The 87,080-nt window shown below is 68.6% G+C and carries 64 protein-coding genes; 24 read left to right on the plus strand and 40 right to left on the minus strand.

Annotated elements, in window-relative coordinates; translation table 11 throughout:
- Positions 1-155 precede the first annotated feature (155 nt).
- The 3 genes from AC3WL7_RS13920 to AC3WL7_RS13930 are packed head-to-tail and all read right to left on the minus strand — an operon-like array spanning position 156 to position 2,280.
- A complete protein-coding gene (locus AC3WL7_RS13920; RefSeq protein ID WP_492750927.1) occupies positions 156-527 on the minus strand; it encodes a VOC family protein in 372 nt (123 codons plus the stop codon).
- 17 nt (positions 528-544) lie between these two features.
- Positions 545-1,183: a response regulator transcription factor gene (locus tag AC3WL7_RS13925; RefSeq protein ID WP_079223725.1), complete on the minus strand. Its 639-nt coding sequence runs from the start codon at positions 1,181-1,183 to the stop codon at positions 545-547.
- Positions 1,180-2,280 (minus strand): sensor histidine kinase, encoded by a 1,101-nt coding sequence (locus AC3WL7_RS13930; protein WP_108747487.1) that lies wholly within the window; start codon positions 2,278-2,280, stop codon positions 1,180-1,182. Before AC3WL7_RS13930 ends, AC3WL7_RS13925 begins: the two co-directional genes overlap by 4 nt.
- 149 nt (positions 2,281-2,429) lie before the next feature.
- Here AC3WL7_RS13930 and AC3WL7_RS13935 point away from each other — a divergent pair, with 149 nt between their 5' ends.
- The 3 genes from AC3WL7_RS13935 to AC3WL7_RS13945 all read left to right on the plus strand — a co-directional run bounded on the left by AC3WL7_RS13935 (position 2,430) and on the right by AC3WL7_RS13945 (position 5,189).
- Positions 2,430-2,852 (plus strand): DUF2141 domain-containing protein, encoded by a 423-nt coding sequence (locus AC3WL7_RS13935; RefSeq protein WP_108747488.1) that lies wholly within the window; start codon positions 2,430-2,432, stop codon positions 2,850-2,852.
- 25 nt (positions 2,853-2,877) lie between these two features.
- On the plus strand, positions 2,878-4,401 hold the full coding sequence (locus tag AC3WL7_RS13940; protein ID WP_492750931.1) for a carotenoid oxygenase family protein: 1,524 nt from the start codon (positions 2,878-2,880) through the stop codon (positions 4,399-4,401).
- Positions 4,402-4,472: 71 nt separating this feature from the next.
- Positions 4,473-5,189 (plus strand): transporter substrate-binding domain-containing protein, encoded by a 717-nt coding sequence (locus tag AC3WL7_RS13945; protein ID WP_492750933.1) that lies wholly within the window; start codon positions 4,473-4,475, stop codon positions 5,187-5,189.
- A gap of 107 nt (positions 5,190-5,296) precedes the next feature.
- Here AC3WL7_RS13945 and AC3WL7_RS13950 read toward each other — a convergent pair whose 3' ends face one another.
- Positions 5,297-6,235 carry an AEC family transporter gene (locus AC3WL7_RS13950; protein WP_108758995.1) on the minus strand — a complete coding sequence of 313 codons (939 nt, stop codon included), beginning with the start codon at positions 6,233-6,235 and terminating at the stop codon, positions 5,297-5,299.
- A 93-nt stretch (positions 6,236-6,328) separates the two neighbouring features.
- On the opposite strand from AC3WL7_RS13950, the gene AC3WL7_RS13955 reads away from it, so the two are divergent.
- Positions 6,329-7,204, plus strand: a complete 876-nt coding sequence (locus AC3WL7_RS13955) for a LysR substrate-binding domain-containing protein (protein WP_492750936.1) — start codon at positions 6,329-6,331, stop codon at positions 7,202-7,204.
- Positions 7,205-7,317: 113 nt separating this feature from the next.
- Here the strand turns inward: AC3WL7_RS13955 and AC3WL7_RS13960 are convergent, their stop codons facing one another.
- A complete protein-coding gene (locus AC3WL7_RS13960) occupies positions 7,318-8,877 on the minus strand; it encodes an alkaline phosphatase (RefSeq protein WP_492750938.1) in 1,560 nt (519 codons plus the stop codon).
- A gap of 114 nt (positions 8,878-8,991) precedes the next feature.
- Between AC3WL7_RS13960 and AC3WL7_RS13965 the strand changes: the two genes are divergently transcribed.
- Positions 8,992-9,792, plus strand: coding sequence for a D-alanyl-D-alanine carboxypeptidase family protein (locus AC3WL7_RS13965; RefSeq protein ID WP_492750939.1), 801 nt, complete (start codon positions 8,992-8,994; stop codon positions 9,790-9,792).
- Here the strand turns inward: AC3WL7_RS13965 and AC3WL7_RS13970 are convergent.
- Together AC3WL7_RS13970 and AC3WL7_RS13975 are read right to left on the minus strand one after the other, a co-directional pair.
- Entirely contained in the window at positions 9,776-10,372 is a 597-nt protein-coding gene (locus AC3WL7_RS13970; protein WP_492750942.1) for a TetR/AcrR family transcriptional regulator, read from the minus strand. The genes AC3WL7_RS13965 and AC3WL7_RS13970 overlap by 17 nt on opposite strands.
- A 14-nt stretch (positions 10,373-10,386) precedes the next feature.
- Complete coding sequence (locus AC3WL7_RS13975) at positions 10,387-10,983, minus strand: NAD(P)H-dependent oxidoreductase (RefSeq protein ID WP_492750944.1); 597 nt, start codon at positions 10,981-10,983, stop codon at positions 10,387-10,389.
- 242 nt (positions 10,984-11,225) lie between these two features.
- Here AC3WL7_RS13975 and AC3WL7_RS13980 point away from each other — a divergent pair, with 242 nt between their 5' ends.
- Positions 11,226-13,277, plus strand: a complete 2,052-nt coding sequence (locus tag AC3WL7_RS13980; RefSeq protein WP_492750946.1) for a TonB-dependent receptor domain-containing protein — start codon at positions 11,226-11,228, stop codon at positions 13,275-13,277.
- A gap of 77 nt (positions 13,278-13,354) precedes the next feature.
- Here AC3WL7_RS13980 and AC3WL7_RS13985 read toward each other — a convergent pair whose 3' ends face one another.
- Complete coding sequence (locus AC3WL7_RS13985; RefSeq protein ID WP_492750948.1) at positions 13,355-13,627, minus strand: hypothetical protein; 273 nt, start codon at positions 13,625-13,627, stop codon at positions 13,355-13,357.
- 4 nt (positions 13,628-13,631) lie between these two features.
- A complete protein-coding gene (locus tag AC3WL7_RS13990) occupies positions 13,632-14,459 on the minus strand; it encodes an isocitrate lyase/PEP mutase family protein (RefSeq protein ID WP_492750950.1) in 828 nt (275 codons plus the stop codon).
- A gap of 156 nt (positions 14,460-14,615) precedes the next feature.
- On the opposite strand from AC3WL7_RS13990, the gene AC3WL7_RS13995 reads away from it, so the two are divergent.
- The 4 genes from AC3WL7_RS13995 to accC all read left to right on the plus strand — a co-directional run bounded on the left by AC3WL7_RS13995 (position 14,616) and on the right by accC (position 17,919).
- Entirely contained in the window at positions 14,616-15,326 is a 711-nt protein-coding gene (locus AC3WL7_RS13995; RefSeq protein WP_492750952.1) for a DOPA 4,5-dioxygenase family protein, read from the plus strand.
- Positions 15,327-15,556: 230 nt separating this feature from the next.
- Positions 15,557-16,000, plus strand: a complete 444-nt coding sequence (gene aroQ / locus AC3WL7_RS14000) for a type II 3-dehydroquinate dehydratase (protein WP_079223757.1) — start codon at positions 15,557-15,559, stop codon at positions 15,998-16,000.
- Between the two features lie 61 nt (positions 16,001-16,061).
- Positions 16,062-16,541 (plus strand): acetyl-CoA carboxylase biotin carboxyl carrier protein, encoded by a 480-nt coding sequence (gene accB, locus AC3WL7_RS14005; protein WP_079223759.1) that lies wholly within the window; start codon positions 16,062-16,064, stop codon positions 16,539-16,541.
- A 10-nt stretch (positions 16,542-16,551) separates the two neighbouring features.
- Entirely contained in the window at positions 16,552-17,919 is a 1,368-nt protein-coding gene (accC, locus tag AC3WL7_RS14010; RefSeq protein ID WP_079223761.1) for an acetyl-CoA carboxylase biotin carboxylase subunit, read from the plus strand.
- Positions 17,920-18,030: 111 nt separating this feature from the next.
- On the opposite strand, the gene AC3WL7_RS14015 is transcribed toward accC, so the two are convergent.
- Complete coding sequence (locus tag AC3WL7_RS14015) at positions 18,031-18,405, minus strand: hypothetical protein (RefSeq protein WP_079223772.1); 375 nt, start codon at positions 18,403-18,405, stop codon at positions 18,031-18,033.
- Positions 18,402-19,367 (minus strand): hypothetical protein, encoded by a 966-nt coding sequence (locus AC3WL7_RS14020; protein ID WP_079223773.1) that lies wholly within the window; start codon positions 19,365-19,367, stop codon positions 18,402-18,404. Before AC3WL7_RS14020 ends, AC3WL7_RS14015 begins: the two co-directional genes overlap by 4 nt.
- A gap of 163 nt (positions 19,368-19,530) precedes the next feature.
- On the opposite strand from AC3WL7_RS14020, the gene prmA reads away from it, so the two are divergent.
- The 3 genes from prmA to fis all read left to right on the plus strand — a co-directional run bounded on the left by prmA (position 19,531) and on the right by fis (position 21,657).
- On the plus strand, positions 19,531-20,451 hold the full coding sequence (prmA, locus tag AC3WL7_RS14025) for a 50S ribosomal protein L11 methyltransferase (RefSeq protein WP_108747495.1): 921 nt from the start codon (positions 19,531-19,533) through the stop codon (positions 20,449-20,451).
- Between the two features lie 42 nt (positions 20,452-20,493).
- Positions 20,494-21,267 (plus strand): DUF3426 domain-containing protein, encoded by a 774-nt coding sequence (locus tag AC3WL7_RS14030; RefSeq protein ID WP_492750957.1) that lies wholly within the window; start codon positions 20,494-20,496, stop codon positions 21,265-21,267.
- A 114-nt stretch (positions 21,268-21,381) separates the two neighbouring features.
- Positions 21,382-21,657 carry a DNA-binding transcriptional regulator Fis gene (gene fis / locus AC3WL7_RS14035; RefSeq protein WP_006397198.1) on the plus strand — a complete coding sequence of 92 codons (276 nt, stop codon included), beginning with the start codon at positions 21,382-21,384 and terminating at the stop codon, positions 21,655-21,657.
- Between the two features lie 488 nt (positions 21,658-22,145).
- On the opposite strand, the gene AC3WL7_RS14040 is transcribed toward fis, so the two are convergent.
- From AC3WL7_RS14040 to AC3WL7_RS14065, 6 genes are read right to left on the minus strand one after another with little or no spacing between them, the layout of a single operon-like run.
- Positions 22,146-23,141: a phosphatidate cytidylyltransferase gene (locus tag AC3WL7_RS14040; protein WP_108747497.1), complete on the minus strand. Its 996-nt coding sequence runs from the start codon at positions 23,139-23,141 to the stop codon at positions 22,146-22,148.
- Positions 23,138-23,767, minus strand: coding sequence for a lysophospholipid acyltransferase family protein (locus AC3WL7_RS14045; protein ID WP_079223777.1), 630 nt, complete (start codon positions 23,765-23,767; stop codon positions 23,138-23,140). The genes AC3WL7_RS14040 and AC3WL7_RS14045 overlap by 4 nt, the downstream gene beginning before the upstream one ends.
- A 12-nt stretch (positions 23,768-23,779) precedes the next feature.
- Positions 23,780-24,217, minus strand: coding sequence for a hypothetical protein (locus tag AC3WL7_RS14050; protein WP_492750961.1), 438 nt, complete (start codon positions 24,215-24,217; stop codon positions 23,780-23,782).
- Positions 24,214-25,548 (minus strand): phosphatase PAP2/dual specificity phosphatase family protein, encoded by a 1,335-nt coding sequence (locus AC3WL7_RS14055; RefSeq protein ID WP_492750963.1) that lies wholly within the window; start codon positions 25,546-25,548, stop codon positions 24,214-24,216. Before AC3WL7_RS14055 ends, AC3WL7_RS14050 begins: the two co-directional genes overlap by 4 nt.
- Positions 25,548-27,299: a bifunctional alpha/beta hydrolase/class I SAM-dependent methyltransferase gene (locus tag AC3WL7_RS14060; RefSeq protein ID WP_079223780.1), complete on the minus strand. Its 1,752-nt coding sequence runs from the start codon at positions 27,297-27,299 to the stop codon at positions 25,548-25,550. Before AC3WL7_RS14060 ends, AC3WL7_RS14055 begins: the two co-directional genes overlap by 1 nt.
- A 34-nt stretch (positions 27,300-27,333) precedes the next feature.
- Entirely contained in the window at positions 27,334-27,951 is a 618-nt protein-coding gene (locus tag AC3WL7_RS14065; protein WP_492750966.1) for a CDP-alcohol phosphatidyltransferase family protein, read from the minus strand.
- Positions 27,952-28,163: 212 nt separating this feature from the next.
- Between AC3WL7_RS14065 and purH the strand changes: the two genes are divergently transcribed.
- From purH to purD, 4 genes are read left to right on the plus strand one after another with little or no spacing between them, the layout of a single operon-like run.
- Positions 28,164-29,747 carry a bifunctional phosphoribosylaminoimidazolecarboxamide formyltransferase/IMP cyclohydrolase gene (gene purH, locus AC3WL7_RS14070; protein WP_295521501.1) on the plus strand — a complete coding sequence of 528 codons (1,584 nt, stop codon included), beginning with the start codon at positions 28,164-28,166 and terminating at the stop codon, positions 29,745-29,747.
- A 16-nt stretch (positions 29,748-29,763) separates the two neighbouring features.
- The gene (locus AC3WL7_RS14075; protein ID WP_492750969.1) at positions 29,764-30,630 is read left to right on the plus strand and encodes a hypothetical protein; all 867 of its coding nucleotides are present in this window, start codon (positions 29,764-29,766) and stop codon (positions 30,628-30,630) included.
- A 16-nt stretch (positions 30,631-30,646) separates the two neighbouring features.
- On the plus strand, positions 30,647-31,678 hold the full coding sequence (rhuM, locus tag AC3WL7_RS14080) for a RhuM family protein (protein ID WP_492750971.1): 1,032 nt from the start codon (positions 30,647-30,649) through the stop codon (positions 31,676-31,678).
- Between the two features lie 54 nt (positions 31,679-31,732).
- Positions 31,733-33,019, plus strand: a complete 1,287-nt coding sequence (gene purD / locus AC3WL7_RS14085; RefSeq protein WP_492750973.1) for a phosphoribosylamine--glycine ligase — start codon at positions 31,733-31,735, stop codon at positions 33,017-33,019.
- A 101-nt stretch (positions 33,020-33,120) separates the two neighbouring features.
- Here purD and rpoH read toward each other — a convergent pair whose 3' ends face one another.
- The 4 genes from rpoH to AC3WL7_RS14105 all read right to left on the minus strand — a co-directional run bounded on the left by rpoH (position 33,121) and on the right by AC3WL7_RS14105 (position 55,311).
- A complete protein-coding gene (rpoH, locus tag AC3WL7_RS14090) occupies positions 33,121-33,996 on the minus strand; it encodes an RNA polymerase sigma factor RpoH (RefSeq protein ID WP_492750975.1) in 876 nt (291 codons plus the stop codon).
- 298 nt (positions 33,997-34,294) lie between these two features.
- Positions 34,295-37,960 (minus strand): TonB-dependent receptor, encoded by a 3,666-nt coding sequence (locus tag AC3WL7_RS14095; RefSeq protein ID WP_492750977.1) that lies wholly within the window; start codon positions 37,958-37,960, stop codon positions 34,295-34,297.
- Between the two features lie 34 nt (positions 37,961-37,994).
- On the minus strand, positions 37,995-53,045 hold the full coding sequence (locus tag AC3WL7_RS14100; protein WP_492750979.1) for an Ig-like domain-containing protein: 15,051 nt from the start codon (positions 53,043-53,045) through the stop codon (positions 37,995-37,997).
- A gap of 109 nt (positions 53,046-53,154) precedes the next feature.
- A complete protein-coding gene (locus tag AC3WL7_RS14105; protein WP_152027131.1) occupies positions 53,155-55,311 on the minus strand; it encodes a DUF11 domain-containing protein in 2,157 nt (718 codons plus the stop codon).
- A gap of 314 nt (positions 55,312-55,625) precedes the next feature.
- Here AC3WL7_RS14105 and AC3WL7_RS14110 point away from each other — a divergent pair, with 314 nt between their 5' ends.
- Positions 55,626-55,988 carry a helix-turn-helix domain-containing protein gene (locus AC3WL7_RS14110; RefSeq protein WP_492750982.1) on the plus strand — a complete coding sequence of 121 codons (363 nt, stop codon included), beginning with the start codon at positions 55,626-55,628 and terminating at the stop codon, positions 55,986-55,988.
- 18 nt (positions 55,989-56,006) lie between these two features.
- Here the strand turns inward: AC3WL7_RS14110 and ung are convergent, their stop codons facing one another.
- The 5 genes from ung to rhlB form a co-directional block, all read right to left on the minus strand.
- On the minus strand, positions 56,007-56,720 hold the full coding sequence (gene ung / locus AC3WL7_RS14115; RefSeq protein ID WP_079223795.1) for a uracil-DNA glycosylase: 714 nt from the start codon (positions 56,718-56,720) through the stop codon (positions 56,007-56,009).
- A gap of 10 nt (positions 56,721-56,730) precedes the next feature.
- A complete protein-coding gene (locus tag AC3WL7_RS14120; protein WP_108747506.1) occupies positions 56,731-57,573 on the minus strand; it encodes a response regulator in 843 nt (280 codons plus the stop codon).
- A 7-nt stretch (positions 57,574-57,580) separates the two neighbouring features.
- Positions 57,581-58,528 (minus strand): permease-like cell division protein FtsX, encoded by a 948-nt coding sequence (gene ftsX / locus AC3WL7_RS14125; protein ID WP_313142361.1) that lies wholly within the window; start codon positions 58,526-58,528, stop codon positions 57,581-57,583.
- 3 nt (positions 58,529-58,531) lie between these two features.
- Positions 58,532-59,218, minus strand: coding sequence for a cell division ATP-binding protein FtsE (gene ftsE, locus AC3WL7_RS14130; RefSeq protein WP_079223801.1), 687 nt, complete (start codon positions 59,216-59,218; stop codon positions 58,532-58,534).
- Positions 59,219-59,392: 174 nt separating this feature from the next.
- Positions 59,393-61,126 carry an ATP-dependent RNA helicase RhlB gene (gene rhlB, locus AC3WL7_RS14135; RefSeq protein ID WP_492750988.1) on the minus strand — a complete coding sequence of 578 codons (1,734 nt, stop codon included), beginning with the start codon at positions 61,124-61,126 and terminating at the stop codon, positions 59,393-59,395.
- 523 nt (positions 61,127-61,649) lie between these two features.
- On the opposite strand from rhlB, the gene trxA reads away from it, so the two are divergent.
- On the plus strand, positions 61,650-61,979 hold the full coding sequence (gene trxA / locus AC3WL7_RS14140) for a thioredoxin (protein ID WP_025878607.1): 330 nt from the start codon (positions 61,650-61,652) through the stop codon (positions 61,977-61,979).
- Positions 61,980-62,206: 227 nt separating this feature from the next.
- Positions 62,207-63,967, plus strand: coding sequence for a transcription termination factor Rho (gene rho / locus AC3WL7_RS14145; RefSeq protein WP_492750990.1), 1,761 nt, complete (start codon positions 62,207-62,209; stop codon positions 63,965-63,967).
- 107 nt (positions 63,968-64,074) lie between these two features.
- Here rho and AC3WL7_RS14150 read toward each other — a convergent pair whose 3' ends face one another.
- On the minus strand, positions 64,075-65,142 hold the full coding sequence (locus tag AC3WL7_RS14150) for a hypothetical protein (RefSeq protein ID WP_492750992.1): 1,068 nt from the start codon (positions 65,140-65,142) through the stop codon (positions 64,075-64,077).
- A gap of 138 nt (positions 65,143-65,280) precedes the next feature.
- Positions 65,281-67,812: a glycoside hydrolase family 3 protein gene (locus AC3WL7_RS14155; RefSeq protein WP_492750994.1), complete on the minus strand. Its 2,532-nt coding sequence runs from the start codon at positions 67,810-67,812 to the stop codon at positions 65,281-65,283.
- A gap of 341 nt (positions 67,813-68,153) precedes the next feature.
- Between AC3WL7_RS14155 and AC3WL7_RS14160 the strand changes: the two genes are divergently transcribed.
- Entirely contained in the window at positions 68,154-69,161 is a 1,008-nt protein-coding gene (locus AC3WL7_RS14160) for a LacI family DNA-binding transcriptional regulator (protein ID WP_079223810.1), read from the plus strand.
- Between the two features lie 101 nt (positions 69,162-69,262).
- Here AC3WL7_RS14160 and AC3WL7_RS14165 read toward each other — a convergent pair whose 3' ends face one another.
- Entirely contained in the window at positions 69,263-69,487 is a 225-nt protein-coding gene (locus tag AC3WL7_RS14165; protein ID WP_492750996.1) for a hypothetical protein, read from the minus strand.
- 163 nt (positions 69,488-69,650) lie between these two features.
- On the opposite strand from AC3WL7_RS14165, the gene AC3WL7_RS14170 reads away from it, so the two are divergent.
- The 3 genes from AC3WL7_RS14170 to AC3WL7_RS14180 all read left to right on the plus strand — a co-directional run bounded on the left by AC3WL7_RS14170 (position 69,651) and on the right by AC3WL7_RS14180 (position 75,498).
- Positions 69,651-72,638: a TonB-dependent receptor gene (locus AC3WL7_RS14170; protein ID WP_492750998.1), complete on the plus strand. Its 2,988-nt coding sequence runs from the start codon at positions 69,651-69,653 to the stop codon at positions 72,636-72,638.
- Between the two features lie 160 nt (positions 72,639-72,798).
- Complete coding sequence (locus tag AC3WL7_RS14175) at positions 72,799-73,815, plus strand: cupin-like domain-containing protein (RefSeq protein WP_492751000.1); 1,017 nt, start codon at positions 72,799-72,801, stop codon at positions 73,813-73,815.
- Positions 73,816-73,923: 108 nt separating this feature from the next.
- The gene (locus AC3WL7_RS14180) at positions 73,924-75,498 is read left to right on the plus strand and encodes a sensor domain-containing diguanylate cyclase (RefSeq protein ID WP_492751002.1); all 1,575 of its coding nucleotides are present in this window, start codon (positions 73,924-73,926) and stop codon (positions 75,496-75,498) included.
- A gap of 51 nt (positions 75,499-75,549) precedes the next feature.
- Here AC3WL7_RS14180 and AC3WL7_RS14185 read toward each other — a convergent pair whose 3' ends face one another.
- The 11 genes from AC3WL7_RS14185 to queF form a co-directional block, all read right to left on the minus strand.
- Positions 75,550-76,422, minus strand: coding sequence for an energy transducer TonB (locus tag AC3WL7_RS14185; RefSeq protein WP_492751004.1), 873 nt, complete (start codon positions 76,420-76,422; stop codon positions 75,550-75,552).
- Positions 76,423-76,513: 91 nt separating this feature from the next.
- Positions 76,514-77,398 carry an energy transducer TonB gene (locus AC3WL7_RS14190; protein ID WP_200732595.1) on the minus strand — a complete coding sequence of 295 codons (885 nt, stop codon included), beginning with the start codon at positions 77,396-77,398 and terminating at the stop codon, positions 76,514-76,516.
- 72 nt (positions 77,399-77,470) lie between these two features.
- Positions 77,471-79,201 (minus strand): bifunctional isocitrate dehydrogenase kinase/phosphatase, encoded by a 1,731-nt coding sequence (gene aceK / locus AC3WL7_RS14195; RefSeq protein WP_200732596.1) that lies wholly within the window; start codon positions 79,199-79,201, stop codon positions 77,471-77,473.
- Positions 79,202-79,333: 132 nt separating this feature from the next.
- Positions 79,334-79,693: a hypothetical protein gene (locus tag AC3WL7_RS14200; protein ID WP_079223818.1), complete on the minus strand. Its 360-nt coding sequence runs from the start codon at positions 79,691-79,693 to the stop codon at positions 79,334-79,336.
- Between the two features lie 54 nt (positions 79,694-79,747).
- Entirely contained in the window at positions 79,748-80,164 is a 417-nt protein-coding gene (locus AC3WL7_RS14205; RefSeq protein ID WP_108759030.1) for a roadblock/LC7 domain-containing protein, read from the minus strand.
- Positions 80,157-80,705, minus strand: coding sequence for a GTP-binding protein (locus AC3WL7_RS14210; protein ID WP_492751009.1), 549 nt, complete (start codon positions 80,703-80,705; stop codon positions 80,157-80,159). Before AC3WL7_RS14210 ends, AC3WL7_RS14205 begins: the two co-directional genes overlap by 8 nt.
- Positions 80,698-81,642 (minus strand): hypothetical protein, encoded by a 945-nt coding sequence (locus AC3WL7_RS14215; RefSeq protein WP_492751011.1) that lies wholly within the window; start codon positions 81,640-81,642, stop codon positions 80,698-80,700. The genes AC3WL7_RS14210 and AC3WL7_RS14215 overlap by 8 nt, the downstream gene beginning before the upstream one ends.
- A gap of 251 nt (positions 81,643-81,893) precedes the next feature.
- The gene (locus AC3WL7_RS14220) at positions 81,894-84,116 is read right to left on the minus strand and encodes an NADP-dependent isocitrate dehydrogenase (RefSeq protein ID WP_492751013.1); all 2,223 of its coding nucleotides are present in this window, start codon (positions 84,114-84,116) and stop codon (positions 81,894-81,896) included.
- 375 nt (positions 84,117-84,491) lie between these two features.
- Positions 84,492-85,001, minus strand: coding sequence for a hypothetical protein (locus AC3WL7_RS14225; protein WP_108759033.1), 510 nt, complete (start codon positions 84,999-85,001; stop codon positions 84,492-84,494).
- A 59-nt stretch (positions 85,002-85,060) separates the two neighbouring features.
- Complete coding sequence (locus AC3WL7_RS14230) at positions 85,061-85,354, minus strand: LysM peptidoglycan-binding domain-containing protein (RefSeq protein WP_079223824.1); 294 nt, start codon at positions 85,352-85,354, stop codon at positions 85,061-85,063.
- A 514-nt stretch (positions 85,355-85,868) separates the two neighbouring features.
- A complete protein-coding gene (gene queF / locus AC3WL7_RS14235; protein ID WP_492751016.1) occupies positions 85,869-86,687 on the minus strand; it encodes an NADPH-dependent 7-cyano-7-deazaguanine reductase QueF in 819 nt (272 codons plus the stop codon).
- Positions 86,688-87,080: the final 393 nt, after the last annotated feature.

An 87,080-nucleotide genomic window follows, 5' to 3' on the forward strand; every position in this document is an offset into this window, starting at 1 on the left:
CTTGCTTGACGGTCCCTCCACCCTGGCTCCTACATACCTCGTGGGAGCCGGGAGGAACATACAAGCTTGCTCGACTGGGTGCGCGGAGCAGTCGAGCAAGCTCGACTCTACGGGCCAACGGCAGCCGAGCATGGGCTCGGCTCTACAGAGGGGTGTCAGGTCGCTATCGGGGCCTGCATGGCGATGCGGTTGCCTTCGCTGTCGGCGATCTCCGCCACGCGCCAGCCGCCGGCCTCGGCGGGGCCGAAACGCAGCGCGGCACCGGCCTGCTGCGCGCGGGCCAGGCTCGCGTCCAGATCATCGACACCGATGTAGATGCGCGCGCCCTGCTCGGACGGGCGATAGTCCGCGCCGTGCACCAGGGCCATGCTGGCGCCGCCGGCGTCATCCTCGAACGGCAGGTAGGCCATCGTGCAGTCGTGCACATGCACCGGGGCGTCGATCACCACCTGCAGCCACTGCTGGTAGAACGCGATGGCGCGGGCCAGGTCGGCCACCGCAATCTCGACATGCATGACAGGGTTCATCGCTGCACCACTCCGCTTCAGATAATGCGCAGGGTAATCGCCTTCAGCACTGCGCGGGTACGGTCGCGGGTGCCGAGCTTGTCGAGGATGGTGGACACGTAGTTCTTCACCGTGCCTTCGGCCAGGAACAGGCTGCGCGCGATTTCCTTGTTGCTGTAGCCGCCGGCCAGCAGGCGCAGGATGGCCACTTCGCGTTCGCCGAAGGTATCGCTGGGCGGTGCTTCGTCGTGGAAACGGTAGCGCGAGCGCACCGGTTCGGTGCTGACCGGCAGCAGCAGGGTTTCGCCGGCGGCCACCCGCTCGATCGCCTCGCGCAGGTCGGCCGGCGCTGCATCTTTCAACAGGAACCCCTGTGCACCGGCTTCGCTGGCGCGCAGCAGCAGGTCGCTTTCATCGAAGGTGGTCAGCAGCAGGCAGGGCGTGGCATCGCCGCGGGCGCGCAGCTGGCGCAGCGCCCCGATGCCATCCAGGCCGGGCATGCGGATATCGCTGAGCACCACGTCCACCGGCTGGGTGGCCAGTGCATCCAGCAGCGCCTGGCCATCCTCGGCTTCCAGCACCACCTGTACGCCCAGCCCCTGCAGCAGCGCACGCAGGCCGGCACGGACCAGGGCCTGGTCATCGGCCAGGGCGACGCGGATCGGTGCGCCGCTCATGCCGGCAACCGCGCGATCAGGTGCATGCCGCCCTGCTCGGTACGGGCCAGCTCGAGCTGGCCGTGCACGTCGGCCAGCCGCTCGCGCATGCCGGAAATGCCATTGCCTTCGCGGATGCGCTCGGCGCGCTGGCCGTCATCGCGGATATCGATACGCAACCTGGACTCCTCTTCCGTCATTGTCAGCCACACGTTATCGGCTTCGCCATGCCGTGCGGCATTGGTCAGGGCTTCCTGCACCAGGCGCAGCACGGTCTCGGCCGTGCGCGGGTCGGTCACCCGCACGCCATCGGCAATCTGCAGCTGCAGGCGCGGGCGCGGAAACGGCGCGGCCAGTGCATGCAGGGCGGTATCCAGGTCCAGGCCACGGTCATCGCGCATGGACTGCACGACCTGGCGGATGTCGGACAGCAGTTCGCCGGACAGCTGTTCGGCGGTCTGCAGCCCCTCGCGCCCGGCCAGTACCGGATCGGCGGCCAGCGCGCGCAGGTTGAGGCGCATGGCCGTGAGCTTGTGCCCCGCCACGTCGTGCAGCTCGCGCGCCAGGCGCAGCCGCTCGGCATCGCGGGCGCTGTCGGCCAGCAGGGCACGGGTGGCCAGCAGATCGGCGTTGACCCGCGCCAGCTCGTCGCGGGCCAGCGCCGTGCTGCGCGCGTAGTGCGCGGTCAGCGCGGCGAAAGCCTGGAAGCCACCGTACAGCAGCACCACCAGCAGCGGCTGGGTGAAACCGCTGTGGCGCAGCACGGCGTACTCGGCCAGGTTGGCCAGCAGCGCAACCACCAGCACGAAGCGCGGCGGCCAATGCTCGGCCAGCTGTGCGACCAGCACCACCAGCAGCACCGGTGCAGTACCGGTGCGTGGCTGCAGGGCGATGAGGGCGACGGCCAGCAGCGCCTGCAGCACGGCGGCCACCGCGCGCACACGGGTGGGCAACCGCGCCCAGCCGTGCGCCACGAACAGCAGCAGGAACACACCGAGCAGCAGCAGGCTCGCCCCGGCATCGCTGCGTTGCACGCCGAACGACAGGCCGACCACCAGCACGGTGACCGCGCCGGCGAGGCTGAGGGGACGCAGCAGATGGCGGAGCAGGCTGGGCATGGCCGCATGCTGACCGGCGCGGGCACCCGACGGCAATGGGTCCGGCGCAGAAAGTGACTTCTGGCACGTCGGATCGATGACCACTGGCCCTGAACCCCGGCCAGGCCCCGGCGCAGACTGGCCCCACACCTCCAGACGGAACCGCCGCCATGATCCGCACCGCCCTGACCTGCTCCCTGCTTGCTGGCCTGCTGCTGGCCGGCACCGCCCACGCCGCCGAGCTGACCGTGAACGTGCACGATGTCCGCGCCCAGACCGGTACCCTGCGTGCCGCCCTGGTGTCCTCCGACGAGGCCTGGAACGGCAAGGCCGCACCGGTGCAGGCACAGCAGGCACACCCGCAGGGCGACAGCCTGCACTTCACCTTCAAGGATCTGCCGGCCGGCAGCTACGCCGTGCTGCTGACCCACGACGAGAATGACAACGGCAAGCTCGACACCAACCTGGTGGGCATGCCGATCGAAGGCTACGGCTTCAGCAACAATCCGCAGGTGATGCGCAAGCCGACCTTCGAGGAAGCCCGCTTCACGCTGCCCGCCGCCGGCACCGCCATCGACATCACCCTGCGCTGATTCCCCACCTGCACCGAGGCCCGCCATGGATCGCCGCCGCTTCCTCCGCACCCTGATCAGCAGCACCGCTGGCCTGGCCCTGGGCGCCACCGCCCTGCGCAGCGCCCCGGCCTTCGCCAACGACCCGGCGCAGTTTGCCCAGGGCCTGCAGGAGCATCCATGGCTGCTGGGCTGGCGCGGGGTGAGCAGCGAGACGCTGGGCCCGGCCACGGTGCAGCTGCAGGGGCGGCTGCCCGCCGGCCTGGCCGGCACCCTGTACCGCAACGGCCCGGCCTGGAGCGAGCGCGGCACCCTGCGCTACGACCACTGGTTCGACGGCGACGGCATGGTCCACGGCTGGCATTTCAATGGCGACGGCAGCCTGACCCACCGCGCGCGCATGGTGGCCACGCCCAAGTTCACCCGTGAACAGAAGGCCGGGCGCTTCCTCTACCCCGCCGCCGGCACCAGCGTCCCCAACGCGCAGGCGGTGCGCAACAACGACGATGCCAACGTGGCCAACACCTCGGTGATGGCGCTCAATGGCCGTGTGTTCGCCCTGTGCGAATCCGGTTCGGCGTTCGAGGTCCACCCCGATTCGCTGGAAACCATCGGCCCGGTGACCTGGCGCCCCGACCTGGCGGCCCTGCCGTTCTCGGCGCACCCGCTGGTGGACCGCGACGGCAGCGTCTGGAACTTCGGTTCGATCAGCCTGATGGGTGGCGCCGGCCTGCTGGTCTGGCACATCGGCAAGGACGGCCAGCTGCGCAGCGCCGATGTGATCGCCACGCCGGGCCGCGGCTACCTGCATGCCTTCACCATGACCGACACGCACCTGGTGTTCGTGCTGGCGCCCTTCGACTTCAAGGAGAGCGGCGGCAGCTTCTTCGAACGCATGCAGTTCGCACCGCAGCGCGCGGCCAACATCGCGGTGGTCGCCAAGGACGCCCCGGACAAGGCGCAATGGTTTGAAGCACCGTTCGCGGCGATCTACCACTTCGGTGACGCGCACCGGAGCAGGGACGGCATCGTGGTGCGCGCCGTGCGCCGCGACAACATGGACGAAGCGCGTTCGCCGATGAAGGAAGCGATGGCCGGCGACGGCGCGCATGCCACCAACGGCCACAGCACCCTGGTGGAACTGCACCTGGACCTGCGCCGCGGCCAGGCACGCTGGCAGGACACGGACATCAGCACGGTGGAGTTCCCGCTGTTCGACCCGCGCACGCCCGACAGCCGCGCCGCCCGCCTGTATGCACCGACGGTCGATGGCGCCAGCAACACGCCGTACTTCAATGCAGTCGCGGCGTTCGACGTGGAGCGCGGGCGCCGCCAGGTGTGGCGCTACGGCAGCGACATCATGGCCGAGGAGCATGTGTTCGTGCCCCGCCCCGGCAGCCGCAATCCCGATGATGGCTGGCTGGTTGGCACGTTGCTGGACCCGGTGAACAAGCGCAGCGGCCTTGCCGTGCTCGATGCGCGCCACGTGCAGGACGGTCCGCTGGCGCAGGCGTGGCTGCCCTATGCGGTGCCGCTGGGCTTCCACGGCACGTTTGCCGCACAGGCGTAAGCGCACGCGCACGCGGTCCGCACGCCGCCGTTGGCATGCTGAAGCTCCCCCGCGTCCTGCTGGAGCACCGCATGCCCTTGTCCGACCACCGCCACGCGCTGGCGCCGCACGGCCACCTGTGGGTAGCGATCAACCTGGGCAATCCGGTGCTGGCCCAGGGCGATGCCCGGTCGCCGCGCGGGCCATCGCTGGAACTGGCCACGGCGCTGGCGCAGCGGCTGGGCGTGCAGGCCCGCTTCACCTGCCACGAGGCAGCGGCCTCGGTCGTGGCCGCAGCCGCAGACGACGCCTGGGACCTGGCCTTCCTGGCGGTGGACCCGGCGCGTGCCGACCACATTGCCTTCAGTGCGCCGTACGTGGAAATCGAAGGCACCTACCTGCTGCGCGAGGCCAGCCCTGCGCGCACGGTGGCCGACCTCGACCGCGAAGGCGTGCGTATCGCGGTGGGCCGCGGTGCGGCCTATGACCTGTACCTGAGCCGCGAACTGCAGCACGCGCAGATCGAACGCGCCGCCACCTCGGCCGCGGCGATCGAGCTGTTCGACCAGCAGCAGCTGGATGCGGCGGCGGGGGTCCGCCAACCATTGCAGGCCTGGGCGCAGGCGCATCCCGGGCATCGGGTGCTGGCTGATCGTTTCACCGCGATCCAGCAGGCGGTTGCGGCCCCGGCATCGCGGCCGGCAGATGCGCTGCAGGCGTTGTTCGCCGAAGTGGAGGCGATCAAGCAGGGGCCGCTGCTGGGCGAAGCGTTCGCGCGTGCCGGGCAGGCGGTGACACTGGTGCGGTGAGGGCGCTTGCGTTCTGTAGAGTCGAGCTTGCTCGACTGAAGCGGCAGAAGCAGTCGAGCAACCTCGACTCTACAAAGAGCGAGAAGCAGCCGAGCATGGGCTCGGCTCTACCGTTGCAGCAGCGCCAGGTATCCGGTCACCGTCAGCAGGGACAACAGGGTTGTTCCCAGCACCGTGGCCGCCGTGGTCGATGCTTCGCGGCGGTGGAATTCGGCCAGCATGAAGGGCCCCGTACCGGTGGGCAGCACGGCCATCAGCACGGCGGCGTGCGCCAGCGCGGCCGGCAGTGCGAATACCTGCGTGGCCAGCAGCCACACCAGCAGGGGGTGCACCAGCAGCTTCAACCCGCCCAGCACCACGGCACTGCGCCCAGCACCCGGCACGGGCGAGCGCCGCTCTCCGAGGAACAGGCCCAGCGCGATCAGCGCGCACGGCGCCGCCGCACCGCCCAGCAGCTTCAGGAACGTTTCCGCCGGTGCGGGCATCGACAGGCCCAGCGCCATCGGCAGCACGCCGGCCAGCGGCGCCAGCAGCAGCGGATTGCGCAGCAGCGAGCGCGCCACCTTGCCCAGCAGATGATGCAGGCGCTGCTCGCGCTGCAGGCCGATCTCGATCAGCACGATGGCGGCGGCAAACAACACGCACACCGTCAGCAGGGTCGCGACCAGGGTCGGCGCCAGCGCCGACTGCCCGAGCGCGGCCACCGCCAGCGGAAAGCCGACGAAACCGGTGTTGGCATAAGCGGCGTTGAGCCCGTCGATGCTGGCATCGGCCAGCGCGTGGCCGCGGCGTCGGCGCCACCACACCGTGGCGGCAAACAGCAGCGCCGTGCCACCGCCGAAGCTGGCGATGAAGCCCGGGTGCCACAATTGTTGCCAGTGCGCGTTGGCGACCACGTCGAACAGCAGCGCCGGCAGCGCCAGCTGCACCACGAACCGGTTCAGTTCGCTGGTCGAGTGCGGGCCCAGCGCGCCACTGCGGCGGGCCAGCCAGCCAGCAAAGATCAGCGCGAACACGGGAAGGACGATGGCCAGGACGGACAGCATGGGCAGCGCGGAGGGAGGGAATGCCGCGCAGGCTACGCGCCATCATCAATACCTTCCAATGCTTTTAACGGGCGCCAGCGATACCATTCGCGCATGATCGACATCCGCCCGCTGCGTTACTTCCTGGCCGTCGCTGAAACCCTGCACTTCGGTCGCGCCGCCGAACGCCTCAATGTCACCCAGCCGCCGCTGAGCCGGCAGATCGCCGCGCTGGAGGAATCCCTGGGCGTGGCGCTGCTGGAGCGCGACTCGCGCCACGTGCGCCTGACAGCCGCCGGCCAGCGTTTCCAGGAAGATGCACGCGGAGTGATGAATGCCCTGCAGCAGGCCTGCCACGCTGCCCGTCAGGTGGGTGCGGGCGAGCTGGGCGAGCTGCAGGTGGGCTTCATGATGCATGCGGCGCACAGCTCGGTACCGCCGCTGGCCCGTCGCTTCATTGCCGCGCATCCACAGGTGCAGCTGCGGTTGCGTGAGGCGCTGCCGATGGCCCTGCTGGACGGCGTCCGCTCGGGTGCGCTGGATGCGGGTATCGGCTTTGCGCCGGCGTCGCTGCGCGGGCTGGAACTGCTGCCGCTGCAGGAAGAGCCGCTGTGCGTGGTGGTGCCGGCCGACCATCGCCTGGCCCGCCGTCGCAGCGTCGATATCACCGCCCTGGCAGGCGAAGCACTGATCACCGCGCCGGCCGACGTGGTGCCAACCCTGCGCGAAGCCATCGAAGCCAGCTTCCATGCCGCCGGCCTGCAGGCCGATGTGCGGCTGGAAGCGCAGCTTCAGCAGAGCATCGTCAGCCTGGTGGGCGAAGGGCTGGGCATCGCGCTGGTGCCGGCCTCGCTGCAGCGCATGGGCATGCCCGGCGTGTCCTTCGTTCGCCTGAAGGACGCGCCGCGCGTGCAGCAGGTGGTGTTCTGGAAGCAGGACAACCGCAACCCGGTGCTGGCGCGGTTTTTGACCTGCGTGGTTGATGGGTAGGAAAGCAGCCGAGCGTGGGCTCGGCTCTACAGAGAGCCAAAGCAGCCGAGCATGGCTCGGCTCTACAAAGGGCGATGATCAGTCGAGCATGGCTCGGCTCTACAAAGGGCGGATCAGCGCTGCAGGGCGTCCTGCACGGCCTTGGCCACGCCGGTGTTGTCGATGTAGCTGCCGTCGTTCCAGCGCACGTGCTGGCGGTAGCCGGCATCGACGCCGCGCACGCGCTGGCCCAGCAGCTCGGCGCCGTTGCCCTTGGCCCACAGCGGCACCAGGCCGTTGGAGTGGTTGCCGGTGGGGCGGAAACTCATGCCCGGCATCTGCCCGCGGCCGTTGTTGCGCACCGGCTCGAAGGCCACCTTCTGCGCATCCGGTCCCATCGGCATGCTGTTGTCGTGGTCGGTGGTGACGATCAGCAGGTTGCGTTCCCAGCCGCCGTTCTGTTCGATCCACGCGACCACCGCCGACACCGCGTCGTTGAACTCGGCGGTTTCCTCGATCAGGCGGCCGTACTGCGGCTGGTCGGTGCAGGCACCGTAATGCCACTCGGTACCGCAGGCGCTGGTGTGCGCGGCCCAATCGGTGGCACCGCCTTCAACCATCAGGAACAGGCCCTTGGGCGAACGCTGCTGCAGGAAGCGCAGCGCACCCCGGGTCATGGTGGCCAGGTCCGGCACGCTGTCGATCTTCTTCACCCCTGACGGCGTGGCGGCATCGCGACCGACCACCGGCAGCTGGCGCGCCTGCTGCAGGGTGTTGGCCACGCGCGGCACGCCGATCAGCGGGCGGTCAGCCGGCAGGCGGCCGTCGGCCAGCGCGGCGAAGTCGTCCTTGCTGCGGATCAGGCGCCAGGCTCCGGCCGGGTTGCCGGCAATCGGCGTGCCCGCTTCCAGCTGCTGCCAATCCTGCTGCGACACCCATTCCCACGGGTTCTGGCAGCCTTGGGCGGCAACCTTGTCCATGCCGTCCACGCAGGGCCTGCCATCGACGCTGTAACCCGGGCCACCGGTGCCCATCACCAGGTCCATGTGGCCCTGGGCCAGCATCTGGTGGGCGATCTGGTGGTAGCTGTTGCGCGATTCGGCCTGCGCAGCGAACGCCGCCGGCGTGGCATGCGGGAACGGCACCGAGGTGACCACGCCGGTGGCCATGCCCAGCGCCTTGGCACGCAGGGTGTTGAACTCCACCGGCTGGCCATCGTTGTTGTAGTTGATGGCGTTGTTGTAGGTCTTTACGCCGGACGACAACGCGGTGCCGGCGGCGGCGCTGTCGGTGGCCACAGCCGCCAGGTACTGGTAGGCGACGAAGGGCAGATCCGGTGCCGGAACTTCGGTGGTGTCCCACGCCTGGGCGGGGTCATAGCCGATGCGCTGCGAATCGTCGCGGGTGGGCTGGCCACTGGCGTTGAGCGGGAACGTGGTGACTGCCAGGCGCTGCGGGAAGTCCGCATACGGCGCGCCTTCGCGGCTGCCGTACTGCCAGTATGCGGCCGCGTCCCAGGTACCCCAGCCCGCGCCGTCGTTGATCATCACGATGACGTTGTGCGGACGCGCTTCGGCGGTCGTGGCGGTGGCCACGGGCGCATCGGGGCGCGTCGTCGGCTGACAGGCAGTGAGCGCGGCAAGCGCAGCCAGGATCGACGGGCACAGCCAGCGTCGCGCGAGGGGTCGGGTCATGGGGATTCCTGCGGTACGAACGGCGGCGACACCGCCAACAGCGGCTCGTTATATCATTGCAATGTTGCAGATTCGTGCGGCATTGCTGCCTGCACGCTGCGTACGATTGCGTTGATGATGTCACTGACCGATTCGCCGGTACCGGCACTTTCTTCGATCACCGTGGATGCGGCCACGCTGCGCATCCTGCAGCAGCACGATGCCAGGCAGCCACGCGCGCCGGCCTCGCTGACCAAGCTGATGACCGCGCACGTGGCCTATGAAGCCATCGCGCACGATGGCCACGCGTGGTCGGATACAACGACGGTCGATGCGCGCGACGTGCACGCGGTCGCTGCCGACGAAACGCGGATGGCCCTGGTACCGGGCGAGACCATCACCCTGGGCCGCCTGATGGAGGGCCTGATGATCGTGTCCGGCAACGATGCCGCGCTGGCGCTGGCCCGCCACCTGGCAGGTTCGGAGGCTGCGTACGTGCAGCGGATGAACGACACCGCCGCGCGGATGGGCCTGCGTGATACGCACTTCGTCTCGGTCTCGGGCATCACCACGCCCGGCCATGTGTCGACCGCGCATGACATGGCGATGCTCGCTGCGCGGCTGCTGGCCGATCATCCGCAGGTGCTGGCCATCACCGCGCAGCGCCACTTCAGCCACGGCACGTTCTGCAAGGACAACCAGAACACGCTGCTGGGCAGCGACGGCATCGATGGCCTGAAGACCGGCTACACCCGCGCGGCAGGCTTCTGCCTGGCGGCGACCGCGTGCCGCGACAGCGAGGAGGCAACGCACCGGCTGATCAACATCACCCTCGGCGCGCCCACGCGGGAAACGCGGAACGCGTGGGTCCAGCAGTGCCTGCATGCAGGTTTCGCGCAGCTGCAGCGCGACGCGGCGATCAGCGCGCGCGGTTGACGGTATCGACGATCAGCCGCTGCAGCTCCGCTTCCGCATCCGGCTGCTGCAGCGCGCCCGCGGCCACCGCTTCGGACAGCGACTCGGCGGCTCCCAGGATCGCCCAGCGCCCGGCCACGGGCACATTGCCGTCGTTCGCGAACGCGCCCAGCCACTGCGCGCATTGGTCGACGAAATCCTGCTGGTAGCGGTGGCGCACGTCGCGCAGCTCAGGTGAGCCGGCCAATGCGGCAAGGATCGCCTGGATGTCGCTGCCCTGCGACAGCACGCAATCGATGTAGCCCGATGCGATGGCCTGCGCGCGTGCATCCAGGCGCGCCGGCGCCGCGCCGATGCGCGCATCGAACACGGCGGTCTGGCGCTGGTCGTAGTCGGCGTACAGCGCGGCCAGCAGCCCGTTGCGCGTGGTGAAGTGATCGTAGGCCACGGGCTTGGTCACGCCTGCGGCCTCGGCCAGGCGGCCCAGGCTGAGTGCATCGGTGCCCTCGCCGCCCACCAGGGTCCAGGCCACGTCCAGCAACTGGCGGCCGCGCTGTTCGCGCGACATCCGGCGGCGGGTGGGCGTGGCGGTGGTGGACATGCAGCGGCTCCATGTCAGCGGGCGGGTGTGCCTATGGTAAGGCCGATGTCCGCAGCGGTCTGCAGATGCGCCTGCGCCTGGCCACTGTCAGCATCGAGCAGCAGCGTGGACGAACGCACGGTGGCACCGCAGTAATCGAAGATGCCCATGTCGATCTGCGTCTTCATCGCCGCACCATAGCCGCGCCGTTCGATCATCTCCGCGCCCGCGCCACCGATGCCGACCAGGTGCACCTGCAGCCGCTGCAGCTTCTTTTCCACCTTGCCGTCGGCACCGTCGGCGTAAGCCCAGCCCTGGGTGAACACACGGTCGATCCAGCCCTTCAGCAACGCCGGGAACGACCACCAGTACAGCGGATAGACCAGCACCAGCGTGTCGGCGGAATCCACGCGCGCGTGCTCGGCGGCCACGTCGGCCGGCACCGCTGCGCCCTGCTTGAACAGGCCGATGTCAGCGGTGTTGAAGCGGGGATCGAAGCCTTCGGCGGCGAGATCGGCCACGGTGACGGTGTTGCGCGCGTCGGCGCCGGTGATGGCCCGGCCGATGCGGGCGGCGACGGCATGGGTGAGGGAGGCGGGATCGGGATGGGCGACGACGATGAGGCTGTGCATGGGCGATGCTCGTTGAGTAATTAGTTACCAATGGTAACTAACGGCCATGTTTCCACCAGCACCTCACGCAGGACGCTGATTTCAGCTGGATCGGCGCGGCCTCGGGCCGCCCATGCAAGCGTTCATGTGTCACCAAATGTCAAATGCGAATGATTCGTGATACGATTGTTAAAGAATTCTGAAACCCCCACACACGGACGTCCCAGCCATCGCCAGTGGACCCTCAACAGGAGTACTGCGCGATGTCGCACGCCGTTCTGAAACCCCGTCGTTCCGTTGCCGCCCTGGCTGCCGCCATCGGCCTTGCACTGGCCAGCACCGCCCACGCCGATGCCTCCGCTGATGCCGCTTCGGCCAAGCAGATGGATACCGTGGTGGTCACCGCCACCGGCGCCCAGCAGTGGATCAAGGATGCGCCGGCCAGCATCAGCGTCATCAGCCGCGAAGAGATCGAGCGCAAGCCGGTCACCAGCATCGGCCAGCTGCTGAGCACCGTGCCGGGCGTGACCGGCGGTTATGCGCTGTCCGGCGCGCAGTCGAAGATCCGCCTGCGCGGCCTGCCCGAGCAGTACACGCTGATCCTCATCGACGGCCGCCGCCAGGGCAATTCCTCCGGCGTGAACTACCGCGACGACCTTGGCCCGCAGGATCTGAACTGGCTGTCGCCGGACATGATCGAGCGCATCGAAGTGGTGCGCGGCCCGATGTCCTCGCTGTACGGTTCGGACGCAATGGGCGGCGTGATCAACATCATCACCCGCAAGATCGCCGACCACTGGGGCGGCTCGGTCACCTTCAACCACAGCATGCCCGACGCGTCCACGCGCGGTGACACCACGCAGATGGGCGCGCTGTTCAGCGGCCCGCTCACCGACAACCTCGGCGTGCGCATCGGTGCCAACGTCACCGACCGCAAATCCGACCGCCTGGAAGACCAGACCCCCGGCAGCAAGGCGGAAAATGCCAACCTGCAGTTCCACTGGCGCCTCAACGACGACCACGCGCTGACCATCGAAGGCTCGCGCGGCGTGCAGCGCAACACCGGTGCCGGCGATGTGTACGCCTGGGGCCTGTCCAAGCTGGTACAGACCGGCTACGTGCTCGGCCACGATGGCCGTTACGGCGACACCACCACTTCCAAGACCACCCTTGTGCAGAACGACTACGAGGACAAGGGCAGCGCGGTGGGCAACCACTCCAAGGAAACGGTGTTCGATACCGCCTTCACCACCGGCTTCCACTGGGGCTTCGAACACAGCCTCAACGTGGGCGGCCAGTGGAAGCGCGAGCAGCTGGAAAACAGCGACACCATCGGCACCGTGCCGGTGACCTGGACCGGCAGCAGCCGCATCAGCCCGACCAGCGAAGCCGATTCGTGGGCACTGTTCGCTGAAGACCACATCACCCTGCACGAGCGCTTCGTACTGACCCTGGGCGTGCGCTGGGACAACACCGACAACTACGACGACAACGTCAGCCCGCGCATCTACGGCGTGTGGCACCCGGGGGATGCGTGGACCGTGCGCGGCGGCGTGTCCAAGGGCTTCCGCGCGCCCAACCTGAAGCAGGGCACCGCCGGTGCCGCCACCCAGTCCGGTGGCCGTGGCTGCGGCAGCCTGACCCCGGAAGGCTGGAACAGCCGCCTGGTCAGCGCTGACGGCACCACTGGCTGCTACATGGCCGGCAACCCGAACCTGGAACCGGAAACCAGCACCAACTACGAGCTGGGCGTGGGCTTCGACCAGAACGGCTGGTCGGCGTCGGCCACCTACTTCCTGACCAACTTCGACGACAAGATCGAACAGGTGCCGCTGCGCGACATCCCCGGCCAGACCACCAGCTTCGTCAACGGCTTCTGGTGGACGGTGGCGCAGAACATCCAGAAGGCCCGCACGCGCGGCGTGGAAGCCAGCGTGACCGTGCCGCTGCACGAACGCCTGAGCTGGACCACCAATGCCACGCGCATGCTGGAATCGAAGAACCGCACCACCGGTGCCAGCCTGCTGGTGGTGCCGAAGATCACCGCCAACACCTCGTTGAACTGGGACGTGACCGATGCGTGGTCGTTGAACCTCAGCGCGCAGCACATCGGCAAGCAGCTGGTGGCCTCGTCCAGTTCGACCTTCGCCAAGGCGTACACCACGGTGGACCTGGTGACCGGCTATGACGTGAACGAGAACCTGACCCTGCGTGCGGGTGTGCTGAACCTGGACGACGTGTCGACGCTGGAAGACGGCAACGATTACGACGGTGGCGCGCGGACGTTCTTCGTCGGCCTGACCGCGCGGTTCTGAGCAGGCACCGGGGTCGGATCCCTTCGGAGAAGGGCTCTGACCCCACTGGCGTGGCCCCATCCACGCATGGCGTGGATCTACTCCAGGTCCTTCAGCGGCAGCACCAGGGTTTCCTGCAGGTGTTCGTGACTCCAGGTGCTGCCGCCACGCGCGTGGCCCTCCAGGCGCAGCGCTGTGCGCCCGGCATCGTGCCAGCGCACGTGGATCTCCAGCTCCAGTGGACCGTCGTCGCGCTCCAGCACACACACGTGGGCCGGTCCGTCGACCCGGGCCAGCAACGCCTGCGCCGGCGCCTGGCGCAGCGCGTCCATCTCCCTCACCAGCGCTGCATAGGCGGTTACGTTGTCCATGGCGTCAGCGGAACAGGTCGTTCAGGGCTGCGCCCGCAGCGGCCTGCTGCAGGCCGTCGAAACGGCCCTCGCGCAGGATCGGATCGGTGGCCTGCATCAGCCCGCCCCATGCCGCGCGCGCCAGGGCCCCGCCCAGGCTGACCCGGCGCACGCCCAGCGCGGCGATGTCCTGCAGCGTCAGCGGGCTCGGCCCGCCGACCAGCAGGTTGACCGGCTTCGGCCCGGCTGCCGCAACCACCGCCGTGATCTGCTCGCGCGTGGTGATGCCCGGCGCGTACAGCACGTCGGCACCGGCTGCGTCATAGGCACGCAGCCGCTGCAGGGTGTCTTCAAGATCGGGCACGCCCACGAAGAAGTTTTCCGCGCGCCCCACCAGCAGGACATCGGCACCTGCCCGATCGATGGCGGCACGGGCGGCGGCCAGGCGCTGCACCGCTTCCTCCAGCGGCCGCAGCGGCGCTCCGGCCACCCCGCTGGCATCTTCAATCGACAGCGCGGCAACGCCGGTGCCCAGTGCAGCGGTGACCGCTTCGCCGACCGCGTCCGGCGTCGCACCGAAGCCATCGCCGAAATCCGCGTTCAGTGGCAGCGGCGTCGCGTTGGCCATCAAGCGAAGGTGTTCCAGCGTGGCCTGCAACGAAACGGCGCCATCCGGACGGCCATCGCTCCACGCGCAACCGGCGCTGGTGGTGGCCAGTGCCTGGAAACCCTGCCGCTGCAGATAGCGCGCACTGCCCACGTCCCACGGGTTGGGCAGCACGAAGCAGCCCTGCGCATGCAGCTGCCGGAAGGCGGCGCGTCGGCGGGCGGTATCGGCGTCGGGAGCAGTCATGGCGGACATCCAGGGCGGCGGTCCGGCCACCCTAGCCCGGCGGCCACCACGACTCAACGTGGCGGCCGCTGCCCGGCATCACCTGATACCTGCTGCTTATTGGACGCTGCCAGCCACATCGCCGAGCGTGGCGCCTCTGCCATCAGGACGCTGGCCATGCCACCGCACACCCCTGCCCCATCTTTCGACGTGGCCGAAGATGCCCATTGGGCCGACCTGCTCTCGCCCGTGCGCCGGCGCCTGATCGCCTCGGCCGGCGTGGCCGTGGGCGGGCTGGCCACGGCCAGCGCTGCGAGCGCCGCCGCCAACACCACCGAGCCGGGCCAGCCAGGCTTCCGCCCGATCGTGCCGCCGCCCGCGCAGGGCCACAGCCCCTGGGGCCAGGACACCGCCGCCGAAGCGACGCCCCGCCCATCCAGCGTGCGCCCGGGCGAATCGCCACTGCCCAGTCGGCCGCGTGCCTATACCGCTATCAAGAGCTACCACGCACATGTCTATTTCGACGAAGACAGCTACCAGAAGGCCGCCCTGCTGCGGCGCTGGGCGGCCGAGCGCTTCCCGGTGGAACTGGGCAACTGGAACCTGGAGCCGCGCGGCCCGCATGTCACGCCCTCGTTCTATTTCGGCTTCACCAACGACCTGCTGCCGGTGCTGGTGCCGTGGCTGCAGCTCAACAGCCTGGGCCTGACCATCCTCATCCACCCCAACACCGGCGATGGCCGCGCCGACCACCTGTATTACGCGCTGTGGGTGAACCGCGCGCAGCCGGTGAACGCCTACAACTTGCCGGTGCCGGAACCCGGGCAGACCGAGGCACTGGAGGAGGTGTTCCCGAACGTGGTGCCGACGGTGCCGTTGGAGACGTGAGCGCAGAGGGCGGCCGTCCACGCATGGCGTGGATCTACGTCATCGTCGGCCTACGTGCGGGCATCCCCGCCGCGATGGCGTTCAGCGGGCCTTGATCCGGCGCCACCCATAGGGCCGCAAGCGCTTCCATGATTTTTCAAACGATTGCTTTAAACACCTGCAATTTCGCCGAACTGGACAGCATCCGCAGGTTCCGCCAGACTGCCGCCCTTTCCCGTTGATCGGATTCCATGGCAAAGCTGCTGGTCCTGCATGGCCCCAACCTCAACCTGCTCGGTACCCGCGAGCCGGAGGTCTATGGGCACACCACGCTGGCCGACATCGACCAGGCGCTGGCCGCCCAGGCCGCTGCGGCCGGGCATGCCCTGGAAAGCCTGCAGTCCAACGCCGAACACGTGCTGGTGGACCGCGTGCAGGCCGCACGCACCGACGGTACCACGTTCATCCTGATCAACCCGGCCGCCTTCACCCACACCTCGGTCGCCCTGCGCGATGCGCTGGCGGCGGTGGCCGTGCCGTTCATCGAGATCCACCTGTCCAACCCGCACACCCGCGAACCGTTCCGCCAGCACAGCTATTTCAGCGACAAGGCGGTGGGCGTGGTGTGTGGCTTCGGCGCCGACAGCTACCGCTACGCGATGGACGCGGCGCTGCTGCGGGTGTCCGCCACCTGATTGTCGACCCGGGCGCCAGCCGGCGCTCTACCTCACCTAGATAGAAACCAAAGAGGCCCTCATGGATCTGCGCAAAATCAAGAAGCTGATCGACCTGCTGGAAGAGTCGAACCTGGCTGAAATCGAAATCAAGGAAGGCGAAGAGTCCGTGCGCCTGTCGCGCGCCCCGGTGGCCGGCTACGCCGCGCCGATGCCCGCCCCGGTGTACGCCGCGCCGGCCGCCCCGGCTGCGCAGGCCATGCCGATGCAGTCGCCGACCGAAGCCTCCACCGGCGGCACCGCCAAGCCGGGCCCGGCCCTGCCGGAAGGCCACGTGCTGCGCTCGCCGATGGTCGGCACCTTCTATGCGTCGGCCGCTCCGGACAAGCCGGCGTTCGTCACCGTTGGCCAGCAGGTCAAGGAAGGCGAGACCCTGGCCATCATCGAAGCGATGAAGATGTTCAACCCGATCGAAGCCGACAAGTCCGGCACCATCGTCGCCATCCTGGGCGAGAACGGCCAGCCGGTGGAATTCGACCAGCCGCTGTTCGTGATCGGCTGAGGGGCACGCCATGCTCGACAAAGTCGTCATTGCCAACCGAGGGGAGATCGCGCTGCGCATCCTGCGCGCGTGCCACACCCTGGGCATCCGCACGGTGGCCGTGCACTCCACGGTCGACCGCAACCTCAAGCACGTGGCCATGGCCGACGAGTCGGTCTGCATCGGCCCGGCACCGTCGCCGCAGAGCTACCTCAACATCCCGGCGCTGATCGCTGCGGCCGAAGTGACCGACGCCCAGGCCATCCACCCGGGCTACGGCTTCCTGTCGGAGAACGCCGACTTCGCCGAGCGCGTGGAGGAGTCCGGCTTCATCTTCATCGGCCCCAAGGCCGACACCATCCGCATGATGGGTGACAAGGTCGAAGCCATCCGCGCGATGAAGTCCGCCGGCGTGCCGTGCGTGCCCGGTTCGGGCGGCCCGCTGGGCGAGGACATCGTCGCCAACACCAAGATCGCCCGTGAGATCGGCTACCCGGTCATCATCAAGGCGGCCGGTGGCGGCGGTGGCCGCGGCATGCGCGTGGTGCACGCCGAAGCCTCGCTGAAGACCTCGATCGAAACCACCAAGAGCGAGGCCAAGGCCGCGTTCGGCAATGGCGAGGTCTACATGGAGAAGTTCCTGGAGAACCCGCGCCACGTGGAGATCCAGGTGCTGGCCGACGGCCAGGGCAACGCCATCCACCTGGGTGAGCGCGACTGCTCGATGCAGCGCCGCCACCAGAAGGTGGTGGAAGAAGCACCGGCACCGGGCATCAGCGCCGAACAGCGCGAACAGATCGGCAAGGTCTGCACCGAAGCCTGCGTGCGCATCGGCTACCGCGGCGCCGGCACCTTCGAGTTCCTGTACGAAGACGGCCGCTTCTACTTCATCGAAATGAACACCCGCATCCAGGTGGAGCATCCGGTTACCGAAATGGTCACCGGCATCGACCTGGTGGCCGAGCAGCTGAAGATCGCCGCCGGCCAGAAGCTGTCGATCAAGCAGAGCGACGTGGTGCTCAGCGGCCATGCCATCGAGTGCCGCATCAACGCCGAAGATGCTGAAACCTTCGTGCCGAGCCCGGGCACCATCACCGGCTTCCATCCGCCGGGCGGCCCCGGCGTGCGCGTGGACACCCACATCTACAGTGGCTACCGCGTGCCGTCGAACTACGACTCGATGATCGGCAAGCTGATCGTGCACGGCCCGGACCGCGAAACCGCCATCGCCCGCATGCGGGTGGCGCTGAGCGAAATGGTGGTGGACGGCATCAAGACCAACGTGGCCCTGCAGCAGCGCATCATGCGCGACAAGGGCTTCCAGGCGGGTGGGCAGAACATCCACTACCTGGAAAAGCGTCTGGCCGAGCGCAAGAACAAGCCGATCGCGCTGACCTGATCGGCGGCAGATGCTGGACACGAAAAGGGCGGGGATTTCCCCGCCCTTTTTGCGTCTTCCGGCGCCGCCGGGCATCACCGCCGGGCGTGGCCCGGCGCTACCCCGCGCGGATCAGCGCTTGTCGGCGACTTCGGCAGGAATCTGCGTATCGGCCAGCGGACGCACGCCATTGGGCGAGGTCGGGTCGATGATCACCATCGTCTCGGTTGAACCATCGGGCCAGACCACCTGGAAGGTACTGCCCGCCGGCAACGCAGCGAAGGGCGCGCCGCTCTGCGCGCGGTACACCGCGGCCACCTGGCTGGCACCGGCGCGGCGCACGTCTTCCTGCGCCTTCACCGAGGTCAGTTCAACCTTGGAAAGGTGCCGGTAGCGATCCTCGTAGGTGTCGATCATCAGCAGGCCAACGGCGCCGGCCGAATACGCGACAAACAACGCCACCCAGAACCAGAACTTGGCCCCGTGCAGGAATCGACGGTAATTCATTGCCCGTTCCTCTTTCCAATCAATTGCTTGATCCATTCGTTCATCTTCCCCGCACCTTGCCGCGATACCGCAGCGTCATACACGAAATCCTGGAAATCCTGTGTCCCATCCTGCGAACAGATCCCTCCGTTCGCGCAGTAACTGTTCATCAGCACGCTGTCGGCCCCACAAGGTAGACCGAGTTGGCAGGCCGCAACCCGCCATGCCATCTCACTGAGCTGTTCACCGGCCACCATGTCCACCAGCGCCTTGTCGCCGGCAGCGCGCGTGCCCATGCCCGGCGCCAGGGCCATGTAGGCCTCCGGATCGCGCGAAGTACGCACGCGTTCGACCAGGTCACGGCGGTACTGCTCGTTGCTGTGCAGCGGCTCGCCCTCGGCGAACAGCGCCGCTTCGGCGGCAAGGTTGCCCTGCAGGGCTGCACGGCGGCGTTCGTTGAACACCAGCGACGGCCCCAGCTTGTCACCCGGTACGAAACCGCCGCAGCGCTGGGCCACGCGTTCGCGCGCCTGCACCATCGCCGGTGCCGCGCTCAGGCCCAGGCCGGCCAGCACGTTGTTGTCCAGGCGGTAGCCACCCGGGTCGACCGCATACTGCGCGCAGTAGTCGTAGACCCGGCTGAGCATCCAGCGCGCTTCGTGGTTGCCCTGCTCGGCCTGCACCTTCAGCCGCTGCGCGTAGGCGAACAGATCGGTCTCGCCCTCGATGTCGGCGCGGATATCCAGCGGCAGGCCCGAAGGCAACGCGGCGCTGCGCTCGAAGCCGGCCAGGCGGCGCGCGAGGGCCTCGGGCATCACCGGCTCCAGAGCTTCCTGCACCGTGGCCGTCGATACGGCCAACGGTTCGCCGACATCCACCTGCGCGGAATGGCCATGGCCGCTGGCCCGATAACCGGCCACGCCCAGCACGGCCACGGCCGGCAGCACGAGCAACCAGGTTTTCAGGGTCGGGGCGAGGGCCATCGGCGGTCGGTTACGGCACGTCGGGCAGGAAAGCACCAAGTCTAGCAAGGCCCGGGAGGCATGTCTGAACCGGTCTCGTTCAGCCTGGGTCGGCATCTCAGAGCATACGGAGACGGCCGGATGGTCTAGCATGGCCCCCTTTCCCGCGATTGCCCCCACCGCCATGCCGTTCCTGGAACTGACCCTGCGCTGCACCGAAGCCACCCAGCCCCGCTATGAAAACGCGCTGGAGGACGTGGGCGCGCTGGCGGTTACCCTGCTCGATGCCGAGGCCGACACCAGCAACGAGCAGGCCATCCTCGAGCCGGGCGTGGGCGAGACGCCGCTGTGGGACACCCTGGTGCTGAGCGCGCTGTTCCCGGCCGACAGCAACGCGCTGCTGCTGCTGGCTGCGCTGGAGGCGTTCGACCCGGAACTGGACTGGACCGGCGGCAGCTTCCGCGCGGTCGAGGACGAAGACTGGGAACGCGCCTGGCTGGACCAGTTCCAGCCGATGGATTTCGGCAGCCGCACCTGGATCGTGCCGTGGAACCATGAGCTGCCGGAGGCCGCGCAGGCCGCCGACGCCGCCGTGGTGCGCCTGGACCCGGGCCTGGCCTTCGGTTCGGGTACCCACCCGACCACCGCGCTGTGCCTGCGCTGGCTGGACCAGCTGGCCGTGGATGGCGTGCTGCAGGGCCAGCGCGTGCTCGACTTCGGCTGTGGCTCGGGCATCCTCGCCCTGGCCGCGCTGAAGCTGGGCGCCGCCGAGGCCATCGGCGTGGACAACGACCCGCAGGCGCTGATCGCCACCGCCGACAACGCCGAGCGCAACGGCGAACTGGCCCGCATGCACGTCTACCTGCCGCAGGACGAACCGGTGGCCACCTACCCGATCGTGGTCGCCAACATCCTCGCCTCGGCGCTGGATGCGCTGGCCGAACTGCTGGCCGCACGCGTTGCTGCCGGTGGCCGCATCGCACTGTCGGGCATCCTGCATGGCCAGGAAGGCGAACTGCTGCAGCGCTATGCCGCGTGGTTCGACGACCTGCAGGCCACCCAGGATGGCGATTGGATGCGCATCACCGGCGTACGCCGCGCCTGATCGTGGTTGAATGACGGCTGGATCCGAGCCCGCGCCCTGAGCATGTCCGAGCCGAACCCGCCGCGTCGTCCGCTTGCCACCTTCCTGCGTTCCGCGCCGGGAACCGATGCGCCGCCCGGGACCGGGCAGGCGCAGGAACCCGCTGACGACACCGCCGATGCCGATGCCGGACAGGCGGCGGTGTCCGGGCCGGTCGTGGACACCCCCTTGCTGGAACAGGCACCGGCACCGGCACACACGCGACAGTCCGATGACACTGTCATCGAAACGTCCACCGGCAGTGACGACAGCGCATCGGCCGCTCCGGCCAGCGATGCGCCCAGCTTCCTCGGCGTGCGCCCGCGTGCCCTGCCGACGCCACGCTGGCACTGGGCACTGGTGGCCGGGCTGGCCCTGCTGCTGGTGCTGCAGAGCGTACTGGCCGACCGCGCGCGGCTGGCCGCCGATGCCGGGCATCGCCCGTGGGTCAGCGCGCTGTGCGGCGTCCTGCGCTGCAGCCTGCCCGCATGGCGCGAACCCACCGCATTGACCATGACCAGCCGTGAGATCCGCCCGTTGCCCGGGCAGGCCGGCGTACTGCAGGTGCAGGCCAGCATCCGCAATGATGCGCGCTGGGCGCAGGCATGGCCCGACCTGCGCCTGTCATTGGCCGATGCCGATGGCCGGGTGATCGGCACCGGTGTGTTCCCGCCCGCGCAGTACCTGGGCGAAAACCCGGGCGCGGCACTGCTGGAACCGGGGCAGAGCGCCCGCATCGCCTTCCGCGTGCAGGAACCGGCGGCATCGACGGTCGCATTCACCTTCGAGTTCCTTTGATCGGGACGAAGGCGTCCAGCCGTGGCAGGTCGGGCACGCTCGCGCTAGACTGGCCGCCTCCACCTCGTCCGGCCGCGCGCTCCGCGCGCACGGGCCACCGAATCGGGAACCCCCTTGAACGCTGTCCTTTCTCGTCCTGACAACAGTCGTGGCGCTGCCCGGCCACCGCTGCGTGAACACGTCGCCCAGTCCGTGCGCCGCTACCTGCGTGACCTCGATGGCTGCGACGCGGACGATGTCTACGAGATCGTGCTGCGCGAGATGGAGATTCCGCTGTTCGTGGAAGTACTCAACCACTGCGAAGGCAACCAGAGCCGCGCCGCCGCGATGCTGGGCATCCACCGCGCGACCCTGCGCAAGAAGCTGAAGGAATACGGCATCAGCGCATAAGCGCGCGCCGCCGGGCATGGCCCGGCGCTACCGATGCCCGCCCGGTAGATCCACGCCATGCGTTGATGAATGCCCGGCACGTTCAGCCCACCCCACCGGCCCGTAGATCCACGCCATGCGTGGATGAACGCCCGGCACGTTCAGCCAATCCCACCGGCCGGTAGATCCACGCCATGCGTGGATGAACGCCCGGCACGATCAGCCCACCCCACCGGCCCGTAGATCCACGCCATGCGTGGATGAACGCCCGGCACGATCAGCCAACCCCACCGGCCGGTAGATCCACGCCATGCGTGGATGAACGCCCGGCACGATCAGCCCACCCCACCGGCCCGTAGATCCACGCCATGCGTGGATGAACGCCCGGCACGATCAGCCAACCCCACCGGCCGGTAGATCCACGCCATGCGTGGATGAACGCCCGGCACGATCAGCCCACCCCACCGGCCGGTAGATCCACGCCATGCGTGGATGAACGCCCGTCACGATCAGCCAACCCCACCGGCCTTCCAGTAGTACCGCACCACGTGGAAGAACACCGGCGCGGCGAAGCACACCGAATCCAGCCGGTCGAGCATGCCGCCATGGCCCTCGATCATGTGGCCCCAGTCCTTGATGCCGCGGTCGCGCTTGATCGCCGACATCACCAGGCCACCCCAGAACCCCATCAGGTTGATCAGCAGCGACAGCCCGAACGCCTGCAGCGGCGTGAACGGGGTGATCCACCACAGCGCCGCCCCCAGCGCGCTGGCACTCAGCACGCCGCCCACGAATCCTTCCACCGTCTTCGACGGCGACAGCTTCGGCGCGATCAGGCGCTTGCCCAGCAGCTTGCCCCAGATGTACTGCAGCACGTCGGAGGACTGCACCACGATCACCAGGAAGGCGAACAGCAGCACGTTGCGCGAAGGATCGTGGCCGGGCACGTGCAGGTTCAGCAGCAGCGGCACGTGCGAGATGCAGAACACGCAGATCATCAGCCCCCACTGCACCTTGGCCGTACGCTCCAGGTAGTGGGTGGTGTCACCGCCGATGGTCGACAGGATCGGCAGGAACAGGAACGCGTAGACCGGAATCAGCAGCGTGTACATGCCGTACCAGTCGATCCACACCAGGTAGTACTGCCACGGCAGCACGATGTAGAACGCCGCCAGCAGCGCGTAGTAGTCACCCGAGCGGGTCGGCGCCAGGGTGATGAATTCGCGCAGCGCGAACAGCGAGATGATGGCGAACAGCACGATCACCCCGGCGCGGCCGAACAGCAGCGCACCGCCGACCACGATCGCCATCACCCACCACGCGCGGATGCGCGAAACGAGATTGGCGATGACCGCACTGGGATTGCCGCGCTGGCGCCAGCGCAGGGTTTCGGATACCAGCGTGGCCAGCACCAGCACCGCGCCGACACCGGCAAACAGCAGGCCGGTCTGCTGGCCCACGCTCTGCGTGGCCAGATCGCCGGAAACATCCAGCAGGAAACTCATGCGCGGCCTCCGTTCGGTGCCAGGTCCAGCAGCGCCTGCCGGCTGCGCGCCAGGAACGCCGCCTTGTCCTCATCGGCCTGCAGCCGCAGCGGCGTGCCGAACGTGGCCGTGCACAGCAGCGGCAGCGGCAGGAAACGCCCCTTGGGCATCACCCGCTTGAGGTTGTCGATCCACACCGGTACGAACTCCAGTTCCGGGCGCTGCCGCGCCAGGTGATAGATGCCACTCTTGAACGGCAGCAGCGGTTCATCACCGATGTTGCGCGTGCCTTCGGGGAACAGGATCAACGAGCATCCCTCGTCCACCGCATCGCGCAGCCCCTGCAACGGATCCTGCTGGCGGCGCGCCGCATCGCGCTCGACCAGCACGCCGTTGAACACCGCATCGATCAGGTAGCGGCGCAGTGCATCGCCCTGCCAGTACTCGGCAGCAGCCACCGGCCGCACCTGGCGCCGCAGTGCCGGCGGCATCGACGACCAGATCAGCACGAAATCGCCATGGCTGGCGTGGTTGCCGTAGTACACGCGGTGCTCGCTGGACGGCGCACAGCCGATCCACAGCGCGCGCGCCCCGGTCACTACATGGATCGCGCCACTGCAGGCACGGGCGATCAATTCAGCAAACATCGACACCTCCGCTCAGGTCTGCGGCCACAGCACGGCCAGCAGCAGCACCGAAAACTGCAGCAGCGTGGCCACGTACTGGCGCACCAGCAGGCGGCGCATGCCGATCCAGCGTGCCTCCCAGCCGCGCACGGGCGCCTGCGCATCGCGGCGGCGCAGGCCGGCGGTGTGCAGGACCGCGTCCACCCGCTCGGCGGCGGCATCGCCCTGCAGGTGTTCGCGCAGCAGCAGCTGCAGCAGGCTGGCGTCCAGCTGCACCCGAACCGCGTAATACGCCTGCACCACGCCCACTGCCACGCTCAGCAGCAGCAGGCCGGCGGCGAACATCGCCAGCCCGGGTTCCACGCCCAGCAGCAACAGCGCCACCAGCAGCAGGCCCAGTGACAGCGCAGCGGGCAGCCGGCCCTGGCGCAGCAGCAGGTGCATCATCGGCAGATCGGCAGCGGTGCTCATGCGGTGCTCTCCGGTGCGGCGGCGGCCGCGATGGCCTGTAGATGAACGTCATGCAGGACGATGGACGGCCGCGCGGCACGCACCCGGGCCACGGCCTCGGCGGCGCTGCAGACCCGCCCGGTCCGCAGCAGCCAGGTGGCTACGCTGGCCGCGCTGCGCGAGTAGCCCAGCGCGCAGCACACCAGCAGCGGCCCGTGCGCGCGCAGGCGCTCGATCGCCTCGGCAGCTTCGGCCAGCTGCGCGGGAGACGGCACCACCAGGTCCAGCATCGGCACGCTGGCATAACCCGCGCCCGGCGCGTGGCAGGACAGTTCGGCGCAGGTATCGACCACACCGCGCAACGGGGCAGGCAGTGCCGCGCAGGGAATGCGTCCCAGCCACACCCCGCCGGCCACCTCCACCGGCTGCGGCGCACCGCGCGTCCACAGCCGCGAATTGATCCAGGCCGCGGCCAGGTACGGTGCCAGCAGCCAGCGTGCGGCCATGGTCAGCCGCCCATCGACGCGCTTCTGGAACACCGCCGCGCCCAGCCCGGCATAGGCCAGCGCCACCAGCAGCAGCGACACCACCGGCCACAGCAGCCACAGCGCCGCGCCCCCCAGCAGCAGCACCGGCACCAGCAGCGCCGCCGCGCCCAGCAGATACAACGAGGCCAGGCGCCAGCGCTTTGGATCGCGCGCCGTGCGCCACGCCCGCAGCGGCGGGTTGCCCTGCTCCGGCCACAGCCACACGCACAGCCAGCCGGCCAGCAGGCCGGTGGGCACATCGATGAAGTGGTGCTGGAAGGTGGTCAGCACCGAAACGCCGATCAGCAGCGCCCACGCGTGCAGCAGCCAGCGCCATGCGCCCTGCAGGTACTGCGCGTACTTCACCCACAGCACGATCAGCAGCACGATGTGCAGCGACGGCGCCTGGTTGAACGGCTTGTCGAAGCCCAGCAGCACATCGAACAGCCAGCCGAACACGCCGCCGATCTCCGGCCGTTCAAAGCTGAAGCGCAGCGGCCACAGCAGGAAGCAGGCCACCGCGATGACCTGCGCACTCAACAGCCGCAGCGCGTGCCGGTCCAGCTCGAGGCGCTGCCGGCACAGGAAGAACGAGATCGCGTAGAACAGGTCGATCGACCAGTACGGCACGATCGTCCACGGCACGAACGGGATGTGCGCTTCCCAGGCGAACGCCATCACCGGCAGCGCGGCGTGGCGCCCGGCCATCCAGTTGGCGAAGCCATAGCTGGCGAAGAAGAACGGACCCAGCAGCACCAGCCACAGCAGGGCGCGCCGCCAGGGGCGCCCCTCCGCAGCCAGCGGGGTTGCGGCCAGCGTCGCCATCACGCGGTCCGGCGCGCCAGCGACACGGTGAAGATGCCGAATTCGTCGATGCGCTGGGCCACCTTCTCGAACCCGGCCAGGCGCACCAGCTCGTCCATTTCCTGCTGGGTACGGCGGCGCATCACCCAGGCTGCACCGCCCCGGTGGCTGGTCAACGCACGGGCGATGAACTCCAGCTGCGGGTGCCAGGGCTGGCCGGTGTAGGCCAGATAGCCGCCCACCGGCACGGTCGCGGCGATGCCCTGCAGCGAACGCAGCACCGCATCGTTGTCGGGGAACAGTTCGTACAGGCCGGAGACCACCGCCAGCGTCGGCGCCGGGTCGACCTGCGCCAGCTGTGCCGGGTCGAACGCATCGCCCTGCTCGAAGCGGGCGATGTCGGCCGCGCCGAGGCGCTCGATCAAGGCCTGGCCCTGGGTCACGTTCAACGCGCTGAAATCACGCAGCACGATGCGTTCGGCGCGCTGCTCGCCCTGGCCCAGCGCTTCCAGCACGTAGCGGCCATGGCCGGCCGCCACGTCCAGCACGCGCACCGGCGTGCCCTGCCCGCGCAGGCGCTGGGCGGCATCGCGCAGCAGTTCCTGCAGGTGCTGGCCGCGGATGCGGATACCGCGCCAGCCGATCGCATCCAGATAGTTGCGGTCGACCATGCGCCCCAGCGGGCCCTTGCCGCGCGCTTCGTCGCGGTAGATGTAATCCAGCGTGCTGCCCGAATCGAAGCCGGTCTGCAGGCCCAGGGCGATGCCCTCGGAGAGCGTGCCGCCGACCCGCAGGCCGCCACGCACCACGCGCCAGCGCAGGTCGGCCAGGCTGTTGCGCTCCGGCGGCCAGGCCAGGATTTCCGATTCTTCGAAGGTCGGCCCGTGGCGGTGCGCATCGCGGCGCGACAGTTCGCGCAGCGGCTCGGCGAAGCGCGCCTGGATGAAGCTGCGGATGCGCGCCAGCGCCGGCGCGCGGTCACGTTCGCCCAGCGTGTCGTGGAAGAAGCCCGGCAGGTGCACGCGCTCCTTGATCGGGCTGGACAGGCGCTCGTAGAAGCGGTCCTGCGGGCCACGGTGCACGACGAAATCCGAGCCGGAAACCAGCAGCTGCACCGGCACACTGATCGCCTGCGCATCGGCGACGATGCGGTCAGCGGCCTCGTACAGGCCCAGCAGCACGCGCACCGAGATCGGCCGGGTGATCAGCGGGTCGGTGCGGTAGCTTTCCACCCGCGCCGGATCGTGGGTCAGCCACTGCGGCTTGACGTAGCTGTTGACGAAGAAGTTGCCGCGCAGCTTCTGCATCAGGCCCAGCCCCGCCCGGGCGAACGGCACGTACAGCTTCACCTTGAAGGCCGGCGAAGCCATAACCAGTGCGCGCAGGCGCGGCGCGTAGTCGTGCACCCAGGTGGCGGCAACCACGGCGCCCACGCTCTGCGCGATCACCACGATGTCCTCCACCGCGATGCCATGCTCGGCACCGATGTGGGCGATGAAGCTGTCCAGGTCACGCACCAGCGCCGGGAAACCCGGGGCATCACCGCGCGCGCCCGGCGAACGGCCGTTGCCGCGTGCATCCCAGGCGAAGAAGGCGGTGTCGGGCAGATCCAGCTCATCGACCAGGTGGGTGACCCGCCCGGAATGTTCGTGGCCGCGATGCAGCAGCACGATGGCCCTGGCCGGCGTGGTGGTCGTGGTGCTCGCCCAGTACCGGTAGAACAGCGGTACCTGGTCGAAGCTGTGGAATTCCCGTTCCTGCGCCTGACGCATGCAATCTCCAGATTGTCTTGTTGTTTGTCGTTGATTACTGCGGCGGAAGCGCCGCTTCCTGCAGCCCGCGGCGGACGCGGTTGATCATCGTCAGCACGCACAGTGCGGCCATGGCCGCAGCCACGCCAGTGACCGTCATCGCGCCGACCCACCCGAACGCCAGCAGCAGGCCCAGCGCCCCGATCACGAAGGCGCGGTCGCTCTTGCCCATCGGGCCGTCATAGCGGCGGCTGGCACCGACCATCAACCCCAGTACGCCGGCGTATTCGCTCAGCGCCGCGGTCCAGGCCAGCAGCCACAGCGCCTCGGGGCGCACGCCCGGCACGCTGAGCAGGCTCAGGTACAGCGCCGCATCGGCGATCACATCGCACAACTCGTTCAGGTAGGCGCCCAGCTTCGACTGCTGGCCGAACTCGCGGGCGAGCATGCCGTCCACGGCGTTGAGCGCCATGCGCAGCAGCATCCACAGCGGCAGCAGCAGGTACAGCAGCGGCTGCGCGGGCGCACAGCACCACACGGCGGCAGCCACCAGCAGCGAGACCACGGCGGCCGCCACGGTCACCATGTTGGCGGTGATGCCGAGGCGGTAGAGCCCGCGCACGGCCGGACGCAAGAGGTCCTGGAAACGTCCTTTCAATGCATAGATCGACACGATCTGAACCCGCAACTCCTTGGCAGTTCCGGCACAGCCTACCTGATCAGGGCAGCGCCCCCCATCGAATTGCTTGCGGATGGCCACCGGCCGGGCTGTGCCGAAGGCGGCCGCTGGCCGTCACGGCCGACGGATGTTCCCTGTCGGCGCCCGCCACCGGCCCCCACGAACTACAATATCGGCCCCGCTCCGCTGCCGATTGCCCTGTCCCCATGACTGCTGATCTGTTGCCCGTCCGTCGGGCCCTCCTCTCCGTTTCCGACAAGACCGGCCTGGCCGAGCTGGCCACCGCGCTGGCTGCACGCGGCGTGGAGCTGCTGTCCACCGGCGGCACCGCCAAGGCCATTCGCGACATGGGCCTGGCCGTGAAGGACGTGGCCGACGTCACCGGTTTCCCGGAAATGATGGATGGCCGGGTCAAGACCCTGCATCCGATGGTGCACGGCGGCCTGCTGGGCCGTTCGGGCCTGGATGACGCGGTGATGGCCGAGCACGGCATCGGCGCCATCGACCTGCTGGTGCTGAACCTGTATCCGTTCGAATCGGTCACCGCCAAGGCCGACTGCACCCTGGCCGACGCGGTGGAGAACATCGACATCGGCGGCCCGGCCATGCTGCGCTCGGCGGCCAAGAACTTCGCCCGCGTGGCGGTGGCCACCGACCCGTCGCAGTACGCCGAACTGCTGGCCTCGCTGGAGGCCAACAACGGCCAGCTGTCGGCCAGCACCCGCTTCGCGTTCTCGGTGGCGGCGTTCAACCGCGTCGCCCAGTACGACGCGGCGATCAGCAACTACCTGTCGGCGGTCACCGCCACCGACGCCGCCGTGCCGGCCCGTGCCGAGTACCCGGCGCAGATGAACTCCACCTTCGTGAAGGTGATGGACCTGCGCTACGGCGAGAACCCGCACCAGAGCGGCGCGTTCTACCGCGACCTGTACCCGGTGCCGGGCACCCTGGCCACGTTCCAGCAGCTGCAGGGCAAGGAACTGAGCTACAACAACCTGGCCGATGCCGATGCGGCGTGGGAATGCGTGCGCCAGTTCGAGGCGCCGGCCTGCGTCATCGTCAAGCATGCCAACCCGTGCGGCGTGGCCGTCGGTGCCGGCAATGGCGATGCCTACGAGCTGGCCTACGCCACCGACCCGACCAGCGCCTTCGGCGGCATCATCGCCTTCAACAAGCCGCTGGACGCCGCTACCGCGAAAGTCATCCTCGACCGCCAGTTCGTCGAAGTGCTGATCGCCCCGGACTACGAGCCGGCCGCGCTGGAATACGCGCAGAAGAAGGCCAACGTGCGCGTGCTGCGCATCCCGCACGGTGATGGCCTGAACAACTTCGACAGCAAGCGCGTGGGCTCGGGCCTGCTGCTGCAGTCTTCCGACAACCGCGGCATGACCCGCGATGAGCTGAAGGTGGTGAGCAGGCTGGCACCGACCGACAAGCAGTTCACCGACCTGCTGTTCGCGTGGAAGGTGGCCAAGTTCGTGAAGTCCAACGCGATCGTCTACGCCAAGGACAACCGCACGATCGGCGTCGGCGCCGGGCAGATGAGCCGCGTCTATTCCGCGCGCATCGCCGGCATCAAGGCGGCCGATGCAAACCTGGTGGTGGAAGGTTCGGTGATGGCGTCCGATGCGTTCTTCCCGTTCCGCGACGGCATCGATGCCGCGGCGGCCGCCGGCATCAAGGCGGTCATCCAGCCGGGCGGTTCGATGCGCGACGCCGAAGTGATCGCCGCCGCCGACGAACATGGCCTGGCCATGGTGTTCACCGGCGTTCGCCACTTCCGCCACTGATCCTGGAGCGACACGGATGTCCGCAGTTTCGATCAAACCCCTGCTCCTGCCCGCGCTGCTGGGCGCGGTCCTGCTGGCCGGCTGCAAGCCGGCCGCCCAGCCGGCACCCGCCACTGCCCCGCACGCAGAGACGCCCGCCGCGGGCAGCACCGCAGCGGCCGGGCATGCCAGCCGCACCGCGCGCCTGCAGGCCTTCCTGACGGCGCGCTACGGCAAGGACGCACAACTGTCCGGCGACTGGCGCGGCAGCTGGGCGCAGGACGGTGACAGCCGCCCGGTGGACTGGGCGGTGTGCGCCGAGCAGCCGGTGGTGAACGGTGACAGCTGGCAGCAGCTGCTGGCGGTGTGCGGCGAAGTGGCCGACGCCGGCCATGCCGACGCGGGCACCATCGACTTCTACGTGCTGCGCCCATCTGGCGATGGCTTCGAGGTGGCGGCCGAGCTGACCGGCGGCACCTATGGCAGCAGCGGCCGCCCGGGCAGCGTCGAGATCCTGCGCTTCGGCAGCGATTTCTACGGCTTCCGCAACGTCAGCGGCTGGTACGGCCAGGGCTACTCGCTGCAGACGCAGAGCTTCATCCTGCCCGGCCCGAACGGTCTGGTGGATGCCGGCAGCGTGCGCAGCCACATCGACAACAGCGCGGCCTACGACTGCGATGACGCCGAGCAGGCCGAAGACTGCCGCACCCGCATGTTCGACATCGAGTTCGAACTGCGCATGGACGACAGCAACCGCAGCGCGCGCATCTGGCCGCTGCTGATCGAGGAAACCGGCAGCAGCTGTGGCGGCACCAACGTGCGCCGCACGCACCGCTTCACGCTGGACCCGAAGACCTGGACCTATTCCTTCCCCGACGCGCTGCAACGCGAGGGCTGCGAGTGAGGCACATCGACCGGCCATGAACAGCTCCCTCGGCGAACTGATCCTCTACCGTACCGACGATGGCCGGACGGAGGTCCACCTGCGCGCTGCGGAGGGGACGGTGTGGATGACCCAGGGCGAGATGGCCGAGCTGTTTGATACGACCAAGCAGAACATCAGTCTTCACGTCCGGAGGATCCTGGAGGAAGGGGAGCTTCCGGCCGATTCAGTTGTCAAGTTTGACTTGACGACTGCTGCCGATGGCAAGCGATACAGGACGCAGCTTTATCGACTTGAGCTGATCCTGGCGGTCGGATTCCGGGTGCGCTCCCCACGCGGCCGCCAGTTCCGGCGCTGGGCTGGCTCGTCGCTGGCCGAGTATCTGGCCAAGGGCTTCCTGCTCAACGATGCTCGACTGAAGGACGCCGAACGAGCCGACTACTTCAAGGAACTGCTGCGCCGCATCCGCGATATCCGCAGTTCGGAGAAGCGGTTCTATCAAACCCTGCGCGATCTGTTCAAAGCCAGCAGCAGCGACTACGACGGCACTGCGCAGACGGCCAAGAGCTTCTTCGCCACCATCCAGAACAAGCTCGTCTACGCCGTCACTGGCCGTACTGCTGCCCAGTTGATCGTTGAGCGCGCGGACCTTGATTCGGCGACGCTCGGTCTGACCCATTGGCAAGGCGAGCGCATCAGGAAATCCGATGCCGTGGTTTCCAAAAATTACCTCGCTCAGCAAGAGCTGGAGCAGCTCAATCGCCTGGTGACCATGTTCCTGGATTTCGCGGAGGACCGCGCCGAACGCCGCATCGAGATGCGCATGGCCGACTGGCTGACCCAGACTGATCGATTCCTCGATTTCAATGAGCGCGCGATCCTGGAAGGTGCGGGCCACGTCTCGCACCAGCAGATGGAAGCGATCATTGCCGAGCGCTACGGGGTGTTCGATCAGCATCGCCGCAGCAAAGAACTGGGCGAGGCCGAGCAGGAGGCGATCGATGACCTGCGCCAACTCGAAGCTGAAGCAAAAACACTGACCAACCCTGCGCTGAAGCGCGAGGATTGAGCAGTTCCCCTCCATCGTTCTCCCTCCTGATTTCTCCGTTCGGATACTTCCCACATGAAGAAGATTCTTGTCATCGGCTCTGGCGGCCGCGAACACGCCCTGGCATGGAAGCTGGCCCAGTCCTCCCGTGTCACCGAAGTGATCGTGGCGCCCGGCAATGCCGGCACCGCCACCGAAGACAAGTGCCGCAACGTGGCGGTGAAGGTGACCGACATCGACGGCCTGCTGGCGCTGGCCCAGGCCGAAGGCGTGGCGCTGACCGTGGTCGGCCCGGAAGTGCCGCTGGTGGCCGGCGTGGTCGATCGTTTCCGCGCTGCCGGCCTGCGCATCTTCGGGCCGACCGCCGCCGCCGCGCAGCTGGAAGGCAGCAAGGCGTACGCCAAGGATTTCCTGGCCCGCCACAACATCCCCACCGCGTTCTATGCCGTGCACACCGAGGTGGACGCTGCGCTGGCCTACATCCGCGAGAAGGGCGCACCGATCGTGGTCAAGGCCGATGGCCTGGCCGCTGGCAAAGGCGTGATCGTGGCGATGACCCAGGCCGAGGCCGAGGACGCGGTGCGTGACATGCTCTCGGGCAACGCCTTCGGCGATGCCGGTGCGCGCGTGGTCATCGAAGAATTCCTCGATGGCGAGGAAGCCAGCTTCATTTCGATGGTCGATGGCGTGCACGCGCTGCCGATGGCCACCTCGCAGGACCACAAGCGCGTGGGCGACGGCGATACCGGCCCGAACACCGGCGGCATGGGCGCCTACTCGCCTGCGCCGGTGGTGACCCCGGAGGTGCATGCCCGGGTGATGCGCGAAGTCGTGAACCCGACCGTGCAGGGCATGATCGCCGATGGCATCCCGTTCACCGGCTTCCTCTATGCCGGTCTGATGATCGATGCCAGCGGCGCGCCGAAGGTGATCGAGTTCAACGTGCGCTTCGGCGACCCGGAAACCCAGCCGGTGATGCTGCGCCTGCTGTCGGACCTGGTGGACCTGGTGGAAGCGGCCATCGATGGCCGCCTGGACGCGGTGGACGCGCAGTGGGATCCGCGCCCGTCGCTGGGCGTGGTGCTGGCCGCCAGGCCTTACCCGGAAGCGCCGATCACCGGTGACGTGATTTCCGGCCTGGACGCCGTGCCCGCCAACGCCAAGGTGTTCCATGCCGGTACCACGCTGGATGCGCAGGGCCAGGTGCTCAGCGCGGGTGGCCGCGTGCTGTGCGTGGCCGCGCTGGGCGACAGCGTGCGCGACGCGCAGGCCAATGCCTACGCCGGCGTGGCCAACGTGACCTGGGCCAACGAGTTCCACCGCACCGACATCGGCTGGCGCGCCATCGCACGCGAGGGGTGAGGCCCGCGCGGCGTCAGTAGATCCACGCCATGCGTGGATGAGCCCCACAAACAGAAAGGCCCGGCATAGCCGGGCCTTTCTTCATTCCAACGCCACCCCGCTTACGCGGTGAACAGCGCCTTCATCTTCTTCAGCGCGTTCGCTTCGACCTGGCGGATGCGCTCGGCGGACACGCCGTACTCATCGGCCAGTTCCTGCAGCGTCACCTTGCTGTCGGCATCCAGCCAGCGGCGGTGGATGATGTCGCGCGAGCGCGCATCCAGCTCGGCCAGGCCTTCGCGCAGCAGCTGCATCTGGTTGTCTTCGCTGTCTTCACGCTCGTAGGCCATCGACGGATCTTCGTCGTTGGACACCAGGAACGCAGCCGGCGACGGCGGGGCGTGGTCGTTGTCCTCGTCGGTCGGCGCATCGAAACCGATATCGCGGCCGGACAGGCGCGACTCCATTTCCATGACCTCGCGCTCGGACACGTTCAGATCCTTGGCCACGGCGCTGACTTCGGCCGCGTTCATCCAGCCCAGGCGCGTCTTCGACTTGCGCAGGTTGAAGAACAGCTTGCGCTGCGCCTTGGTCGTGGCGACCTTGACGATGCGCCAGTTCTTGAGGATGAACTCGTGCATCTCTGCACGGATCCAGTGCACGGCGAAGGACACCAGGCGCACGCCCATGTCCGGGTCGAAGCGCTTGACCGCCTTCATCAGGCCGATGTTGCCTTCCTGGATCAGGTCGCCCAGCGCAAGGCCATAGCCGTTGTAACCGCGGGCCACGTGCACCACGAAGCGCAGGTGCGAGTGCACCAGCTCACGTGCGGCGTCCAGATCGTCACCGTCGCGGAAACGACGGGCCAGGTCCTGTTCGTCATCGACCGACAGCACCGGAATCTGGTGCACGGCACCGATGTAGGCATCCAGCGAACCGAGCGCACTGGGAATCGGGAGATTGTTTGCCACAAGGGCAGTAGAGGTGTTCTGGCTCATAGGGGCTCATCTTAGCAGTCCGGCTTTTGGACTGCTAAAGCGGGAGGAAGTTCCAGTGTTCCGTCAACGGAACAATGGGCGATTCAACATCCCTACCCTATCGCGTATTGATGACAATGGCGAGCAGGCTCGACCATGGTCGAATACCAGCAAAATCAATCACTTGCCCAGAATAAAGTGCATGAATGGTCGTTTTGGGCCGCAAAATCCCATCGGCCCACCCCATTCAGCCCGGCAATGTTGCCGGTCGTTCAGCCCAGCCAGGCCGCGAGTCCCACGCCATGCGTGGCAGGCGACGCTAATAGTACCCGGCCATGTTCAGGAAGAAGCCCTTCTGGTCGTACATCAGCTCGGTCATGTCATCGCTGAACTCGGTGAAGTTGTAGCCTACGCCGACCTTGAAGTTCTCGCCCACGCGGCGGTCCACGCCCAGCAGCCAGCCCTTGCGCACGCCGCCATCGCGCACCTTCAGCCAGCGGTGCTCGGCCAGCCCCTCCCACTGCGCGAACAGGCGGTAGCGCAGCTGCAGGGCCGCGAAGTCGGCGCGGCTGTCCAGCCAGGCGCCCTCGCCACGGCCGGTCCGGTAGTCGCCCCAGCGCGAGGCCAGCTTGGCGGCCATCTCCCAGCGCTCGCCGATCTGGCGGATGCCTTCCAGCGACAGCACCTGCGAGCGCTGGTCGTACAGGTTGCCACCTTCCTGGCCCAGCGAGGCCACGTCATAGAGGTAGGTGAACTTGCCGAAGCCGGCCCAGCGCGTGTTGTCGTGCGGGCGCCAGGCGAAGCCGACGTTGGTCTCCACCAGCTTGGCATCGGCCACCGGGTTGATCCGGTCCTGGGTATCGGCGTAGTTGGCGCGCAGGGCGAAGCGCCAGTCCTCGTTGAGCTTGTACAGCAGGCGGTTGGTGGTCACCCACTGCTCGCGCTGCTCGGCACCGCTGTCGCGGCGGTACTCCAGCTTGCTGTTCCACTGCGCCACCGCATCGGTGCGGCCACCGCTGACGCTGTACGCGCGGCGGTTGATGCGGCCCACGGTGGATTCCAGCTCGCCATCCATCAGGGTGAAGCCCAGGTTCCAGCCCTGCGCCGGATAGAAATCCATGCCGAAGGTGTGCACCAGGCCCGCGCTGTCCTGCCGGCGGTCCTTCAGGTACTGGCTTTCGTTGTAGACGTTCACCTGGTTGCTCAGGCGCCAGCGCTGGCCGACTGTCCAGCCGCTCTGCAGGCCACTGTCGAACAACGGATCGGTGCCGGTGCGGTCGGTGCTGTAGCTGTAGCTGCCGTAGAGGCTGTGGTCGGGCGCCATGCGGTACTCGGCATCGACCTTGCCGCCATGGCCGCGGCTGCCGCCACTGAGTTCGGCACCCACGCTGCTGCGGTCGCCAAACAGGTAGCGCGCGCCCAAGGTCAGCAGGTCGTTCTTCTCATAGGCGCCGCCGTCATCGTCCAGGGTCACCTGGCCGGTGCCGTACAGCTCCCACGAGGAACCGAAGCGCTGGCGGTAGCCGATCGCCGCCAGCAGCGCCGAGACATCCTGCAGTTCCTGTTCCTCGCGCACCCGGCGCAGTTCGCCGGTCAGCTGGCCATCGTTGCCCAGCCGCCATTCGGCGGTCAGCTGGCTCTGCTCCAGCGCCAGTTCGCCCTGTTCGGTGCGGGTGTGGCGGCCGTACAGGCTGAAATCATCGGTGAGGTAGCCGAGGAATTCCGCGCCGTATTCCTGGACCGGAAGGCCGGTGTCCTGGCGTGCCACCGAGAAACCGGCGTCGACGTCGCGCCACCATGCGCCCAGGCTCCAGTCCTGGCTGGTCCAGCCCAGCTCGCGCAGGTTGGCGCGGGCTTCCACCGCCGAGGCCTTGCCCGAACGGCGGCCTTCATAGGGGTTGCGGCGGATGAAGCTGAGGCCGCCGTTGTCCGAATAGAACACCGGCGCTGCGGTGGCATCGGTGCGGGTCTGTTCCATCTTCAGGTAGGTGCCGCGGCCCGCCTGCAGGGTCAGGTCGGCACCCTTCAGGCTGTAGTTCTCGCCGCTGCGGTTCTCTTCCACCCAGGTGCCGCCCACCGCGACGTGATCGCCGATCCACTGGCGGCCGCGCGCGCCATAGGTCACATCGTCGCTGCTGAAGCCCAGCGGCACGTATTCGTAGTCCACCAGCAGCAGCTGGTCGTAGCCATCCAGCGGCATGTCGCGGGTGATGCTGCGCACGTTCTCGCGGGTCAGCTGTGCCAGCGGGCGGGTCAGGATCAGCCGGCCCTGCAGGTCGTCAATCTCGTAGTCCACGCCTTCCTGCAGGGTGGCGCGGGTTTCGGTGCGGCCGGTGGTGCGGTCGCGCACTTCCAGCACCACCTGTTCCGAGCCCGGCAGCAGATCGGTGTGGCGCAGGTAGTACAGGCTGCCGCCCGTGCCGAGGAATTCGCTGTGGCCCGGCGCCGACTGCGCTTCCGAACCGAACACCTTCAACTGCGAACGCGCTTCGCCCAGCGGCGTGGCCGACAGCGAACGCCAGTTCAACGCGCCGCCGTACAGCGAACGCACGTACTGGCCGTATTCGGTGCCGGTGATGCCGGTGGCGAAGTTGCCCCACAGGGCCTGGCTCTGGTCCCAGTCCACGCGCAGGTACAGGCGGCCCTGGGTATCGACATCGCGGTAGGTGGTGGAGTCATCACCGTACACCGGGTAGTACAGGTCCGGATCGAGGCGGCGGAACACATCCTGCGCATCGGCGCGGCTGAAATCGCGGAACAGGTACTTCAGTTCGCGGTCCTGGGTGTCGGCCTGCGCCGTCACCAGGTATTTGCCGCGCATCTTGCCCTTCAGGTAGAACGCCAGCCGGCCTTCGCTGAGGAAGCCATCGGTGTCGCGGTCATCGGCGGCCAGCGGCTGCACGTTGCCGCTGGCACTGTTCTTCGACAGGGTGACATCGGCAATGGCCACCAGGAACAGGTAGCGGCCGGTCACGTCCACGTCCAGCTGGCGCTGCGCGGACGGTGCATCGCGCGATTCCACCCGCACGTCATAGCGGTGCTGGCCGACCGGCTCCAGGAACTCGGCAGCGAACTTCTGCTCCAGGTCCACCGGGAAATCCTGGCCGTTGATGCGCACCCGGCTGTTGGGTTCCAGGTTGCGGCCGTACAGGCGCACGCGCGAGCCGTGGATGGGAATGTTCTGCAGGCGCAGCATGCTCTGCCCGTAGATGCTGTTGCTGACCTGCAGGTCCTGTGCGCTCGCCCCGTCCAGCGCCTGGCCCAGGGTCTTCTGCACGTTGTCACGGGTCACCTGCAGGCCACGGTCGAAGTCGGCCGGGGTGACCAGCTGGATGCGCTGGATCTGCGTTTCATCAAACGAGCCGCCGGCGCCGTACGCGCGCGCCACGTAGATCAGTTCATCGCCGGTGCGCAGCTTGAACTGTTCCGGCACGGTGCCATCCCATTCGGCATCGCCCACGTAGTCGGACGGCAGCTCGATGCGCGCCAGCGGCGTCACCAGATCGGTATCGGTGCCGCGGTACAGGGTGACTTCCAGCTTCTCGATGAAGGAGGCGTAGTTGTTGTAGCTGTGGAAGCGCAGCGGGCGGATCACCCGGCCGTTTTCGAACGGTACGGTGGCGGCAGCCTGCACGCTCAGGCTGGGCGGCACCATGCTCGGGTCTTCGGTGGCCCACACCACGCCGCCGTTGGGCAGCTCGGCCATGAACTGGCCACCGCGCGCGGACACGTCCGGGGTGACCGCCGGTGCCAGCGGCACGCTGCCGGCGGCGGACGGATCGGCTTGGCCCGGCAGTGGCAGCAGCGGCGTGTCGGCGTCATCACCGATCCGCAGCAGTTCGCCGTCGTCGCTGCGGCAGGTGTCACCCTCGCAGCGCACGTCACTGGATGCCATCGGCGCGGCCTGCTGGGCCAGTACCGGGGGGGCGGCCAGCAGCAGGGCGAACACGCTGCAGGACATCGCATGGGGAAGCAGGGCTCGCACGATCAGGGCAGGGCTCCGGTGGTGGGTCTTCATCTCAGCGCCCCTCCCCGCTGTTGGGGCCGGCCGGCGGTGGCCCGCTGGGCGGTTCGATCATCAGTTGCTGCAGGACGCGGCCATCGCCGCCACGCACCTCGATGCGGGTGGCGGCGGCGACGTCGGCCGGCAGGCGGCTGGCCAGTGCGCCACGCACCGCCTGCGCACGCTGCTGGGCCAGGGCTTCCTCGCCCGCCGTGGCGACCAGCAGCACGCGGCCACCGCCGCGCGCCAGCAGTGCCTGGGCGGCCTTGTCCAGCACGCTGGCGCGGTCGGCGGCCAGCGTGGCGCTGCCCGGTGCGAACAGCGCCTGGCCCAGTTCCACCCGCGCCGGGCGTGGCACCACGGCGGCAGGCGTACCTTCGCGGCTCAGTCCGCCGTCGGGCATGTGCACGCCGAAGTCGAAGCGCGCCGGCAGGCCGGGGGTGATGCGCCGTACCAGCGGGTTGGGCGTGGTGAAGCGCGCACCGGCCGGCAGCGTCGACGGATCGACCTTGAGGATGAAGTTGCGGCCGCGTGCTTCGCCGCCCGGGATGCCGACCAGGTGGTAGCGCCCGAAGGCATCGGTTTCCATCAGCAGGCCTTCCACCGCCGCCACGCGCACGCCCGGGATGCCGCGTTCGCCGTCGTCCTGGATGCCGTTGCCGTTGCGGTCGTCGAACACACTGCCGATGATCAGGCTTTCATCCAGCAGCGGATCCACGCTGACATCGACGTCGGCCGTGGCCACGTTGCCGATGCTGCGGTTCTGCCCGTCGATGGCGGTGATGCGGTTGGTGTGCACGCCGGTGCCGGTGCCTGCGCCGACGCGCAGGTAGTACACCACCGTGGCGCGCTCGCCCACCGGCACGTCGATGCCGTCGATGCGCAGCGGCTGCACGCCACTGGTGCGCGCATCGTTGTCGGCATCGCGCACCGCGAAGCCACCGCTGACGAAGGTGAAGCCCGGCGGCAGCGTATCCAGCAGCGTGGCACCGTTGGCATCGACCTCGCCCACGTTGTCGATGGTGACGGTGTAGCGCACCAGGTCGCCGATCTGCGCACTGCGCTTGGCGGCCACCTTGGTCAGGCGCAGCACGGCCTGCTGGCCGGCCACGGTAACCGCCACGTTGGCTTCGGCGCACAACGGGGTCGGCACGCTCAGGTCGCAGACGCGGTAGCGGAAGCTGTCGGTACCGCTGAAGTCCGCGGCCGGCGTGTACGTGCACACCCCGTTGGCGCACTGCACGGTGCCATGCGCGGGCGCGGCCGCCACCTGCAGCGAGGCCGGGTCCAGCGGCGCGCTGCGGGTGGTGTCGTTGGCCAGCACGTTGATCAGCAGCGGGCCGCTGGTTTCGGCAGTCACCGCGTCATCGACCAGGGTCAGCACGTTCGGCTCGACGACGATGGCCACCGATGCGCTGGCACACATCGACGGATCGGCGACATCGCAGACCTGGTAATCCAGGCTCTGGATACCGGCGAAGTTGGCCAGCACCGCGAAGCGGATGTGCTTGTTCGGCAGCACCGTGGCATCGCCATACGGCGGCGGCGCGGTGATGGTGACAGTGACCGTGGCCGGATCCACCGGCGTGCCATCCACGCGGTCGTTGCCGAGCACGTCGATGTCCACCACGCCGTTCTGCGGCATGTCGATGCGGTCATCCTCGGCCACCACGCCCGGCTCGGCGGCAATGACGGTCACGGTGACGGTGCCGACGTCGCAGACGGTGGGCTGGTTGACCAGGCACAGCGTGTAGGTGGTGCTGTAGCTGCCCGGTGCCAGGCCCGCAGCGACGTCCACCCAGCCATCGGCGCTGAAGGCCAGGGCGTTGGTGGCCACCGGCACGAAGTTGACCTGGGCCGGGTCGAGCGCGGCACTGTTGAAGGTGTCGTTGGCGAACACGTTGAGCAGGCGGGTGCGCCCCTCCGGCCCGACCGGGCCACCCGTGTCATCCACCGCCAGCAGTGCGCCCACCGGGCCCTGCACCAGCACGGTGGCGATGGCGGTGGTGCAGTTGGTCGGCACGCCGTTCTCGCACAGCTGGTAGGCCAGCTGCACCTGCCCGGCCTGTACGCCCGGGGCCACCATGATCTGGCCCTGGTTGTTCATGGTGTAGCCCGGCGTGCTGCCGGTCAGGCTGGCCACCACGCTGCCCACCGGCGGCGGCGAGACGTTGTTGAAGCTGTCGTTGTCCAGCACCGAGCGGGCGATGGTGCCGCCCACCGAGGGATCGACCGGCGTGCTGCTGAAGTCATCGTTCACCGCCAGCACCACGTTGGCCGCGCCGCCCACGTTGAAGGTGACGGTGGCCGTGCTGCACAGGGCCGCGTTCGGCGCGGGCAGGCAGACCTGGTAGGTGAAGCTGACCGGCCCGCTGGTGCCCGCCGGCGGCGTGTAGGTGAAGCTGCCATCGGCGTTGAACAGCAGGCCCGCCGGGGCCGTGCCCTGCACGCTCCACACCGAACCGGCCGGCATGTTGTCGTTGCCGGCCACGCTGTTGGCCAGGGTCTGCCCGGCCTGCACGTTGAAGGCGTCCGGCTGCGGCGCGGGGCTGACCACCACGGTCACGCTGGCGGTGGCGCAGTTGCCGGGCGCGGCCACTTCGCAGACCTGGTAGGTGACCGTGGTCGGCCCGGACGTGACGCCGGTGCCGATGCTGATCGTGCCGTCCGGGTTGATGCCGAAGCCGGCCGGTGCGCCCACCAGGGTCAGGGTGACGGTGCCGGCCGCCGGCGGCGAGGTGCCGTTGAGCGAGTCGTTGCCCAGCACGCTGGGCGTGGTGCCGCCCGGGGCGATGCCGCTGAAGCTGTCATCACCCGCCACCAGGGTGCCGGTGTTGACGTTGAGGGTGACCGACGCGGTACCGCACTGCGCGGCATTCGGTGCGGGCAGGCACACCTGGTAGGTGAAGGTGACCGCGCCGAGGGTGCCGGCCGGCGGCGTGTAGGTGAAGCTGCCATCGGCATTGAACACCAGGCCCGGCGGCGTTGCGCCCTGCACGCTCCAGGTCGAACCGGCCGGCATGTTGTCGTTGCCCGCCACCGTGTTCGACAGCACCTGGCCCGCGCGCACGCTGTAGGCATCCGGCTGCGGCGCCGGGCTGACCACCACGCTCACCGTTGCGTTGGCGCAGTTGCTGGGCGCGGCCACCTCGCACACCTGGTAGGTGATGCTGGTCGGGCCGGAGGGCACGCCGCTGCCGATGCTGATCGTGCCATCGGGGTTGATGCTGATGCCGGCCGGCGCGCCGACCAGGCCCAGGGTCACCGTGTTCGCCGGCGGCGGGGTGACGCCATTGAGCGAGTCGTTGCCGAGCACGCTGGGCGTGGTGCCGCCCGGAGCGATGCCGGGGAAGCTGTCATCGCCGGCCACCAGGGTGCCGGTGTTGACGTTGAGGGTGACCGTGGCGGTGCCGCACAGCGCCGCATCCGGTGCCGGCAGGCAGGCCTGGTAGGTAAAGGTGACCGCACCGGTGGTGCCCACCGGCGGCTGGTAGGTGAAGCTGCCATCAGCGTTGAACACCAGGCCTGCAGGCGCGGTGCCCTGCAGGCTCCAGGTCGAGCCGGCCGGCAGGTTGTCGTTGCCGGCCACCGAGTTCGACACCGTCTGCCCGGCCTGCACGCTGAACGCATCCGCCTGCGGTACGGGGCTGACCACCACGTTCACCGTGGCGGTGGCGCAGTTGCTGGGCGCTGCCGCTTCACACACGCGGTAGGTCAGCGTGGTGGCCCCGGAGGTGACGCCACCGCCGATGCTGATCGTGCCATCGCCATTGATGGCGAAGCCGGCCGGCGCACCCACCAGGCCCAGGGTCACCGTCCCGGCGGCCGGCGGCGACACGCCATTGAGCGAGTCATTGGCCAGCACGCTGGACGTGGTACCGCCCGGGGCGATGCCGCTGAAGCTGTCATTGGCCGCCAGCAGCGTGCCGGTGCCGATGTTGAAGCTGACCGTGGCGGTGTTGCACAGGGCCGCGTTCGGTGCGGGCAGGCAGGCCTGGTAGGTGAAGTCGACCACGCCGGTGGTGCCGGCAGGCGGCGCATAGGTGAAGCTGCCGTCGGTGTTGAACACCAGCCCGGCCGGCGTCGCGCCCTGCACGCTGAAGCTGGAGCCGGCCGGCATGCTGTCGTTGCCCGCCACCGTGTTGGAGAGCACCTGCCCGGCCTGCACGCTGAAGGCATCGGGCTGCGGCGTCGGGCTGACCACCACGGTCACCGTGGCGGTGGCGCAGTTGCTCGAGGCCGCCGCTTCGCAGACCTGGTAGGTCAATGTGGTGGTGCCTGCAGTGACGCCGGTACCGACGCTGATCGTGCCGTCGGCGGCGATGGTGAAGCCGGCCGGTGCACCGACCAGGCTGACGGTGACGCTGCCAGCGGCCGGCGGCGACACGCCATTGAGGGAATCGTTGGCCAGCACGCTGGGCGTGGCGGTGCCCGGGGCGATACCGGTGAAGCTGTCGCTGCCCGCCACCAGGGTGCCGCTGTTGACATTGAGGGTGACCGTCGCGGTGCCGCACAGCGCCGCATCCGGGGCTGGCAGGCAGGCCTGGTAGGTGAAGCTGACCGGGCCGGTCGTGCCCGACGGCGGCGCGTAGCTGAAGCTGCCGTCGCTGTTGAACACAAGGCCCGCCGGCGCCGTGCCCTGCACGCTCCAGGTCGAGCCGGCCGGCATGTTGTCATTGCCGGCCACGTTGTTGTTCACCGACTGCCCTGCCTGCACGCTGAAGGCATCGGCCTGCGGTGCCGGGCTCACCACCACGTTGACGCTGGCGGTGGCGCAGTTGCTGGACGCGGCCACTTCGCAGATCTGGTAGGTCAGCGTGGTGCTGCCCGACACCACGCCGCTGCCGACGCTGATCGTGCCATTGGGATTGATGCCGAAGCCGGTGGGCGCACCCACCAGGCTCAGCGACATCGAGGCAGCCGGCGGCGGCGTCACGCCATTGAGCGAGTCGTTGCCGAGCACGCTGGGCGTAGCCGTGCCCGGGGCGATGTTGCTGAAGCTGTCATCGCCGGCCAGCAGCGTGCCGGTGTTGACGTTGAGGGTGACCGTCGCGGTGCCGCAGACGCTGCCGTTCGGCGCCGGCAGGCAGGCCTGGTAGCTGAAGCTCACGGCACCGAGGGTGCCGGCCGGCGGCGTGTAGCTGAAGCTGCCATCGGCGTTGAAGACCAGGCCGGCCGGCGCCGTGCCCTGCAGGCTCCAGGTCGAACCGGCCGGCATGTTGTCGTTGCCGGCCACGGTGTTGACCAGCTGCTGGCCGGCCTGCACCGAGAACGCATCGGCCTGCGGCGTCGGGCTGACCACCACGGTGACACTGGCGGTATCGCAGTTGTTGGCCGCCGCCGCTTCGCACAGCTGGTAGCGCAGCGTGGTGGAACCGGCCAGCACGCCGCTGCCGACACTGATCGTGCCATCCGGGTTGAGGGTGAAGCCGGCCGGTGCGCCCACCAGCGACAGCCGCACATCGGCTGCCGGGGCCGGGCTGGCGCCATTGAGGCGGTCATTGGCCAGCACGCTGGCGGCCGACGTGCCACCGGCAACCACGCCGGTGATGACGTCATCGCCAGCCACCAGGTCACCGTTGTTGATGTTGAGGGTGAACGTGGTGGTGCCGCACAGTGCCGCGTTGGGTGCCGGCAGGCAGGCCTGGTAGGTCACCGTGATCGGCCCGGCGGTGCCGGCCGGCGGTGCATAGGTGAAGCTGCCATTGGCGTCGAAGGTCAGCCCGGCCGGTGCGGTGCCCTGCACGCTCCAGGTGGAACCCACCGGCATGTTGTCGTTGCCGGCCACGCTGTTGGCCAGCGTCTGCCCGGCCTGCACGGCGAAGGCATCCGGCTGGGGCGCCGGGCTGACCACCACCAGCACGCTGGCGGTGTCGCAGTTGGCCGGCGAGGCGGCCTCGCAGATCCGGTAGGTCAGCGTGGTCGGGCCGGACTGCACGCCGGTGCCCACGGTGACCAGGCCATCGGCACTGATCGAGAAGCCGGCCGGTGCCCCGACCAGGGCCAGCGTCACCGTACCGGCAGCCGGCGGCGACACGCCGTTGAGCGAATCGTTGGCCAGCACGCTGGTGCCCACGGTGCTGCCCGGCGCGATGTTGCTGAAGCTGTCGTCGCCGGCCACGAGGGTGCCGTTGTTGATCGTGAGGGTGGCGGTCGTGACGCCACAGACTGCCGCGTTCGGCGCAGGCAGGCAGACCTGGTAATCGAAGGTGACCACGCCCAGGCGACCCGCCGGCGGCGTGTAGGTGAAGGCACCGGTGGCGGTCATCACCAGGCCATCCGGCGCGGTGCCCTGCACGCTGTACTGCGCACCCGGCGGCACGTTGTCGTTGCCCGCCACGCTGTCCGACAGCGTCTGCCCGACCTGCACGGCGAAGGCATCCGGCTGCGGCGACGGACGGACCACCACGGTGACGCTGGCGGTGTCGCAGTTGTTGGCCGCAGCGGCTTCGCAGATCTGGTAGGTCAGGGTGACCGGGCCGGAGACCGCGCTGGACGGCACGCTGATCGTGCCCTGCGGAGTGATCGCATAGCCGGCCGGCGCACCGACCAGGCTCAGCACCACCGTGGCATCGGCCGGCGGCGACACACCATTGAGCGAATCATTGGCCAGCACGCTGGTGCTGGAGGTGCTGCCGGCGACCACCCCGGACAGGGTGTCATCGGCGGCAACCAGCGCGCCGTTGTTGATGTTGAGGGTGAGCGTGGCGGTGCCGCACAGGTTGGCGTTGGGTGCCGGCAGGCAGGCCTGGTAGGCCACCACCACCGGACCGCTGGTCCCGGCCGGCGGCGCATAGGTGTAGCTGCCATCGGCGTTGAAGCTGAAACCGGCCGGCGGCGTGCCCGGCAGGCTCCAGCTGGAACCGGCCGGCATGTTGTCGTTGCTGGCCACGCTGGCGCTGAGGCTCTGCCCCACCTGCACGGCGGCGGCATCATCCTGCGGTGCCGGGTTGACCACCACGGTGACGCTGGCATTGGCGCAGTTGCCCGGCGCCACGGCTTCGCAGATCTGGTAGGTCAGCGTGGTCGGGCCGGACATCGCACCGCTGCCCGCGGTGATGGTGCCGTTCGGATTGAGGGTGAACGCGGCCGGTGCACCGACCAGGCTCAGCACCACGTCGCCCGGCGCAGGCGGGCTGACGCCGTTGAGCGAATCGTTGGCCAGCACACTGGCGGCGGACGTGCCGCCCGGGGCAATGCCGGCCAGCGTGTCGTCACCGGCCAGCAGGGTGCCGTTGCTGACGTTCAGCGTGGCCTGCGCGGTGGCGCAGTTCGCGGCATTCGGTGCGGCCAGGCAGGCCTGGTAGAGGAAGGTGACCGCGCCGGTGACGCCGCTCGGCGGCGTGTAGCTGAAGCTGCCATCGGTGTTGAACACCAGGCCGGCCGGCGTGGCGCCCTGCACCGTCCAGCTGGAACCGGCCGGCATGTTGTCGTTGCCGGCCACGCTGGCCGACAGCACCTGCCCGGCCTGCACGCCGAACACATCGGCCTGCGGTTCCGGCAGGATCACCAGCGCGATGCTGGCAGTGTCGCAGTTGCCGGCCGACGCCGCTTCGCAGGCCTGGTAGGTCAGGGTCAGCGGGCCGGACACGATGCCGGCAGGCACGGTCAGCACGCCATCGGCTGCGAGCACGAAACCGGCCGGCGCGCCGACCAGGCTCACCAGCACCGTACCGGCGGCCGGCGGCGAGACGTTGTTGAGCGCATCGTTGGCCAGCACGCTGGTATCGGTGCTGCCGCCCGGCGCGACGGTGAAGCTGTCATCGGTCGCCGCCAGCGTGCCGTCGTTGATGTTGAGCGTCACCGTGGCCGTGCCGCACAACGCCACATCCGGCGCAGGCAGGCAGGCCTGGTAGGTGAAGGTCACCGGGCTGGGCGTATTGGCCGGCGCCGTGTAGGTGAAGCTGCCATCGTTGTTGAAGGACAGGCCGGGCGGCACGGTGCCCTGCACCGAGAACTGCGAGCCGGTGGGCAGGTTGTCGTTGGCGGCCACGTTGCCGTTGCTGATCGTGCCCGCCGCCAGCACCGAATAGGCATCGGCCTGCGGCGAGGGGGTGATCACCAGCGCCACCGTAGCGGTGTCGCAGTTGCTCGGTGCGGCAGCTTCGCAGATCTGGTAGGTCAGCGTGGTGGCGCCGGACAGCACGCCACCCGGCACGGCGATGGTGCCGTCGGGATTGATGGCGAAGCCGGCCGGCGCGCCGACCAGGCTGAGCTGCACGCTGGCGGCCACCGGCGACGTGCCGTTGAGGCTGTCGTTGGCCAGCACGCTGGCCGTGGTGCCGCCCGCCGCGATGCCGCTGAAGCTGTCGTTGGCGGCGGCCAGGGTGCCGGTGTTGACGTTGATGGTGGCCGTAGCGGTGCTGCACACCGCCGTGTTGGGCGCCGGCAGGCAGGCCTGGTAGGTGAAGGTGACCGCCCCGAGGGTGCCCACCGGCGGCGTGTAGTTGAAGCTGCCATCGGCAGTGAACGCCAGCCCGGCCGGCGGGGTGCCCTGCACGGCCCAGCTGGAGCCCGCCGGCAGGTTGTCGTTGGTGGCCACGCTGGCACCGGTCAGGCTGGCACCGGCCTGCACCGCGAACGCATCGGCCTGTGGCGCCGGGGTCACCACGAAGGTGATGGCCGCGGTGGCGCAGTTGGTCGGCGATGCGGTCTCGCACAGCTGGTAGGTCAGCGTGGTGGCGCCGGCCGGCGCGCTGGCCGGAATCTGCACGCTGCCATCGTTGTTGATGATGAAGCCGGCCGGCGGCGCCACCAGCAGCAGCTGCACGGCCGCCGACGGCGGCGGGGTAACGCCGTTGAGGACGTCGTTGGCCAGCACGCTGGGCGTCACCGAGCCGGCCGTCAGCGGCGCGGCGAACGCATCGTCGGTGGCGACGATCGCACTGACGGCAATGGTGAGGGTTGCCGTGGCGGTGCCGCACACCGCGGCATCCGGCGCGGGCAGGCAGGCCTGGTAGCTGAAGGTGACCGGGCCCAGGGTGCCCGCCGGCGGGGTGTAGGTGAAGCTGCCATTGGCATTGAACACCAGGCCCTGCGGCGGCGACGGCACGTTCCAGGTGGAACCGGCGGGCATCGCGTCATTGCCGGCGACGTTGCCGGTATTGGCCTGGCCGGCCTGCACGCTGAGGGTGTCGTTCTGCGGCGTCGGCCGCACCACCAGTGCGATGCTGGCGGTGGCGCAGTTGTTGGCCGCCGCCGTTTCGCACACCTGGTAGGTCAACGTGGTGGCGCCACTGGCCGCATCGGCCGGCACCGACACCGTGCCGGTGGGGCTGATGCTGAAACCGGCCGGTGCGCCCACCAGCGTAAGCGCCACGTTGGTCGGTGCCGGCGGGCTGACGCCATTGAGGGTGTCGTTGGCCAGCACGCTGGCCGTGGTGCCACCCGGCGCGATTGCACCGAAGCTGTCGTTGTTGGCCAGCAGGGCACCGTTGTTGATGTTCAGTGTCGCCGTGGCGGTCGCGCATACCGCGCTGTTCGGCGCAGGCAGGCAGGCCTGGTAGACGAAGCTGGTCGGGCTGGTGGTACCCGCCGGCGGCGCATAGGTGAAGCTGCCATCGGCGTTGAAGGTCACGCCGGCCGGCGGCGTGCCCTGCACGGCGAAGGTCGAGCCCACCGGCATGCCGTCATTGCTGGCCACGTTGGCGGTGACCGACAGGCCCGCCTGCACGGCGAAGGCATCGTTGGCCGGCGCCGGTGCGACCACCAAGGCCACGTTGGCAGTGGCGCAGTTGGTCGTGGCCGCCGCTTCGCAGACCTGGTAGGTCAGCGAGATGGCGCCCGATGCGGTACCGGTGGCCACGGCGATCGTGCCATCGGCGGCAATCGAGGAACCGGACGGCGCACCGACCAGGCTGAGCACCACCTCGTCCGCCGCCGGCGTCGCGCCGTTGAGCGTGTCGTTGCCCAGCACGCTGGACGTGGCACTGCCAGCAGCAACCGGTGCGGTGATGGTGTCATCCACCGCGACCAGGGTGCCGCTGTTGACGTTGAGGGTGGCGGTGGCAGTGGCGCAGGCGCCGCTGTCGGGCGCGGCCAGGCACACCTGGTAGCTGAAGGTGACCGCACCGCTGAAGCCCGTCGCCGGGGCGAAGATGAAGCTGCCATCGGTGTTGAACTGCAGCCCGGGCGGCGGGGTGCCGACCACGCTGAACTGCGCGCCGCTGCCGACGTTGTCGTTGCCCGCCACCGAACTGGCCAGGTCCACGCCGGCCGGCGTGGACAGCGCATCGTCGACGGCCGACGGTGCCACCACCAGGCGCAGCGTGGCAGTGGCGCAGTTGCCCGGCGCTGCGGCTTCGCACAGCTGGTAGGTCAGCGTGCGGCCACCGGCCGGCACGCCTGCGGCAACGCTCACGGTGCCATCCGGGTTGAGGCTGATGCCGGCCGGTGCACCGGCCAGGCTCAGCAGCACCTCGGCGGCGGCCGGCGGCGTGCTGCCATTCAGTGCATCGTTGAGCAGCACCGACGGCGTGCTGCCACCAGTCACCGGATTGATCGGCGCGCTGCTGAAATCATCGTTGTTGGCTGCCAGGCTGCCGACCGTGATGGTGATACTGGCCGTGGCGGTGGCGCACAGCGCGGTGTTCGGTGCCGGCAGGCAGGCCTGGTAGGTGAAGGTGATCGGGCTGGTCGCGTTGACCGGCGGCAGGTAGGTGAAGCTGCCACCGCCGCCGAAGCTCAGGCCGGCCGGGGTGGCGCCGACGATCGTGAACACCGCACCGGCCGGCACGTTGTCGTTGTCACCGACACTGCCGTTCAACGGCTGGCCGGCGGCAGTGGAATAGCTGTCGTTCTGCGCCGACGGCGTCACCACCAGGCGGATACTGGCACTGGCGCAGTTGCTGGGCGCAGCGGTTTCGCAGATCTGGTAGCTCAGCACCGTGGCGCCGGCGGCGGCGCTGGCGGGCACCTGCAGCAGGCCGGCCGTGGTCAGCGCATAGCCCGACGGCGCGCCCACCAGGGCCAGGGTGACGCTGCCGGCCGGCGGCGGCACGCTGCCATTGAGGCTGTCATTGACCAGCACGCTGGTACTGCTGGTCGCGCCCGGCGCCAGCGGCGTCGCGCTGAAGTCGTCGTCCATCGCCATCAGGGTGCCGGCGTTGACGTTGATGGTCGCCCCGGCCGTGCTGCACAGCGCGCCGTCCGGTGCCGGCAGGCAGGCCTGGTAACTGAAGCTCACCGGCCCGGTGAAACCGGCCGGCGGCGTGTACTGGAAGGTGCCGTCGCGGCCCAGCTGCAGGCCGTCCGGCGTGGTGCCCGACACCGTGAACACTGCACCCACCGGCGCATTGTCATTGCTGGCCACGCTGCCCGACAGCAGCTGCCCGGCCGGCGTGGAGAACACGTCGGCCACGGCGGTGGGCGACACCACCAGGCGGATCTGCGCCGAATCGCAGTTGCTCGGCAGCGCGGTTTCGCACAGCTGGTAGGTCAGCGTCAGCGCGCCCGACGGCACGCCCGCATCGACGTTCAACACCCCGCTGGCATCCAGCGTAAAGCCCGACGGCGCACCGACCAGGCTCAGCAGCACATCGGCCGACGCCGGCGGCTGGGTACCGTTGAGGCTGTCATTGAGCAGCACCGACAGCGTGCTGCCACCACCGGCACCGATCGGCGTGGCACGGAAGTCATCATCACCGGCGACCAGGGTGCCGGCGTTGACGTTGAGGGTAACCGTCGCGCCCGCGCACACCGTGCCGTTCGGCGCCGGCAGGCAGGCCTGGTAGGCGAAGGTGACGATGCCCTGGGTGCCGGCCGGCGGCGTGTAGGTGAACGCACCGCCAGCATCCAGCACCAGGCCTGCCGGCGCGGTGCCGGTAACGCTGAAGGTGGCACCGGCGGGGACATTGTCGTTGCTGCCGACATTGCCGCTGACCGGCACGCCCACTGCGGTGCTGACGTTGTCATTCACCGCCACCGGTGCCAGCAGCAGCTGCACCGCACCGTCATCGCAGTTGGTCGGCAACTCGGCCTCGCACAGGCGGTAGCCGAAGTTCACCGCACCCGCAGCGGCGCCACCGGGCACCGAGATGGTGCCGTTGGGGTTGAGCACGTAGCCGCTGGGCGCACCCAGCAGGCTCAGGATGACTTCGGCCGGGGCCGGCGGAATCGCACCGTTGATGGTGTCGTTGGCCAGCACGCTGATGGTGGTGCCACCGGTGGCCGGATTCAGCAGGCTGCCGCGGAAGTCATCGTCATTGGCGACCAGCGTGCCGGCGTTGACGTTGAGGGTGGCCGTGGCGGTGCTGCAGACGGTGTTGAACGGCGCGGCCAGGCAGGCCTGGTAGCTGAAGGTGGTGGTGCCGGTGAACTGCGCCGGCGGCGTGTAGGTGAAGCTGCCATCGGCGTTGAACACCAGCCCCTGCGGCGCGGTGCCGGTGACGGCATAGGTGCTGCCGGCAGCGACGCGGTCGTTCACCGACACATTGCCGCTGACCGCGCGACCCACCTGGGTGCTGAAGCTGTCGGCCACGGCCTGCGGCGCGATGACCACGGCGATGGTGGCGGTGGCGCAGTTGCTGGTGCCGGCCTGGCACAGCTGGTAGGTCAGGCTCAGCGGTCCGGCCGGAGCACCCGCCGGTACCTGCAGTTCGCCGGTGGGTGCCAGCGTGAAGCCGGCCGGCGGCGCGTTGATCAGCGACAGGGTGGCCTGCGCTGCGTCGATCGCCACACCGTTGAGCGTGTCGTTGGCCAGCACGCTGGCGGTGGTGCCGCCGGTGCCGGGCACCGGCGCGGCGGTGAAGTCGTCATTGCCCGCCACCACGGCGGCGACCGCCACGTTCAACGTCACCGTGGCTGCATCGCAGATGCCGCCATTGGGCGCCGGCAGGCAGACCTGGTAGCGGAAGCTGTCCGCGCCCGAATACGTGCCCTGCGCGGTGTAGCTGAAGCCGCCATCGGCAGCGACGCTGACCGTGCCGTGCGCGGCGCCAGCCAGCAGGCTGAACTGCGAACCCGCAGGCACGTTGTCATTGCCGGCTACGGAGCCGCCCAGAGCTACGCCCGCGGTCGCGGCAAAGCTGTCGTCCACCGCATCGGGGGCGATGACCAGCTGCACGTTGGCGGTGGCGCAGTTGGTGCCGCCCGGCAGTTCGCAGATCTGGTAGGTGAAGGCATAGGCGCCCGCTGCGGCACCGGTGGCCACCTGCAGCTGGCCGGCAGCGTTGGCGGTGATGCTGGCCGGTGCACCGTTCAGTGCCAGGCTGACGCCCGCCGGGGCCACCGCCGTGCCGTTGAGGGTGTCGTTGCCGAGCAGGCTGATGGTGGTGGTGGTGCCCGGCTGCAGCGGCGTGGCGAACAGGTCGTCGGCGGCGGCCAGCTGGTTGGCAGCCACGCTCACGGTCACCGTGGCGGTATCGCAGACGGTGGCGTTCGGTGCCGGCAGGCAGAGCTGGTAGGTGAAGGTATCCGGCCCGGTGTTGGCGTTGGCCGGCGTGTAGGTGAAGGTGCCATCGGCGTTGACCACGGCCGTGCCGCGGGTGGCCTGGGTGCCCAGAGTGAAGACCGAGCCGCTGGCGAAGTTGTCATTGCCGGACAGGGTGCCGGTCACCGGGCGACCCCCGCCCGGGGTGCTGACCGCATCGTCCACCGCATCCGGGCTGACCACCAGGTTGGCAGTGGCCGTCGCGCAGTTGGTGGCCGCGTTGGCATCGCACATCTGGTACGTCAACGCCCACGGACCGGCGGCAGCGCTGGCCGGCACGACGATGGTGCCGTTGGGGTTGATCGAGAAGCCGCTGGGCGCACCGACCAGGCTCAGCGTCACCTGCGCCGGCGTGACCGGGGCGGTGTCGAAGGTGTCGTTGCCCAGCACGCTGGGCGTGGTGCCACCCGCGCCCGGCAGCAGCGGCGCGGCGAAGGTATCGTCGTTGGCCACCAGCACGTTGGCATCGACCACCACCGATGCGATCGCCGTCGAACAGACGCTGCCATTCGGCGCAGGCAGGCACACCTGGTAGTTGATCTGCACGGGCTGGACGATGTTGCCGGCCGGTGCGTAGGTCAGCGTGCCGGTGCTGCTGATGGTTGCACCGGCCACCGGCGTACCGGTCTGGCTGTAGGTGGCGCCGGCCGGCGCGTTGTCGTTGGCGGCGAGGTTGCCGGTGAGCGATGGCGTGCCCGCGTTCACGTTGTAGCTGTCAGCCACGGCCGTCGGCGCGATGACCAGGCTCGCGGTGGCGGTGGCGCAGTTGGTCGGCGAGGCGTTCTCGCAGATCTGGTAGCCGATCGACGTTGCGCCTGCCGCGGCACCGGCCGGCACCGCGATGACGCCCGCGCTGTTGATGGTGAAGCCCGCCGGCGCGTTCTGCAGCGAAATGATCAGGTTGCCGCCGACCACCGGCTGGCCGTTCAAGGTGTCGTTGCCCAGCACCGTCGGCGTGCTGCCACCGGTGGTGGAGGAAACGGGCGTGGTGAAGCTGTCGTTGGCCGCGACCAGCGCGTTGGCCTGCACCGGCACGGCCGGTGTGGTGGCGGTGTTGTCGCCCGGGGTCGGGTCGGTGGTACCCGACGGCAGCACCAGCGACACGCTGTTGGCCGGCACCGTGGCCGGGGTTGCGGCCGGCGCCGTGCCGTTCACCAGCAGCACCACGCTGTCACCCACGCCCACGCTGACCAGCACGTTCACCGCGTTGCCGCTGCCGCTGGGCTGCGCACAGGACGACGCCGCCGTGGTCGGCTGGCAGGTCCAGGCCACGTTGGTCAGCAGCGAGGACACCGTATCGACCACGCCCACGCCGCTGGCCGCCGATGGCCCCGCGTTGTTCACCTGGATGCGGTACTGCACCGGCCCGCCTGCGGCCACCGGGCTGGCGCTGACCAGGGTCTTGCTCACGCTCAGCTGCGCCTGCAGGGCCAGGGCGTTGGTATCGGTGGCGCTGTTGTTGCCCGGCGTGGGGTCGGCCACGTCGGTCGGTGCGGTCACCGTGGCGGTGTTGTTCAACGGGTTCGGGTAGCTCTGCGCCAGCAGCGGCGGAGGCAGCAGCAATGCCAGCACGGCCATGGCATGCGCGATGCCGGCCGAAGCCCTGCCTGCCCTGCCCTGCCTGCCCACTGCTGCCATGCGTCCGTCCTCGAATGCACGCCGTCGCCTGTTCCAGGCATCCGGCATCGGTGGTCCTGTCCTTCCCCCGCGCAGGGCATTCCCCGCGCGCACTGCACTGCACCGCGCGCTAGTAGGCGCCCGGGTTGTTGCTGAAGCTGACCGGCACGCTGATCGTTGCCTGGCCACCGTTGACCAGGTTCACGCCCACGTTCACCGCATTGCCGCCTGCCGCGCCGCCGCTGGCCGCCGCGCAGGTACTGCCGCTGGTCGCGCTGCACGTCCACGCGCCGCGCAGGGTGGTGCCGTTGGGCAGGGTGTCGGTGACCGTCGCATTGGTCACCGCATCGGGCCCGTTGTTGACCACCTGCAGCGTGTAGGTCGCCGTGCCGCCGGGCGTATAGGTGCCACTGCCATCGCTCTTGGTGATCGACAGATCGGCCTGGCGCGTGCGGTTGGTGATGCGGCACACCAGGGTGGTGGCGGTGGCGGTCATCGCCGGCGCCTGCAGGGTGAAGCTGCCGCCGCTGCCGGACGACACCACGGTGTTGTTCTGGTCGGTGCACTGCCAGGTGCTGGCATAGCGGGTCAGCGTGGTACCGGCCGCCGCCGCCTCGGCCAGCGCATAGCTGCCACCAGGCACGGTGATGATCGCCGCTGTGGCGCCGTTGTTGCCGACGTTGCTGGCCGAGCCCACCGTGCTGCCGTTGTAGGTGATGGACAGGTTGAAGCGGCCGGTGTCGCTGGTCGGCTGCAGGTCCTTCACCAGCTGCAGGGTGGCGGCGCAGGCCTGGGTCACGCCTTCCACGGTGAACACCGCCTGACCCACGCGGATGCCGAGCAGGGCCAGCAGGTTGTCGACCACGCCGCCGAGCACCGCGGTCAGCACCGGCGTCACCACCGCATTGACCAGCGTGCGCACCGGCGTCAGCAGCGTGTTGACGATACCGTTGACCAGGTCCGCCACCGGCAGTGGCAGCGACAACGAGCCCAGCAGGGTTACCTGTGGATTGCCACTGATGAGCTGGATGTTGAGTGAGTTGACCAGCGTGGAGACCAGCGTGGCCGCGCTGACCGTGCCGGCGGTGAGCGTGCGTGTCTGTGGGTACGGCCCGGTGAAACTTGCGCTCTGCAGGCCCGGTGTCGCCGTGGCAAAGCCACGGATGCCCACCGCGATCGGGATGGTGATGTCGGCCACCGGCACCGTGGCGCCCAGCAGGGTCACGCCCACCCGCACCTTCACGCTGAGGTTGGTCAGGGTAGCGGTGGTCAGCGCCGTTTCGGTCAGCACCGTGCTGCGGTTGAAGAAGGTGGCATCGCTGATCTGGCCGACATACAGGTTGACCAGGCCCGGGCGCGCCTGCAGGGTCACCGCGTTGCCGACCAGGTTCACCGCCGAGATCGACCCTTCGGCGCGTGCGACATCGGCGTAGACCTGCAGGTGCAGCACGTCTGCGCTGATGCTGGTGTTGGACAGCGAGACGCCGAGCAGGTTGAGGCCATTCAACGCAGCGGTCAGGGTGCCGGTGTTCAGGCCCTGCACCAGGTCCAGGTCGAGCTTGATGCGGATGGCCGCGCTGTGGAATGCCGCGCCCACCGTGCCGCAGTTGTAGCTCGGCGGTTCGATCACCTGCGCCCACAGGCGCACGTTGGCCACGCCGTTCAGACCGAGTGCCGCAGTGTTCACCGTGATCGGCGTCGGCGTGGTCAGCACGTTGCGGAAGTTGTAGAGCTGCACGCCGCCGGTCAGCAGGTCGAGCACGTTCAGGCGCACCGTGGCCAGCGAACCGGTCGGCAATGCGACCTGCAGGATGTCGGCCAGGCGGATGCTGCCGGAGGTGCCGGCCACGCCCAGCGGCAGCACGTTCAGTACGTTTGCCGCAGCGGTCTGGCCGTCGGCCTGCAGCACCTGCACCATCGCCGCACGCAGCTGGCCCAGGGTGATGTTGGTGTTGAGCACCTGGCTGGGGTCGCTGACGGTGACGCCGCCATTGAGCTGGGTCAGCAGTGCATTGAGGTTGACGTTGGCGCCCGCCAGGCTGTTCCAGTCGGCGACGCTGAGCGTGAGACTGGTGCCCGGCAGCAGTGCGCTGAACAGCAGGTTGAGGATGGGGCTCTGGGTGGAATCGACCGACACCAGGCGCGGTCCAGCGCTGACGCAGGCCCCGGCGGTGCAGGCGGACTGGGCCTGTGCGCGGCCCAGGCAGGAGAGCACTGCCAGCACCACAAGCATCACCAGCGCCTGCCAGCGCAATGACGATGCTTTCACGCCCTTCACATTAACCATGCATCGTTCTCCGCCGATTTTTGGCAGAGGCACGCCGTGGCGACGTGATCAGCGCGTCGTCCTGGAGTAATCGCTCCGCCGGTGTCGCTCCCTGCGTGGGACTGCGTTCATTTCCGGTTCGGTTCGATTAATCCGGGGCAACGAAAGGCCGTCAAACAAGACGGCGTGAAATCGGGGGGAAGAGGCGCTTGCTGGCGCGCAGGAACGACGCGCAAGCCTCTTGAAGTGCAGAAAGGGACAGCAATTCTGTACACGCAGAAAAAGTATTGCTGTCAGGGAAGCAGCGCTTACCGAACATGGAGAGGGGGTGAAATATGCAGGCGATGTGCGACAGAATCCGCCGGGCCCGACTAACGGCTGGCCTTTCTCAAACGCAGTTGGCGTTGCATTGCGGGGTTCGCCGCAGCGCCGTGGCTCAGTGGGAACGTGACGGCGGTACCGTTCCCAGTGTGCAGCATCTCTCGAAAATCGCGATTGTGACGCAGGTCCATTTTGAGTGGCTCGCCACCGGTCGCGGCCCCGGACGTCCCGAGGACGGCGAGCTGGTCGCTCCGGAATCTGTCGCAATCGACCCGGCACGCAGCCCGCAGGAAAGCGCGATCCTGTCCCTGCTGCGGCGACTGCCGCCACGCAAGCGACAGGTCGCCCACGCCATCATTGAAATGCTGACCGAGTAGGGTCGGGCCCGCGCGCCGTCAGAGACTGGCGCGTGGTGGCAGTGACCAATCGATCGGTGCCTGGCCCTGGCGCTGCAGGTACTCGTTGGCCATCGAGAAGTGGTGGCAACCGAGGAAGCCGCGGTGCGCCGACAGCGGCGAGGGATGCGGCGACTTCAGCACGCGGTGGCGACGGGTGTCGATCACCTTGCCCTTCTTCTGCGCGTACGCGCCCCAGAGCATGAACACCAGGCCGTCGCGCTCGCGGTTGAGCACGTCCACCACGTGGTCGGTGAAGCCTTCCCAGCCACGCCCCTGGTGGGCACCGGCCTGGCCCTCCTCCACCGTCAGCACGGCGTTGAGCAGCAGCACGCCGCGCTGCGCCCAGGGCACCAGGCAGCCGTGGTCGGGCCGGGCGATACCGAGGTCGCCCTCGATTTCCTTGTAGATGTTCAGCAGCGACGGCGGCACCGGCACGCCCGGCGCCACCGAGAAGCTCAGGCCGTGGGCCTGGCCGCGGCCGTGGTACGGATCCTGGCCCAGGATCACCACCTTCACCTGCTCGAAGGGCGTGGCGTCGAAGGCGGCGAAGATCTGCGGGCCCGGCGGAAATACCGCTGCACCGGCAGCCTTGCGCTGGCGCAGGAAGGCGGACAGCTCGCGCATCTGCGGCTGCAACAGATAATCACCGACATGCTGCTTCCAGCTCGGTTCCAGCTGGATCGCCGGGGTATCCACTACGTCATCCATCATCACGCCACTTCTATCGCAACAGGGGTCCATCGTTCAAACGCGCCAGCCGCAGCTGGAACAGCACCTTGGTCACCAGCAGGCGCTCCTCGATCGGCTTGAGCACCAGATCGTTGGCGCCGGCCTGCAGCAGCCCGGTCTGGTTGTGCGGGTTGCCGTCACCGGTCATCACCAGCACCGGCAGGCGGCGCTTGCCGTAGCCGAAATCCACGCGCACGCGCTGCACCACGTCGCGGCCGCTCAGCTCACCCTTCAGGGTGACGTCGGTCAGCACCAGGTCGATGCGGTGGCGGCTGCGGCCCAGCGATTCGGCGGTGAGCAGGGTGAAGGCTTCCTCGGCGCTGACCACGTGCATCACGTTCAGCTGCTGCCGCTCGAGCATGCGCTTGGTCGCTTCGGCCACCACGCGGCTGTCCTCGACATACAGGATGGTCGCGCCGGGAATGGTCTGCGGCTGCACGTAGCCGCGGATGAAGGTCGCCAGCGCCTCGTGGCCGAGCGCCTTGTCGAAATAGTCGGTGACGTACTCGGTGAAGCGGCGCTGTTCCAGGTGCTGCTGCGCGTCGCCGGAGACCACGATGACCGGCACGTAGGCCTGGCCGGCGGCTTCGCGCACGCGCTTGGCCAGCGCCAGGCCGTCGCCATCGCGCAGGGTCAGCGAGGTGGTCACCAGGTCCACCGGACCCTGCTCCAGCACCTTCTGCGCTTCCTCGATGCTGTCGCAGCCGATCACCTCCACGCCCGGCAGGTCACGCTGCAGGACGTCGGCGATCAGCCTGCGCACCAGCTTGGAACCATCGACCACCATCACCCGCGTCGCGGGCCCTTCAAGGTGCTTCAACGCTTGCGGTTGCATGCCGGTCTCAGGTGTCGGTGGGGCGGGTCTGGCGGAGGAAGTGGCCGGTCACCAGCCAGGCACCCAGCCAGCCCAGCAGCAGGGTGCCGAGCAGCACCAGGCTGCCATGCAGCAGGTCCAGGCCGTGCAGGACGAAGGGGCTGCCGTAGCTGCGCGACAGTTCGGCCAGCGGCGCGCGCAGGGCGGCACCGGCGACGCCGATCAGGGCCAGCGCGACCGCACCGGCGCCCAGGCCATACCAGGCGCCCAGGTACAGGAACGGGCGGCGGATGAAGCCATCGCTGGCGCCGAGCAGCTGCAGCACGCCGATTTCCTCGCGGCGGGCCTGGATGTCCAGGCGCACGGTATTGCCCACCACCAGCGCGGCACCTGCACCGAGCAGCGCCGACAGCACCTGCACCAGGCGCGCACCGAAGGCCAGCCAGGCATCCAGGCGCTGCCGCCACAGGGCATCGTGCTGCACCAGGTCGGCACCGGGCAGGCTTTCCAGCGCGCGCGCCAGGCGGGCGTCATCCTGGCCCTGGCCCGGGGTCACCACCAGCAGCGACGGCAGCGGGTTGTCGTTGAGTGCGTCGATGGCCTCGCCGAGGCCGGCGTCGCGCAGTTCCTGCAGGCCCTGCTCGGGCGTACGCACCGTCACGTTGGCCACGTCCTGGCGGTCGCGCAGCTCGCCCGCCAGGCGCAGCGCGCCGGGGCCATCGACATCGGCCTTGAGGAACACGTTGATGTCGCGCGACTGCTGCACGCTGCCCGCGAACTGCTTGAGGTTGTCCAGGGCGATGGAAAGCCCCAGCGGCAATGCCAGCGCCAGCGCCATGACCATCACCGTCAGCAGGGTGGCCCACGGCTTGCGGCAGGCGCGGCCCAGGCTGAACACCACGCTGTGGGCGTGGTGGTGGAACCACACGCCCAGGCGCGACGGTGCGGCGGCTTCGCTGTTTTCGTTCTTGCCCATGCGTTACTCCGCCAGGTCCTGCGGCGAGATGTCGTCCGCCAGCCGGCCATGGTCGAGGATCAGCACGCGCTTGCGCATGCGGCGCAGCAGCGGCAGGTCGTGGCTGACCACCAGCACGCTGGTGCCGCGCGAGGGCAGCTCGGCGAACAGGGCCATGATCTCCGCCGCCAGGGTCGGGTCGAGGTTGCCGGTCGGCTCGTCGGCCACCAGCAGCTTGGGTTCGCCGACGATCGCGCGGGCGATGCCCACGCGCTGCTGCTCACCGGCCGACAACTGCGAGGGCAGTGCCTTTTCGCGGTGGCCCAGGCCCATGCGTTCCAGCACCGAGCGCACGCGCTTGGCGATATCGCCGCGGCGGGTGCCGCGCAGGATCAGCGGCAACGCCACGTTCTCGGCGATGGAGCGGTCCATCAGCAGGCGGTGGTCCTGGTAGACCGCGCCCACCGCGCGCCGATGGCGCGGGATGTCACCGCCGCGCACCTTCAGCAGGTTGCGCTCGTCGAACACCACCGCGCCGCGGCTGGGCCGCTCGTCCAGGTGGATCAACTTGAGCAGGGTGCTTTTGCCCGCCCCGGAATGGCCGGTGACGAACAGCATTTCGCCGGGGGCTACTTCGAAGCTGACATCGGTCAGGGCTTCGTGGCCACCGGCGTACTGTTTGCTGACATTGTCGAAGCGCAGGACACTCATGCCCCGATTATGCAGGACCGGCGCGACGGATCGGTAGCGCCGGGCCATGCCCGGCGAAAACCTTCCGGTCCGGTGGGTGCCGACCGTTGGTCGGCACACCCCTGAAGCCGCCCGACCAACGGTCGGGCGCTACCGGTCGGTTTGGTGGGTGCCGACCGTTGGTCGGCACACCGATCAGCTGCCCGACAGCATCCGGCGGATCTTGCGGCCGATACGGGTCAGGAACGAATCACCGGTGTCGGCGGCGGTACGCACCGGCTTGGCCACCACCTGCACCGGGGTGACCGGGCTGGCGCCATTGCCGGCGGTGTTCTGCGCGCCCTCGGCACCTTCGACCGGACGGCCGTGGCGACGACGACGACGCTTGCGCGTCTTGTGCTCGCCATCGGCGGCACCTTCCGGTGCGCCTTCGGCACGCGGCGGGCGCGGCGGACGCGGCGGACGCGGAGCCTGGGCAGCGGCGCCTTCGGCACCGGCGACCGGCGCAGCAGCCTGCTCGCCTTCCACGCGCGGCTTGCGCGGGCCACGCGGGCGGCGTTCGCCACTGCGCTCACCGTCGCGACCACCACGGCCACCACCGCCGCTGCCGGAACGGCCACCACTGCGGCCACCGCCACGACGCTCTTCCTCGGCGGCGCGGGCTTCGCGCGCTTCGCGGAAGATCTGGCCGACGCTTTCGTTGTCGTCGCCTTCCTCGCCTTCGGCCGGGGCCGGGCGTTCCGGGCGCGGCAGCGAGGTCATCAGTTCCTTGGTGACCGGCTCGGACGGGATCTTCTGCTCGATGTACGCCTCGATGTCCGGCAGGCCCATCGCGTAGCGCTCGCAGGCGAAGCTGATCGCATCACCCTCTTCGCCCAGGCGCGCGGTACGGCCGATGCGGTGCACGTAGTCTTCGGCGTCGAACGGCAGGTCGTAGTTGTAGACGTACTTGATGCCATCGATGTGCAGGCCGCGGGCCGCCACATCGGTGGCCACCAGGATTTCCAGCTGGCCCTTCTGGAAGCGGTTGAGCAGGCTCTCGCGCTTCTTCTGCGGCACGTCGCCGGACAGCACGCCGACGCGGTAGCCGGCCTTTTCCAGTGAACGCGCCACGCGCTCGACGAACACCTTGGTGTTGACGAAGACCATGGTGCGCGCGCCTTCGCTGCGCGACAGCAGGCCCAGCAGCAGCGGGATCTTCTCGTCATCGGCCGGGAAGTAGATGCGCTGGCGCACGCGCGCGGCGGTGATGGTCTCGGCTTCGACCACCAGCTTCTGCGGCTCGTTCATGTGCTCGTAGGCCAGCTCCAGCACGCGGTGGCTGAGGGTGGCGCTGAACAGCAGGGTCTGGCGGGTGGTGCGCTCGGGCATGCGGCGCAGCAGGAAGCGGATGTCCTTGATGAAGCCCAGGTCGAACATGCGGTCGGCTTCGTCCAGCACGCAGATCTCGCAGGCGTGCAGCGAAACCACCTTGTGCTGCTTCACGTAGTCGATCAGGCGGCCCGGGGTGGCGATGATCACATCCACGCCCTGCTGCAGCAGTTCGCGCTGCTTGTCGTAATCGACGCCGCCGTAGACCAGGGCGAAACGCAGGCCCAGGTCGGAACCGAACTTCACCGCATCCTTGTGGATCTGGATGGCCAGTTCGCGGGTCGGGGCGAGGATCAGGGCGCGCGGGTCTTCCGGCTTGCGGTCGGCCAGTGCCGGACGCGTCAGCAGGCGGTTCACGACAGCGACCAGGAAGGCCAGCGTCTTGCCGGTGCCGGTCTGCGCCTGGCCGGCAACATCACCGCCGGGCAGCGCGACCGGCAGGGTCAGCGCCTGGATCGGGGTGCAGCGGGTGAATCCGGCTCCTTCAAGGCCGGCCTGCAGGGCCGGATGCAGCTCGAAGGAGGAGAAGGTCAAATCGGTCAGCGGTTTGTCGCTCATGAGTCCGTCTTGGTATGGCCGCCGGCCCACGGGGCGGCTGGCACTTCATCGTCTAGGGGCACCGTCGCAAACTGCGGCCCCTGCGGCGGGTTGGCAGGCGGGGACCACCCGGTCCGCACGCCGCACAATGCCCCAGTTTAACGCACTCGGGCCGGCAAACCGGAACCGCCCGTCTCATGGGACCGGGAGACGGCGCGCCCGCACGGGGCCTTCACCCAGCCACACGCCACTTGAACGGCCCTGCGCCGGCCACTGGCCCTGCCCCGGTGCCACCCCCATCTCCTCGAGGACAGTGAAATCCGACACATACCGGGCTGGGACACGATCACGATACGCTGGGTTCCAGCCAGCAACTGTCCCCGCCGCGCGATAGGGGTACACTGCCGGCCGTGAGCGTCCAGGCATCCCGCCGAACGCACCGCGGCAGACCGCCGCGAGGCAACGACGAGGGTCGCGCCACCGGGCATGGCCCAGTTCACCCACCTCCGGCCTGGCCGGGTGCAATCCAAGACGAGAAACCAAGATGAGCGACAAGGTTGTACACGTCGGCGATGCCGACTTTGATAGCGCCGTGCTGAATTCCAAGGAACCGGTGCTGGTCGATTTCTGGGCAGAGTGGTGCGGCCCCTGCAAGATGATCGCCCCCGCGCTGGACGAACTGGCCGACGCCTACCAGGGCCGCGCCAAGATCGCCAAGGTCAACGTCGACAACAACCGCGCGCTGGCCGCCAAGTACCACGTGCGTTCGATCCCGTACCTGGTCGTCTTCAAGGACGGCGAAAAGGTCGGCGAGCAGATCGGTGCGGTGGGCAAGGCCCAGCTGGCCGGCCTGCTGGACAAGGCCCTGGCCTGATCCTGCTGTTCCACGGCAGCCGCTGACCGCGGCTGCCGCTGGGCGCCCGGCGCCCGCATGAATGCAATACCCGGTGACCCTTGCACGGCGCCGCTGGCCGATGATAGTGTCGGCATATCCGGCCGCGTTCGCGTGCCGCACCCTCTGGACGCAGTTTCTTCCAGACCCATTCCCAACGTTCGCCGCCCCAGCCGGGCGCTCGCACCTTCAAGCGAGGAATAACGCTCTTGTCCGATAACACTCCCGAAACCGGCAGCGCCGATGCGCCCGCCGAAAAGCGCGTGCGCAAGCCCCGCGTGAGCAAGGCAGCCGCTCCGGCCGCCGCCGAAACCAGCGCTGCGCCCGCGCAGCCGACCCTGCCGCTGGCACCCGCGGCCGAAGCGCCGGCTCCGGCCGCAGCCGCCCCCGCGCCGAGCGCGCCCGCTGCTGAAGCCCCCGCCTCCGGCGGCGGTGATGGCGGCGAAGGCCGCGAATCCGGCCAGCCCCGCCAGCAGAACCACCAGGGTGGTCAGGGTGGCGGCCAGAACCAGGGCCAGAACAACAATCCCTACAACCACGGTGGCCAGAACGGCCAGCAGGGCCAGGGCAACCGCCGCGACCGCTTCCGCAACCGTCGCGACCGCGACCGTGGTGGCCGTGGCCGCGATGACGGCATGCCGCAGGACGGTGGCGAGCAGCAGCCCTTCGTGCCGCGCCCGCACGCCAACGTGCCGGAAGGCTTCCCGGTCTACTCGCTGAGCGACCTCAAGCGCATGCCGGCGCAGAAGCTGCTGGAAATCGCCGAGCAGCTGCAGATCTCCGAAGGCGTCGCCCGCGCCCGCAAGCAGGACGTCATCTTCGCCCTGCTGAAGGTGCTGACCCGCCACGGTGACGGCGTCGCCGCCGACGGCGTGCTGGAAATCCTGCCCGATGGCTTCGGCTTCCTGCGCGCGGCCGAGGCCAGCTACCTGGCCGGCCCGGACGACACCTACATCTCGCCCAGCCAGATCCGCCGCTTCAACCTGCGCACCGGCGACCACATCTCCGGCCGCATCCGCTTCCCGAAGGACGGCGAGCGCTACTTCGCGCTGAACATCGTCGACACCATCAACGGTGAGCCGATCGAAGCGTCGAAGAACAAGGTGCTGTTCGAGAACCTGACCCCGCTGTTCCCGCGTCGCCGCTTCACCCTGGAGCGCGGCAACGGTTCGTCGGAAGACATCACCGGCCGCATCCTCGACCTGATGGCGCCGCAGGGCAAGGGCCAGCGCTCGCTCATCGTCTCCCAGCCGAAGGCCGGCAAGACGATGATGATGCAGCAGGTGGCCACGGCCATCACCACCAACCACCCGGACGTGCACCTGATCGTGCTGCTGATCGACGAGCGCCCGGAAGAAGTGACCGAAATGCAGCGCACCGTGCGCGGCGAGGTCATCAGCTCGACCTTCGACGAGCCGGCCGCGCGCCACGTGCAGGTGGCCGAAATGGTCATCGAGCGCGCCAAGCGCCTGGTCGAGCACAAGAAGGACGTGGTGATCCTGCTGGACTCCATCACCCGCCTGGCCCGCGCCTACAACAACGTGGTGCCGAGCTCGGGCAAGGTGCTGACCGGCGGCGTGGACGCCAACGCCCTGCACCGCCCGAAGCGCTTCTTCGGTGCCGCGCGCAACGTGGAAGAAGGCGGCAGCCTGACCATCATCGCCACCGCGCTGGTCGACACCGGCTCGAAGATGGACGAGGTGATCTACGAAGAGTTCAAGGGCACCGGCAACAGCGAAGTGCACCTGAGCCGTCGCATCGCTGAAAAGCGCGTGTTCCCGGCCATCGACATCAACCGTTCGGGCACCCGCCGCGAAGACCTGCTGATCGAACCGGAACTGCTGCAGAAGATCTGGATCCTGCGCAAGCTGCTGCATCCGATGGATGAAATGGCCGCGATGGAATTCCTGCTGGACAAGATGAAGAACACCAAGTCCAACGACGAGTTCTTCGGTTCCATGAAGCGATAAGAAAAAAGCCCCGCACTGCGGGGCTTTTTTTTGGCTTTCGCGGCGGCAGGCATCCACGCATGGCGTGGATCTACCGGTAGCGCCGGGCCATGCCCGGCGAGATGCCTCTATGCGCAGACCTCGCGCGGGTCCAGGCCGAGGTCGCGGCAGATGCGGTCGTGGGCCAGGCCCGCACAGCGCAGCGTGCCGCCCAGCATTTCGCTGAGCAGGCTGCTGCCGCGATAGGCCAGGTAGCACCACGGTTCGACCGGCACCTTGCCGCCCTGCGCCGTCATCACCACGCGCGCCTCGTCCCAGGCACCAACGAGGTAGAGGGCCAGGGCGAACTCGGCGCGATGGCGGCGCTCACGCGATGAGGTGCAGGCCGCGAGCGCGCGTTCCAGGCCGGCGGGTTGCACGTCCAGCCAGTCCAGCAGCGCCTTGCGCACCAGGTCGGCCAGGCCGGGCACGTTGGCGGTGCGCACCACCCCGACGATCTCCAGCGGCGCATCGCACTCGTCCATCCACGGGTAGGTCCATTCCACCACGTGCGCCGCGATCGCCGCATGGGCATCACGGCCGCGCGGGGCGTTGTCACTGATCCAGCGCAGGTACGCCCACATCTCCTCGTCACTGCCGTCCCACTTTTCCATGCTGGCCTTGGCCAGCATGTAGACCGAGGGTGCGTGGTACGGCGCCAGCGCCATCACCTGCGCGAAGCGCTCGCTGCGCGCCTCACGTTCGATGTCGCACACCACGTCACAGTGCAGCAGGCCATAGAACGCCAGCGGCGGTGCGTCCGCACGCTCGGCCAGTGCCTTGAACCGCCGCTGCGCGGCCTGGAACTTCATCGGGAAGGCGCGCCGGCGCGCTTCGGGGATTTCATGAAAGTAGGTCTCGCCGCGCAGGCGCCAGCCTTCGCCCAGCTCCGCAAAGGCCAGCAGCAATGCGGCATCGATGGATTCGGGCGCGTGTGCGTGCCATTGCGCGGCGAGCGCAGGCGCCTGCACCTGCTTGCCGAGGTAGGCGTAGAAATCCACCTGGCTGCCTTCGTGGAGCTCGGCCATCACCGCCGAGGCCTGCGCGTACGCGCCCTGCCGCACCAGCTCAAGCAGCGCGCGTGCGTCGGTGACGCACGTGACATCGATGGTGGAACCATGGGGCTGCAGCCTCACGCTCTGGAGTAAACGGCGCATGGTCGTCCTTGTCTGTGGATCCGCACGACACGCGGATCGCTTCCTGGTGCGCCAGTTTAGCGGCGCACCAGGACACGTGGAGGAACGACATCAAGCTTTGCCCCGCTCGCCGGCCATCACCCGGCGCAACCGCGTGGCTTACGGGCAGGCCACCGCACCTTCGGCATTGGCCGTATTGGCGGTCAGCTTGACCTGGGTGAACGCTGCAGCGAACGGCTTGTCGGCAGTCACCACGAACGGGGCTTCCACCGCGCCCAGTGCCACGCCCTGCTTGGCAAAGCACGCCAGCGGCACGGTCACCGTCTGCTTCTGGCCGGGCGAGAGCTTGCCCAGCAGCGGCGCGATATCCACCCCGCCCTCGCAGCCACTGCCGCACTGCATGGTCACCTTCACCGGCGAGGCCGGGCGCTTCACCAGCTGCACATCGAACTGCAGCGCGCCGTTGCTGCGCGCCAGTGCGCCCAGGTTGCGGCGCGAGGTGCTGCGTGCGATCAGCTGCGCGGGGGCCAGCCAGGTCACTTCCTTGGCGTCCTGCTGGGTGTTCACCTGCACGGTACGCACCTGCACCACCGGCTTGGCGGTGGGCCAGCGCAGCGTGGCGTTCAGATCGCTGCCCAGCGGCTGGGTCGCACCCGCGGCGGCCACGTGCAGAGCGAACGGCGGCGTGTCGGCACGGTTGAAGATCGGCAGCACGGTCACTTCACCGCAGCTGTCCGGGTTGGCTTCGTCCAGGCGCGCGACCTTGCCGCCCTTGGCGTAGCTCAGGCCATAGCCCAGCGCGAACAGCGACGGCTTCTTCGCATCGGGCTGGTCGATCGGTGCCGGGCACGGCACGCCCGGCCACGGGAAGCTGAGGCGGCCACGGAAGTCATGCGCGGGCTTGCCGCCCTTGCCCGTCACCAGCACGTCGGTCACGCCCTTGCCTTCGGTGCCCGGCAGCCAGGCCGCGACGAAGGCGCTGGACAGGTTGAGCAGGTCGTTGGTGTACATCGGGCGGCCGGACATATAGACCGTCACCACCGGTTTGCCGGTCGCAGCCGCTGCCTTCAGCACGGCCAGGTCCTGCGGATAGGCGCGGCTGTGGCTCACCGTGTCCGAGGCGAGGATGTCACCGTTGGTTTCCGCATAGGGCGTTTCGCCAATCACCGCCAGCACCACGTCGAATGCCTTCGGATCAATGCCCTGGCCGTCGGCGCTGAAGCTGACCTTGTCCGTACCCAGTTCGGCGCGCAGCGCGCCCAGCACCGAGTCGGCGTTGGGGAAGTCGGCATTCCTGTTCTCGGTGCCCTGCCAGGTCAGCGACCAGCCACCGGACTGGTCACCGATGTTGTCGGCGCCCTTGCCGACCACCAGCACGCGCGCATCGCGGCGCAGCGGCAGCACCTTGCCTTCGTTCTTCAGCAGCACCAGCGATTCGCGCACCGCACGCCGCGCCAGCTCGCGGTGCTGCACGGCGCTGGCATCACCGGCATAGCGGCTGTCGGACGGCTTGTGTTCGAACAGTCCGGCACGCAGCTTCACCCGCAGGATGCGCGTCACTGCGTCATCAATGCGCGCCATCGGGATCTCGCCCTTCTGCACCTGCGCGGTGGTGTTGTCGATGAAGGCCTTCCAGTCATCGGGCACCATCACCATGTCGATGCCGGCGTTGATGGCCTGCGCGCAGCTGTCGTTGCGGCAGCCCGGCACCTGGGCGATGCCGTTCCAATCGGAGACGACGAAGCCGTCGAAGCCCATCTTGTCCTTCAGCGCATCGGTCAGCAGCGCCTTGCTGCCGTGCATCTTGCCGTAGTCGATGCCGGCGGCACGGTCGTTCCAGCTGTTGAAGGAGGCCATCACGGTCTGCGCGCCCTCGGCCAGCGCGCCGTAGTAGCCCTGCGCATGCACGTTGATCATCGTCGCCTTGTCGACCAGCGCCTCGCCCTGGTCGCGGCCGCTGTCGGTGGCGCCGTCGCCCAGGTAGTGCTTGGCGGTGGTGACCACGTTGCCGTCATCCTTGAAGGCACCCTGCGCGCCCTTCACGTAAGCGTGGGCGAAGCTGCGGATCACCGCCGGGTCGGACGAATAGCTTTCGTAGGTGCGGCCCCAGCGCGGGTCGTGGGCCACGGCCAGGGTGGGCGCGAACACCCAGCCGATGCCGGTGGCGCGCACCGACCGCGCGGTCGCCTCGCCGATGCGCTCGATCAGTTCGGGATCACCGGCGGCGCCCAGGCCGATGTTGTGCGGGAACAGGGTCGCGCCCAGCACGTTGTTGTGGCCGTGCACCGCATCGGTGCCCCAGATCACCGGCACCGGCGTCTTCGCATCGGTGGCCAGCGAGGCGGCATGGTAGGCATCGGCCAGCGCCAGCCACGCCTGCACGCTGGCGTGCTTGTCCATGCCCGGCCACGAGCCGCCGCCATTGAGCACCGAGCCGATGTAGTAGCGGCGCACCTGCTCCGGCGTGATCGTCTTGATCTCGGCCTGGGTCATCTGCCCGATCTTCTGCGCCAGCGTCATCTGCGAAAGGATCTGCTGCACGCGGCTTTCGATCTGCGCGTCGGGGCTGATCGCGCTGTGCACGCGCGGCCAGTCCTGCAGACGTTCGCCGCTGGCCGGTGCGGCACCGACCGGCGCGGCAAGGGCGGCCAACAGGCAGCTGGCAAGAAGGGTCTGGGTGGGGCGATTCACTGGGCTCTACCTCCGTGGATGAAATTCCTGGCGCGCGTGTCTGCGACCGCACGCCGGCATGGGCGCTTGCGCACCGCTCCTGACAGCGCTGTCATATAAGGCGACCCCGCTGCTGTCAATCGTTGTTGGCGGGCAACGTGCCGGGCGTCCCGCAACCACGGGGCCTGGCGCATCATCGACGCGCCATCGCAGTGCGCGGGTGCTGCATCGCGACACGGAATCGGGACGTGCCAGCGCCCCTCCTGTCGTGGCACCATCCGCCTGCTTCGGCAACATCGACCGGGCCAGCACGCACTACCATCGCCGCGTGCCCGCCGCCTTCCAGGAGGAACCATCGCACCATGCGCAGTCGAATCGAGGATGTCGCCGCCGTTGCCGGGGTTTCGATCAAGACCGTGTCGCGCGTGCTCAACCACGAGCCGAACGTGCGCGAGCAGACGCGCGAGCGCGTGCTGGCGGCCGTGGCACGGCTGGGCTACAAGCCGAACCTGTCCGCGCGCAGCCTGGCGGGCCAGCGCTCGTACGCACTGGCGCTGGTCTACAACAATCCCTCGCGCAACTACCTGATGGAAATCCAGAGCGGCATGCTGGAAGCCTGTCATGCGCAGCACTACAACCTGATCCTGGGCCCGGTCGGCACCGGCCGCCGCACCCTGCCCGACCTGGCCGCGCTGTTCGAGAATTCGCGCCCCGACGGCGTGGTGCTGATCCCGCCGCTGACCGATGACGAGGTGGTGCTGTCCTGGCTGGAAGAACAGGACATTCCCTTCGCCTGCATCGCGCCACGCCATCCGGAAGGCCGCATCGGCGTGCGCATGGATGAAACCACCGCGGTGGTCGAGCTGATCGGCCACCTGGTTGCGCAGGGCCATCGCCGCATCGGCCACATCAAGGGGCCACGCGCGCATGGTGCCTGCCAGTGGCGCCACGCCGGCTACCGCCAGGCGCTGCGCGAGGCCGGCATTGCCTACGATCCGCAGCTGGTGGCCAACGGCCAGTTCTCGTTCGAGTCCGGCGTGGACGCGGCCAACGTCCTGCTCGACCTGGACGATCCGCCGACGGCGATCTTCGCGGCCAACGATGACATGGCCGCTGCCGTCTACCGCGTGGCCGGCGAGCGCGGGCTGCGCGTGCCGCGCGATCTGTCGGTGTGCGGCTTCGACGACACGCCGATTGCCGGGCACATCTATCCGGCACTGACCACCGTGCGCCAGCCGACCGCGCACATGGGCCGGCTGGCCACCGAGCAGCTGATCGAGCACATCCGCGCCGAAGCTGCCGGACGCATGATCACCGTCGAGCACGCGGTGCTGGAACGCGAGTCCACCGCCGCGCCGCGCCGCCGCTGAGCCCTGCCGCAGCGGGCCGACGCGCCCGTTGTGGCGTCGCCGCACGCGCTGTCCGCTGACAGTCGCCATCATGTCCAGAACCTGTCCTCCCGGTCAGTGATTCAAGCCATCCAGTGGACATGCACGACATCCACCGGCCATTGCCGTTGTCCAGCGCTGTCAGTCCCCTCCTCCCTCCATGCTGAAGCGCCCTCGCGCGGCATCCGCGCAGTTTCGTTCTGCACCGCACAACGTTTTTCCGCCGATCGATTGGCAGCGCTGTCATGCCTGAAAAAGCGCTGCAGATGCCGCAGCCAAAGGCAATTCATCGGCGTGAGCAGGTGCATGGCAACGGTTACATCGCGACCCGCGCAGGCGTTGGCCAGGCGCACTTGATGGCAGTTTGTTGACAACGCTGTCAACCGTCGCTCCAATCCGGCCACGTGCAGTAACCCGCGATCGAGACAACGCCGCAACGACACAACCGAATTCCCTGGGGAGGGAGCTTCCATGAAGACGTACAAGGCAGTACCTCGCAAGACGATGCTCACTTCCGCGCTGCTCGCAGCGCTCGCCGCACCGGCATGGGCGCAGGACGCACCTGCCGGCGACACGCCCGACCCGGCCACGCTCGATACCGTGCAGGTCACCGGTATCCGCGGCAGCCTGCAGTCGTCGATGAACCTCAAACGCGACAGCCAGGGCGTGGTCGATGGCATCGTCGCCGAGGACATCGGCAAGTTCCCGGATACCAACCTGGCCGAATCGCTGCAGCGCATCAGCGGCGTCTCGATCGACCGCACCTCCAGCGGCGAAGGTTCCAAGGTGACCGTGCGCGGCATCGGCCCCGACTACAACCTGGTGCTGTTGAACGGCCGCCAGATGCCCGCGTCCAACCTCGGCAACGGCGGTGCCGGCCTGAACGGTTCGCGCTCGTTCGACTTCGCCAACCTCGCTTCCGAATCGATCTCGGCGGTGGAGGTGTACAAGACCAGCCGCGCCGACAACCCGGCCGGTGGCATCGGCGCCACCATCAACATCAAGACCCTGCGGCCGCTGGAATCGGAGCCGGTGATCAGCCTCGGCCTGAAGGCGGTCAACGATTCCTCCAACGACAACCTGCCGCGCACGCTGCAGGGGTCGAACGTCACCGGCGAACTGTCGGGCATCTTCAGCCAGCGCTATGCCGACGACCGCTTCGGCGTGGCCTTCAGTGCCAGCCACCAGGAGCGCGATTCCGGCTTCAACCAGGCCACCGTGGCCGAGGGCTGGGCGACGTTCTACGGCAACAACACCACCGATGGGCGCACCCTGCCGCAGCCGGGCCAGGGCTACTCGGACCGCATCACCAACCGGCCGGGCCCGAACGATGTCTATGGGCGGCCGCAGAACACCGCCTACAACGTCAACGGCGTGCAGCGCCAGCGCACCAACGCGCAGGCCACGTTCCAGTGGAAGCCGACCGACAATGTCACCACCACGCTGGACTACACCTATGTCGAGAACAAGGTGCAGCAGCAGCGCAGCGAGCTGTCGGTGTGGTTCAACTACGGCCCGGGCGACAGCACCTGGACCAATGGCCCGGTGGCTGCACCGATCATCTACAGCGAAGACATGACCAATTCGGACGTGTCGATGGGCGGCGCGCGGCTGGCCACCAAGACCGGCATGCACTCGCTGGGCTTCAACGTGGACTGGGAAGTGAACGACGCCCTGGACCTGTCGTTCGATGCGCACAACTCCACCGCCGAATCGCAGCCGGACAGCCCTTATGGCTCGGCCGGCGTGCTTGGCGTGGCCGCCTTCGTGCGCGGCAAGACCACCGTCGACTACAGCGGTGACCTGCCGATCATCAACATCGCCCTGCCCCCGGGCGGCGTGCAGGCCTCCGATGCGCTGGTCACCGGCTCGGTGTTCCAGAACAGCTACAACAAGTCCGAGGTGCAGCAGTACCAGGGCCGCGGCACGTTCCGCTTCGCCGACTATTCGGCGCTGGATTTCGGCATCGGCCACACCCAGGTGGAGAACCGCTCGGCCTCGGCCATCATGCAGCGCAATACCTGGGGCGGGCTCGGTTCACCGGCCGACTATGCCGATGACATCTGGTACGCCGACAACATGGCCAAGTACTTCAAGGCCTTCTCCGGGCACAGCGATCCGCGCCTGACCGGCCAGTTCCTGGTGTTCGATTTCGACCGCCTGATCGACCGCGCCGCCCAGGTCGGTACCGCTGCCGACCCGGCCTGCCCGACCTGCTACTACGCACCGAGCGAGTACTCCGAAGACATCCGCACCACCGAGAAGACGCGCAGCGCCTTCCTGCAGTACCGCACCACCTTTGACTGGTCGATGCCGCTGCACGTGGCCGCCGGCGTGCGTTACGAGCAGACCGAAGTGGAATCCAACGCCATGGTGCGCGTGCCGACCGGCATCAGCTGGGGCTCGGCCAACGAACTGAACATCGTCTACGCGCCGGAAAGCAGCTTCATCGGCGGCCGTGGCAAGTACGACTACGTGCTGCCCAATGTCGACCTGAAGCTGGACCTGAGCGAATCGCTGGCACTGCGCGGCAGCTACAGCCGCACGCTGGGCCGCCCGAGCTGGACGCAGATCCAGAGCGGCCAGTCGCTGGCCGACATCGTGCGCACCCAGGGTGGCAGCGGCAGCCGCGGCAACCCCAGCCTGGAGCCGCTGATCTCTGACAACTTCGACCTCTCGCTGGAGTGGTACTACGGCGAGGCCAGCTACGCCTCGGCCGGCTTCTTCCGCAAGAACATCAAGAACTTCATCAGCGACACCGTGGTGCGCGAGAACAGCGGCAACCTGCACACGCCCGTCGGCGGCGCCTACTGGAACGAGGCACTGGCGTCGTGCGGCGGCACCGACATGCCGTGCATCCGCGATTACATCTTCACCAACCATGCCGGCGACCCGGGCGTGAACTTCACCGGCGTCAACTCGGCCGGCCAGCTGACCGGCACCATCGAAGGCCTGCCGACCGATCCGATCGCCGGCTTCGACATCACCGTGCCGGCCAACCAGCACTCGGACCACCTGGATGGCTGGGAAGTGGCGGTGCAGCACCTGTTCGGCCAATCCGGCTTCGGCCTGGCGGCCAACTACACCAAGGTGAAGTCCGGGCTGACCTTCAACAACCTCAGCCTGGGCGACCAGTACCCGATGATCGGCCTGAGCGACTCGGCCAACCTGGTCGCGTTCTACGACAAGAATGCCTGGCAGGTACGTGCGGCCTACAACTGGCGCGACAAGTTCCTCAACGGCATCGGCGGCCAGGGCCCGAACCCGAACTACACCGCGGCTTACGGCCAGCTCGATCTGAACATCAGCTACGCGGTGAGCGAGCAGCTGACCCTGAGCCTGGAAGCGATCAACCTGACCGACGAAACCATGCGCACCTACTCGCGCCACACCAACATGCTGCGCTACGCCACCCAGACCGGCCCGCGCTACATGTTCGGCGTGCGTTACAAGTTCTGACCTGCTGCAGTACTGTGGAGCCGAGCATGGGCTCGGCTCTACAGGATCGGCTTGTGCACTGCTGTGGAGCCGAGCATGGGCTCGGCTCTACAGGATCGGCTTGTGCACTGCTGTAGAGCCGAGCCCATGCTCGGCTCCACTCCGCTCCGGATACCCGCGCATGCTGCCCCAGCCCCGCCCCATCGAAGAGATCCTCGGCCTGGACCCGGCGCAGCTGCACGCGCAGCTGCCCACCTGGACGACGCCGAAGGTGATCCGTGGGCTGGTGGCGCACTGGCCGCTGGTGAGGGCCGCGCGCCGGTCCGCCGCCGAGGCGGTGGCCCACCTGGCCGGCTTCGACCACGGGCAGATGCCGGTGACGGCGACCACCGCCGCACCCGACACGCACGGGCGGCTGTTCTACAACGAGGACATGAGCGGCTTCAATTTCCGCCGCGAACAGATCCCGCTGAAGGTGGTGCTGGCCACCCTTCTGAAGTACGCCAGCGATCCCGCGCCGCCGTCGATCTACGTCGCCTCGACCACGCTGGACAGCTTCCTGCCCGGCTTCAGCCAGGCCAACCCGCTGCACCTGGGCGTCGCCGATCCGCTGGCCAGCATCTGGATCGGCAACCGCTCGCGCATCGCCGCCCACCAGGACGTGCCGGACAACCTGGCGTGCGTGGCGGCCGGCCGCCGTCGCGTCACCCTGTTCGCGCCGGCGCAGGTCGAGAACCTGTATGTCGGGCCGCTGGATTTCACCCCCGCCGGACAGGCCATCAGCCTGGTCGATTTCCATGCACCGGACCTGCAGCGCTTCCCGCGCTTCGCCCAGGCCTGGGAGCAGGCCCTGGTGGCCGAGCTGGAACCGGGCGATGCGGTGTTCATTCCCTCGCTGTGGTGGCACCACATGGAAGGCCTGGAACCGTTCAACGTACTGGTCAACAGCTGGTGGCGGCCGGTGCCGGCGTGGATGGATTCGCCGATGAACGCGCTGATGCTGGCCATCCTCGCCCTGCGCGACCTGCCGCCGGAACAGCGCGCGCACTGGCGAACGATGCTCGACCACTATGTGTTCGATGCGGGCGAACATACGGCCGCGCATGTGCCGCAGGATGCGCGTGGCGTGCTGGCGCCACTGGACGCGGCGGGCGCCGAGCGCGTGCGCGATACGCTGCGGCGGCGCCTGCAACGCTGACACCGGGACACCGGGCCTGTCCCTGCGGCGCGCGAATGTGCCCATAATGGCGGCTCCCCCACCGTTCGTGCCCGGCTGCGCTGCCGCAGCAGTGGGCGCAGTCGCTGCATGCCACCCATCTCCAACCGCCTCAACCTGGGCAAGCTGATTCTTGCGCTGGCCCTGCTGAGTACGCTCATCGCCCTCGGCAACACGCTGCTGGCCAGCTACCGCGTGCAGCGCGACCAACTGGTGAGCAACACCCTGGAAGCCAACCGCGTCTACACCAGCAAGCTGGCCGAAACGACGCAGACCTTCCTGCTGTCCGCGCAGCAGCAGCTGGCCTACGCTGCCACCCGGCTCGGTGAGAGCGGGCTGGATGCCGGCCACGCGCAGGACGAAGCCAGCCGCCTGCAGCTGCAGTCCAGCAGCTTCAACTCCTCGCTGGTGGTCAATGCCAGCGGCCTGGTCATCGCCACCTCACCGCAGACCCTGCAGCTGCAGGGCGAAGTGCTCAAGAGCTTCGGCAGCAACCAGGCACTGGCGCGCCGCCAGCCGCTGATCAGCGATCCCTACCAGTCGGCCACCGGCAAGCTGCTGATCTCGCTGTCGCACCCGGTGTTCGACCGCCAGGGCACCTACCTCGGCTACGTCAGCGGCACGCTGTACCTGCGCCAGCGCAGCGCGCTGCACACGCTGCTGGGCAAGCACTACTACCGCGACGGGTCCTACCTGTACGTGGTCGACCACAACGGCCGCATCATCTACCACAACAACCCGAAGGAAGTGGGCACCTACGCGCTGGACAACGCGGCGGTGAAGGCGGTGATGGGCGGTCGTTCCGGCAGCCAGCAGCTGGTCAACAACCATGGCGTGGCCCAGCTGTCCGGCTATGCCCCGGTGCCGGTCACCGGCTGGGGCATCATCGCCCAGCGCCCGGCCGAGGCGACCCTGCAGCCGCTGTCGCGCCTGATGTCCTCGGTCATCTGGAACGCGATCCCGCTGGGCGTGCTGTCGCTGCTGATCACCTGGTGGTTCGCGCGGCGCATCTCGATGCCACTGTGGCAGCTGGCGCGCAACGTGCAGGAAGGCGAAGACACCGGCAATGCGATCAACCACGTCACCGGCATCCGCGCGTGGTACTTCGAAGTGGCGCAGCTGAAACAGGCGGTGCTGTACAGCTTCAACGCACTGCAGGACCGCATCGGTACCCTCAACCGCGCCAGCCGTACCGATCCGATGACCGGGCTGCTGAACCGCCGCGGGCTGCAGAACGCGCTGGAGATGCTGCAGGCACAGGGCCAGCCGTTCGCGATCGTGGCGCTGGACATCGACCGCTTCAAGTCGATCAACGACGGCCACGGCCATGACGTCGGCGATGCCGCCATCGTCCATATCGCCGAGCAGATGCGCCGCCATTCGCGCGAAACCGACGTGCTGTGCCGCGCCGGTGGCGAGGAATTCCTGGTGCTGCTGCCGGGCGTCGGCGTAACGGCGGCGCAGCAGACCGCCGAGCGCCTGCGCCAGGCGATTGCCGGGCAGCCGTTCGCGCCGGTCGGCAGCATCACCGTGTCGCTGGGCGTGGCCCACTTCCCCACGTTCCATGCCGATGTGGAACAGGCGCTGCGGCTGGCCGACAAGGCGCTGTACCTGGCCAAGGAACAAGGCCGCAACCGCGTGGTGGTGTACCCGCACGCGGAGTGACCCGCACGCGGAAGCGCCGGGCGATACCCGGCGCTGTCGTCACCGCGCCGCTCAGCCCAGCGGGGTCAGCAGGCGCGGGCCGTCGTTGCGGCCGACCATGTAGACGCCGCCTTCGGGCAGCAGGTCGCTACCGGTGGCCTTTTCGTCTTCGCCGGTCTTCCACGGTGCCTGCTGGCGCGGGCCCGGGATGTAGGCCGACCAGCGGCCGTAACGCTCCGACCGGGGGTCGAAGGCGTAGTTGACCGGCACGCGCACGGTCCAGAATTCTTCGTCCTTGTACTCGCCGGTGGTCGGAATGCTGAACGTCCAGCTGCGGGCAGTACTCACGCTGGCCTTGGCCAGCACGTCGCGCAGCATCTGCATCTGGCGCTCCGGCGCCACCACGGTCAGGTTGGTACGCTCGGCAACCACGTCGGCCACCTTGCCATCGCGCCCGACCTTGACCAGCAGCGTTACCTCACCCTGGCCGCGGATGGCCGCCGCCCGTTCCGGGTAGACCGGCGGGCGCATCTTCAGCGCCCTGACGTTGTCGCTGGACAGCGTGTTCTCTTCATCGACCGGGCCGAAGTTCGCATCGGCCACGCGGACCTGCATGGTGGTGCCGGTCAGGCTGTCCGCCAGCAGCCGCAGGCGGACATCGGTACGCGCGCGCACCGCCTTGCCATCGACCAGCACCGGTTCGAAGCGCCAGCTGTTGACCGTGCCCTCGACCAGGCGCGCCACGTCGGCGGCCACCTTGTCACGGTGGTCCAGCTGGAAGCCTTCGACCTGGCCTTCGCGGCCGATGTTGATGACGCCGCTGAGCGTCATGCTGGCCTCCATCTGCTTGCGCACCTCGCGCACGCTCTGCGCGTCTGCGCTGCCGATGCAGGCGGCGCCGCCGCCGAGGGCCAGCGTCAGGGCCAGGAAAAGGGAAGAACGCATCACACTCACTCCTTGTGCTTGAAAGACAGGTCCCTCGTTGCCAGCGCGCGGCATGCCACGCAGCCCTGGAACACGAGGGACCGGATGGGACTCAGTCCTTTGCCAGTGCCGTCAGCAGACGCAGGCCACGATTGGCACCATCCACCATGTACACGCCGCCGGCCGGCAGCAGGTCACTACCCTCCTGCGCGACATCCTGCTGGCGCCACGGCGCCGACTGGCGCGGGCCCGGGATGAAGGGCTTCCAGACGCCATAGGGCGTTGGCTGGACGCCCGGCCCGTCACTCATCGTGTAGCTGACCACCGTACGGACCGTCCACTCGGCAGCGTCCTTGTCCTTGCCGGTGGTCGGCGGTGCAAAGGTCCATTTGCGGGCGGCGGCGGTGCTGGCATTGGCAAACAGATCACGCATCTGCCGCATGGAGCGCTCGGGCCCCACGACCCCCAGGTTCACCTGCTCGGTGGCGACGTCGGCTGCATTGCCGTTCCGGTCCACCCTGATCAGCAGCACCACCTCGCCCTGCACGCCGTTGCGGAATGCCTGCTGCGGATAGCTCGGTGGCCCCATCTCGCGCCGCGTCACGGTATCGGTATCCTTGTCGCTGTACACGTTGAAGTTGACGCCCGTCATGCGTACTTCCATCGTGCCGTCAGCGGCAGGCTTGCCGAGCAGGCGCACGCGGATCGGTGCCGTCACCGACACCGCACGTCCGTCCTGCACGGTCGGCTCGAAGCGCCAGCTGCGGATGGTGCCGTCGACGAAACCAGCGATCGTGGGCGTCAAGCGCTCGCGCTGGTCCAGTACGAGATTGCTGACCGAGCCGTCAGTGGCCACCTCGATGGTGCCGGTCAGCACCATGCTGGCCTCGGCGGTGGCGCGCACCGCCTTCGTGGTCTGCGCAGGGGCATCAAAAGCGGTGATGGCGGCAACGCTGCCGACCGCCAGGGCAAGGGCAAGACAAAGGGATGAGCGCATCGGTACCGGATCCTTGGCAATGATGGTCCAGCCTAACCGAGTTTCGCGCCGCAGGGCCAGTGGCCGGGTCGGTCAGGCCAATCGATGATCGGCGGCGTACGGTGGCGTGTCAGGGTAATCGCCACTGGCGAAGCGGGCCTGCAGGCCTTGCCACCAGGCGGGGTCGAACAGGTGGCGGTAGTGCTCGCGTACCGCTGCCAGCTCCTGCGCAGGCAGCCCCATGAACGGCCCGAAGCGCTCGGGGAACACATCGCGCGGGCCGACATGGAACCACGGCTCGTCGGCAAGGGCTTCTTCCGGCGTGCGCGGCTGCGGCCAGGCGCGGAACACGCAGTCACTGACCAGGCACAGCTCGTCGTAGTCATAGAACACCGCGCGACCATGCCGCGACACACCGAAGTTCTTCGGCAGCATGTCACCGGGAAAGATGTTGTTGCGGGCCATGTCGGTGATCGCCTGCGCGTAGTCCAGCGCGGCCGCGCGCACGGCCGGCGCACCCTGCTCGCGCAGGTAGAGGTTCAACGGGCGGAAACGGCGTTGCACGTAGCACAGGGCGATCTCGATCTCATCGCCCTGCACGCGCACGCTCTGCGCGCACTGCTGCAGCAGCTCGTCCAGCAGCGCCGGGGCGAAGCGCTCGCGCGGGAAGCGCAGGTGGCGGTACGGCTGTGCATCGAGCAGGCGGCCGACGCGATCCAGGTTGAACACCAGCGCGTACTTCTCTTCCACCTGCTGCCGCGACATTGCCTTGGGCCAGGCGAAGCGGTCGCGGATCAGCTTGAACACCAGCGGGTAGCTGGGCAGGGTGAACACCGCCATGACCATGCCCGGGGTGCCCTCGGCGTGCACCAGGCGCTCGTGCGGGTGTTCGTTGAAGTGGCGGAAGAAGGTGCGGTAGCGCTCGGTCTTGCCCTGCTTGGCACGGCCCAGCACGGTGTAGATCTCGTCGATGGGCTTGCCCGGCAGCAGGCTGCGCAGGAACACCACCGCGTCACCGACCGTGGCCAGGCCGGCCTGGAAATAGCTGCGCGAGACACCGAACAGATGGGCGACGTCACGGCGGCGGGTCAGCACCGCGTCGGCACGCAGGCCCTGTTCGTCATTGACCAGCGCGATGATGCAGGGCGAGAAGCGGTGTTCGCCGAACACGCGGCCGACCAGGTAGGCACGGCGTTCGCGGTAGAACACGGTATCGAGCAGCTCGATGCTGCGCACCGGGGTGTCGCCCCAGTGCGCGAGGTCATCCTGCAGGCGGATGGCGATGGCCGCTGCGCAGCGCAGCTGGTGTGCATAGGGCACGTCGAAGCGGTAGTCGGCCAACACCCGCTGCAGCGCTTCCACCGGACGCGTGGGCGACACCGCATAGGTGTGGCGCGCCACCGGGTGGGTGATCGCATCGGAGGGTTCGATGTCGAACGCGATGAACTCCAGCGCCGGGTCGACGCCCCGGGTCGCGAACAGGCGCCGCGCCAGGGTGTTGTAGAAGGTCTTGTACAGCTCGGCGTCGATCAGCCCCTGCAGCAGCGCGCTGTAATGCGCGTGCACCTGCAGCCACAGCGCGCGCACGCCGATGGCATCGCCGGCCATGCGCCGCAGCGCGTCCATGCGCTCGGCGATGCACAGGTCGTACAGGGCGATGCGCTCGACCGCATCCTGCCGCGCGGCGGTCCAGTCGCGCTGCTCGAAGCGCAGCCGCGCCCGCGCCGTGATCGCGGCAAAACGGGCGTGGTAATCCTCGAAGCCATCGCGGATGGCCACGGCGATGCGCGGGGCCAGGTCGGCGGCGATGTCAGGCTGGGACATGCACGGCTCGGCAGGGAGACGGGCATCCACCATACGCCGGCGTGGGGTGGGTTGTGTAGAGCCGAGCCCATGCTCGGCTGGCTTCGCTCGAAAGCAGCCGAGCATGGGCTCGGCTCTACACAGGCAGCGGCCTCAGATCGCCAGCTCGGATTCCACGTCCTGCACCTTGCGCCGGGCCAGGGCGAGGTTGCTCTTCGCGCGGTCCAGCACGATGTAGAAGAACAGGCCCCGCTTCTTCGCCACCGGGCGCATGATGTGGTACGCCTTGCCCAGCGAGATGAGGATGTCCTCGATGCTGTCATTGAGGTTGAGCGAGGCGGCGGTCTTCATCTTCGCGCGGATCACTTCGGTGTTGCCTGCGGCGGCCACTTCCATGTCCATGCCCGCGCCGGCTTCGCCCAGCAGCATGCCGCTCTCGTAGTCGACCAGCGCCACGGCCTGCGCGCCGTCGATACCCATCAGTGCATTCAGCGATTCGGTCAGTCCAGCCACGTCGTATCCCCTTGTCAGTGTTGGTTCGAGCCCCTCGTTCCCCTGCGGCCGGGCTCACGATCCGCTGAGTTCGGCCAGGATCGCCTGGCCACATTCCCTGCTCTGCCACAGCACCTGGCCGATCACGCTGCGCTGGTCACAGGCCGCCATCAGCAGCAGCGGCGCCCGGCCTTCGGCCTGGATCGCCAGCATCAGCACCTTGCCGCCCAGTGCTTCCAGCATCAGCGTCTGCAGATCGCCCAGCGCCAGCTCGCGACCCACCGCCGCCGCCAGGGCCAGCATCGCGCTGGTCATCGCGGCCAGCCGCTCGCCGCGCCCTTCGGCACCGGCACTGACCAGAGCGAAACCATCGACACTGGCCAGCACCACCGTGCGCACCCCTTCCACGCGCTGCTGCAGGTCCTGCAGCAGCGGCTGCAGGCGCTCGCGCTGGCCGGCATCGGGCAGCGTCGCCACCTGTCCATCAGCCATGCAAAGCCACCAGTGCGTGTGCTTCCATTTCGCTCATCAGTACATCCATCAGCAGGAGCCCCTGCGCGCGGTCCCGCGCATCCACAGGCAGCAGGGGCAGCGGCTGGTCATCCAGGCACGCCCGGCTGGCCCAGTCGTCCAGCTGCGCATCGGGCACCTGGTCCAGGTGGGTCACCGCCACCACCAGCGCCAGCGTGCCGGCAAACGGCCGCAGCGCCTGCAGGTAGGCATCCAGTTCGTCAGCGACGCCGGCGCGGCGCGCATCCAGCAGCAGCACCGCGCCACGCGCACCCTGCAGCAGGATCGGCCACAGGAAGTCGAAGCGCTGCTGGCCGGGCGTGCCGTACAGGCGCAGGCGCTCACCGTTGGGGAGGTCGATGTCGGCGTAATCCAGGGCGACCGTGGTCGAGGCCTTGTCCGCGCCCGCACGGTCGCTGTTGGCGACGTCGGTGTCGATGACCACACCGGCCGCGATGCTGCGCACCAGGGTCGACTTGCCACTGCCCATGCCGCCAAGCACCACTACCTTGTGCTCACGCATTGCGCTCGCTCCTGCGCAGGCTGCGCCAGAGGCGTGCCAGCAGGCCATGGTCGGCGCTGCTGCCCCGCGCCGCGGCAGCTACCGGCGCGGCAGCCTGCAGCTGCGCGTAGCCACACAGGTAGGCGGCATGGATGAAGTCACGCACGGCGGCCGGCGGCAGCTCCAGCAACGCCGCGCACTCGTCCACCGTGCACGCGCGCTTGAGCAGCAGCGAGCACAGGCGGAATCCATCGTGGTCGTGGCCGAGCACGCGGAAGTCGGGCCAGCGCAGCAGCTTCACCGCCGCACCGCGCAGGCGCTCGTCCAGTGCGTGCCAGTGGCGGCTGCGCTGCGCCCATTGCCACAGCAGCGGCCGCAACGGCTGGCGCGCGCGGTTGCCTGCCAGCACCCGGAACTGCGCCGGCGTCAGCGCGTCCAGATGGAGATGCTCGAAGCCCTGGGCCAGGCGTTCCACCAGCACGGCGGCCGGCTCCTGCAGGAGTACCGCCTGGTCCTGTTCCAGATCCAGCAGCAGCAGCGGCTGCCCGCTCTCGCCCAGCAGTGCATGGCCCTGGCGCACCGGCAGGCGCTCGCGCAGCAGGCGGGTGATGGCATGGGCGCCGTCGGCCAGGCGCACCGGCGCGGGTTCGGCGCTGCCCTGCATGCCACGCAGCGCGCGGCCGATGGCTCCATCATCGAGGACATCCTGGCGGCCATGGCCCTCGCGCAGCTGGCCGCCGATGCCTTCGATCCAGCACTGCAGGCGCGGCCGCTGCTCGCGCATGCGCAGCGCGGCATTGCGCAGCGCCGGCGTATCGCGCACCACCAGCAGGTCGCAGTCGTCCAGGTCCTGGCTGCGGCACACCTGCCCATCGGGCAGGGCCGAGGCCAGGCGCAGCCGCTGCAGCAGGGCCTGTTCGCCCTGGAGATCGGTTCCCACCACCAGCACGCGTGCCATCCGTGTTCCCCGGGCGACCGCCTCCCCGGCGGTCTCGCGTCGCCAAGGCTAGGGCATCGCCACGCGCGGCCGTCGTGATCGACTGCTCAGATCGACGGCGACCGCAGGCACGCACTGATCCGTTCTGCGACGGCCATCGTGGGCAAGTTTCATGCCGTATTGACGGTTCCGGGAAATGGGGTCGGATCCCCAGGAAAAAAGAAACCCGCGCCGGAGCGCGGGTTTCGATGTCACCTGCTGCGGGCGATGGATCAGCCGCGCAGCTGCTCCAGCGCGGCGTTGAAGGTCGCGCTCGGGCGCATGGCCTTGCTGGCCTTGGCCACGTCCGGGCGGTAGTAGCCGCCGATGTCCACGGCCTTGCCCTGCACCGCGGCCAGCTCGTCGACGATCTTCTGCTCGTTGTCGGTCAGTGCCTTGGCCAGCGGGGCGAAGCGGGCCTTCAGTGCGGCGTCTTCGTCCTGCGCGGCCAGGGCCTGGGCCCAGTACAGCGCGATGTAGAAGTGGCTGCCGCGGTTGTCGATGCCACCCAGCTTGCGCGAAGGCGACTTGTCGTTGTCCAGGAACTGGCCGTTGGCTTCATCCAGCGCCTTGGCCAGCACGCGGGCAGCGGCGTTGTCGTAGCGGTTGCCCAGGTGTTCCAGCGACGCGGCCAGGGCCAGGAATTCACCCAGCGAATCCCAGCGCAGGTAGTCCTCTTCGACGAACTGCTGCACGTGCTTCGGGGCCGAACCACCGGCGCCGGTCTCGAACAGGCCACCACCGGCCATCAGCGGCACGATCGACAGCATCTTGGCGCTGGTGCCCAGTTCCATGATCGGGAACAGGTCGGTCAGGTAGTCGCGCAGCACGTTGCCGGTCACCGAGATGGTGTCCTCACCCTTGCGGATGCGGTCCAGCGAGAAGGCGGTCGCTTCCACCGGCGGCAGGATGCGGATGTCCAGGCCGTTGGTGTCGTGGTCCTTCAGGTACTGCTCGACCTTGGCGATGACCTGCGCGTCGTGGGCGCGGGCGGCATCCAGCCAGAACACGGCCGGGGTGCTGCTGAGGCGGGCGCGCTCGACGGCCAGCTTCACCCAGTCCTGGATCGGCGCGTCCTTGGTCTGGCACATGCGCCAGATGTCACCGGCTTCCACGGCGTGCTCGAACACCACGGTGCCGGCCTCGTCGGTGACCTTGACCACGCCATCGGCAGCGATCTGGAAGGTCTTGTCGTGCGAGCCGTACTCTTCGGCCTTCTGCGCCATCAGGCCGACGTTCGGCACCGAGCCCATGGTGGCCGGGTTGAAGGCACCGTTGGCCTTGCAGTCGTCGATGACGGCCTGGTAGACGCCGGCGTAGCAGCGGTCGGGGATGACGGCCTTGGTGTCCTGCAGCTTGCCTTCGGCATTCCACATCTTGCCGGAGTCGCGGATCATCGCCGGCATCGAGGCGTCGACGATGACGTCGCTCGGCACGTGCAGGTTGGTGATGCCCTTGTCCGAGTTGACCATGGCCACGCCCGGACGCTGCGCGTACTCGGCGGCCAGGTCGGCCTCGATGGCGGCGCGGGTGGCTTCGGGCAGCGACGGCAGGCGCGCGGCCAGGTCACCGATGCCGTTGTTGGCATCGAAACCGGCCTGCTTCAGCACGTCGGCATGCTTGGCCAGCACGTCCTTGTAGAACTCGTTGACCGCCACGCCGAACATGATCGGGTCGGAGACCTTCATCATGGTCGCCTTCAGGTGCAGCGAGAACAGCACGCCCTGGGCCTTGGCATCAGCGATCTGCTCGCCGATGAAGGCGGCCAGCGCCTTGCGGCTCATCACGGCGGCATCGACGATCTCGCCGGCCTTGACCGCGGTCTTTTCCTTCAGCACGACGGCGCTGCCGTCCTTGCCGTGGAAGGTGATCTTCAGCGAACCGGCGTTGGCCACGGTGGCCGACTTCTCGCTGCCGTAGAAATCACCGGCAGCCATGTGCGCGACGTGCGACTTCGAATCGGCTGCCCAGGCGCCCATGCGGTGCGGGTGCTTGCGCGCGTAGTTCTTCACCGACAGCGGTGCGCGGCGGTCGGAGTTGCCTTCGCGCAGCACCGGGTTCACCGCACTGCCCTTGACCTTGTCGTAGCGCGCCTTGTAGTCGCGCTGCTGGTCGTCGGCCGGGGTTTCCGGGTAGTCCGGCAGCGGGTAGCCCTGGTCCTGCAGTTCCTTGATGGCCGCCTTCAGCTGCGGCACCGAGGCGGAGATGTTCGGCAGCTTGATGATGTTGGCGTCCGGCGTGGTCGCCAGCTGGCCCAGCTCGGCCAGGTCGTCGTTGACCTTCTGCGCGTCGCTGAGCAGTTCCGGGAACAGCGACAGGATGCGGCCGGACAGCGAGATGTCACGGGTTTCCACCACGATGCCGGCGGTGGCGGTGTAGGCGTCGACGATCGGCAGCAGCGACTGGGTAGCCAGGAACGGTGCTTCGTCGGTCAGCGTGTAGAGGATCTTGGACATGGGGGACTTGGACTCTGTAGCGGTTCTCAGGGGAAGGCCGGCGCAGGCGCCGTGCCACGTGCAACCGTGTCACTTTCCCCGTCGCCGTCAGGGTGGGCGCGCGGCGGGGAAACCCCTGCATTGTCGCGTTTTCAGCCGCGCGGGGCAAAGCCATCCCATACGCTGCGGTACTGCACCACGGCAACGCTGTGATCCAGCTGCGTGGTATCGGATGCAACCATGCCTGCATATCCCGGAATCGGGTCGATCCACGCGCACTGTTCCGGTAGATCCACGCCATGCGTGGATGGAGCTTTCCCAGGAGCCACAAATAAAAAAGACGCAGCCTCGCGGCTGCGCCCATCGTGAGTCCAACCGGGAGAGAGTCGGCGGGACTTACTTGACCTCGAACTCCTGCGGCGTTCCGGCCGCCTTGCCATCAACCATGACTTCGGCGCGGTACTTGCCGGCCGGCCAGCCATTGGCATTCTTGAACGTGATGTTGGTCGTCTCGGCACCGGAAGCGTTCAGCGTGGCGTTCTGCTCGCCGGCCACCTGGCCATCCTGGAAGGTCAACTTGGCACCGACGGTGACGTTGTTCGCGGCGGCATCGGTACGCACCGAGACGATCACATCGTCCTTCGGCGCGAACAGTGCGGCCGGGGCCACCGACTTGTCAGCGGCAGCGGTCTTGCCCACGGTGACCGCCGATACGGCGACCGCAGCAGCTTCAGCCATCGGCGGCGGCGCGCCGGTCATGGGTGCCGGTGCCGGCTCGGCCGGGGTCGTCGCCGCCGGGGCGGCGTTGTTGTCGGTGGATTCTTCGTTCTTCTTGCAACCGACCAAGGCAACGCTGCCCAGCAGGGCGGCGATCAGGGCGGCATGAAGCGGGTTGGTCTTGATCATTCGGGTGTTCCTCCCAGGGATTGTCGGACGGCCTTCGTGCGCCACTGGGCGCGGGCCGGTCATTTCGGCGGCAGCTTCAGGGTCTGGCCCGGGAAAATCTTGTCCGGGTCGTCGAGGACATCACGGTTGGCCTCGAAGATCTTCTTCCAGGCATTGGCATCGCCCAGATGCTGCTTGGCGATCTTCGACAGCGAATCGCCCTTCTGCACGGTGTACGTGCCGACACTGACCACATCGGCGGTGCTGTCCACCGATGACGTGACGCCGGAGAAGTCCGCCTTGGGTACCAGCTCGGCGGTACTGTCGACGCTGGCGGTGACGCCGGAGAAATCGGCCTTCTTCTCGGTGCTCATCCACACACTCCCGTCTGCATGACTACGTGGATGGCACGGTGACATGGTGGTTGTTAAATGGGGATGGTGCAGATGTGAAGCCGCCACGGGGGGCGGCTGAACAATCGGGGCCCAGAGCGGCCGGCACGACCCGTAACCGCCTGCAAACCACGGTAGCGCCGGCCGCTGCCCGGCGGCTTCTGCTCTGGCCGCTGCGCTCGCCGGGCGTGGCCCGGCACGACCCGTAGCCGCCTGCAAACCACGGTAGCGCCGGGCCGTGCCCGGCGGCTTCGTGCTCTGGCCGCTGCGCTCGCCGGGCGTGGCCCGGCGCTACCCGTAACCGCCTGCGAACCACGGTAGTGCCGGCCGCTGGCCGGCGGCTTGTGTTCTGGCCGCTGCGCTCGCCGGGCGTGACCCGGCACGACCCGTAACCGCCTGCAAACCACGGTAGGGCCGGGCCGTGCCTGGCGGCTTCTGCTCTGGCCGCTGCGCTCGCCGGGCGTGGCCCGGCGCTACCCGTAACCGCCTGCGGCGGTTACTGGCGCAGCTCGCGGACGGTCGCGGCCGGGCCGGCGATCCCGTGGCTGGCGCGCCAGGGATTGATGTCCAGGCCGCCACGGCGGGTGTAGCGCGCTTCCACTTCCAGCCACTGCGGCTGGCAGCGCGTGGAGACCTCGCTGAAGATGCGCTCGACGCACTGCTCGTGGAACTCAGCATGCTCGCGGTAGCTGACCAGGTAGCGCAGCAGGCCGGCACGGTCGATCTTCGGGCCGCGGTAACGCAGGCTGACCGTCGCCCAGTCCGGCTGGCCCGTGACCGGGCAGTTGGATTTCAGCAGCGCCGAGACCAGCGTCTCTTCCACCACCAGCCCGGCATCGGCAGCGAGATAATCGGCCTGCGGCGGGCCGTAGCAGTCGATCTCCACGTCCAGCCCGTCGATGGACTCGCCCAGCGGCGACTCGACCAGCGGCGGCAGGCCGAACTGCACCTGCACCGGCGCGCCCGCGCAGGCCGACAGATCGGCCACCAGGCGCTCGCGCAGCGCATCGGCGCTTTCCATGCGGGTGCTGTTGAGGGAGTTCAGATAGAGCTTGAACGACTTCGATTCGATCAGGCGCGGCGACGTGCAGGGCACCTGCACGGTGGCCACGGCCACCTGCGGCTTGCCGCGCGGGTCGAGCCAGCTCAGTTCGAAGGCATGCCAGCGGTCGTGGCCGACGAACGGCAGCGCGGCGTCATCGAGACCGATCTCGGTGCGGGCCCCGATGCGGGGGATGGGAAACAGCAGGCCGGGATCGTACTGCGACGGGTAACTGACCTCGCGACCGAGGCTGGAGTCCTGGGGGGTGTTCATGGGTGCCATTGTATCGCGGCGGGGGCGGGCCTTCGGCCGGGTCGGCCAACGGCGGAGCCCCTCCGTGGTGGTGGTGTTTCCGCATACGGGGGTTGGCCGGGAGGGTGGCTTGGCTGGGGGACGCCGTGAATACGTCCATGTAGGCTCGGTCGCCGCATCCATGCGGCTCACGCCCCCAGCCAACCCACCCTCCCGGCCACGGACAGTTCCCCGCGCCACCCCGGGAAAGATCAGGAAAATCAAAATCAAAATCAAAAGCCGATCCTTCGGACGTCAATCACGTCTGCCGTGCCGACCAACGGTCGGCACCCACCAGAGCAGAACGCCGTTCCGACAGATCGCAGGAAACTGTCGAAGGCGGGGTGGGTCCGGTTGAGGGGGTGTGAGCGGCAT

The sequence above is a fragment of the Stenotrophomonas sp. FW305-3-2-15-E-LB1 genome, from assembly GCF_058787375.1.

Coding starts and splice junctions, on each gene's coding strand:
- AC3WL7_RS13920 (WP_492750927.1), bottom strand. CDS start 527: ATGAACCCTGTCATGCATGTCGAGATTGCGGTGGCCGACCTGGCCCGC.
- AC3WL7_RS13925 (WP_079223725.1), bottom strand. CDS start 1,183: ATGAGCGGCGCACCGATCCGCGTCGCCCTGGCCGATGACCAGGCCCTG.
- AC3WL7_RS13930 (WP_108747487.1), bottom strand. CDS start 2,280: ATGCCCAGCCTGCTCCGCCATCTGCTGCGTCCCCTCAGCCTCGCCGGC.
- AC3WL7_RS13935 (WP_108747488.1), top strand. CDS start 2,430: ATGATCCGCACCGCCCTGACCTGCTCCCTGCTTGCTGGCCTGCTGCTG.
- AC3WL7_RS13940 (WP_492750931.1), top strand. CDS start 2,878: ATGGATCGCCGCCGCTTCCTCCGCACCCTGATCAGCAGCACCGCTGGC.
- AC3WL7_RS13945 (WP_492750933.1), top strand. CDS start 4,473: ATGCCCTTGTCCGACCACCGCCACGCGCTGGCGCCGCACGGCCACCTG.
- AC3WL7_RS13950 (WP_108758995.1), bottom strand. CDS start 6,235: ATGCTGTCCGTCCTGGCCATCGTCCTTCCCGTGTTCGCGCTGATCTTT.
- AC3WL7_RS13955 (WP_492750936.1), top strand. CDS start 6,329: ATGATCGACATCCGCCCGCTGCGTTACTTCCTGGCCGTCGCTGAAACC.
- AC3WL7_RS13960 (WP_492750938.1), bottom strand. CDS start 8,877: ATGACCCGACCCCTCGCGCGACGCTGGCTGTGCCCGTCGATCCTGGCT.
- AC3WL7_RS13965 (WP_492750939.1), top strand. CDS start 8,992: ATGATGTCACTGACCGATTCGCCGGTACCGGCACTTTCTTCGATCACC.
- AC3WL7_RS13970 (WP_492750942.1), bottom strand. CDS start 10,372: ATGTCCACCACCGCCACGCCCACCCGCCGCCGGATGTCGCGCGAACAG.
- AC3WL7_RS13975 (WP_492750944.1), bottom strand. CDS start 10,983: ATGCACAGCCTCATCGTCGTCGCCCATCCCGATCCCGCCTCCCTCACC.
- AC3WL7_RS13980 (WP_492750946.1), top strand. CDS start 11,226: ATGTCGCACGCCGTTCTGAAACCCCGTCGTTCCGTTGCCGCCCTGGCT.
- AC3WL7_RS13985 (WP_492750948.1), bottom strand. CDS start 13,627: ATGGACAACGTAACCGCCTATGCAGCGCTGGTGAGGGAGATGGACGCG.
- AC3WL7_RS13990 (WP_492750950.1), bottom strand. CDS start 14,459: ATGACTGCTCCCGACGCCGATACCGCCCGCCGACGCGCCGCCTTCCGG.
- AC3WL7_RS13995 (WP_492750952.1), top strand. CDS start 14,616: ATGCCACCGCACACCCCTGCCCCATCTTTCGACGTGGCCGAAGATGCC.
- aroQ (WP_079223757.1), top strand. CDS start 15,557: ATGGCAAAGCTGCTGGTCCTGCATGGCCCCAACCTCAACCTGCTCGGT.
- accB (WP_079223759.1), top strand. CDS start 16,062: ATGGATCTGCGCAAAATCAAGAAGCTGATCGACCTGCTGGAAGAGTCG.
- accC (WP_079223761.1), top strand. CDS start 16,552: ATGCTCGACAAAGTCGTCATTGCCAACCGAGGGGAGATCGCGCTGCGC.
- AC3WL7_RS14015 (WP_079223772.1), bottom strand. CDS start 18,405: ATGAATTACCGTCGATTCCTGCACGGGGCCAAGTTCTGGTTCTGGGTG.
- AC3WL7_RS14020 (WP_079223773.1), bottom strand. CDS start 19,367: ATGGCCCTCGCCCCGACCCTGAAAACCTGGTTGCTCGTGCTGCCGGCC.
- prmA (WP_108747495.1), top strand. CDS start 19,531: ATGCCGTTCCTGGAACTGACCCTGCGCTGCACCGAAGCCACCCAGCCC.
- AC3WL7_RS14030 (WP_492750957.1), top strand. CDS start 20,494: ATGTCCGAGCCGAACCCGCCGCGTCGTCCGCTTGCCACCTTCCTGCGT.
- AC3WL7_RS14040 (WP_108747497.1), bottom strand. CDS start 23,141: ATGAGTTTCCTGCTGGATGTTTCCGGCGATCTGGCCACGCAGAGCGTG.
- AC3WL7_RS14045 (WP_079223777.1), bottom strand. CDS start 23,767: ATGTTTGCTGAATTGATCGCCCGTGCCTGCAGTGGCGCGATCCATGTA.
- AC3WL7_RS14050 (WP_492750961.1), bottom strand. CDS start 24,217: ATGAGCACCGCTGCCGATCTGCCGATGATGCACCTGCTGCTGCGCCAG.
- AC3WL7_RS14055 (WP_492750963.1), bottom strand. CDS start 25,548: ATGGCGACGCTGGCCGCAACCCCGCTGGCTGCGGAGGGGCGCCCCTGG.
- AC3WL7_RS14060 (WP_079223780.1), bottom strand. CDS start 27,299: ATGCGTCAGGCGCAGGAACGGGAATTCCACAGCTTCGACCAGGTACCG.
- purH (WP_295521501.1), top strand. CDS start 28,164: ATGACTGCTGATCTGTTGCCCGTCCGTCGGGCCCTCCTCTCCGTTTCC.
- AC3WL7_RS14075 (WP_492750969.1), top strand. CDS start 29,764: ATGTCCGCAGTTTCGATCAAACCCCTGCTCCTGCCCGCGCTGCTGGGC.
- rhuM (WP_492750971.1), top strand. CDS start 30,647: ATGAACAGCTCCCTCGGCGAACTGATCCTCTACCGTACCGACGATGGC.
- purD (WP_492750973.1), top strand. CDS start 31,733: ATGAAGAAGATTCTTGTCATCGGCTCTGGCGGCCGCGAACACGCCCTG.
- rpoH (WP_492750975.1), bottom strand. CDS start 33,996: ATGAGCCAGAACACCTCTACTGCCCTTGTGGCAAACAATCTCCCGATT.
- AC3WL7_RS14100 (WP_492750979.1), bottom strand. CDS start 53,045: ATGGCAGCAGTGGGCAGGCAGGGCAGGGCAGGCAGGGCTTCGGCCGGC.
- AC3WL7_RS14105 (WP_152027131.1), bottom strand. CDS start 55,311: ATGGTTAATGTGAAGGGCGTGAAAGCATCGTCATTGCGCTGGCAGGCG.
- AC3WL7_RS14110 (WP_492750982.1), top strand. CDS start 55,626: ATGCAGGCGATGTGCGACAGAATCCGCCGGGCCCGACTAACGGCTGGC.
- ung (WP_079223795.1), bottom strand. CDS start 56,720: ATGATGGATGACGTAGTGGATACCCCGGCGATCCAGCTGGAACCGAGC.
- AC3WL7_RS14120 (WP_108747506.1), bottom strand. CDS start 57,573: ATGCAACCGCAAGCGTTGAAGCACCTTGAAGGGCCCGCGACGCGGGTG.
- ftsX (WP_313142361.1), bottom strand. CDS start 58,528: ATGGGCAAGAACGAAAACAGCGAAGCCGCCGCACCGTCGCGCCTGGGC.
- ftsE (WP_079223801.1), bottom strand. CDS start 59,218: ATGAGTGTCCTGCGCTTCGACAATGTCAGCAAACAGTACGCCGGTGGC.
- rhlB (WP_492750988.1), bottom strand. CDS start 61,126: ATGAGCGACAAACCGCTGACCGATTTGACCTTCTCCTCCTTCGAGCTG.
- trxA (WP_025878607.1), top strand. CDS start 61,650: ATGAGCGACAAGGTTGTACACGTCGGCGATGCCGACTTTGATAGCGCC.
- AC3WL7_RS14150 (WP_492750992.1), bottom strand. CDS start 65,142: ATGCGCCGTTTACTCCAGAGCGTGAGGCTGCAGCCCCATGGTTCCACC.
- AC3WL7_RS14160 (WP_079223810.1), top strand. CDS start 68,154: ATGCGCAGTCGAATCGAGGATGTCGCCGCCGTTGCCGGGGTTTCGATC.
- AC3WL7_RS14165 (WP_492750996.1), bottom strand. CDS start 69,487: ATGCACCTGCTCACGCCGATGAATTGCCTTTGGCTGCGGCATCTGCAG.
- AC3WL7_RS14170 (WP_492750998.1), top strand. CDS start 69,651: ATGAAGACGTACAAGGCAGTACCTCGCAAGACGATGCTCACTTCCGCG.
- AC3WL7_RS14175 (WP_492751000.1), top strand. CDS start 72,799: ATGCTGCCCCAGCCCCGCCCCATCGAAGAGATCCTCGGCCTGGACCCG.
- AC3WL7_RS14180 (WP_492751002.1), top strand. CDS start 73,924: ATGCCACCCATCTCCAACCGCCTCAACCTGGGCAAGCTGATTCTTGCG.
- AC3WL7_RS14185 (WP_492751004.1), bottom strand. CDS start 76,422: ATGCGTTCTTCCCTTTTCCTGGCCCTGACGCTGGCCCTCGGCGGCGGC.
- AC3WL7_RS14190 (WP_200732595.1), bottom strand. CDS start 77,398: ATGCGCTCATCCCTTTGTCTTGCCCTTGCCCTGGCGGTCGGCAGCGTT.
- aceK (WP_200732596.1), bottom strand. CDS start 79,201: ATGTCCCAGCCTGACATCGCCGCCGACCTGGCCCCGCGCATCGCCGTG.
- AC3WL7_RS14205 (WP_108759030.1), bottom strand. CDS start 80,164: ATGGCTGATGGACAGGTGGCGACGCTGCCCGATGCCGGCCAGCGCGAG.
- AC3WL7_RS14210 (WP_492751009.1), bottom strand. CDS start 80,705: ATGCGTGAGCACAAGGTAGTGGTGCTTGGCGGCATGGGCAGTGGCAAG.
- AC3WL7_RS14215 (WP_492751011.1), bottom strand. CDS start 81,642: ATGGCACGCGTGCTGGTGGTGGGAACCGATCTCCAGGGCGAACAGGCC.
- AC3WL7_RS14220 (WP_492751013.1), bottom strand. CDS start 84,116: ATGTCCAAGATCCTCTACACGCTGACCGACGAAGCACCGTTCCTGGCT.
- AC3WL7_RS14225 (WP_108759033.1), bottom strand. CDS start 85,001: ATGATCAAGACCAACCCGCTTCATGCCGCCCTGATCGCCGCCCTGCTG.
- AC3WL7_RS14230 (WP_079223824.1), bottom strand. CDS start 85,354: ATGAGCACCGAGAAGAAGGCCGATTTCTCCGGCGTCACCGCCAGCGTC.
- queF (WP_492751016.1), bottom strand. CDS start 86,687: ATGAACACCCCCCAGGACTCCAGCCTCGGTCGCGAGGTCAGTTACCCG.